This is a genomic window from Methanothermobacter wolfeii (genome assembly GCF_025397995.1).
Lineage (GTDB): Archaea > Methanobacteriota > Methanobacteria > Methanobacteriales > Methanothermobacteraceae > Methanothermobacter > Methanothermobacter wolfei.
The window spans coordinates 1,081,430-1,196,391 of record NZ_CP104550.1 but is presented as its reverse complement, the minus strand read 5'-3'; the positions used below and the strand labels follow the sequence as shown (position 1 = coordinate 1,196,391).

Here is a 114,962-nt window from a genome sequence, read left to right as displayed (position 1 = left end):
ATCAGTTAACGGGCTGATGGTGGCCGGTCGCGTTGTAACCGCAGAGACATCCAGCCGCGACTGGGGCACTTCAGTCCTGGCGGTTGATGCTGCGGACTCAGGGGATGTTATCTTCATAAGGACCGATGGCGATGAAATGGCTGTATGGGGTGAACTCACATCAATGGCTGCCATGAACAGGGGGATTGCAGGGGCGGTTATCTATGGCTCATGCAGGGATCTTGATGCCATCAGGGGTCTTGATTTCCCGGTATTCTCAAGGAGCCATGTTCCCTGCGCAGGGGAACCCCTTGCAGAGGGATCCATAAACATGGCGGTGGAGTGCGACGGTGTGACGGTTGAGCCAGGTGATTTCATCATGGGGGATGAATCAGGGGTTGTTGCTGTACCCTGGAGGCTCATCGGTGATGTTGTTAAGGAGGCCCTCAAGATAAAGGAGAAGGAGATCCTCATAAAGGATGCCTATGGAAGGGGTTTAACCCTCTCTGAGATTCTTGGCTTGAAGTAGTTGATTTTATGGCTGAGAAGGATGTCTTTGCATATCTGAGGGAGAACAGGAAGACCATAATATTCTCCTTCCTTGCCGTCGCAGTCATAATATTCCTTATAAGTTTTTTTGCAGGTTTCGGGGATATACTGGCAGCCCTTGAGGGCACCAGCATGTATTTCCTGGCCCTGAATTTCCTTTTTGAGGCCATGATCCTTTTACTCTGGACCCTCAGATGGAGGCTTATACTTAACCTGGTTGATGAGGCACCGGCCTTTCCAAGGCTCTTTATGATGCTTCTTGCAAGCATATTCGGGAACAACATAACCCCGGGGGCTGCAGGGGGTGAGCCGCTGAGGGCTTACCTCCTCCTGGAGGTTGAAGGGACACCCTTTGAGATTGGCTTCGCATCATCAACTGCTGACAGGGTCTTTGAATTCGTGCCCTTTGCTCTGATATCCATACTCTCGGCGGTACTCATAATGACATGGGATATATCTTTATGGACCAGGCTCACCGTCAGTTTCCTTATATTCACAACCATTGTCATCTTTTCCCTCGCCATCTATGCGGGTATGAACACAAGGATAGCCCAGAGCATAGCCATTTCAGTCACCCGCAGACTTGTCTCATGGATATCCCGTTTCAGGGCAGAGGATATCAAGTTCTCAGGGATACATGACAGGGTGATGTTCTATATAAAGAGGTTCACGGATGGTTTCTCAATGACCCTCAGGGACCGGAGGGTCTTTGTCCTGGGGTTTTTCATATCCCTGATGATGTGGTTCCTTGATGTCTGCCGCCTTTACATATGCTTCATGGCGGTGGGGGTTTCACCACCCATGGTCCCCCTTATCATTATCTATACTGGGGGGATCCTCATATCCCTTCTTCCCCTTCTTCCAGGCTCCCTTGGTCTCAGGGAGGGCATACTTGTGGCCCTATTTGCTGTTGCAGGTATAGGGGCTGATTATGTGATGGCTGCAAGTGTCATTGACAGGATTGCAAGTTACGCTGCACCGACCCTTGCGGGCCTTCTTGCGGCCCTCTACTATGGAAGGCACATCGCAGATAGCCACTGAAATATATAATTATCGAAACATTTATATATGAGTAAATCGAGAATATTCTATATAAAATTTTCGGTGGATTATGAAGATTTTAGGGAATATTTCACATATCTCCAACAGGGGAAGAATCATAGCACGCTCAGAGAGAACACCGAAGCTTGGAGCACCTGTTTTTACTTCTGATGGAAAGAGGATTGGAAGCGTCCATGATATCTTTGGTCCAACACGGAAACCATACATATCCATCAAAACAAGTCGTGCAGTAAACACAGAAAAGTTTGAGAACCGAGTTGGAGAGACTTTATACGAGGGTATAAAGAATGTGAAAAAATGGGGGCGAAGGAAACGAAGGAAAAAATGAGGTCTGATGTTTCTGAAATAGAGAAGGAAACAAAATGCCCTGAATGTGGCTCCGAAGATCTCAGGGGCGACTACGAAAGGGCTGAAATTGTCTGTGGGAAATGCGGGCTTGTCATAGATGATAACCTGGTTGATATGGGTCCTGAGTGGAGGGCCTTTGACCATGAACAGAGGGACAAGAGGACAAGGGTAGGTGCACCCATAACCTACACCATACACGACAAGGGACTCTCCACAATGATAGACTGGAGAAACAAGGACATATACGGAAGGGACATACCGGCAAGGAACAGGGCCCAGTGGTACCGTCTCAGGAAGTGGCAGAGGAAGATAAGGATTTCAGGCGCCACAGAGAGAAATCTTGCATTTGCTCTCAGTGAACTTGACAGGGACTCATCAAGGCTTGGCCTCCCCAGAAGTGTGAGGGAAGCCGCCTCAATGGTGTACAGGAGAGCGGTGGAAAACAAACTCATAAGGGGAAGGAGCATTGAAGGAGTTGTTGCAGCATCACTCTACGCGGCATGCAGAAGCTGCAACGTCCCCAGGACACTTGATGAGATCGCTGAGGTATCAAGGGTAAGCAAGAAGGAGGTTGGAAGGACCTACAGGTTCCTCACAAGGGAACTGAACATAAAACTTCCCCCAACATCACCCGTTGACTACGTTCCAAGGTTTGCAAGTGAACTGGGACTTTCAGGGAAGGTCCAGTCCAAGGCCATCGAAATAATTGAAATGGCCATGAAGAACGGTTTAACATCTGGAAGGGGCCCTACAGGTGTTGCAGCGGCAGCACTGTACATAGCATCTGTTCTTCTGGGTGAGAGGAAGACCCAGAGGGACGTTGCCGAGGTTGCGGGTGTAACCGAGGTAACAATAAGGAACAGATACAAGGAGCTCACAGAGCAGCTGGATCTTGGTGTAACACTCTAGCTGCACCAAACCCCTTTTAAAGGATTTTTGAATCATTTAACTCATCAGCATCCAGGATTAACTTATTTTTAACTGATTTGTTAACATCCCCCTGCGCACTCCCTTATTGTTTTTTTAAGGGCATCTATTATCTCATTGTTACCATCATCGTATCCTTCAAGGTTCTTTCTGTAGATGTCCAGGCGGCCAAGGAACTCTTCAATGGATTCCCTGCGTATTTCCTCGTGGAATTCACCGTAACCCAGCCTTTCAAGGTAAACAGCATTGAGTATCTGCTCAAACTGGCCCCTGACAGGGACGCTGTAGACGGGCTTCTTAAGGTGGAGGGCCTCGCTTATAAGGGTGAAACCACCGTTTGTGATGACCGCAGCGGCAGATTCAAAGTCCCTGAAGAAGCGGTCCTCATTGAATTTCCTGAAGAGGAGGTTCCCCTCCTCTCTGTCGACATCAAATCCATAGACGATAAACTTCCTGTCAATGCTTCTGAGTATTTCAAGGAGCTTCTCATTGGATTTACTTGTCTGGTAGACCAGGACATGGTCACCATAGTACGGCTTAAGGTTCCTTATCTCCTCCCTCAGTACCGGGGGATACATGGACACCCTCTCAGGGTCCCTGACCTCGGGGAAGAAGTAACTTGTTATAAGGTATCTCCTCGGCCTGACGATAAAGGACCTCACCACGGCCTCGGCCTTCAGCTTGTCCTTCCTGAACCTATCAGGGTACTCGATCCTGCACTTGGTTATAACATGCATGTTGTCTATGCTTATGAGGGGTATTCGAAGCATGTTACTTATGAGGCTGGCATAGAATTCAAAGTCAGAGACAACAACATCCGGTTTAAAGTCCCTTGCTGTGCGGTAGAGGAGCTTAAGGTTCTCCTTCAGGTCCCTGGGGAATGTCCTCATGGCCCTGACAAATGTTTTAACATCATTAACGGAGTTGTCCTCATAGACCGTGTTGAAACCGTATATCTCATGGACGTTATCGAATTTGCTGCTCAGGTATCTGTAGGCGCGGTCACTTGCAAATATGAGTACCTCATGGTCCTTTACAAGTTCTTCCAGGATCACACCGCTCCTTATAGCATGACCCATACCCTCACCGCAGACCGAGTAGAGGACCCGTGGCTTTTTATCATAACCGAATTCGTAGTTGAGGTCCTCTGCACTGAGCCTTTTTCCCATGAAATCATATATCGTGCTCCTGGTGTACTTGAATGCAAGGTTCCTGAGTCCCTCCTTTTCAAGTCTACGGATGGATACAAGCACCCTCGGCTTTCTGAGGACCTTGAATTTACTTATTTTCCCTATCCGTTCTATGTAGTCGGTGTCCTCGCCGAAGTCAAGGGACTCATCAAAGCCCCCAACCCTTTCATGAAGATCCCTCCTGGCCAGTATACCGTAGCAACCGGCACCATGGGGCTTTATGGACTCAACAAGTATCATGAACCTGTTCGCAAATTCATGGAGTATCTTATCCCTTTTCCTTGTTGAAAGTGGTATCATCTGGGTTATTGCTATTCCAAGGCCCTCTGATTCGAACTCCTCAACGGCGTCCCTGAGGTAGCCGTCTGTGAGTACAAGGTCAGCGTCAAGGAAGAGGAGGAGTTCGCCGCGGGCGACGGCAGCGCCACGGTTTCTTCCAGCTGCCGGCAGTCCTCCGTCAACAACACGGCAACCGTAATCCTCAGCTATCCTTAGGGTATTGTCGGTCGAGTCTGCATCTGCAACTATGACCTCGTAGTCCCTGAAATCCTGCCTTTTTATACTTTCAAGGAGTCCTGGAAGGTATTCCTCCTCATTGTAGGTTGGTATGATTATACTGAGCTTCATGTATCAGCCTCCATTGGGGGGATGAGGTGATTTCATATGGTTATAGTGCAGCGAAGGGTAGTTCCACACGGTTTTATACTGAGCTTCATGTCATCCCTCCCTGAAGAATGAAAAGAAGTTCCATGTCATGAAGAAACCATCACACCTGCCCTCAAGGCGGGATGTGAGTTCATCCAGAACATCCATCTCATTCTGGCCTGGCGGCAGCCTTAGAATGACCCTGTCCCCGGTCCCTTCAGCCGATACAACAGGGAGGCCCTGGAGGTTTAGGTCGCCCCGGGGCTCTATAACGGTGACCTCATAGTACTCCGGCACCGAGCCAAGCATTCCCAGCGCAACCCTCAGTACTATGAGGGATGCTATTATTATTGCAGGGATTTTAAGGTTCCATGGGCTGAAGGGCACCCTCAGGGCGCTCATACCCAGGATCCCTGAAAGACCCACAAGGGCGGGGGTTGAGAATAGACCGCCATCTATTATTCCTATTATGGTTGAAACTATGGCGAATATCACTATCGCCACATGGAAGTCCCTCCTGTCCCCTGCTGAAAGAAGGCCGAGGATGTATATGGAAATAACCGTGAAAACAAGCCATGGAAGGACGAATCCTGGGATGTAACCTGCAAGTGAAGTGCCCGTATGGATCCCGGATGATGGGGGGATTATTATGGATGTGAGGGGGCTCATTGAAGCCTTGAAGACATGTGAATGGATGATGCTCGTTGATGCAGGCGGGTTAAGTGCCATGAATGTTGTGAAGGGGGATACGCCCATCCCCATTCTGATGACGATCTCCACTAAAAGGCCGGCGGTGTATGTGATGGCTACAAGGATGGCTGCAGCGTAGAGGTAGGTGTTCTTGTCAAGGGTCATGAGCCGATTAAGGGACCCTCCATCTCCAAAGAAGGGTGCAAGGATGAACATGGTGCCCATAAGCGTAAAGAATATCACATCCTTACCCTCAGATGATCCCATCAGGAACACATGGGTGAAGGGTGTTATGATGGAGTCAAGGGCATCAGTTTTAAAGAGGATGATGGCCAGCACGATGAAAACGACACCTGTAAATATGAACCTATCAGATCTCACAGTCATTCACCTAGAAGAAAATTATTAACCGGCAGACACAGATATAGATTTCTCCACTTATAAACTTCGGGGTTTAAAATGGATTTACTGCTCTACACCATGGTACTCCTCATCACGGGGGCGACAGCAGGCCTTGCAACAGGACTCCTTGGTGTGGGAGGGGGCTTCATAATAGTCCCTGCCCTCTACTTCATAATGGAATCCATGGGGATACCCATGGATACTGCCATAAGAACAGCCTTCGGGACGAGTCTTGCAGTGATCCTCCCGACGGCCCTGAACGGTGCCAGGTCACATTACCGGAGGGGATTTCTGGACCTGAAGGAGGCCGTACCCATAGGGGTCCTTGGATTTCTGGGGAGCATGGCAGGAGCATACACGGCAGGCATTTTCAGTGCAGAGGTCCTCAAATCCTTTTTCGGATCACTGCTACTTTTTATAGCACTTCAGATGATATTCTCAGGGAAAATTGATCGGGGAAGCAAACTGAGGGGCGCAGCACCCCCCCTAGGATTCATTACAGGCCTGCTTTCAGGCCTTCTGGGGATTGGTGGGGGAGTGGTCCTTGTACCCCTCCTTGTGATGATGGCGGGATTCGATGTCCTTGAAGCGGTGGGCACATCATCCATTGTCATCGCACTGACAGCAGCAGGAGGCACGGTCTCATACATATACAGTGGCATTGGAAAGGCCTCACTCCCCTTTTCTGCAGGATACGTGAACCTCTTGCAGTTCATGGTCATAGTCTTCATGAGCATACCCTTCTCATGGATCGGGGCCAGCTTGGCCCACAGTGTTGATGTGAGGTACATAAGGTATCTTTTCATCGTCATGCTCCTTTTAACGGGCCTCAGAATGATTTTTTAAACCTTGAAGGTGGTCCGTGGCATTCGGGAGGTTTCTGGCTACTTAGGATCCTTTGAAGTGCTTTCCTGATGATATCCTCATTATTTAGCAATATATATAAAATAAAATGAACATAATAAAAATGGAGGTGTTGAGTTGCTGAAAAAATGGGCGGGTCTCTTTTCTCTTATACTGGGTATAATATTTCTCATATCCCCTGTCTTAGGGGTTACAGCGATAAGCATTCTCACGGGTCTTGTACTCACGGCTCTGGGGGTCTGGATGCTGCTTAATGGCCTCATGGCAAGGAAGTACATGGAAGTCAGCATACTCTGGATAGTATTCTCGCTGATAGCCCTTGCAGTTGGCATGATTCTGGCATTCAGAGTTGTACTCATAAATCAGATTGCAGGGGCATGGTTCTATGTTACAGGCGTCCTTCTTATAGTGGCGGGTGTCATGATACTTTCAGCAGGGTACGAGAACTACATAAAAAGAAATGCAGGGATAATAAGCGCCATATTCGGCCTTATCTACATAATAGCTGGTTTTTTAGCCTTTAACCCGGTTTTCATCGGTGTCCTTGTGGGCCTGATACTCGTACTGCATGGGGTTATGGTGCTGAGGTCACCATGAACCCTACCCCCGCAGGGAGAATATAATCCATACAATCACAAAAACAGCGAACACGACGTAGAAGAGCGTCCTTGTCCTCCTCACCCTCTGCTGGTTTCTGGAAAGTATCTCCTGGCATCTCTCTGAGCATGTCCTTTCATCCAGGGGTATCGGGTTACCGCATACCGGGCAGTGCTTGTGCGGGTCAATCATTATCTACACCTCCATTATCATTCAGGAATAACAGCAGTACCTATATCTCCATCAAGGGCCCTTAAAAGGTTTTCAGGGTCCCTCCCATTCACTATAAGTGTCTTCACACCGGACCTCTTTATCATCTGTATGGCTGTATGATCAAAGAACTCATAGGTACCGGCCTTCACATCACAGCCAATAAGGTGCTCCAGCATTTCACTGGCTGTTATCTCCGGGTAAAACCTTGCATCAGGGTGCTTTTCAGGGTCACGGTCATAGAAGCCATCAACAGATGTAAGGTTTATCATGAGGTCCGCGCCTACCGTCTCTGCCAGGATGGCCCCGACGGCATCCGTACTGTGGGCCGGCTCGGTGCCACCCATAACAACTATCCTCCCTGATGTTGAGTACCTCAGCGCTTCCCTGAAGTTCTCCGGAACAGAGGGGTATGCGCTTTCACCTAGGGCTGTTATGAGCATCCTTGCGTTGAGCCTTGTAACATCTATACCTATATCATCACAGAGGGCCTCACTCGCCCCCAGCTCCCTCGCAACCCTTATATAGTCCCTGGCGGGTTTACCTCCACCTACAACAATAAAGAGTTCATGTTCATCCCGCAGTGAATTCAGGACATCCGCGTAGGATCTGAACATTTCATGTGTGAATTCACTTATAATGATTGATCCTCCGATGGTAATCACAATCCTCATATTAAATCACCGTGAAAATCAGCTGGCTGTCTTCATTTCAGTTATGATCAAATCCCCTTATATCTTTTTTCTGCAGACTACCAAAACTTTATAATTACCGGCCTCCATATACACTTACAGTTTATTTTATCATTTTTATGAGGAGTGATTCACAGTGAGTGAAGTATCATCAAAGGAACTTTATGAGTTCAAGAGGACCCTCCAGGAACTCTCAGAAAAGAAGGGGAGGGGGACTGAACTCGTATCGGTCTATATACCCCCTGACAGGCAGATCAGTGATGTTGCCAAGCACATGAGGGAGGAGCTCAGCCAGAGCGCCAACATTAAAAGTAAACAGACAAAGAAGAATGTCCAGTCAGCCATCGAGGTTATAATGCAGCGCCTGAAACTCTTCCCGAGGCCCCCTGAGAAGGGCCTGGTCATGTTCGTCGGCATGATACCCCGGGGAGGGCCGGGGACAGAGAAAATGGAGACCTACGTCTTTGAGCCCCCTGAACCAATCAAGACTTACATCTACCACTGTAACTCAGAGTTCTACCTTGAACCCCTCCAGGAGATGCTTGAGGAGAAGGAAACCTACGGCCTAGCCGTCCTTGACAGGAAGGAGGCCACCATAGCCACATTGAAGGGTAAACGGATCGACATACTCAAGACCCTCGCAAGCGGGGTGCCTGGTAAGCACAAGGCAGGCGGACAGTCACAGAGGAGGTTTGACCGTCTGATAGATCTGGCGGCCCATGAATTCCTCAAGAGGATAGGGGACCATATGAATGAGGCCTTCCTTCAGATAGAGGACCTTAAGGGGATTATACTTGGAGGACCTGGCCATACTAAGGATGAGTTCCTTAACGGTGATTACCTCCACCATGAGCTGAAGAAGAAGGTAATCACAACCGTTGACACATCTTACACCGGTGAGTTTGGTATCAGGGAGGTTATAGACAAGTCAATGGATGTTCTGAGTGAAATAGATGTCATGCGTGAGAAGAAGCTCGTCCAGAGGTTCCTCCGGGAACTCATAAATGAGGATGGACTGGCATCCTACGGTGAGAGGGAGGTCAGGAACCACCTCCAGATGGGTGCGGTTGAGATCCTGCTCCTCTCGGAGGACCTTAAATATCAGAGGGGGACCTATGAGTGTGCTTCATGCGGACATAGAATGGAAAAAACAGGAAAGGACCTTCCAGACACCGATAAGTGCCCTGCGTGTAACGATCAGATGAGGATAACCGAGAGGCGCGACATGATAGACGACCTTGTTGAGATGGCCGAGGAGGTCGGAACCGAGGTTGAGATAATATCCACCGAAACAGAGGAGGGTATGCAGCTCCTCAGGGCCTTCGGAGGGATAGGGGCCATCTTAAGGTACCGTCCATAGTCCCTGCCTGCGTTACCTTTTTTTGCGGTGAGGTTGCTGCTGTGCTTACTAAGGTACCGTCCATGGCCCCATGTTTTCCCCTTACCGCGGGTTAAACTACTGCCAGCAGGAGAAGGAGGTGCAGCGGCCCCTCAAGGTCCGCCACAAGGGTTGCGTTTTCTGTGCCCATTGACTCTTTAAAGTGAAGGTAGAGTGCTGTGTATAGGCAGAGGACCACGGCAGGAGATGCAGCTAGGGGTATCCCTGCAAGGAAGATCCCTGAGAGTAATATGGCTGCATTAACGCCATTTATAATCTGAAGCACCTTCAGACTCTTTCTTTCACCGTAAACTACAGGAAGCGTCCTTAGACCTATGAGGGAGTCGGATTCAATGTCCTTGTAGTCACTGAAGGCTGTGTTTATGTAGACCTTCAGGAAGATGAAGATGAACACTGCAAGTGAGGAAGGCCAAGGGAAACACTGGTTCTGGATGAAGAGGGGTGTAACCGCCCATGAACTCCAGATAAGTCCAAGGTATATGTTCTTGAAGCCGGTGATCCTTTCTGTAAGGCCCTTGAAGAGCCCTGCATAGAGTATCCCTGTTACGAACATGGCGGCCGAGAGGATGATCATCCATATGTTCATGCAGCATATGAGGAGGGCTATAAGGAGTAAGAGATAGGTGACGGTCAGCTTCATGCCCCATCTGCTGATGAAACCGCATCGTTCAGGGTTTGTTGCAGCGTCATCTTCAAGGTCCGCGAGGTAGTCATAGGCGTAGACGGTGAGGGGCAGCATGAAGGATATGGCTGCAGTGACAGGCTGGCATGGTATTCCCATGAACACCGAGGATGTTACAAGAAGGGATGGTCCCCAGAGGGCCGGGATGAAACCTCCGTATAGGAAAAGGTTCCAGAGGGTTATAAAAAAATCCCTTAAAGGGGTGGCGTTTTTAAGAATATGGTTTTCATATCTGTTTGCTGACATAGTATTAACTATGTCTCAGCTGGCAGTTATCTTATAACAGCAGATAAATTTAGCTGAAAATTTTTCATTTTTTTTTAAGGGTTATGGTGGTATTTTGATGCCTGTTCGCCTGGTCCAGGGGCTTCTAGGGTGCGGTCGGCGTCCTTATTGGAGGGTATGATGCTTTATGTTCACTGGAGCCTGGAAGTTAAGGGAAGGGGGTGTCTCTAATGTCCCTTCAATGAGGAAAAATCTATTAGAATGAGCTTTTCCTTCCATGCCTGAACCATATTGTGAACCGGATGATTCCCGGAAAAATAGAATTTGAAGGGGGTTTGTGGTGGATTCAGTGGATTGTTTCTGGAAAAATTAGAATTTGAAGAGTTTATCCCAGTCTCCTGACCCTTATCAGGGACTCAACAGGCACACCTGCAACCTCGGATATGCCCTTCTTATCGATGAGAACGGTTACAGCTACAGGAGTGGCTCCCTGGGATTTAAGGACCTCAACAGCCTCCCTTATGGTCCTCCCGCTGGTTATAACGTCATCGACCACAACAACACGCTTACCCTTAACCCTTGCAAAGTTACTGCTTATGGCTCCCTCAGCTTCCTCATCCTTCCTGTGTTTCACAGGGTGAAATACTGCAAGGGATGTTTCAAGTCCGGTTTCAACACCCATAACATCAGCCATGAGGGTTGCGAAGGGCACGCCGCTTATGGCGATACCGAGGACCACATCAGCAACACCGTACTTGAGGGCCATGTCGGCCATGGCAGCAGAAACATACCTCATACGGGATGAGCTGCCACCAAGGCTTTCCCAGTTAATGGCAAAATCCATAGGGGCCTCCTTCTTTGACATGGAGGTGGTTGTCTGGAGTGTAAGCCACCTTGCGGTGTCCTTTGACACGTTAAGTTCATCGGCAATCTCTCCAGTTGTAAAGCCCCTGTTTCTGAGTTCCTGGGCCTTCTTTATAAGTTCATTTTCCATAGCAGGCACCTCTTAAATATCTCCATTAAGTTTTATGGGTCTGTGCTCCCTGGCAGACTTCATTGCAGCAATCACGGTCCTCAGGGCATATATACCGTCTTCACCGGTGATTTCAGGTTCCTCATCATTTATGACGGATGAAAGGAATGATTTAATCTCATTCTTCAGTGGTTCCTCATGCTTTATCTCTATGTCCTGTGCGAATTTACCGTAAACATCGAGTTTCTGGTCAATGTAGTCCACATTGATTATGCCGTCGGTCCCTGTGATGGCCAGCTTCCTTCTCTTGTAGGGTGTTAACCAGTTAACCTCAAGGATCCCGGTTATCCCGCTTTTGAATTTGGTCATTATCTCTGCATGGTCCTCATACTCACATTTTTCAAGTATGCTTCCCATGACAGCGTATACCTCTGCAACGGGTTCACTGAAGAGGTAGTGCATAACGTCAAGGTCGTGTATGGCCAGGTCAATTGTAACTCCAACATCCTTTATCCTTGGGGGGAAGGGACCCACCCTCTTTGCTGATGCTGAAACCACGTCTCCAATCACATCATTTTCAATGAGTTCCTTCGCCTTCTGCACGGCAGGGTTGAATCTTTCAACATGCCCCGTTCCAAGCTTCAAACCCTTTTTACGGGCCGTGCTCACCATCTCCATGGCTTCTTCTATTGTGAATGCGATGGGTTTTTCAACAAGGACGTGCTTGTCATGTTCAAGGGCATCCATCACTACCCTGTAGTGGTGGGTGGTTGGCACGCAGACACTTACAACATCTATTTCAGGTATCTCAAGGAGGTTTTCATAGTCCACGTATCCAACAGCGTCATACTTGTTGGCGACCTTCTGAAGGGTCCCCTTCATGATGTCTGATACAGCTATAAGATTCGCGTTTTCAAGTCTGTGGTAAACTCTGGCATGGTTGTAACCCATGGCTCCGACACCGATTACACCCACATTTATCTTTTTCAAATATAATCCTCCATTTCCTTGGCAGCTTTTTTACCGATATCTTCTGCTTCACCCAGAGATCCTTCAACACTCAGCTTCCTGAGTATCTCACCCTCCCTGGTTAAAAGGACAGCGTAGAGTCTGAGTTTTCTGTCCACGGCCCTTGCAATGACCCCCAGCGGGCACTGGCACCCAGCACCCAGCTCCCTCAGGAGGGTTTTCTCGGCGGTGACCTCCTGGATTGAGGGGTAGTGTGTGATCCTTTCAACATCACCCCTGATGTCACTGTCTCTTCTTGTTATAACTGCGAGGGCCCCTTGGCCTGCGGCGGGTGTGAAGTAGTCAAGCGTGAATCTCCTTTTAATGAATCTCTCAAGCCCAAGACGTTTTAAACCCGCCTCGGCCATGATGGTGGCGTCAACCTCGCCTTCCATAACCTTTCTTATCCTTGTATCTATATTTCCTCTTAGGGCCCTGAGCTTAAAATTTTTTTGGTGATGGTTGCAGAAGGCCTCCCTCCGCAGGCTGCTTGTCCCGAGACCTGAACCCGGTGGAAGTTCATCCCAGTCCATCCGTGATATCAGAACCTCATTTGGGGATTCCCTCACAGGGACTCCTGCAATCACAAGGTCAGGGTCCAGTTCGCTTGGCACGTCCTTGAGGCTGTGGACGGCAAGGTCAACCTCCTCCTCCAGGACTGCCAGGTCCAGTTCCCTTGTGAAGAGGCCCCTTGAGTCAATATTGTAAAGCTGAGAATCCTTTATCCTGTCACCCTTCGTTTTTATGATCTTCCTTTCTATGTCTTCACTGCAGATCTCCTGGAGCATCCCGATAACCTGATCTGTCTGTACCAGGGCCAGGCGGCTTCCCCGTGTTCCAACTATCAATGAATCATCTCCGGTAAACATTAATCACTTGAAGAATTTATGATGTCCCCTTTAATAATTTTTTTTAAATGCACTGTAGGGTGCATCCAGGTTCAGAGGCTGAAGTCTGTCTGAGTGAAATCAGGGACCCTTCACTTTCTAATTATCTCCGAGGGTTCACCTCCTTGTAAGGTCACCGTACACTGACCTGTAAATCATGAGGACCGTGTCGTGCTTCATCGCAATCCTGAGGGCGTCTTCAGGTCTCCTGAAATAAACAGCATCGGTTCCCATCCCCTTCATGAGGCTGTATCCAAGTTCATCAACAAAAATGAACTGGAGGTCACTTCCTTTGAGGGTCCTGATAAGTCTTTCCTCGTCTATTTCTTCACATGTAACCCCGTATCTGCCCCCGATGATCACAACGGGGTCTGTGAGTTTTTCCACCATTTCAAGGGAGTACTCAACTGCCCTGACATTGAGGCCTGGGTTTATCTCCTCAATGATGGTTGTGCCGTTGAACTCACGTATCGAAGTCCTTCCAGGTATGCCCCTGAAGTTCCTAAGACCCTCCTGAATCCTCTTCGGATCTTTACCAAGGGTTAGGGCCGCGCTCACCCCTGCAAGGACATTCTGGAGGTGGTGTTCTGCAGGTGCAAATGTTTCTACACTGAACTCGGTTTCAATAACATCACCCTTCAGTGTTTCGAGTCCATCGATAATCAGGGTGGCCGATGTTGATTCAAGGCCATATTCAACATCGGATGCATGGACACAGGCACGGTCATCGGTGACAGAGAAGGTGTTTGTAATATCCCAGAACCTGTCATAGTATCTCCTGAAGGCTCCGTACTCACAGCAGACTCTCCTGCTCCTGAATATCTGTGATTTTGCCCTGCTGGCACTTGAGGTGCCCTGTCTTATGGGATAGTCCTCGGCTATGTTCGTCAGGACACCAACATCTGCAAGTCCTGTTCCTCCAAGGGAAACCTCGAATATGGCGGTCCTGCAGTCACATTCACCTGCAAGGCGTACAGTTTCAATCATATTTGCAGGGGTTATGCTTATATCCCTTTTAAGGAGATCATCACCGGCATAGGATCCAAGGCTGCTGAGAATGAGGGGCTGAAGGTCCCTGAGGATCTCCCTGAGGATCCATACGGTGCTGGTCTTGCCCTTAACACCTGTAACCTCCACCAAAGGGATTTTCGCTGATCTTTTCCATGATTCAAGGAGACGACCAGTTATCTCATGATGGGTCATGTCAGTTCTTTCCAGGGGGCAGTGGACAGGTGCTATGACCGGCGAACCGGTATCAGGACCCGTTACAAGTTCGATGCCATTATCGGTCAGGAGTTTAAGGTCATCCTCACCAAGCGTACCGTATATATCCCAGGCAAGCACCCTGTCAGATTCCCTCTTCAGTTCAAGGGCTATTGTAACACCGCCATGAGTAAGGTCCACCACGAGGGGGCTGGCTGAAGCGTCAGTGGCCCTTGATTGAATCTATACCACCCTCTATTAGTTTTTCACGGACCTTACGGTAGAAGTCCTTACTCAACCTTACAAAATGGGCGCAGCTATCTGATTTCCTGAATATGACCTCATCCATATGGTTTATCTCCTCCTCATACTGGCCGTCAATAACTGCAATGGCCTTCTTTCCCTTCCTGAGTAGTTTGACCTTTATGGTGCTTTTATTTGAGACCACTATGGGCCTCGCGCTGAGCTTAAAGGGGCATATGGGCACTATGAGGAAGGCCTCCACGCGGGGGTCTACTATGGGCCCGCCGGCTGACATGGAGTAGGCTGTGGAGCCGCTTGGAGTTGCGATGATTATACCATCGGCCCTGAGCTCCTCAACGATTTCATCATCCACAGATATTTCAATGTGGAGCATCTTGGCGGGTTTACGCGTCATCATAACCACCTCATTGAGGGCCAATGGCAGTTTACCGTTATGATGGACGCTGAGGAGGGTCCTCTTTTCAACAGCATACTCACCCATCAGGACGTCTTCAAGGGCTGAAAAAACATTCTCAGGGTCTACTTCAGTCAGAAAACCAACAGTGCCCATATTTATGCCCAGTATAGGTATCTCCTTACCCTCTATAAGGCTCTGGGTTCTTAGTATCGTCCCATCTCCGCCGATGGTGACTATCATGTCTGCATCCATGTCCCTTATATCCGCACCATACTCCCTGAGGATGGGGAGTTCCTCTGTGAGTTTAAGGTCGACTGTGAGCTCAACACCCCTGTTGAGGAGAAAGGATGCAACTCTACCTGCAAGCTCAACGGCTTCAGGCATGTCAAAACGGGCAACAAGGCCTATACGCATTATATGACCTCCAGAATCTTTACTGTTTTCTTGTGGCTGGTTGAGGGGCCTGTATGCATTATATGACCTCCAGGGTCTGCATTATTTTTCTGTGAAGGTTAACGTTACCCGCAGCGATAAGGGAGGTTCTTGCCTTGACGTTAAGAAGGCCGTTTATAACTTCCCCCCTTTCATCTGTCACCACACCACCTGCCTCCTCAACGATGAGCTTTGAGGCGGCAATATCAACTATCCTGAGGTTTTCCCTGAGGTCCATGAAGGCGTCATAGGACCCGTTCGCCACGTATGCCAGTTCAAGGGCAACAGAGCCCAGTATACGCATACGGCGTATAACCCGGCATATGTTATCAACCCTTTTGAAGCGGGTGCCGTAGATGAATGCACCGAGAGATGTCCTTTCAAGGGAACTCTGTGATGATGACTCAATCCTTTTATCATTCATGAACGCCCCCTGGCCCCTTATGGCCCAGTAGAGGTCACCCGTTGCAAAGTTCTTAACAAAACCCATCCTGACATCCTTCATTGAGGGGAGGTCGCTTCCAGGAATATATTCTGCAACTGCAATGGATATCCCGTAGAAGGGTATGTTCCTTATGGCGTTGCTTGTACCATCAAGGGGGTCCACCACAAAGATTATCCTGGGCTCATCATCACCGTCCTGGTTTATGTGAAGGACTCCTATCTCTTCACTTATTATTGTAACGGGCCTCATGGTGTTTTCAAGGACACCTATGGCCTCGTCCTCTGCAACGAGGTCTATGAGCTTTGTAGGTGTTCCATCAGCCCCCATTTTGATTATCTCACCTGCATCTTCTGTCCCCACAAGGGGAGCTATGGCCCTCTCAACCTGGTCTGCCATCCGCATGGCAACGCCCTTCCAGTAATAGGTATCTGATTCTTCCATGGAACCCCCTTCCTGGTTTCAGTCAAGGTATACGAGTGCAGATACTGCGGCACCACACCTCTCAACAGTATGATTTATCTCTTCAACTATTAATTCCTTTATTTCAAGGCCCCTCACAGACATCATATACTCAACCATTGATACGGCCTCCCTCCTCACATCCTCAGGGTCCCTGTTCACCCCGGAGTTCTCAACCACACATCCAAAGTCACCGGATGTTGCCGCGGCGATGGCTGCAGATATAAGGTCTCCCCTCCTGTCGGATATCTTCCGGGAGAGGACGCAGTTAACCATTGATCCGGGTTCAAGTTCTGGAAGTTCAACTATCCTGGTGTCCCTTGGAAGTATACTTGACACCCTGATGAGATTGACATCCCCTATCCCTGCTTCAAGGAGTGCGTTGTCAAAGGCATTCAGTCGGGTGGGTCCTTCAGCAGCACCTGATGTTATAGCAACCTTCATGTTCATCACATCGCAAGAGTCTCATCCTTCTATAAGTTTTTATATACATGTCGGCTTACTAAGAGTCTCATCCTTCTATAAGTTTTTATATATGTGCACCAGATTAATAGATATACACTGAACCACCATATCACTCATTTTGACGGAGGTAAAGATAAATGTCAAAGAAAGTAGTTGAAGTTAAGACGCTTAAGGTTGGAAAGTACGTGATCATTGACGGAGAGGCATCAAAGATCACAAACATCTCAACATCCTCCCCTGGTAAGCACGGATCAGCCAAGGCCCGTGTCGAGGCAGTGGGGATATTCGACAACCAGAAGAGGAGCTTCGTAAAACCAGTGGACTCAAAGGTGGACATACCCATAATCGACAAGAGAACAGCACAGGTACTGGCCATAATGGGAGAGGACGTCCAGTTAATGGACCTTGAAAACTATGAGACCTTTGAAACACCAATACCAGATGAACTCCGCGACCAGCTGGTTGAAGGTGTTGAGGTTGAATACATAGAGGCCCTCGGCCAGAGAAAACTCATGAGAACCAAGGGATAGGGCCCTTAAACATGCTTCTACACACACAGAACCCACTGAAATTTGCTTTTTCCACAGAGGACCCTGATAATATTCCGGAGCTTTCCTTCGGAATAATAGGGGTCCCCTTTGATTCCACTGCAACATACCTCCCGGGGACGCGATTCGGTCCCCAAGCCATCAGGGAGGCTTCCTACAGCTTCGAATCATACAACCTCAGGTTTTCAGGTAATGTGAAGCTGAACAGTTTTGATTTTGGTGACGTTAATGTCTCCCACGGTAACTTCAGGTCAACCTCAAAGTTTATCAGGAGCTCTGTTTCTGAGATCCTTGAAATGGGACTCAAACCCATCATACTTGGCGGTGAACACACGGTAACCCTCCCGATGCTTGAAGAGTTCAGTGAAGGGGGGCTCATCCATGACCTTACGGTGATCCACATCGACGCCCACATGGACATGGCCGACACCTATACCGGTGAGAGGTACTCCCATGCCACCGTCATGAGGCGGGTTCATGAACTCCAGCCATCGGGCATACTGCAGCTGGGGGTCCGGTCGGCATCAGAGGAGGAGGTGGAATTCGTCAGGGAGAACGGGATAGAATACCACACAGCCCATGAGATAATGGACAATCCAGAGGGCGCCCTCCGCGCCATCAGGAGGATCAGGGGACCCGTGTACCTTTCCGTGGACATTGACGTCCTTGACCCGGCATACGCACCATCTGTTGGGAACCCCACACCCTGCGGACTCACACCCTTCATCATGGAGGAGCTCACTGCCGCGGCAGCGGAAAAGGAGCTCCTTGGATTTGATGTTGTGGAGGTGGCCTCAGGGACTAGGGGTGATCAGACATCCATAAACGCTGCCAAGATAATCTACGACATCCTCACCATCACCTGAAAACCGGTGAAGCTGCCAGCAGATTTTTATATTCCCCAGTCCAATTCTAACCTATCAAGCTAAAATGGTGTTTGCTATGAATTCTCGAGAGGTGGAACTAAGGGGTCACATAATCGACAGTCTCATACTCCCCAGGGCCCTTGATATAATAATGGATATGGGTGGAGATTTCCAGATACTTGAGATCGAGATAGGTAAAAGGAAATCGGATCCAAGCCATGCAAGGATACTGGTGGAGGCAGAGACACCCACACTTTTAAACAAGATACTTGATGAACTGAGTGAAATAGGGGCCTCCATTGCTGAGATAAAGGAGGTCCAGCTCAGAGAGGCTGAAATGGACAGGGTGCTCCCTGAGGACTTCTACTCAACAACAAACCACCAGACCTTCATATATTATGGTGGTGAATGGGTGGAGGTTGAGGGAATTGAAATGGACTGCATGATAGTGGTTGACCCCAAAACCCGAAGGGCCAGATGCAAACCCATAGGCAGGATAAAAAAAGGCGACCTTGTCGTTGTTGGCAGGGAGGGTATAAAGGTTGTTCCACCCGAAAGGCCCAGGGGGAAGCAGGGCGTCTTTGAATTCATGGGCAGCGATGTTTCAAGTGAAAAGCCCCTGGTAACCACCATAAAAAAGATAGCCTCCGAGATAACTGAGATAAAGAGGCGCGGGGGTAAGATAGGCCTCGTTGGAGGACCTGCAATTGTACACACGGGCTCAGCCCCCGTCATCGCCGAAATGATAAGGGAGGGCTTCATAGATGTTTTATTCGCAGGCAACGCCCTGGCCACCCATGACATAGAAAATGCACTCTACGGCACATCCCTGGGCGTGGACATAGAAAGCGGTGAATCAGTGAGCAGAGGACACAGACATCATATAAACGCAATAAATGAGATAAACCGTGCAGGTTCAATAGGCGATGCCGTGGAGAAGGGTGTTCTAAGGTCAGGGATAATGTATGAGTGTGTTAAGAATAACGTCCCCTTCGTCCTTGCAGGTTCAATAAGGGATGACGGACCACTCCCTGATGTTATAACAGACGTTATAGAGGCCCAGGAGGAGATGAGGAAATACGTCCAGGACCTTGACATGATCATAATGATAGCCACCATGCTCCACTCCATCGCAACGGGCAACATACTCCCATCAAGGGTGAAGACGATATGTGTTGATATAAACCCTGCAACCGTCACCAAGCTATCTGACAGGGGGAGCTCACAGGCCGTGAGTGTGGTGACCGATGTGGGCGCGTTCCTGCCCATCCTCCTCCATGAACTCAAGAAGATGAACAATGATGGGGATTGAATTGATAAGGGGCAACATCCTCAATGTCTTCACAGGTGACATCTACCCCGCTGAGATCGAAATAGAAGATGGAATAATAAGGGCCGTCAGGAGGATAAGGGGGGAGTACGACCACATCATTCTACCCGGATTCATAGATGCCCATGTCCATATTGAGAGTTCAATGCTCACACCATCATCCTTCGCATCCGCAGCGGTACCCCACGGGACGGTGGCGGCTGTCTCAGACCCCCATGAGATAGCAAATGTTATGGGTGTTTCCGGGATCGACTTCATGATATCTGATTCATCAGAAGCACCCATGAGGTTCTACTTCACTGCACCATCCTGCGTACCTGCAACTCCCTTCGAGACAGCGGGTGCAGAGATATCAGCCGGTGAAATAATGGAGCTCCTTGGAAGGGACTCCATCGTCGCCCTGGGGGAGATGATGAACTTCCCAGGGGTGATAGCAGGGGATGAGGAGGTCACAGCAAAGATAGAGGCTGCAAAGGCGATGCGCAAGCCCATTGACGGTCATGCACCCCTCCTCTCAGGGGACGACCTCTGCACATACATCGCCGCAGGCATATCAACCGACCATGAATGTGTGACAGCCACTGAGGCCATTGAAAAAAGGGAGCTCGGCATGAAGATCATGGCAAGGGAGGGTTCAAGTGCAAAGAACCTCAGGGACCTTCTGCCTGCCGGCTGCGATTTCCTGGTATCCGATGACATCCACCCCGGGGATCTTCTGAGGGGGCATTTGGACCTTGCACTCAGGAGGGCGGTTGAGTATGGCGCGGATCCTGTGGAGGCCGTCCAGATGGTAACCATAAACCCTGCATCACATTACCGTCTGGATACAGGCGCCATAGCCCCTGGGATGCATGCAGACCTTGCAGTGGTGGATAACCTGAGGGATTTCACTGTCAGGAGGGTCTACATTGGCGGTGAACTGGTGGCTGCAGACGGCAGATGCACCTACCGGATGAAGAAGTCAGCCCCCATCTCAGTGAACAGGATAAAGGTTAAGGAGTTCAGTGAGGAGGACCTTGAGGTTGAATCCGATGCCGATGAGGTCACCGTCAGGGTGATTGATGTCATGGATGGCCAGATAATCACGGAGGAGTCAAGGGCAGGGCTTGCTGTTGAGGATGGTTTCGTGGCCCCGGATCCATCGGCTGATATACTCAAGGTGTCGGTCATAGACCGTTACGGTAAGGGGAACATTGCAAATGGATTTGTAAGGGGCTTCGGATTAGGGGAGGGTGCCCTTGCATCAACCGTGGCCCATGACTCCCACAACATCATCGTGGTCGGCACTGACTCAGAAAAGATGAAGGGGGCGGTTGACCTTTTAAGGGAAAGTGGAGGCGGACTTGCTGCTCTTTCAGATGACAGATGCATGGTGCTTGAATTACCAGTAGCCGGTCTCATGACAGACAGGGAGGCATCTGAGGTCGCAGAGGAACTTGAAGAGATCAATGATTTTGCATATGAACTTGGATCACGACTTGGAGCACCCTTCATGACAATGTCCTTCCTTTCGCTCCTTGTAATACCTGAACTCAAAATAGGGGATCGCGGACTATTCAGTGTTGATAGGTTTGAATTTGTGGATGTTATTGTTGATTAATCAAGGTGAAACAGAACCTTAATGAGCTAACCATGTTTGAATTTGTGGATGTTATTGTTGATTCATGATCCATGATGAGGGTTTTCACTGGCCAGGCGATTTCCGGTGGTTGACCTTTGATTCAAGTTCTTCAATTATTCTTTTCATAGCCTCCTTCTCCTGGGATCCTCCAACCTTCCGGGCAACCCTGTTCATCTCCCGCACCCTCTCCATGACCTTCACAGGATCAGAGATTTCTGCGCGGGTATACTCGATGAGGGACTCTATAACAGCGTATATCCCCCTGTTAAGCGCGATACGAAACCCATCACCCTTCATGACCTCACGGACCCCTGCCCTGACAATTGAAACCGGGGACTCCCTGAATCTGTCCCTCTTCACAACCTCCCTCACGGATTCCACTTCTGCTGTGAAGAATGCATCGGCACCCTTCAGGTACAGGTAATCCTGGTGCTGGGAGAACATTTCATCATCGAGGTCAGCAAGGGCGGATTCTGTAAAGAGCAGTGGGTCGAGGGTTATGTTAGCGGTGAATCTCCCTGTTTCAAGGATGTTCTGGAGTGTATGTGTCCCGTGGTAAAGATAGAGGGTAACGCTCCTCTTACCGGTGCACAGGACACCGATGGGAGCTGCATTCCCCTTCATGGACTCATCCCAGGTTACAGTGATTGTCTCATACAGTCTTCCCCTCTCCATATCAAGGGCTTCAAGGTCTTCGTATACTCTGTAACGATCCAAGGAAACAACCTCTCATGAGTTATAGGGCCCGGGCTGCAGGGTTCATACCTGTGGATGAACCTAGGTTTGCAGGTTCAATCAGCTGCAGGATTTAATATCTTTTTATATGTACTGGCCCTTAGGGTGTGTGTTCAACAAGCTGCAGGATTTATTCCTGTTTCCTGAGGACAAAACCCTCTATGTCTGCGTTTATGACGCAGTCAAAGTCCAGGAGATCATACCATCCTGCCTTCCTGAACATGTCCATGTAGCAGAGTCCCATGAGCTTGCCATCATCCTTAAGGGCCTTCCCTACCAGTTCCTTAACGTCCTCGATATCTGAGCCTATCCCTGGCATTGAAAGTCCGCCGAGGAGCACCAGCACATCAACCCTCCCCGGGTTGACTTCTCCAAGTTCAACACCGTAATCTGTCAGCTCAAGGGTCCTTGCCCTTTCAAAGTCAGTGGATGGAATGAAAAGGTTCTCCTTATCCCTCACAGCATAGGCAAATAACTGTGCAAAGGGAGTGCATACTCCGGGGACCCCTGCAAATCCTATCCTCTCAGCCTTGGCGGTCTCCTCCCTGAAGACCCCAAGGTGTCCCTTTATACCTCTAAAATCCTTCACCTTCTCCATGAGAAACACCTTTAAGACTTATGGTTATAAATTACCGGTCCACATATAACTATTTTCTGGAAGGTTTCAGATGGAGTGATAGGATGGAGATAGAAAACCTTAAAAGGGCCCTTGAATTACTCTCATCATCGGATGATTTTGGACTGCTGGTCCCTGAGGTCAGATCAAACATTGTAATGGCACGTGAAGGTGCTAAAGACACTGAAGACGTGGCAGCAGTACCCGGGAGAATCACTGAGTTCCGTGGAAAGGCATTTGCATGCCGTGAACCAGAATACGGTGCATCGTCCCACATGGCACGTTTCATACTGACCTTCATGAGACACAGACCGGAAAGGAGGGCAGCCATTAATATTAAGTTCGATGAAAGTATAATCAGGATATGTGAGAAGGCAGGGCTTGTGGTTTCCTGCTATGACAGGAGCAGGGAGCCAGCCAGTGTAAGGGATTCTGAGGGCGGAACCATACCGTGGGGTGTGGAGGAGGCCTTCAGAGACTCAGAGTCACCCCCGGATGTCATATACCACAGGGGAGCCTGGGGTAAGGAACCCATGGTTGTATTGACGGGTAAGGACGCCGTTGAAGTTGCTGAAACCGCCCTTAAGATTGCAGAGGAATACAGGATTCTGATGGAGAGGATTTGATGAAGTATAAAATGTATGATGAGCTCATGGAACAGCCAGAGTCCCTCAGGAGGACGATGAAACTTGAAGGGGAACATATGGACAGCATATCCTCCGATATGGTGGACTGCAGGCACATCTACCTTGTGGGCTGCGGAAGTTCCCTTTCAACATGTTACAGTGCACGCGACGCCCTGTGCATGAACTATGAAACAGCAATCACCGTCATGACAGGGTATGAATTCTACTATCATCAGAAGATCAGTAACAGGGACTCTGCGGTGATATTCACATCACAGTCGGGTGAAACAGCAGATACCCTGGCAGCCCTCAGGAAGGCCAATGAACTGGGCCTTAAAACCATAACGGTTACGAATGAACCTGAAAGCAGCATGGCATCCGAGTCATCCGAGGCCGTGATAACCAGGTGCGGTCATGAGGAGGCCATACTCGGAACAAAGACCTACATGACACAGCTCATGTCCCTCTACAGGATTCTCTTCGGGATGTACAGGGATGAGATGGCTGAAGGGGTGCTCCTGGAACTTGAAAGACTGCCAGTGGAAATTGAAAGGCTCCTCAAGGACACCCGGGACCAGTGCAGGGACCTTGCAGAGGAATATTCCGGTGAGGAAATCTTTTACTGCATGGGGAGCGGCCCCAATTATGGACTGGCATACAAGCTTGCAATGACCATGCTGATGGAGGGGGCCCTTAAACATGCATGTCCCCTCTATTCTGGTGAATTCAGGCATGGACTTATTGAGAGGGTTGAGGCGGGTGTCCCTGTAATATTCCTTGAAGCAGGGTTTCCCGGTGATGAGCTCACATCAAGGGCAATTGCTTTCTGTGAAAAGCTGGGCGCCAGGAACATCGTATTCAGGATGTCTGATTATTCTGATCTTGAATCCATCCTTTCACCCTTCATACTTGCGGTTCCCCTTGAATGGTTTGTCTACTACCTTGCCCATTACAGCGGGGAGGACCCGGGCAGCACAAGGCACATTGGCAAGGTCAGGTACTGATAGCTGCCCCCTTTCCAACGATTTTTATGAAAAAAGCAGTAATAAAAGAATAAGAGATACATGGAGAGTGAAAAGACGGGAAATGACTGAATGAAAAATCTAAAATTAAAGGGTGGGTTTATTCCACCTTGAGGGTCTGTTTCTTTTTGACCTCAACCTTCGGGAGTTCCACGGTAAGGACACCGTTCTCAAATTTGGCTCTGGCATCCTCGACCCTGATCTTTTCAGGCAGCCTCATCTCCCTTCTTGCTTCACCGTACTTCCGTTCCTTCCTGACAAAGTTTGCCTCTTCGACTTCAACTTCCTCTTCGAAGACGGCTGATATTGATATTGAGTCCTCTGTGAGCTCTATGTTTATGTCCTCCTTTTTAACACCCGGCAGATCTGTTTTAATGATTATGGTGTCATCTGTTTCCATGACGTCCATGCTCAGTTTCTCTGGTATTGTCTCGGTGTACTCGGAGATCTTCTTCTCAAACTCCTTCTGCATCTCCTTCATGTTGCTTATCATCTCATCTATCATCTTCTCAGCCATCAGCCTTCTTTTCTCCAGCATGGTCATTGGCTTTTCAAGTTTCTTCTTCATACAAACCCTCCAATCTTTCAATTATCCTGGAGACCCCTCTGCCCTGGAACGCAGAAACCATCAGCGGATCTTCAACTTTATTAATATATTCCTCCAGATACTTAACATTTTCTGCAAGGTCCATCTTGTTGAAAACCGTCACCACAGGAATATCAAAGACACTCCTTATCCCAAGGTAGAGGCTGTACTGACTCTCAAGTGAGTAGCCGCAGGTTTCGGATGCATCGAAGATGAAGAGTATCACATCGGCTATGTTTTCAAGGGCGACCATGGCCTGGAGTTCAATATTGTTCATATCCTCAACAGGGCGGTCAAGGAGTCCCGGAGTGTCGATGACCTGGATCTTCCTCCATTTCCTCTCAAGGTGGCCTATCTGTATACCCTTGGTTGTGAAGGGGTAATCCGCAACCTCTGGCTCGGCACCCGTCAGGGTCCTGAGGAGGGTGGACTTACCAACATTGGGGAACCCGGCAATAACCACGGTGAAGGCATCGAAATCAACGGTTGGCATATTCCTGAGCCTGTTCTTTGCAAAGTCAAGGAAGTCAAGGTCACCCTCAATCCTCTTCACAACCGATGATATCCTTCCAAAGGCCTCCCTCCTCAGCTGGGCAGCATCAGAAGGCTTCGAACGCTTTATACGTGCCATGTAATCTGCTTCAAGCTGATTTAAAATTCCAGCAGCCCAGTTAAGGGCTCCGAGGGATTTTTTAAGTTCATCCACACCGACGGTGACGTCAATGTAGTCCTGGTAGAATTCTGGCAGGGATTCTATATCCGGTATTCTCTTGATGATCATATTCAGACGGTCCCGTATAACCTGACAGGCCGTCTGAACACGGGTTGATTCAATCACCTTGGCCTTCTTCTGGCCTGGTATCTTTGAACTTCTCTTGAGGGAGGCGGCCTTCCTGGCCCTCCTGAATCCCTTATCAAGGAGTTCATCTGTTGTTGGAACTGTTGGTATTATCATAAATCAATCACGCTTCCTGTTAACTGATAAGTATCTTCAGGGATAAGATCTTTATTACAATGCTTTAATTTTCCTCTTCATTGAATATCTGAGCCTGGAACCTGTAAACTCTTGTTTCAGGGTCATAGAAGCAGTCAGGGGGTAGCCCCGCCTTCATGCATGTGTTGCAGAGGAACTCCTCAGCATCCCATCCCCATTCAGGGGCAACCTGGGGGAGGAGGAGTCCGCGGGCCCATCCCCTTTCAACTATCAGTCCATCAACACCCACCCTTATATGTTCAGGGTAATCAGAGGGCCTTTCAACCTCAAGGGGTTCGGGCACGGTGAGCACACTGACCTCAACGGTTATGTCCTCAAGTTCCTCTGGTTCAACCGGAGGGAATCTGGGGTCCCTGGTGGCGGCTGAGATGGCGGCGTCTATCAGTGCCTCTATAAGTGGCTTCACGGGTTCAGGGTAACCTATACACCCCCTAAGAGCCCCATTTTTTTCAAGGGTCACGAAGACACCCCTCTTCTCCATCAGGGTTTCAGGGATGTCTTCATCCAGCTCAAACTTCTCGGAACCCTTTAAGTGTTCTTCAATGGCTCTTCTTGCAATTTTTACCAGTAATTTACCATCCTCTTCTGAAATCATGGAGACACCTGCATCTGGTGATTATCCTTCAAGGGAGCAGGGTGCGCATGGAGAGGGTGCGGCTGAACATGAACTTCCAGAGACCACGTTAATGATCGAACCGGTGAACCTAGCCTGTCCCGCCAACCATGGCATTCATGATCCTTACGTGGGGGCCGCCATCACCAACGGGCACACTCTGCCCTGATTTACCGCAGAATCCGATTCCAAGTTTAAAGTCGGATCCAACACCATCGATGTTTTTGAGGGTCTCAAGGACGTTTCCTGAGAGTGAAACATCCTTCAGAGGTTCCCTGACTTCACCATCCTCTATCCTGAAGGATTCAGCTGCATTGAACTGGAATATCCCCTTACCGGTGTCGACCTGACCTCCACGCGAACCCCTAAGGTAGACCCCGCTCTTCATGTCTTCGATGAGTTCCTCAAAGGATAATTCGCCGGGTTCAAGGTATGTGTTGCTCATTCTGACGATGGGCTGATCGGCTATGGATGAACGGGCATTACCTGAGGGTTCAAGTCCCAGTTTAAAGGAGGTCTCCCTTGAATTCAGGAGTGATTTGAGGATGCCGTCCTCCACAAGGACGGTCCTTGAGGCCCTGACACCCTCAGCGTCATAGGTGTAGCTTCCAAACCCATCCATGGTAGGGTCATCCACCACCGTAACCTCCTCGGAGGCAACATGATCTCCAAGCCTCCCCTCAAGGATGGAGTCACCCTGCAGTATGAGGTCTGCCTCGGCAGCATGTCCTAGGGCCTCGTGTACAAGGACCCCGGTTAGTTCCGGGTCCGTGATTACATTGAAGCGCCCTGATGGGGGTGAACTTGCAGATAGAAGCCGGACAGCCTTTTCACCAACCCTTCTACCGAATTTTTCAATATCCTCAGCCTCAAGGATTTCGAAGCCCCCGGTGCCTCCGCAGCTACCGTGACCGAACTGTATTCCGGTGCCGTCGGAGGCAACCGCGTTGAGGAAGAGGGCGACCTTAACATCACCGGTTTCAATACATGAACCCTCAGAGTTCAGGAACACCGCTGAGCTCTCAAGGTCAACGTAGCTGACGGTGGTGCTCACCACACCATCAATGGATGCTGCCTGATGCGCTTCAAATACAATGTCCCTCTTCTCTTCAGCAGAAACTTCTGATGGGGCCTTAAGGGTTTTGACTGATGTCTCATCCACTTCGGGTCCCAGGGATCCCACCTCCACATCCCCACTGAGGGATCCGGCCATTTTAAGAGCCCTCTCTGCCATCTCATCAATTCTTCCAGGTTCATCCGTGAATGCAAAGCCCCATGAACCGTTTTTAAGTACACGGATCCTGAATCCTGTGTCTGAACCTGATTTAACCTCCTGGAGTTTGCCGTCCTTCAGGAGAATCGAGTTTGTACTTGAATACCCTGCCCTTATATCAACGTATTCCGCGCTTTCATCTATACTCTTGATTATACCTGCAAGTTTATCAATGTCGAGTTCCATTTCCCATCAGCCTTCACACGTTTCTCTTGAATTATCTGTTCACCCAGACTTATGATTCTTTTGCATGGTATGGTAATGATATGCATTTTTTCTGGTTTCGTCATTCTCTTGCTTCCATGTTTCTGCGGTGATTCTGCCAGCCTTATGGCAGTTCGATGGTTTTTGCAATTCTCGCGGTTGCTTACAATAACCTTTTTATAATAAACATTTATATACTATCTAACCAGTATTTTATGATTACAGATAGCACCGGATGTGATTGTATTGAAGACAATTGAGGAGATAAACCAGAAGATCAGGGACGGAGATGCTGTGGTTGTAACTGCGGCAGAGATGACCCGGATAGTGGCCGAGAACGGTCCTAAGGATGCTGCAGATGAAGTGGATGTTGTTACAACAGGTACATTTGGTGCTATGTGTTCATCAGGTGCTTTCCTCAACTTCGGACATTCGGATCCACCCATAAAGATGACCAGGACATACCTCAATGGTGTTGAGGCCTACTCTGGTCTTGCTGCAGTGGACGCATACCTCGGCGCCGCACAGCCAAACCGCGACCCTGAACTGGGACTGGATTATGGGGGAGCACACGTAATAGAGGACCTCATAAGGGGCAGGGAGGTTGAACTGGTTGCAGAGGCCTACGGTACAGACTGCTACCCCCTGAAGAATGTTGAGACACTTATAAGTCTAGACACCATCAACCAGGCGGTCATGGTCAACCCAAGGAACTGCTATCAGAACTATGCTGTTGCGGTTAACTCCACACCCGAGACCCTCCACACCTACATGGGGACCCTTCTTCCAAATTATGGAAACGTGACCTATTCAAGCGCAGGTGAACTTAGCCCTCTGATAAACGATCCCTACTTCCAGACCATAGGTACAGGGACCAGGATTTTCCTCTGCGGCGCCCAGGGTTACGTGGTGGGTGAGGGCACCCAGCACTCAACGGTGGGGGACAGGAGGAACGGTGTACCGGTCTCGGCATCAGGCACACTCATGCTCAAGGGTAACATGAAGGAGATGGACCCTGAATATGTGCGTGGAGCCACAATGCCAAGGTACGGGCCGACGCTCTACGTCGGTGCAGGGATCCCCATACCGGTACTCAATGAGGACATAGCCGCTGCAACAGGAATCTCAGATGAGGATATAGTCTGCAGGGTTATTGACTACGGCGTCCCCAGGAGGTCCAGGCCGGTTGTCATGGAGACCAATTACAGGGAACTCAAGACCGGTAAGATAGAGATAAACGGCGTGGAGGTTCCAACATCCCCACTGTCATCAATCAGGAAGGCCCATGAAATTGCAGAGGAACTTAAGTCATGGATTGAGAGGGGCGAGTTCCTCCTCACCGAGCCCGTTGAGAACATACCATCAAGGGGATGCTCCACAAAGCCCCTTGAGATAAGAAAGCCATCCATTATGGTGAGGGAACTTGAAAGCAAGCCCGTCATAATAACACACGAGGATGACAGACTCAAGGGCGTGGCGAGGAAGATGGTTGAAAACAACATCAACCACATACCCGTCGTTGACAGTGAGGGTATCCTGAAGGGTATAGTGACATCCTGGGACATTGCAGACGCGGTTGCAAGGGGCAAAACAAGGCTTAGGGATGTGATGACCCGCAAGGTAATCGTGGCAGGGGAAAATGAACCCGTTGATGTCGTGGCGCGGAGGATAGATAAATATAACATCTCAGGTCTGCCAATAGTTGATGAAGAGAACCGTGTTAAGGGAATAGTAACAGCCGAGGATATATCAAGGCTTATTGGAAAGATAGAGAACAGGGGAGAGTCAATATGAAGGCATGGCTTAAATTCTCACCGAGGATTGTTAACAAGTCAATAATCTCAGAGGCCATAAAGAAGTATGACATTGACTTCAACATCCTCAGGGCCAACATCACACCCCGGGGAGGTAAGATGCTGGTTGAGATCAGCGGCCCTGATGAGGGAAAGGGGATCAAATTTATAGAGGAGGCTGGAATCGAAGTACAGCCCGCCATGAGGGTTGTTAAGAAGGACAGGGATAAATGTGTGGACTGCGGTGCATGCCTCTCACTGTGCCCTGTAAACGCCATATGCATGGAGGACGACTGGGAAGTGAAAATCGATGACCAGAAATGCATCGGCTGCAGTTTCTGCGTGAACTCATGTCCAACAAAGGCCATAATGCTCTTTGAATAAATTCGTAACATTTTTTTATTTCTGGACCGGGGAATGCTGAATGGTTTTAATAGTTGGCTCGGGTGCTGCGGGTGCAACAGCAGCCAGGGAACTTGCATTCAGGGGCTTTGATGTAACGGTCATTGAAAGGGGTCCATGCATTGAGGATAGGGACGCCTTCAGGTGCTACGATGAAAGTACAGGAACCCCAGACCTCCTGAGCACAAGCTGTGTTGGCGGATCAACCCTTGTCGCCGCCGGAAACGCTGTAAGGGTACTTGAAGACCGCCTCAAGGACTATGGTGTTGATATCAGCAGGGACCTTGACGCCCTTGAAGGGGAACTGGGGGTGTCTGAGCTGCCCGAAACCCATATCGGTAGAGGCACAAGGCTAATCATGGATGCTGCGGAGTCAATGGGCATCAGGGTAAGGAGGATGCCCAAATTCATAAGGCCATCCGAATGTAAACCCTGTGGTAAATGTTCCTTCGGCTGTCCCAGGAGTGCCAAGTGGTCGGCGAGGGAGTTCATTGTTGAGGCAGTGGAGCATGGGGCTGAACTTGTCACAGGGACTGAAGTAACTGGTATTATAGTTGAGGATGGTGCCGTAAGGGGCGTTACGACATCAGGGGGCAGTTTCTATGATGAAAGGGTTATTCTGGCAGCCGGGGCAATTGAAACACCACGGCTCCTTATGGGGGCAGGTATAGGTGCAGGTAAAACATTCTTCATGGACACATTCATAACCGTGGGGGGCCTCCTTGATGATGTGGGGTTCTGTGATGAGCTGCAGATGGCTGCCCTCATTGAAATGGAGGACTTCATATTATCACCCCACTTCTCAACCCTCCTCTTCCCTGGGGAGATGAAGAGGAGCGTTCTTGGCCTGATGGTCAAGATCGCGGATGAGGCCTCTGGCCGTGTTGAACCAGACAGGGTGGTGAAACACCACACTGAAGCCGATGTGAAGCACCTCTCTGAGGGGGCTGCCCTTGCAGGTTCAGTCCTTGTTGCTGCAGGTGTAAGGCCGGACACACTGAGGTCAACACATCCAAGGGGCGCCCACCCCGGTGGAACAGCACCCATAGGCCGTGTTGTGGATGAGAACCTTGAAACTTCTCTGCAAGGCCTCTTTGTGGCTGATGCGAGCGTTCTACCCGAGGCACCTGGCGCGCCCCCGATACTTACAATAATGGCACTTGCAAGGCGACTTGCACGCCATATTTCATCAGATTAGTTTTTTATGGGGCATCATCAAAATTGGATCCCCAACACTCCATTTCATCCAGCAGGGGACACTGCCAGACCAGCATCAAAGATTATAAGTTTGATAAAAAATAGAGGATATATAAGGTGAAAGGATGAAATGGAAAATTTTAAAACCCTTAACGCTGGCCTTTGCACTCATAATGCTTTTTTCAAATGTACAGCTTGCAGCGGCCCTCCAGACAGAGATAATATACACGGGTACCGGGGGAGATGTGGCAAGGAACTATTATGTCAAAAAGTATTCCCCGAAGACTTCGTTAACATCCCAGGTCTTCCAGGAGGCCAGGAAGGGAACCCCCATGTTCGTGTTTGGTAATGGCAGCGGAAGAAAGGTTATAATTGTTGCAGGGGTCCACGGTAACGAGCTCCCTGCATCAATCGCTGCGGTTAAACTTATAAATTACCTTTCGGGCAGGAAGATCAACGGCACAGTCTACGTTGTCCCCTTCCTGATACCATCATCCACTGCAAGGAGTTACAGGTACTGGAATGGCAAAAACCCCAACAGCATAGCCAATATCCCGGGCACACCCACAGGCAGGATAGTCCAGATTGCACGTGAGAGGAACGTGAAGGCTGTGGGGGACTTCCACTCAACAAGGCCCGGAGGCGTACCCGGCCGGACATCCATCCTCTGCACGAGGAGACCAACATATGAAAGCTACACCATGGCATCCTATATGAGCCGCTACAGTGCTTCAGCACTCATACCGTCACAGTTTGCAGGCAGGGACTATCCAGGGGCCCTTGAGGATGTCTGCAACCTCCAGGGGATACCTGCAGTGACCGCTGAGGTCAGATCACCCCATGGCTATGCATCATCAACCACCGTTGCGAAATCCTACAGCCAGATGATAGGGTTTCTGAAGTATAACAGGATAATTTAAACATGATGGTGACGGGAGGCGGATTAGTTCCTGAAGTATAACAGGATAATTTAAACTCTTTTTTGAGTCATGGGGTCCCTATTTGGTGTTAACCATGAAAAAATAAATTATGTGAAGATGTCCCTGATGAAATCAAGGGCCCTGTCGATGAGGCTTTCACCCATCTTCACGGATGATGGGAACACCATTTTGCTCCTTTCTGTGTGGTTCTGTATTATCTCCGCGAAGATGAGGGTGTAGTCATCCCTGCTGAGCCTTTTATCCCCCACCTGGACGTATGATGGAAGTCTCCTGTTGGTCCTTGCAAACTCATAGACCCTCCTTGCCACGTCACGGTACTCTGACCTTGACAGTGTCCCTGTATAGGTGCTCTCCATGCTTCCCGGGGCGTCGGATATTGTGGTGGTGTTCCTCTTTATGGGCAGCCCTGCGATGTACTGCGATGAAAGATAAACCCATTCCTCTCTCTTCATCAGGGGTTTAGTCCCGTTCACTATGCGCCTTGCGTCACATGAGAGGCCTGTGGGGTCTACCTCATGCCTTGCCACGTATCCTGATGAGTTAAGGCTCCTCAGATGCTCTCCATCTGCAGAATAGGCGTAATCTATGAGTTTACCTGCAATCATACGTGGTCTCTGGTCCTGGGCAACGGTTTTCGGTTCAATCAGCAGTATGCCGGCATCCTGGAGGTACCTGGCAGGGTTGTTGATACCTGCAAAGTAAACATTTGAGAAGTTGTCGTCCCAGGCCCTGGCAAGGTAACCGGTTGAGGCAAGGTTAAGGCTTCCATAGTTCACGTATACAACACCATCAAGGTCTGAGGCATATGACCTCAGGTAACCGGTCTTTATACCTGATATGGTGCTGTGCATTGTACCGGCACATGCTGCGGCTATGTAGACCGCAAGGGACCCTGGAGGAGCATTCTTTATGGCCCTATCCGCTTCCCCTGGTGCCGGTGATTTCTGGTCAAGGATAACCGTCGCTGAACCCCCTATCTCCCTCTTGATGGCCTCCATGAAGGATTTTCCATTAACACCGTTCAGGTTGTCTGAGCTTATATAGATTTTCTCAGGGTCCCCTGAGGCGTAACGGTTCATTATAACGGATGTGGTCTGCCTTGAGGATGACCAGAGAGCTGTGCCGTTTACGGTAACGGTGTCCGATAACCTGAAGGTTGCATTCTTCCAGAGTGTCATTGCAACCGGGAGGAGGGGTCCTGGAGCGGTGACAACGGTTTTAGAGTCCCTCTGAAGGGCCCTGAGGGTTGCTGAGTCGCTGCCATACCAGACCCTCTGCCAGGGAACTCCAAGTCCCCTGAGGGATGATGCAGGCACCCTGGACTCGGGGGCGCAGACGATTATCCTGGATGGCTTCAGACGCTTTATCTGGGTCCTGGTTGCTGATGGCATGGTCTTCCCGGTTACAAGCAGAGGGGCATCATTTCTGATGGCAATGTATGCCGCTGAAACTTCATTCCCGGTTCCAAGGACCACCACATTGCTTTTCTTCCAGTAAACTGCAAGGGATGATGTCCTTGCAGGTATCCTTGTGCCTTTAATCTTAAGGTCACCGACAACGACCACGTCCTTCCCCTTCAGGTGCTTCTGCACGGACTTCTCAGGAGTGTAACTGCTTAAAACAAGGGGGCTGCCTGTATGGGCTGCTGCGGGAGCCGTTATGATTGCATGGGATGGGTCGGTTACGAATACAGCTGCAGATGCCGGAGAAACCAGAAAGATGAATGCAATGAGCATGGCAGCTGCCTTCAGTGCTTTTATACTATCACTCTCCTAGAACTGTGATTCTATTTCATCACCCTCGATGATGCGTTCACAGTAATAACACCGCAGGGTCACGGGTTCCCTGGATGTGACATAGAAACGGTTCTCAACACCCTCATCACTGTTGGTTATACAGTTGGGGTTGGGGCACCTGAGTATCCCCCTGACCTCACTTAAAAGCCTTACCTTGGCCTTTTCAACTATTTTATAGTCCCTTATAATGTTTATGGTTGCCCTGGGTGCTATGAGGGCTATCTGATCCACTTCATCCGGTTTCAGTTCCCTGTTCTCTATCTTTACTATGTCCTTGGACCCCAGCTGGGATGAGTCCATGTTCATTGCAACGGTAACCCTGCTCCTTCCATCGGGAAGACCCAGTATGTTAAGGACGTTGAGGGCCCTGTTTGCGGTTATATGGTCAATGACGGTGCCGTTTTTTATGGGTTTAACCCGGAGTTCAACTGGTTTTTTCATTTTGATTACCTTCTCCCCACATTGAAGATTTCAATGAACTTTGCATAAACCGGCCTTGTGATGAATACGCCTATAAGCACACCTATGACCGTGGTGAAGGCGAAACCTGCAAGGAGACCTATACCTGTGGCACCCCTTGAGAACCCGACGTAGGCCAGGGGCAGCATGGCAGCTATAAGGGTGCCGGCGGATGCGAATATTATGAAGAAGGCGTCCTTTATCCGGAACTTCCTCCGGGTCCTCCTGCCATCACCTGCAAGGACCTCATCGGTCATTATGATCTGGTCATCCACACCGGTACCTATAACTGCAAGTATACCTGCTATGGCTGCAAGGTCTATGTTCCACCTTATCACGGCGGCCACACCCAGTGTCAGTATGACCTCGGCCAGTGCCGTGAAGAATATTGGCAGAACAAGGATGGGGGTCCTGTAATGTATTATGAGGATTGCCACGATTGCGAGGATGGCGAGCAAGCCTGCGATGAGGGCGCCCCTCACGAACTGGTCTCCGAGCTCTGCTGATACACTGCTCACACCAACTATCCTTACCTTGACGGGAAGAGCCCCTGATTTCAGCAGGGTCTCAATCTCCTTTGCCTGGGCCTCGGCCTCGGCCCTGCTGTTCTCAGCCCCGGTTATCATGACGTCTGTTGTGGGCCTTCCTGTTGCAACCTCTGCCGAGATCTCGGGTGATGTTATAAGCCTGTCGTCAAGGTACATGTTAACTGGCTGACCCGCTTTACCCCTCGCGGCCTCAGCAAACTTCTGGGCTCCTGATGTTGAAAGCTTGAAGGGGACCTCCCACTGTGTATCTGTGATTATGGGTGCCTGGACACTCACAATATCCTCACCGGTCAGCACGGTTTCATTGCCGATCTTGGCCTCAAATTTACCTGGAGTTCCAACTATCCTTGACACCTGGTCTGGCTGAACACCGGCGATTTCAACTATAACATTCTGATCACCGCTTGCACGGACCTTAACGTCCTTGACACCGAATATGTTAAGCCTCTTGTCAAGTACACTGATTACCGTGTTCATGGTTGCAGAGTCAACGGGTTTTTCAAGCTGTATCTGTATCAGTGACCCCCCGCGGAGGTCAAGTCCCTGCTGGATCCCAAGGGTTGATATTGCAGTGATGCTCCCTGCAACAAGGAGTATTAAAAGGATAACCTGGTAATCTTTAAGGAATTTTGAAACCTTCCTGTTCATGCTTTAGCCTCCAAGTACCACTTCAGAATTCCAAGGTTCATGAGCCAAGTTGTAAGGATGTCCCCTGCAAGGCCTATTATCAGGACCGCGGCGATGTTACTCAGAACCCTGGCCTCAGGTATGATGAATAAAGTGACAAGGTAGAGTGCTGTCATCGAGGCGATGGCCGTTATTGACATGGTAAGGCCGGTCTTCATGGCACCGAATGCCCTCCTGTTGATTTCACCCTTTCGCTGTTTAAGAAGCCTTGTTGTAAGGAGGATGTCTGTGTCCACACTGTAACCGATGAGCATAAGTATCGCACCAACCGATGCCAGTGAAAGGGGGATCCCGAAGACTGACATCCCACCGAGGGCTATTATTATGTCGGATACTGCTGCAAGGATAACGGCCACCGAGGGTATCGGGTCCCTGAAGATTATGAAGACGGTTATGGACATGAAGAGGAATGCGAAGCCTATGGCCCAGTAGATCTGGTTGAGCGCCTGTTTACTGAGCAGGGGACCAACAGACCTGTAACTGTTTATCTTCGCCACCCCATCCAGTGCATCGGTAACCTTCATGACATCCACACCGGTCCCGAACTGGACGGTGACCCTGTTACCTGCAGCTGAGATAACTTTAACATCATCCAGCCCCAGTTTTTCCTTAAGGATTGATTCAAGCTCCGCGTTACTTATACTCTTTTCCAGTGTCAGATCTGCGAGGGAACCCCCCCTTAGATCAACACTCTCATTGAGTCCGTTGAAGACCACGATGAGCAGTGCAATAACTGTGATTGCCACGGGTATTGCTATCAGCGGCCTGTATGATCTGAAGAGTTTATCCATCAAGCATATCACCCTAGGATTCATAGATGAGGAGGTCCTTTTCGGATATAACCCTTAAAGTGTCCTCCTTAACTTCAATGAGTTCTTTTCCACCGGTCTTTATCATGAAAGAGTTTATTATTCTGCCTCCACGGGCCCTTATCTTCTCGCCCATCCTCTCTATAACACCCTCGCCTCCCTGGCGGCTCATGGTTGTGAAGAGGATCACATCCTTACCCATAAAGTTGAGGGTGTCTATGAGGGTTATTACTGCAGGGGCGGGTTTACCGGCCCATGTGGGGGAACCAATGTATATGAGATCATAATCATCCATGTCCACCTTTCCGGGACTTATACGTGTTTTTGATTCCCTCATGGCATCTATTGATGATTTAAAGCTGCTTAGAAATCCTTCACGGTCTTTCAGATCTTTAATTTCTATTATGTCCGCTCCAAGTTCCTCTGCAAGTGTCCTTGCAACCATTGCAGTGTTACCTGTCCTTGAATAATATGTTATGCAGGTCTTCATCATATCACTCTGATCCATCAGCCATTAAAGGGCTTGGGCCTTATTTATAATATAATTTTCTGTCATATTATCACGGGTGCATTCCAGGGAAGTCAAGACCCTCAACCTCATTGAGTCCGCACATGATATTCATGTTCTGGACGGCCTGACCCGAGGCCCCCTTAACAAGGTTGTCTATGGCCGATACTATAACCGCCCTCTGGTTTTCATCAACCTCAAAGCAGCCTATATGACAGAAATTGGATCCCCTGACAGCACTTAACCTTGGGATGCCATCAACGACCCTTACGAATGGTTCCCCATCATAGAATCCCGTGAATATCTCCATCAGCTCATCACTTTCAAGGTCCTCCCTGAGGAAGGTGTGGGCTGAGGTGAGTATGCCCCTTGTTACGGGTACAAGGTGGGGTGTGAAGCTGAGCCTTACCGGGTTTATCCTTGAGAGTTCCTGCCTTATTTCAGGTGTGTGCCTGTGGCTCGTGACATTGTAGGGTATCACATTGTCGCTGCATTCAGGGTAATGGGTGAGTGATGTCGGCTTGACACCAGCACCGCTCACACCGGTCTTTGAATCGATGATGAAGGTGTCTGCGATTTTTTCATAGACAAGGGGGAGGCATGCCAGTATGGCCCCTGTTGGGAAGCATCCGGGATTTGCAACCAGCTGAGCCTTTCTGATTTTCTCCCTGTGGATCTCGGGAAGCCCGTATACCGCATCAAGGGGGTGCTCATGTTTCATGCCGTACCATTCCTCATAGACCCCGGTATCCTCAAAGCGGTAGTCTCCGCTGAGGTCCACCACCATGATGCCCCTTTCAATTATCTCGGGGACTATCTTCATGGATGCCCCGTGGGGCGTGGCCGTAAATATCACGTCCGCATCCATCCTCCCGGGGTCCATGTCCTGGAATTTAAGGTCAGTGTCCTGCAGGTGGGGGTGTACCCTTGAGACAGGAACACCGCTGTACTGCCTTGAAGTTGCATGGACGACCTCAACATCCCTGTGATTTTCAAGTAACCTTAAGAGTTCCCCGCCGGTGTATCCACTGGCTCCGATAATACCCACGCTGATCATATGCTAATCACCTTCACTTCAGTTAAGATAATATATTAATAACTATTAAATAGTGTTTCTGGATGTTTATAGTGTACGGTTCCTTTTCGATGTATTGTATTGAACATCATCTGGACCCTACCGTTAAAGGTATATTATATAGGGATTATTTAAAGGGCAAAAATTTATAAATGTGTGCACAGACATTTTTAGCTGATCATGAGGGGATTTCAAGTGACTTCCCTTCATGCATGGAGGCGGTAAAATTAAGCGTCACTCGATGTTTGCGATGCTGCTACTTCTTGCAGTGGCGGTATTGCCTGCCGGTGTAAGTGCCGTTGACTCAAACACAACGGCTTCAAATGTAACAGCAAATGCAACAAGTAAATCCGTTGCATCCAGCACATCAGCATCCGGTGGTTAACTACACATACAATGAATACGTGCCCTACAAGGTTAGGGTGAAGGTCTCCTACATGAAACCATATACTGTGAAGGTCAGGACCCCTGTTAAGACCTACTACTATAAGAAGGGTAAATACAGGGTCCGCTACGTCTACAGCTACAGCTATGTGACAAGGTACAGAAAGGACTATAAGTGGGTTACAGAGACCCGATACAAAAAGGTTTCAAGGGTTGGCTATGCTAAACTTGGGGATTACCTACAGGAAACAGATAACTGCCAGGTTTCAGATGATGAAATAGTTTCTTTAAGCCAGAGACTCACAGCTAACGCGACTTCAGTCTATGAGAAGGCTGTGAACATTTTCACCTATGTACGTGATAACACCGACTACAGTTTCTACTACAACACAAGGTACGGTGCCATCGGGACACTCAGGTACAGGACAGCCAACTGCTGTGACCACACACCTTCTGGTGGCTCTTTCAAGGGCTGCAGGGATACCCGCAAGGTACATGCATGGAAACTGTGTCTTCAGGAGCGGGAACACCTATGGGCATGTCTGGGGACAGCTGTATATCAATGGAAAATGGTATGATGCTGATGCAACAAGCTTCTCCAATACACTGGGATCAATAAAGAACTGGGACACTTCAAGCGTATTCATAAAGGGTGTTTATGCTGAATTACCCTTCTAAAATACACACCCCTTTATTTATTTTTAATGGTTTCTGAGTGCAGGAGTTTAACAGTTTCTGAGGGAGTTCTCATCAAAGTCCATGCTCCTGATTTTTTTGATTATCTTGCACGTGCTGTCAAGTTCTGATTTCAGGTATGCGCTGACCCGTTTAACCTCACATTCAAGTCCCCTTTTCCTCAGCTCATCCCTGAGTTCATCAACATCAAATTTCTGATCAGGGCCGATGGCAATGATGTCGGGTTTTATCCTGTGGACGATTTCAAACATGTCGGTTTCACTGCCAAGGTAGGCCTCATCAACGGGTTTAAGCATCCTTACAACTTCAAGTCTCTGCCTTTCACTGATTATAGGTGTTCTCTTACGTGCACGAACCGTTGAATCCCTTGCAAGGACCACAACGAGTTTAGCATCCCTTCCACCGAGTTTCTTTGCCTCCTCAAGGAAGAATCCATGGCCTGGATGGATTATGTCAAAGGTACCTGTAGCCATGACGGTCTTCATGAACCCACCTCATTCATCCCTGATACCCGGATCCTGGTACCTGAGGGCCTCCTGGAAGTCTATTTTTTTCCTGTAGATTGCGGAGCCAATAACAACCCCTGCAACACCTGTTCCACTTAAAAGTTCAATGTCTTTGATACTGCTGACCCCCCCGGAGTACACAACGGGTATTTCAATGGATTCAACAAGTTCAAGGACCGGTTTAACGTCAAAGCCCTTCAGAAGCCCTTCAAAGTCAACATTTGTAAAGAGTATGCTTCCGGCACCCTCCTCCTGGAGCCTTCCAGCCAGTTCCACGGGAGTGAAGGGGACCTTCTCTGTCCAGCCCTTTATCACGACCCTGGAGTCCCGGCTGTCGAGGGAGACCATTATGTGTTCGGATCCGTACTCTTCTGCAAGCTCCTTCACGGTCCCTGGTTTCTCAATGGCCATCGTCCCGATTATTATTCTTTCAAAGCCCATTTCAAGGAGTTTGCCTGCATAGTCACTGTCCCTTATACCTCCACCAACCTGAAGGGGCACAGAAACCCTTTCCACTATCTCCTCAAGGATGTCGGTATTCTTATCTGAGCCGAGGGCACCGTCAAGGTCCACGACGTGAATGGTCTCCGCACCGAGGGACTCCCATTTCTCTGCAACAGAGGCAGGATCATCAATCACCACCTGCTCTGTTCCGGGCTTTCCCTGCACAAGCTGAACGCATTTCATGTTTTTGATATCCACAGCGGGTATTATAAGCATTCTGTCTTTCTGAAAACTCATCCTATCACTGCCACCATTACTTTTAGGGTTAGGTTCACACCCTACATCCATGAGCATAACCAGATGAAAAGATATTTAGGAATCCATAGGATAAATATAACAGTAGAGATATGTGGGTGGAAACTGCTGAAGGCAGGATCATCAATGTGATAAATGTAACAGTAGATGCAGGGGACGCACCATGCAGGGGTTAAGGGGGATAATTTCACACTACCGTAAACTTTCAGACAGGGAGATAATGGCTGAAACCTCCAACGGCATCCTTATGGGTCCCAGGAAACCATTAAAGGATAAAATAGAGTTCAAAGACCTTATGAAGCCAGAGAGGAACTTCTTTTCAGAATCGGAACATGATGCTGATTATGTCTCAAGCTTCCGGTTCGGACACTTCAACATTCCGGACATAATTGCAGGATCCGCCAGGGGGGTCTCCTACATTGGAGGGATGAACCTCGGTTCAGGTCTTATCAGGGAGGGACTCGTGGATGACCTGGAATCCCTCAGGGATTTCATGGTTGAAAAGAAACTGGGGATCCTGGATGTTGTCTCCAGGGAGGAGGATGAACACCTCAGGATGGATGTGAGGGTCTATGAGTGCATAGAGTGTTCGGGCCTTCCAAACATCGGGAGACCTATCTGTTTCTTTGAAGCGGGTATTATCAGCGGCGCCCTCTCAGAGATCCTTGGTTTAAGGGTTGATGCCTATGAAAGGCGCTGCTGGACCAATGGATACTCCTTCTGCCAGTTCGATGTCGTTGCCGAACCATGATCATTTCATTATCTACCATTCCAGTAGAGTATGAATACACCTGCCAGCATCACAGCCCCTGAGATACCATCCAGGACTGTTAATGGCTCCTGGAGTATGATGGCTGCGAATATGGCTCCAAAGAGTGAGGATAATGGAAAAAGAGCCCCCACCATTGATGCGCCAAGCTCCCTTATTGCAGTGTAGATCAGTATAAATGAGCAGCCAATACTGAATACAGCCACGGCGAGTGCATATGGAACCATATGCAGGGGCATTCCAGGGTTAAAACCAAGGAGGGGGATAAGGAGCAGGAGTATAACTCCGCCAAAGAGGCTTTTAATTCCAGATACGAGTACCAGATCCCTCTTTTTACTTAAGAATTTACTGAGAACGGTGTCAAGGCTCCAGAAAAAGGCAGCCCCGATAACAAGGATATCACCCATCAGGATCATGTCGACATGGGGGATGTGGCCATCCGTTACGAGGAGCACTGCACCGGTTATAATAAGTAATATGCCTGTGATATCCTTTGACCTGAGCACCTCCCTGAAGATGATGTAACCCAGGATGATTATGAACAGGACCTCAACGTTCAGAAGAAGTGATGCATTAACCGCCGTTGTATCGTTAAGACCATTGAGGAAGATTATGGGGGCAATCACCGTTCCAAGGAGGGAAGTGATAAATAGTACAGCATAGTCCCTTCTGGTGATATCACTTTCTGAAAGGGTTTCACTGTTGAGTATGCTGATTATACGCTCACCGAGGGGAGACTGCCGGACTGAAAACAGGAATAAACCTGCAATGATGTAGGTGTAGGCTCCAATAGTGACAGGGTGCATCTCAGAGAGCATGATCTTGTCAAGGGTTGCTGAAATCCCAAAGAAAATCGTTGCAGTGATGATACTCAGATAGCCCCATAGACGTTTCATTATAACACCCCATCATCCCATACTGTAACTTGATGTTCAGGTGTCAGCTTCAGATAACATGGAGATTTGTACAGTAGGAGATTACCGTTTACATGTTGGACCACATACTGTTATTAGTTATTGCCCTATAAAATCTGATCCATATGCTACATCAATTATAGGAGGGTGACCTGTATGAGGAAGATACTCTTGAGGGTTGCATACATCGGGACAGGTTATCATGGATTTCAGAGACAGCCAGATGTGCCGACAGTAGAAGAGAAGCTCCTGGACGCCCTTAAAGAGGCGGGTCTCATTGAGGGCCCCTGGGATTCGCGCTTCCAGATAGCTGGAAGAACAGACAGGGGTGTTCATGCCCTAGGGAATTACGTGACCTTTTTCACAGAGGAGGATGTGAGGGTTAACCAGATAAACGACCTTCTACCTGCAGATATAAGGGTGCTTGCATGGGCCTCAGTAATGTACCCCTTCAAGGTCAGGTACCCCCTGGAGAGACATTACAGGTACATCCTCCACAGGGACCATGTAGAGAAGCTTGATGCAATGATGGAGGCTGCAGGGTACTTCAGGGGGACCCATGAGTTCAGCAACTTCTCCAAGAGGTCTGAAAGGAACCCTGTGAGGAAGGTTAATGATGTCAGAGTATCATCCTCTGGGGAGGCGGTAGTCATCGATGTTTACGGTGAGAGTTTCCTCTGGCAGATGGTCAGGAAGATGGTCAGCGTACTTTTAAGGGTCTCAGGTGGTGAAATGTCACCTGAAGAGGTGGCTTCACTCCTCGATACAGAGGAGCGAATATTCATAGAACCTGCACCGCCGGGGAACCTCATACTAATGGACATGAAGTACGGGGTTAAGATAAAGCTCCGCCACGATGAATATGCAATCAAGAGGTTCATGTCACAGCTTGAAGCAGAATTCATGGAATACCGGGACATGTCCATGGTAAGGGGCGCAATGCTTGATGCTGCAGGGGAACTAAAGCAGATGTTACCTGAAGATTAACCCAATCAGGAATCATGGAAGTGAATGTACCTCTCCGGAAGTGTTTGTGTATCTGGAACTCTAAATGTTGGTGTGGGTTTCTCTGCGGAGTCTTTGTGTGTCCCGAAACTCTAAATATTTTATTGGACAGAGTATCATTCACAAGCACAGCATGGAAATATTATGGAGGAGTAATAAGCTGCAGGATAAAGGCCCTGAAAGATTTGAAAATGGAAAACCCTTCATCATTGCAGGCATCGACCCGGGACTCACGGTCGGACTTGCAATAATTGACCTCAGGGGCAGGCTGCTCTACCTGGGGAGCATGAAGGAGGCCTCAAGATCGGATATTATAAACAGGATAATAGAGCATGGAAGGGCGATCGTGGTGGCATCAGACGTCCACCCGGCCCCTGAAGCCGTTAGAAGGATAGCTTCAATGCTCAATGCAAAACTTTGCACTCCTGAAAGGGTCCTGACGATATCATTCAAGAACGAGCTTGTATCGGAGTTCCTGAGCGACTCAGAATCCACCCCTGAGAACTCCCATGAAAGGGATGCCCTTGCAGCAGCGGTAAGGGCCTACAGGCACCATGAAATGAAACTCAGGCAGATCGAAAAAAAACTTGAGGATCTGGATATAGGTGAGGCTGATGAACTGAAGATCAAGGGCCTTGTTATAACAGGTAAACCGGTAGCAGAGGCCATAAAGCTTGTAACCGACAAGCAGGAACCCGTGGAGGTTATCAGGGAGCAGGCGGGGGAAAAACCAGAGGCTGACATAGATAAACTTAAAAGGACCCTGAGGACCCAGAGGTCAACCATAAAGCACCAGAGGCTGCTTATCGAGAAACTTGAAAATGAAAACAGGTCACTCAAAAAGAGGATCCGGGAACTGAGGGATGAGAAGTCAAGGCTGAAGTCAAAGCTTGATAGACTCCACTATGAATACTCAAGGGACCTTCTACTGAACAGGGAACTTTCCCATAAGCTCAAGGTCATAGACAAGCTCCAGAAGAAGTACAATGAGGAAAAATCCAGGAGGATGGCCCTTGAAAGGAACCTGGACTCTCTCCTTAGGATAAGGGACATGGAGTTTTCACCTGATAAAACACCGGTCAAGATAATTGACACCTTCACAAGGGACGGGATCAGGAGGGCATGCTCGAAGTGGAAGATAAAGAGGGGTGACGTCCTCCTCCTGCGAAGCCCGGAGGGTGGAGGTTCACAGACAGCAAGCATACTGCGGGATATAGGTCCAAGGGCAATAATCACAGAGGATAAAATGTCACACCAGGCCCTTGAGGTCCTTGAAGACGGCGATATCCCTGTAATATCTGCCAGATCAATCGATGTAGAAATATACAACGACTTCGGTTCGGTCAGAACTCAAGATTTAAATACTGAAATAAAAAAATGGAAAAACAGATTGAATGAAAAGAGAAAGAAAAGGGAAGAAGAAGAGCTACTTAAACTGATAGATCAGTACAGGGCTCAGAGAAGGAGAAAATAAAAAATGCATGATGTGATTGACATGAAGATAGCTGTTGTTCTTGGAACAAGACCCGAAATAATCAAGATGGCGCCGGTCATAGATGAAATCAGGAGGCGCGGCCTTGAATTCACACTCATCCATACAGGTCAGCACTATGACCATGAAATGTCTGACCAGTTCTTCATCGACCTTGAACTCCCATCACCTCACCACAATATAGGGGCCGGGTCAGGGAGCCATGGTGAAATGACTGCAGAGATGCTCAGGGGCATAGAGGAGGTCCTTGCAGAGGAAGAACCTGACATAGTAATGGTCCAGGGGGACACCAACGCGGTACTTGCAGGTGCCCTTGCAGCGGTGAAACTCCACATCCCGGTGGGGCATGTTGAAGCTGGCCTCAGATCCTTTGACAGGACCATGCCAGAGGAGATAAACAGGATGGTTGCAGATGCCTGCTCAAAACTCTACTACGTCCCGACTGAGGAATCAGGCATAAACCTCCTCATGGAGGGCGCTGACCCGGATAACGTCTTCATAACAGGGAACACCGTGGTCGATGCATGTTTAAGGAACATTGAAATCGCCTCCAGGAGTTCAGAGGTCCTTTCAGGATTTCAGGATGATGAGAAGCTGGTGGTGCTCACCCTCCACAGGGCAGAGAATGTTGATAACCCTGAGAGGCTCAGATCGATCATTGAGGCTGTCCTTGAACTCAGGGAATTCAGGATAGTATTCCCTGTCCATCCAAGGACAAGGAAGAACCTTGAGGAGCAGGGACTCTACAGGAAGCTCATGGAGGCTGACCATGTCTCCATCCATAAACCCATGGGTTACCTTGACTTCCTTCTCCTGCTCTCAAACTCATTCATGATCCTGACTGACTCAGGGGGGCTCCAGGAGGAGGCCATAACATTCAATGTACCCTGCCTGACACTCAGGTACAACACAGAACGTCCCGAGACCGTTGATGCAGGGGGCAACATCCTAGTGGGAGCAGACAGGGATAGAATCATATCAACGGCCAGGAAGATACTGGAGGACCCTGAATTCAGGGACAGGATGATGGAGGCTGATAACCCCTACGGTGATGGTCACGCATCAGAGAGGATACTTGATGAAACCATTAGGCTTTACAGGGAGGGAAGACTTGGAATGGAGCCTCCCCGTGAGGTTACAGGGTCTTTCAGGAGGAAACTTGTCCGGGTTGATGAGGACGTCACGGCAGGAGAATTCAGAAGGAGACATGATGCGGTTATAAGGATGATATACGATTGTGAGGGGGAACCCGTTTTCCCTGCTGAAGGGGTGAACCTTAGGGGAACCCATGTCCTTATTGAGACACGATAATCAGGGAGGTATTATCTTGGATGATTACAGGATAGCAGTATTCGGACTGGGCCACATAGGTCTTCCAACGGCAGCACTATTTGCAAGGGCAGGATTCAATGTCACTGGTGTTGATATAAACAGTGAGACCGTTGAAAAGGTGAACATTGGAAGATCACCCGTAATGGAGCCCGGACTGGAGGAACTCGTCATGGAAGTCGTTGGAATGGGGAGGCTCCAGGCGACCACAGATTGTGCTGGGGCTGCAAGAAAATCAAATGTCATGATAGTCGTTGTACCCACACCCGTAAACAGTGATAAAACCTCAGACCTCTCCGCGGTCATATCAGCAGCCGAGACCATCTCAAAGGGTCTTAAAAAAGGGGATCTTGTTATAGTGGAGAGCACGGTGCCCCCTGGCGCATGTCAGGAGGTCGTACTGCCCATACTTGAAAGTACGGGTCTCAGGGTTTCAGAGGACTTCGGCCTTGCCTACACACCGGAAAGGGCCCTCCCCAACAACACCCTCTATGAAATGCAGCACAATGCAAGGGTGATAGGAGGGATTGACAGGAAGAGTTCTGAGAGGGCGGCTGAACTCTACAGGAGGATGACCTCGGGTGAGGTGATAATTGTTGATGATATAATGACAGCTGAGATGGTTAAGCTCATGGAGAACACCTACAGGGACACCAACATCGCCCTTGCAAATGAACTGGCCGTCATATGCGAGGCCCTTGGCGTGGATGCCATAAGGGCAATAGAGGCAGCCAACCACCACCCCAGGGTCAACATACACACACCGGGTCCGGGAGTGGGCGGCCACTGCCTCTCAATAGACCCCTACTTCATAGTTGAAATGGCCGAGAGAAGGGGTGCCGAGGCCCGCCTTATAAGGACAGCCAGGGAGGTCAATGAATCAATGCCCTTCCATGTCCTTGAAATCATCAGGGATGCCCTTAAGGCTGCAGGCAAGGATCTTAGGGGTTCAAGCGTCGGTGTGCTTGGAGTTGCATATAAGGGTGATGTTGCGGATGCAAGGGAGACGCCATCAAAGCCACTTGTAGCATCACTGCTTGCAGAGGGCGCTGAGGTACTTGTAAATGACCCCCATGTTAACCCTGAATTTATAAGATCCATGGGTGCCGAGCCCGTCACCCTTGAGGAGGCCCTTGACTCGGACTGCGCCGTCCTGATGACGGACCACAGCGAATACCTTGATATAACCCCCGAAATGATAAAGGGGGGAATATTCATATGCACAAGGCCCGTGCTGGACCCTGAAAGGTTCAGGGAGGCTGGTATAACCTTCAGGGGTGTGGGGCGTCCTTGAAGCTCCTTGTATTTGAATACGCCACAGCCTCAGGTATTGATGACCCTGAGATATTCCCTGAGGGGAAATCAATGCTCGAGGCCCTTCTTGCAGACTTCAGTGAGTTTGATGTGGAGTTCCTGCTCTCGGAGAGGTTCTCTGACATTGAACTGAAATCACCCTTCAGTCCGGTACTCATCGACACCCCCATTGATGCATGGCTCAGGGAGAACCTTGAAGGCTTCGATGCATGCATATTCATAGCCGCTGAGGAGGACATGGAACTTTACAGGCTGACAAGGATCATTGAAGACTCAGACGTGCTTCTCCTGGGATCGGACTCGGAGGCTGTGCGATTGTGCTCGGATAAATCAGAGACCTTCAGGGTGCTCAGGGGAAAGGTGCCGCTTCCAGAGACCTACGGTGCAGATGATCTCGGTGAAGTGGACTCCAGGGTCATAGTGAAACCATCCGATGGAGTAGCATGCCAGGGCATAAGGATACTTGAACCTGGAGAAGGGATCGATGTCCAGGATAACATGATAATCCAGGAGTTCATTGAGGGGGAGGCTGTGAGCGTCAGTCTGCTGGCAGATGGCAGGAGGGCGCTGCCCTTCAGCCTTAATAAACAGAACATCATCATGAATAACGGTTCACTGGAGTATGATGGTGGATACACACCCATGGACCATGAGATGATGGAGGAGGCCTTCAGGGTGGCCGCCAGGGCGGTCGAGTCAATAGGGGGTCTGAGGGGATACGTTGGAGTTGACCTTATCCTTGCAGACAGGCCATACCTTATTGAGATAAACTCAAGGATAACAACACCCTACATAGGCCTCAGAAGACTCACTGACAGGAACATGGGGCGCATGATAATCGATGCTGCAGGGGGCAGGCTCCCTGATAGGGTTGAGCTCAGGGGAAGAGCATCATTCAGGAAGGGACCCTCAGGGATGCTGGTCCGTGTTGAATAGATGAATCAGGCTTAAACTGGAACCTGGAATTTTATGACATAATATTGGGTTGATTTCATGAAGATCGCCGGATTTGATATTGGAGGAGCAAACACTGACATGGCCATAATAGAATTTGGCAGTGATGGTGAGATGGAGAAGGTGAGGGTGGACTTCAGGTACCTCCCGATGTGGCTTAAGAAGGATGAACTCTCAGAAACACTCCTGGAGATGGTTGGAGATGACATCCAGGACCTTGACGGTGTTGGGGTGTCAATGACAGCAGAACTGGTTGACGCCTACCCGAGCAAGGCTATGGGCGTTATCGACATCGTTGACAGGGTTGAGGGGACCTTCGATGTGCCGGTGGCCTACGTGAGCCTATCAGGCATGGTTGATGCTGAGGGGGCGGTTTCAGACCCCATGAACATCGCAGCGGCGAACTGGGTTGCCACCTCCCAGATAGCCTCTGCAATGAGCAGCGACTGTATAATGGTTGATGTGGGCAGCACGACAACAGACATAATACCGATAAAGGACGGCTTCGAGGCTGCGAAGGGACGGAACGACCTTGAAAGACTCGGAACAGGTGAACTGGTCTACACGGGGACCCTGAGGAGCAACGTGGCAACCATAGTTGACAGGGTCCCCCTGGGGGAGAGATGGTTCAGGGTTTCCTCCGAACTCTTCGCCATCACGGCTGATGTGCACAGGGTCCTGGGAAACATCAGGGAGGAGGACTACACCTGCAGCACGCCTGATGGTGCGGGCAGATCCCTTGAGGACTGCATGCTGAGGATCGCAAGGGTCCTCTGCGCGGACCTTGACCTGCTCCAGCCAGAGGAGATCCTTGAAGTATCGGAGTACATATACCATCAGCAGATACTCAGGATAGCGGAGGGGATTGCAGAGGTATCGGAACGTGAAAACCTTGAGGAGGTCATAGCCACTGGCCTTGGAATGAACGTCCTTGCTAAAAGGGCTGCTGAGGTACTTGAACTTGACTGCAGGACCATGGACGAGTTCCTGACTGAAGCGGAATGTGTTGTGGCCCCAGCCGTCGGCACAGCCCTTCTGATGGAGGATTACCTCCAGGACTGATTTGGATGGGAGGTCAGGTTTGAAGCACTTAAAAATTTTGATCTTCATCATTTTACTGTTACTGGCACCCCTTGTCCTGATGAACCTTTCAGATCACAGCCTCATAGGAGAGGATGGTAGGGGATACGTTACAAGGGATATTTATGCCCATTACGGTGATAGGGACCTGAAAATAGCTGTTGTGACAGGGATACACCCGCGGGAGACTGTTTCCATTGCACCGGTCCAGTGGGCTTCAAGGGTATTCGCCCTCCTACCTGTTGAGGTTGTGCTCTACACCATAGTAGTTGAGGACAGCCCCATGGATTTCAGCAGGGGAAGGGCCAACGGGGAGGGCCTTGCAGCCACCTACATACTCCAAGATATAAAGGGATCTGACTGTGACCTTGTCATAATCGCCCACGCCCATAAACCCGGTTATGGTGAGGGCTTCTACGTTGCAACCCCCCAGATGGACGCCGCATCAGTGGAGATCGCGCGGAGGCTTGAGGGGGCTGGATTCAACTATTACCCTGTCCCATCAGGGACACGTTACAGGAGTTCATCCGGGAGGCTATTCTCAAGGCCCCTTGCAGCCGCAGGCTACCCCACCCTGGTCTATGAGGTCCCTGAGTGGTCTTCATCATGGGAGGTGTTCATGAAGACACTTAAACTCCTCATGGTCTCGGGTGAGGACCTTAAATGATGCCCAGTTCCAGTTTTTGAGCCGGAACCCTTATCCCCTTAATCTCGAGGGGGCTGATGTTAAATGTAAAAAGGAACTGATGGTCTGCTGAAGAGAATCATGGCTGAAGGTTCTTCAGTACCAGACATCCTTCATACCCATGAGGTATGCTACTATATTGGCTGAAAGGTGAAGCACCACGGTGATTACCATTATAAGGACGATATAATATAGCGGGAGGTTTACGAGGGGTGAGACAAGCAATAGGGCCCCGAATACAAAATCAAGCTGGTCAAGGATGGGGGCGGGACGCCCTCTCTCTATACCAATCCTCCTTTTAATGAAACTTCCAGCAGCATCACCCAGAAGGGCTCCAAGGCCAAGTAGCAGACCAGTAAGTGCACCTGCAAGCACCGAACCTGAGATGAAACCCTGAAGTCCTCCCACAATTAGACCTACACATGTCCCTGCACCTGTACCCCTCCAGGTTGCCCCGTCTCCTATGAGACGCTTGCCATCGGCAAGGGCGACCCCCATATCAAGGGGTTTACCCCCACCAAAGACAAGGGCACTCATATTGGCCAGGTAGGCCGGCAGCATAAAATATATTACATGGAGAACATCTATAATATTGATGATATCGGTATTCAAAGCTACACCTCACATAAATTTTATTAGGATCATCGTAAAAACACCATTAGGTATCAGTTTAGAGACTATGAATCTGTAATTTCACAGATCAGCTATATAATCTTTGCCGATGGAAATTGATGATTTTTTGATACTCAGATTAAACAGGTGACTGTTGTGGTAATAAAGAAAACAAAGAGCCTATGCCCCGAATGCCTCAGACCGGTTGATGCAGAGGTCCTTGAGGAAGAGGGCAGGGTTCTTATAAGAAAGGAATGCCCGGAACATGGAGACTTTGAAAATGTTTACTGGAGCAATTCCAAGATTTACAGGAAGGCAGAAGAATACGATGAGGAGGGTGAAGGCCTCTTAAATCCACAGACAGACCCCCTGAAGGGCTGCCCCCTTGACTGTGGGCTCTGCCCGGAACATAAGAGTCACACGGTCCTTGGTCTTATTGATGTCACCAATCGATGCAATCTTAAATGTCCCATCTGTTTTGCCAATGCAGCCGTGTCAAATTACCTCTATGAACCGGAATACGAAGAAATAAGGGAAATGCTTCGCAACCTTCGAAGGAACAGGCCGGTCCCGACACCTGCGATCCAGTACGCCGGAGGAGAGCCCACGGTAAGGAAGGACATAGTCGACCTTGTGAAACTCGCAAGGGAAGAGGGATTCACACATGTCCAGATAGCCACAAACGGCGTGAGACTTGCAAGGAAGCCCGAACTAGCCGCTGAACTCAGGGAGGCAGGACTCAACACGGTTTACCTCCAGTTTGATGGTGTCACAGAGGAGCCCTACATCGTATCAAGGGGTAAGAATCTTCTTCCACTGAAGCTGCAGGCCATAGAGAACTGTAGAAAGGCAGGGCTAGGGATAGTACTTGTGCCAACCCTGGTAAGGGGCCTTAACGATGACCAGGTCGGGGACATCATACGCTTTGCAGTTGATAACATAGACATAATAAGGGGTGTTAACTTCCAGCCAGTGTCCTTTGCAGGAAGAACACCCGCCGACAGGGTGGAGGAGCAGAGGATAACAATACCCGACTTCCAGAAACTTGTAGAGGCCCAGACAGGCTCAGAAATAGCAGTCGATGACTTCTACCCGGCATCATCTGTACGTCCCATATCTGATTTCGTAGCTGCAATTGAGGGAGAACCCCAGGTTACATTCACATGCCACCAGCACTGTGGAACAGCGACCTACATATTCATAGAGGATGACAGGATAATCCCAATAACAAGGTTCATTGACGTTGACAGGTTCTTCGAGGTCCTTGAAAAGGGTAAAGAGGAGATTGAGAAGGGAGGAATAGCTGCAAAGGCGAAGGTAATTGCAAGGTCAACCATTGAACTCCCGAAGACCCTTGACAAATCAAGGGCACCTGAATCAGTGGATATAAAGAGCATACTCACATCAATCTTCAGGGAGAGGTCCTACAGCGCCCTCGGCGAATTCCATTACAACACCCTCCTGATTTCCTGCATGCACTTCATGGACCCATGGAACTTTGACATAGAGCGGGTTAGAAGGTGCGTGATTCACTATGCACTTCCAGATGGAAGAATAGTCCCCTTCTGTACAATGAACTCCATACACAGGCAAAAGGTTGAGAGGCAGTTTGCAAAACCCTTAAAACCATCAGACAATTAGGAGTGGTAGTCGAATTGATAATAAACACACCATCCCGACTCCACCTGACCCTCATAGACCTCAACGGTGAGAGGGGCCGCCTTGACGGTGGAGTCGGGATCACCATAAAAGAACCGGAACTGGTAATAAGGGCAGAAGAATCCGATGCCACGATGGTTAAATTCCCCCATGATACCTCTGAGGCACTGCAGCGGGAGTACGCCTCAAAGATAGGGGATGCTGCCGAGAGGACCCTCAAGTACCTTGGGAGTGATGAGCACTTTTTATTCAGTGTCGAGGAGATGTTCCCATCCCATTCAGGGCTGGGTTCAGGGACCCAGATAGCCCTTGCAACCGCAAGGCTCATAGCAGAGCACCATGAGGTGGAATTAAATGCAGAGGAGCTTGCCAGGATAGTTGGAAGGGGAGGGACATCAGGCATCGGCGTGGCATCCTTTGAGTATGGTGGATTCATAGTTGATGCCGGTCACAGCAGGAAGGAGAAAAAGGATTTCCTGCCGTCATCTGCATCGACAGCCTCACCACCCCCTGTCATTGCAAGGTATGAGTTTCCTGAGGACTGGAAGATCATCATTGCAATTCCCGATATAGACAGGTCGGTCTCGGGGAGGAGGGAGGTTAACATATTCCAGGAATACTGCCCCTTACCCCTTTCAGAGGTTGAGAAGCTCTCCCACATCATCCTCATGAAGATGATGCCGGCCGTTCTGGAGGGTGACATAGAATCCTTCGGTGAATCAGTAAACGAGATACAGACAACAGGATTCAAGAAGATCGAAAGGGAACTTCAGGATCCACTGATAGACAGGATAATAGATAACATGATATCCGCAGGGGCACATGGTGCAGGTATGAGCTCCTTCGGCCCGGCGGTGTATGCGGTCACAGACGAGAACCCCGGGGACGTGCTGGGGGCTGCAAGGGAAGCGATGCCCGGGGGCCAGGCATTCATAACAGGCGGCCGTAACAGCGGTGCCATGATAGGTAAAGGAGGCATACCATGAATTCAGTGATAAAGGGAAGGGTTTGGAGATTCGGTGATAACATTGACACTGACATAATAATCCCTGGACGCTATCTGAGGACCTTCAGTCTCGATGAACTCGCATCCCACGTAATGGAGGGGATAGACCCTGAATTCGCATCAAAGGTCCGGAAGGGTGACATCATAGTTGCCGGGCGAAACTTTGGATGCGGCTCATCAAGGGAGCAGGCTCCGGTAGCCCTTAAACATGCAGGGGTATCTGCCATCATCGCAGAGTCCTTTGCAAGAATATTCTACAGAAACGCAATAAACATTGGCCTGCCTGTTATAATGGCTGATGTTGATGCAGAGGATGGTGATGAGATCAGGGCTGACCTCAGGGAGGGTGTCATCGAGAATATCACCAGGCAGAAGAAGTACAGGATGAAGCCCTTCAACGATTACATGCTATCCATACTTGAGGACGGGGGTCTTGTGAAACACTACCTCAGGACCCTTGGAGTATCTGAAGAAGATGAGGGGTAATGAAATGCAGTGCCCGATATGCGGATCCACATCATTCAGGGTCCTGAAGAGCAGGACCGATGAATCAAGGACCCGGAAGGTAAAGCACCTGGTGCTTGAATGTGATGAGTGCGGAACGGTCTTCAGGGACAGGCTGGTAATTGAAAATCCCGAGAAACACCGTGTAATCATAAGCGAGCACGGTGAATCCTACAGGGATTACGTGGAACTGTACCCTGATGAGGAACTCTCCACAGGCGACGCCATAACTGTAGGGGGTAAACTTGTTGAGATAACCTCCCTTGAACTCAAAAGCGGTAAGAGGGTTGATAAATCCACAGCATCCGAGGTTGAGACCGTCTGGGCAGCATCCCTTGAGGCCCCTGCAAGGGTGGGTGTATCTGTGGACCTTCATGGCAGGGTCTACTCAAGGAAGGTGGAGGTTGACAGGGACTTTGTATTCAGGGTCGGTGATGTCATGAAACTCGGGGAACACGTCTTCAGGATCAGGGCCATAAAGACATCCGAGGGAATGATAAGGAGAGGCTCTGCAGAGGCACATTCTGTTAAAAGGGTTTACGGCCGCCCTGTTAACCTTCGATTTAAACATGACCTCACAGGCAGGATGATATAATATGCTCTCAGGCTTGCAGTGGGGAGAAATGGGTGTGAACCTACGCACAGGCAGGATGATATAATATTTTCTCAGGTCTGATGATTTATTGATATTTACCCGCTGTCGCCAGACAAGATATGGTTCTAAGAGAACAGGTATCAGGGAAGCAGCAATTCAAGTGGTTTGATGATTGATGAGAGAAGGAGGATGGTTCAGGAACTCATTGATAAGGGTTACATAAGGTCAGAGCCGGTAAGGCGGGCAATGGAGAAGGTCCCCAGGGATGAGTTTGTCCCTGAGGAGGAGAAACACAGGGCCTACATGGACATGCCCCTCCCGATAGGTGAGGGACAGACCATATCAGCACCCCACATGGTTGCAATGATTGCAGAGATACTGGACCTCAGGGAGGGGATGAAGGTCCTTGAAATTGGGAGCGGCTGCGGTTACAATGCGGCGGTGATAGCCGAGATTATAGGGAAGGATGGCCACCTCTACACCATTGAGAGGATAAGGTCCCTCTATGAAAGGGCCAGGAGAAAGCTCAGGGAACTTGGCTATGACAACGTGACAGTCATACATGGTGATGGAAGCCAGGGGTGGCCGGAGGAGGCCCCCTATGACAGGATATATGTGACTGCAGCAGCACCCTACGTCCCTGAACCCCTCATGGAGCAGCTGGGGCTTGGGGGTAAACTTTTAATACCTGTTGGTTCTGATAAATTTTACCAGGAACTTGTTTTAATTGAAAGGATCTCTGATGAGGATTACCGGTCAGAGAACCTTGGCGGTGTTGCCTTCGTACCTCTGATAGGTAAACATGGCTGGAAATTCCACTGAAATCATCTCAGGGATCATAAGTCTTTACAGAGGATTGATATGGATCTGAAGGTTTATATTGAGACATTCGGATGCACCTTTAACCAGGCCGATTCCGAAATCATGGCAGGATTCCTCAGGGAAGAGGGAGCCAGGCTGACGGATATTGATAGTGCTGATGTTATAATCGTTAACACATGCTATGTTAAGCACCCCACGGAGCATAAGGTGATTAACAGGATAAAGAAGCTCCAGGAACTCTACCCTGATAAGGGACTGGTGGTGGCAGGTTGCATGGTTGAGATAGACCCCGGGAAACTTGAAGCCATATCAGGGGACGCGTCATGGCTTGGACCCCACCAGCTTAAAAGGACCCCTGAGGCTGTTAAGGCAGCATGGAGGGGGGATTTAAGGCGCATTACTGGCTTCACATCAGACCTGAAGGTGGGTGTTCCAAAGGTAAGGTCCAACCCCCTTATACACATCCTCCAGATATGTGAGGGGTGCAACGGGAGCTGCAGTTACTGCTGCACAAGGTTTGCCAGGGGCAGAATCCAGAGTTACCCCTCAGATCTCCTCGTTGAGGAGGCGGAAAGAGCTATCTCTTCTGGATGCAGGGAGATACAGTTAACAGCCCAGGACACGGCTGCCTACGGTACTGATACCGGTGAAAGGCTCTCAGACCTCATCAGGAGGATAAGTGAGATCCCCGGTGACTTCAGGATACGTGTGGGTATGATGCACCCTGCCAGTGTCCTCAGGGACCTTGACGGCCTGGTGGAGGCATACACCTCAGAGAAGGTCTACAGTTTCCTCCACCTCCCGGTTCAGAGCGGCAGCGACCGGGTCCTGGCTGACATGAGGAGGGGGCATACTGTTGATGAGTTCCGGATGATAGTTGAAAGGTTCAGGGAAGTGATACCCGACATCTCCATCGCAACAGACATCATTGTCGGTTACCCCACTGAGGATGAGGAGGCCTTTATGGATACCTGCAGGCTCCTTGAGGAGGTTAAACCGGGCTTCATACACCTTTCAAAGTACAGGCACAGGCCAGGCGCCCTCTCATCGTCACTGGATGAGATTGACTTCAGGGACCTTAAGAGGCGTTCAAAGACGATAGAGGAGCTCAAGGGGAAGATAACAGAGAATGAAAATCGTGAACTTGTTGGAACACTTCAGAATATCCTTATAATTGAAAAGGGAAGAAAGGGGGGATTTATAGGTAGAACAGACTCTTACATACCCGTTGTAACCGGGGATGGTGAGATGGGTTCCTTCATGAGGGTTAGGATAAGGGATGCTACCGGGACTTACCTTATTGCTTGACCGATATTAAGATGCAGGGTTTCACACGGTCATAGAAACAGTGCTACCGTAACGTACCTTATCTCCCGATCCCTAACCTATTATGGGTCTCCTGCCTTTTTTTGATGCTTCATCCATTAATATATTTGTTGTTTCTGCAGTGGTGGAGTGTGGAATGGTGGTGCCGTCCTGTGCACTCATTAATCTTTATGGTGCTTCAGTGGACCCTGGAAGTGACACCATTACGGGCATCTTTTAATCTGTGGTGCTGCAGCACGGCTATGGAAGCTCTTACATTTTCCAGCCCTTTACACATGGAGAAGATAGACTTTAGAAAATTCAGCGGTATAATGATTAATGATTTCATAAAAGATTTCATAAAAAGAGGTGGTTTTTGAGTGCCGTGGGCCGGACTTGAACCAGCGACATCCAGATCTTCAGTCTGGCGTTCTCCCAACTGAACTACCACGGCATGATGGGCCGGACGAGATTCGAACTCGTGATCACCTCCGTGTCAGGGAGGTATCATACCCCTAGACCACCGGCCCTCCTTGGTCCTTCTAAACTATGGAAGTAGTCATATATAACCTTTTCCCTTTATCCAATGTATTCCATTAAAATAGCCTGTTTAATTGAGATCCTAAAGCCAGGCAGGTATATTTGGATCCATGAAGCTGCCATGTTTTGAATATTAGGGAATGAAGGATTTTAATTTTTTTATATAATAATTCCAGGATCCTAAAGGGTTTTCAATGCGAAGGCTTTAATCGTAAAAATTTTTATCTGCCAAGAGAAAATAGAATAATTAAGTTAAATCTCTGTTCTATAAGGCCAGGAGGGGAGACATAAACTGTGGGATCACAGAAGGATTCATCAGGTATGTGATGTTATTTATTGAAGAAGCATGGAGTCACAGGTGATCAAGTGGTATACAGAACAGTAGCTGAAAAACTCCAGTTCTACTGGAACAGGAACGCCAGAATTATTATAGTGGCCCTTCTGACACTCTTCTGTTCCATCATGACCCTTTACTTTCACCTAATACTCGGTGTGGGAGTTGTCTTCACCCACGTATTCTACATACGATAGTCCTTGCAGGGATATGGTTCAGACAGAATTCCTTCATCGTAACGGTATTCCTCGGCGCTGTTCTGATAGCAAGCAGCATTTTATCATCTATCGGAGGTCTTACGGAGGATTTTATGCGTTTATCCGTTATGTTCTTTGTCAATACCGTTACAGTGCTCCTTTCAGAGTCGCTTCTGGAATCAGAGGAGGCGGTGAGATACAGTGAGGAGAAATACAGACGCATAATTGAAACTGCAAGGGATGCCATCATTACCGTTGATTCTGATGGCATGGTGGTCTCCTGGAACAGGGGAGCGGAGGACCTGTTCGGTTACTCCTCAGGGGATGCAGCAGGAAAACCCCTCGAGACATTCATACCTGCAGAGCACATCGAAAAGCACAGATTCAATGAGGGGAACCTTGAGGGTATTTCAAAATTCATAGATGATGTTGAAGCGACAAGGAGGGATGGAAGCCGATTCCCTGTGGAATTAACCGTTGTGGGATGGCATTACATGGATGGCGACTATGTAACGGCGGTTATAAGGGATGTATCAGAAAGAAAAAAGGCTGAAGCCAGGATAAGGGAGAGTGAGGAGAAATACAGGGCACTATTCAACCTTTCACCGGAATACATAATACTCCTTGACGTGGATGATGGAAGGATACTTGATATCAATTCAACCCTCGCCGGTAAACTTATGATTCCAAGGGAGAGGATGATAGGAAGATCAGTTTATGACCTTGAGTTCATCAGCGAGGATGCCCGGAGGGAATTCCAATCAAAACTTGAAACAATAAAAAGGGAGGGGTCGGTTGAACCCTACGAGATGGAACTGGAGGACCCTGCGGGTAATAGATACACAGTGAGGATCTACAATAAAAGGATCCATGCAGGGGACAGGGACTCGGTCATCGTGGTCCTCAGTGACATCACGGACCTTAAGAGGACCCAGGAGATGCTTGAAAGGTCCCTTGCCGAGAAGGAACTCCTCCTCAAGGAGATCCATCACAGGGTCAAGAACAACCTCATGATAATCTCAAGTCTGCTGAGCATGCAGTCAAGGCAGATAAAGGATGAGGACACCCTCGAAATCTTCAGGGAGAGTGAGAACAGGGCAAGGTCAATGGCACTGATCCATGAGAGGCTTTACCGCTCAGAGGACCTTAAGAATGTTGATATATCAGAATACATACGCACCCTTGGGGTGGAGATATTCAACAGTTACAATCTGGACCCCTCCATGATCAGGCTCAGCTTTGACATGCAGGAGTTTAGGGCGGATATTGAGACGACAATACCCATTGGACTCATTTTCACGGAGCTCATGACAAACGCCATAAAACACGCCTTCCCTGATGGCAGGGGAGACATAAAGGTTTCACTTAAAAGGAGCGACGGCACCGTGACCCTTGAGGTGAGTGATAATGGCGTGGGCCTTCCAGGGGACCTTGACTGGGAGAGCACACCTTCACTTGGACTTCAGATTGTAAGGGGCCTCAGTGATCAGATAGATGCGAGGGTTGATGTAATATCTGATGAGGGAACCACATTCCGTATAAGCTTTGAGGAACTGGGTTTTAAGAATCAGTGAATTGGTATTTTAAATTTTAAAAAGAAATTATGGGGTCATGAATTCTCAGTCTATCTTTTTGAATTCATCCTTGGGGGCGCCGCAGATAGGGCATCTGTCAGGGGCTTCCCCTTCAACGGTGTTACCGCACCAGTTGCAGACGTAGTAGTCCACCTCAACATTTTCACCAAGGCTCTCAAGGGCCTTACTGTACAGTTCAGCGTGGATCTCTTCAACCTTGTTTGCAACTTCGAAGCTCCAGAGTGCCTGATCTTCGCCTTCAGCCCTGGCCTCTTCAATGAATTCAGGGTACATTTCCTTGAATTCATGTGTTTCTCCTTCAATGGCTTCTTTAAGGTTTTCATCTGTACCCTTAATGGCCTTCATGGCATCAAGATGGTTCATTGCATGGACCGTCTCTGCTGCTGCGGCAGCACGGAACAGCTTGGCCACCTGGTGGTAACCTTCTTCATCGGCCTTCCTTGCAAAGGCAAGGTACAGTCTGTTGGCCTGGGATTCGCCTGCAAAGGCTTCCTTGAGGTTTTCCATTGTTGACATACATAACCACCTCCCTTTACACTTTATTTTTTCATTTATATAATTTTTTCATGGAATGTCAGGGATCATGATGATTCCCAGAGCTTTGAGGATTGCATGGAAACCTTCAGGTCTTTAATTCCATGAAACAGGGAGAGGCATGAAAAATTATCCCTCAGGAATTTTAAAATCTCAGAAGTTTTTAATGGTTACGGAAACGGATTGAATGTATGGTGCGTATAAAGAGCCTTAAGACATTAAAAATAAATAAACAATTGAAAATAGAGTCTCCTATAACTGTTCAGCGGCCATTTTTATGTCAGCGGCTTTAACAGTTTTTCTGCCGGCGTGCTTTGCAAGTTCAACGGCTTTGCGTGAGATTTCTTCACCTGTTTTTTCAAGTGCCTCTGCTAAAGCCTCTTTTGCATCGTCACTTATTCTCTGGGCACCGGCATTTTTTATAATTCTACCGACTGGTGCAATTGGTAATTCAGCCATAATTTCACCTCCAAATTAAGCTGGTAATCTCTACTATTTAAATTTATTGGTTCTGGCGGATTACTGGGCCACAGAGTCAATATGGGGAGAGTTGGATATGAATCTCATCAGAACCAAAAATTTTAAACATATAAAATCAGATACTAAATCGCATGTTTGGCACAGCAGGAATCAAAACCCGCACAAGGAAAATACTTGAAAAGGCGGTTGATGAGCCTATAGGTACCGAGGATGCGCTGTACCTGATGGATGTAACTGGAAGGGACCTTCAGGCCCTTTTAATGGTTGCGGACATTGTCAGGGAATCGGAATGCGGGGACAGGGTCACCTTCATAGAGAACTGGAACATCAACTTCACCAATATCTGTTCAGGAAAGTGCGGGTTCTGCGCCTTCAGAAGGGATGAAATGGATGATGATTCCCACTACCTTGAAACAGAGGAGATCATTAAAATAGCAGAGAAGGCCGTTGAAAATGGTGCCAGGGAGCTCTGCATACAGGGAGGCCTCTACCCGGGACTTGACACATACTTCTACGAGGATCTGATTAGGGAGATAAAATCAAGGTTCCCGGATGTTCATCTTCATTCATTTTCACCAATGGAGGTTTACTATGGAGCACGCAACGCAGAACTCTCCATTGAGGAGGCCCTGAGGATACTGAAAAGGGCAGGTCTTGGTTCAATGCCTGGAACCGCAGCGGAGATACTGAATGATGATGTGAGGTCAGTCATCTGCCCCACCAAACTGAGTACCGGTGAATGGGTTGAGGTTATAGAGACAGCCCACCGTGTAGGCATACCCACAACCTGCACCATGATGTACGGCCACATAGACACCCCTGAGCACAGGGTTGAACACATGGCAATCCTAAGGGACATACAGGAGAGGACAGGGGGATTCACCGAGTTCGTACCGTTACCCTTCATGCACCCCAACGCCCCCATATACCGTGATGGTGATGCAATGCCCGGTGCAACGGGCGCCCAGGACCTCAAGGTTTATGCGATATCAAGGCTCATGTTCAGGGGATTGATAAGGAACATACAGGCCTCATGGGTTAAACTGGGCTTCAAATTCGCCCAGATAGCACTCCTCTCAGGGGCCAACGACTTTGGAGGGACACTTGGAGAGGAGAACATCTCAAGGTCTGCCGGTGCATCCTATGGTGTCAGGACAGAACCCTCTGAGATAGTGAGGGTTGTCAGGGATATAGGCAGGATCCCTGCAAGGAGGGACACACTCTACAGGGAGATCATTGATGTTTAATTATCAGTTTCTCCTCCAGCGCCTGTTTTAGGGGGCACTCTTCTATAATTGTTCAATTCAGGATGTGTCCTGTTCCCGGTTATCTGCAAGTCCTGATTACTGGATCATATTTTTTCTATGATTATCCTGTCGCCCTCATCAACCCGGGAGAAGAGTTCAAGGTTTTCCATGACCCTGCCGATATGGTTGACCTCGGAATAGGGCTGGGTTGATCCAAAGAATATGCAGAGGGCGTATCCAGGCGGCCAGTAGGAGATGTCCCCAGGGGACGCCGTCCCTGAGGGGTTCTCATAGTCAAGGGTTACAGGTATGTCAAAGTAGACCTCCTCCATCCATAGAAGCGCCCTTCCTTCAATGGGGAGGCTCTCATAGATCCTCCTTGCGGATTCAGGGTTCCTGTCATCCAGTTCTCCAATGGCCTGTCCCTTGCCCTCAACGGTTATCCTGATCCTCAACCCTGAATCCCTCCACTATCTCTACACCCGTTGATGTTCCTATACGATCCGCGCCGGCCTCAAGCATCGCAAGGGCTGTTTCAAAGTCCCTTATACCCCCCGCGGCCTTAACACCCATATCATCACCAACGGTCCTCCTCATGAGTCTAACATCCTCTACAGTTGCCCCTGGAAGCCCCCCGTAGGCTGTTGAGGTCTTCACAAAGGCAGCCCCGGCGTCCCTGCTTATAATACACGCCTTCACCTTTTCCTCATCGGTGAGGTAGGCTGTCTCGAGTATGACCTTAACGGGTACTCCCGCAGCCTCAACAACGCCACTCACATCCTCATGGACAAGTTCGGTGTCCCCGGCCTTCATGGCGCCTATGTTCATGACCATATCTATCTCCTCGGCCCCGTTTTCAACGGCCTCCGAGGCCTCAAGGGCCTTCACTGAGGGCGTGCTGACCCCTGCAGGGAAACCAACAACCGAGCATACCATGACTTCAGAGCTGCTCAGGAGTTCGGATGCAAGCCTGACATTTGTGGGTGTTACCACGGCACAACGGAACCCGTATTCTTCAGCCTCCCTGCAGAGCCTCTCAATGTCTGCGGGGGTTGCATCTGCCCTGACATTGGTATGGTCTATAAGGGATGCCAGTTCTTCCTTGCTTTTTATCTTCATCTTTCAATCACCTTCCTTAATGGATGACAGATCTAAAGTTAAATCAAAGCCTTTTTGCCATGTAGGGGCCTTCTCTTTCATAGCCGAACTTCCGGTAGTATTCACGGGCACCTATCCCGCTTGTGACAAGGATACGATCCATTCCGTTTTCCCTTGAGATCTCCTCTGCCTCTGAGAGCAGCTCCTCACCGTAGCCCCTGTGCTGTCCTACGGTTTCGCGCTGTTCACCTATGGGTATCATTGAACCGTAAACATGAAGCTCCCTCACGAGGGCTGTTCTGGAATCAACCTCAGGGCGATGAGCCCTCTCTGATGGGAACCTCAGCCTCAGGAATCCCACGAGAACATCGTTCACAGGGTCCTCCTGGGAGAGGAAGAACTCCCTTCCACCCGTTGCCATGTAATCCTCAACCATGAGGGTCACGCTCTCTTCATCGACTTCAGCACCCCTCCTGGAGAGGTGACCCACCTCACGGCACCTTATGCACCTGCACCTGAAGCCCTCCTCCTCCAAGCGCCGGTAGACCAGTTCACCAAGGTTGGACTTCCTTACACCGTCCACTATGAGCTGTGAGGGTATGTCCCTCTGTATCCTCATTGTCCTGACCCACTTGGGGAGCATCTTCTTTATCTCGACGATGAGGTCAACGGCCTCCTCAGTTGAGTAGGGCCTGTATTCCCCCTTCTCCCACATCCTGTAGAGTTCACTGCCCCTGGTCACAAGGCAGGGGTATATCTTGATCATATCCGGCCTGAAGGAGGGGTCATTGAAGATCCTCCTGAAGATCCGGAGGTCCCTTTCAAAGTCTGAGAAGAGTCCGGGCATAAGGTGCATGGCCACCTTTATGCCGGAGTCCCTGAGTATCCTGTTGGATTCAATGACATCAGCGACACTGTGACCCCTCTTTATCCTCTGGTAGATGTAATTGTAGATGGTCTGAACACCCAGCTCCACCCTTGTAACCCCCAGTCCAAGCATCCGGTCAACGTCCTCCTCACGGCAGTAGTCGGGCCTTGTCTCGAATGTCATGCCCACGCACCGGACAGGGGATGATTCATTGTATTTCTGGGCATCATCCACCTTCACGTAGCCATTATAGCCGGGTATGGTTACCTTCAGGTCCTTCAACTCTGACCCGAAGTCCACCATGGCCTCAAGGCACTTTGAGATGAACCATTCCTGGTAGCAGAGGCTGTGGGAGGGGAAGGTCCCGCCCATCACTATGAGTTCAACCTTGTCCACAGGATGGCCTATGCTGTGAAGCTGTTCAAGCCTGCTGTATACCTGCCTGTATGGATGAAACTCGTGCATCCTGGCCCTCAGGGCTGCGGGCTCCTCCCCTGTGTAACTTGGAGGCGCCTTATCGCTTTCAGGGCAGTACAGGCATCTTCCATGGGGACATTCATGGGGCTGGCACATCACAGCCACCACAGCCACACCCGAAATGGTCCTGGTGGGTTTCTTTCTCAGGATGTCCTCAACAAGTTTCTTCTCATCAGGTTCAGCGTATTTAAGGATTTCAGAGTTGCTCATGAACTTCTTAAGTTTGAATTCTCGGCATGCCCTGTGCTTTGCCCTTTCAAGGTCCTGTCCTGTTTTTATTTTTCCTGAGATTATATCATCGATTATCAGACGGCAGGCATCTCTCATGTTCTTCACCGGAGGTTTGCACATCAATTTTCACGCTTCATTTTCTTATTTCTAAGGAGGTTGAGTGTCCTGAGGATGTCTGTCCTTGAGATTATCCCCCTGAGTCTGCCATCACCCATGACAGGGAGCCTTCCAAGGTTCATGCTGTTGAGCTTTTCAAGGGCGGATATGAGCTCATCATCCTCATTCACGGTCACAACGTCCTCTGTCATGACCTCCCTAACATTTCTGGTTCTTTCTGCATCTGAGAGGTCATGGAAGGTCACTATGCCTATCATTTCATCCCCCTCAACCACAGGGTAGCCCATGTGCTTTTTGCTCATGACGAATTCAAGGGCTTCATCCACGGTGATATCGGGGTCCATGGTCACCGGGTCCCGGGTCATGACATCGGCCACGGTCACACCCTCAAGGAGGGATGATATGAGGGTCGCCTGGTACTCCTGCTCGGCCCCTATGTAGATGAAGAGTCCTATGAGTATGAGGAAGAAATTGTAGAAAACCCCGAGGACAGCCATGAACACCGCGATGATCTTTCCAAGGCTGGCGGCGATTTCAGTGGCCCTCATGTGGCCCATCCGCTCCGCGAGTATCGCCCGGAGTATCCTGCCACCATCCATCGGGAATGCGGGTATCAGGTTGAAGAGGGCAAGGAGGAGGTTAACCGCAAGGAATTCCCCTGCAAGGCCGGTAAGGGGTCCTGTCACATCCAGGAGGATCGGTACAGATACCAGCATTGCGATTAGGATGTTTGTTAGGGGACCTGCAATTGATATGAGGAACTCCCCCCTGGGGACCCTTGGTATCTCCTCCATCCTTGAAACACCACCAATGGGGAGGAGGAGTATGCTGTTTATCTTAACACCGAACCCCATGGCAACGTATGAATGGGCGAGTTCATGTATCACCACCGTTACAAAGACGAGGGTTATGAGGATCGCCAGCTGCAGGGAGACGAATCCAAGGTAGGCGAGTATGTATATGAAGAGCATCAGCAGGAGGAATGAGAAATCCAGTTCAACGGGTATTCCGGCAACCCTGAATATTCTTATTGAATTGGTCATACCCCTATCTATGGGTATCCATGAATAAATTATTTTTTATACCATGGGATACATAGAATACAGTGGTGTTAATATGAAGGTGACGGAGTTCCTAGGACGCAAGGTGCTGGATAAAAACGCGATGGAGATAGGTAAGGTCTCTGACCTGGAAGTGGACCCTGAGAAGGGTGTTATAAATTCCATTATCATATCAAAGGGTGAACTCTCCCTCAAACAGAAGACCTTCATTGTGGGAATGGACAGGGTTGAGAAGGTAGGGGACTACGTTATTATCAGCATATCTGCAGAGGAGGCAGAGGAAGCCCCTGAGGAAGAGGAAACCATTGAAATATCCCCTGAATAAACCACTGTGCGGGGATTGTTATGGAGGTTAAGGATGCTGGTGGCAGGGTGCTCACCGTGGGCATGACCGTACGCTACACAGGGACCGGGACCACCGGTGAGATCTCAGCCATAAAGGTCGAGGATGATAAGGGATGGGCACGCCTTGAGGATTCAGATCTCTGGTACAGCACAGACTACCTTGAAGTGGTGGATAAATCAGAACTGAAAAAACGTGCCGGGAAAAGAAGAGGTCCTGAGGAGACACTTGAAAAGGTCAGGAAGATGAAGGAGGACCTTGAGGATATCGATATGGGTTCAGAGGTCTGTGATGGTGGGGGATGAGCTCCAGACCCCTAATCCATCATACTATTATTTTTCATGTTCTAAATCAGGCTTCAGGGTGTTTCCGGGTCCCGGGTATTCCTCATCAACGGCCATGATCAGACTTCAGGGTCCTGGATGCTGACACAGAAACGGCAAAGTGCCGATGGCGTGTTTACCTGTTTGTCCTTCACAGGACAGTAATAAACGTCCCCATCCCTCCGCACCGTGAGGCCACCGGGGAAACGGGTTCCAACAGGATGCACGGGTTCCTCCCTTATAAAGGTTACATAAATGGTTATTATACGTGCAATCTTCTGGAAGCACTTCTCAGGGACTTCAACGGCCTTCTGGAACTGATCATCAAGGAATTCAAGGAACTCCCTCAGCTTGCCGGTGTCAACTTCACCAGGGTAGGTGTTTCTGTCATTCTTTATATCCCTTATCCTGTTGAAGAAGGCCCTTGTGAACCTCTCTATGAAATCCTTCTGCTCCCTGGGCGGCATATACCTTGCATCATCTCTGAGATACACAGAAGCATCCATTATATCCTTTATATGGATGGAGGAGGCTTCCTTTTTAATAATCTCAAGTAACCCCATTTTTGTCATCTTGGATGGAATCCTATCAGCGCTGATCATATTCCGGACCTCCTTCATATCAGTTCAGGAACTGGTTTATCTATTGTTTTAATTTTTCGGGATCCTTGCACTGTTCTGATGATCATGATACCCCTTTAATTTGGGTGTCTGTCTTGCTATGCAGATGTCGCAGAGGGCCCGGGGATTATCCTTCTGCCGGTCCTTAACCGGACAGTAATAAACACCGTTAACCTCTTTAACAGAATCTCCACCAGGGAAGGGGGTTCCCTCGGGGTGAAGCGGTTCTTTCCTGATGAGGGTTCGGTGAAGAACTGTTAAACCTGCAAGGAGGGGTGTTCGTGTTTCATTCAGCCTCCTCAGGACCCATAATGTGTTTTCTTCATCATGATCTGCGCGGAGAGGGCTGCCTTTCTTCAGTTCAAGGACCGAGTCAACGACCATTCCGGTGTAGATATCGATGTATCTCTTCCTGTACCTCTCCTGGACATGTTCACAGCTCCTCTCAATGAAGAGCCTTACCTCCATGAGATCAGAGACACCTACCCCTGCAGCCGCATCCCTCAGGAGACATGTGATGGATGGGGCATCATGATACATTTCAAGCCAGTCAATGTTTCTCTGGTGCGGCTGGATGGATTTCATCCCCCCTAGCACCTCTCAGCATACCTCTTAACGGCCTCAGCGAGTTTTTCACCTATCCCATCGATGCGTTTGAGGTCCTCCTTCCGGACGTATCTCAGGTCATCACCAAATGTTTCAATGATCTTACGGGCCCTCCTTCTTCCAAGGCCCCTGACACCAACAACGAGGGGTATCAGGTCCTCACCCACACCATAATACAGCCTTGCAGAGAGCACCTCCAGCTGACCGGAATAACCGTAGACCCCCATAATCTCACATATCCTCCCGAAGAACTTAACAAGCCTTGACGCTTCATAGGCCACTCTCCGGGTGGATGCAGCGTAGACGTTGAAGGCGTTTTCTATTTCATGCTCTGTTCTCTCATTGATCCATTCTATAAGGGCTGCTGCCGTGGCCTCCTCGTTCCCTATGTCCATGACAAAGAGTCCGTGGTCCATGAGCCTCTCCCTGACAGGGTCCCTGCTCTTCGTGGCCTTGAAGGATATGAGGGGCATGTCAGGGGTCCTTGTTATCTCATAGATCAGCCTGTAGATGTTGAGTTCATCCATCTCTGAGGCAAGCTGGTTTAACTTGATGGCGGTCTCAACAGAGTAGTTTGAATTTGCAATGAGCATGCCGAATTCGGTTGCAGCAAAGCCATCGGGCCTTGGATAGAGTATCCTGTTCTTCACAAGGAAATCAAGGGCACCCTCAAGTTCATACTGAAGGTTATCCATGCCGAATGAGTTCATGTAGGGGTTCTCCATGAGCTGATAACCGTAGAATGTCCCTTTGAAGAATTCGATGAGTTCATCAGGGTTCCTTGAGAGTCCTGATGCCACCTGTACTATTATCAACCGGTAGAAGGCGTCCCGGTTTTCAAGGACGCGTGAAGAGGTCCTCTCAACCTCCCCATTGACGTAGTACTCCTCCAGTTCAAGGGCCTCGGCATGGCTCTTTGCTATGAGGTATGAGTATCCTGCATCATCGTACTGTGGCCGGCCGGCCCTCCCTGACATCTGTTCATAATCGAATACAGGGATCCTCTGCTGACCCCTGCCTGTCCAGCGGGTGTAGTCCCTTATAACCACGGTCCTTGAGGGGAGGTTAACACCGTACATGAGGCTGGGTGTTGCAGTTATCATGAGTATGTTGCCCTTCCTGAACTCGTCCTCTATTATCTCCCTCTGCCTGTTGAAGAGACCTGCATGGTGGAATGCTATCCCTGAGGCGGCACATTCAGCGAGTTTCATGCACGTCGAGGTGGGACGGGACCCTGCGGCCCCTGGAACCTCAAGGAGGCTCTCTGCAACCGTCCTGAATCTTTCCTTCATATCTTCAGGGATCCTCCCACGGATATTTTCTGCAAGGTAGGATGCAAGGGACTCGGTGAATCTCCTTGTGGATACGAATGCGAGGGTCTGGCTTTCCTCCTCAATGGATTTTTCAAGTATCTTCAGGACAACCTGGTTCTTGTCCCTGGCACCGAACATCTCGGTGTCAAGGACCTCCCTGTGGAGGGGTACCGGCCGGTAGTCATGCTCCACGACACGGGCATCAAGCCACCCCGCAATTTCGTCCATGTTGGAGAGGGTTGCTGAGAGGGCCACGATGCGCATGGAGGGGTTCAGCTGCCGGGCCCTTGTAACTGCAGATTCAATCACCGGGCCCCTGCTGTATTCCCCTATCATGTGGAACTCATCAACGATGAGGAGGTCCACCTCCCTTAGAAGGTTCCATGAGAAACGTGTGAGGGTGTCGAAGGATTCAAACACCATAACTGCAAGGTCTGAGGTTTTAGGATCCTTACCAACCTTTATGCCATGTTTTTCGAGTTTTTTGAACTCCTTTATCTTTTCGTTCTGAATTGAGATGAGTGGAACGGTGTAAACGACCCTGCCACCATCAAGGATGGTTTTAAGGGCTGCCAGGAGGCCCAGCAGGGTTTTACCGCTTGCAGTGGGGATGGCTATGATGTAATTTTCATAGGACTCAAGGTATCCTGATTCAATGGCACTCCTCTGGGCCGGGTTCAGTTCCCTTATGTGGGGGTAGCAGTCCTCCACAATCATCCTCAGTTCAGGCTTGACGGTGTACATAGAATCACCGCTTCAAATTTCATCCTTTTCTTTCCTGATGACCCGTATATTCCTTATCCTGGTGTGTGGGTACTGGCCATCCTGGTCCTTCTCAACGCTTTTAACCATATCCCATACTGTAAGGAGGGCCACCGAGACTCCTGTAAGGGCCTCCATCTCGACTCCGGTCTTCCCGTCACACTTCACGGCAACCCTCACCTTGATCCTGTCATCATCCACAAGGAACCTGACATCGACACCGGTAACAGGAACCTGGTGGCAGAGGGGTATGATGTTCCAGGTGTTCTTAACGGCCCCTATGGCTGCTATCTGCGCCGTTGCGAGGACGTTACCCTTCTTTATCCTGCTCTCCCTTATGAGGTCCACAGTCTTCTTATCGAGGAGGATCTCGCCCTCGGCGATGGCCGTTCTACGGACAGCGGACTTATCCCCCACTTCCACCATATGAACCCCGTCATCCTTAAGGTGTGTGAATTCATCCTTCATGGTATCAACTCTACTTTTCTCTGTTTTTTAATCCAGGAATCCCACGGTGCTTCAACGTCCATCCACTGTATGGATATCGTCCGGGACCCTGAAATTTGAGTTAAGGATCCTGCCATCCATGGTGGTGATCAGGACCTCCATGGGGACACTGCAGCGCCCCCCGCACCTCTCCTTTATGGCATCCGCAAGCCGGTTGAAGACCTTCTCGGTGAGGCCTGTCCTTTCAAGGTGTTCTATCATCTCCTCGGTTGTCCCTGCAGAGTACATGGCCTCAAGGACAGCCCCGGGGACACCCTCAAGGGCCGAGTATGCGATCATGGTCTCCCGGCGCCCATCAGCCACACTGTTTTTCGTGTTGAATATTCCTGCTGCAAGCTTGATGAGCTTCCCTGCATGCCCCAGGAGTATTATTCTTCCAACACCCCTCCTGCAGGCCTCAGCAAGCATGTAGCCTGGAAAGTTACCCATCTGGATGATGGCATCAGGGTCAGTGTCCTTAAAGTACTCCCTGGCAATCCCTGCACCTATGTTCCCGGGCACCATGATGACGGTTCTGAATCCGAGGGCAACGGCTATGTCTAGCTGACAGGCAAGGGACTCCCTGTAGGCCTTTGAGGACATGGGCCTCGCAATCCCTGTGGTTCCAAGGATGGATATCCCTCCCATTATGCCGAGGCGGGGGTTCATGGTCCTTGAGGCCACCTCCTCACCCCCGGGGACAGAAATAGTTACCGCCACACCTTCATCCTCATCAAGGTGCTCCTCTAGGTTTTCCATTATCATTTTCCTGGGGACCGGGTTTATTGCCGGTTCACCGGGGGGTACCTGGAGTCCGGGCTTTGTAACGGTACCGACCCCCCTACCACCCCTTATCTCCACACCGGGGCTTCCTTTAAGTTTTACCGTTGCCACTATTTCAAGGTTAACCGTGACGTCGGGGTCAGGGTAGGGTCTCTTCACAACCGATGCCCGGGCGGTGTCCATGCTGAGGCGTTCAACAGACTCCACATCAACTTCAATAGCACCTGCAGGGGCCTTAACAGTGACGGTCTTAACAGTTTCGCCCTTAAGACAGAGCAGGGATGCGAGGGCCGCTGCAGTGGCGGCTGTCCCTGTTGTGATTCCAGAAACCCTCTCATCCTTCATCAGAAAAAATCCCGGAAATTCAATAAAAAAAGATTGATTATTTCATTTCATCCCTTATGGCTTCAAAGAGTTCCTCCTTGCTGGGGGCACCCACGAACCTTACAACACCATTCATGGCTATTGCAGGCACTGCCATGAGTCCATAGTCAATGGCCTTCTCCCTGTCCACCATTATGTCAATCTTTTCAACATCAATCTCGTCCCCGAATTCCTTCTTGGCTTCCTCAACAACCTCAATTGCCATGGGACAGTATGGGCAGGTTGGGGATGTGAAAACCTCTATTTTAACAACCATTTCTTAACCTCCATGAGCATGATATATTATTTTCTCATGTTTTTCAATAAATACTTATCTTCCAATGAAAGCCCTTCTGCAGGCACTCTGGAGGTTGGCTTTCATGGCTCAACATCTGCATTCAGAGCATGGACGTGGAGGTGGTGTTGCTGGAGTACCCCACCTTTGATAGCATGCTTGATATTAGCTTCAGAAGTCCGCCTGATGGTGCCATGGTTACGGTGTCATAGTCTTTTATACCTGCAAGTCCTGCTGCAACTTCAACTGCCCGGTCCCGTCCACCGGTCAGGTCAACAAGCCTGTTTTTCATGGCCTGACGCCCCGTGAATATCCTACCCTCTGCAAGGCTCCTGACATAGGATATGGTGAGGTTACGGTTGGCGGCGACGGTCTTGATGAAGTAATCGTATTCTTCATTCACCATTGACTGGAGCATCTCCCTTTCCTCATCCGTCACCATACGGTAATCTGCACCCATATCCTTGTATTCCCCTGCCTTTATGGCGTACTTGTTTATACCCATCTGCCTGTACATCCCTGAGAGGTCCGTGAGGTCCAGTATAACCCCTATGCTCCCCACCCATGCAGATGGACTTGCGACTATCCTGTCAGATGCGGAGGCTGCAAGGTAGGCTCCTGATGTGCCTGAATCACTTATCCAGCTCACAACCGGTTTTTCAGATTTCTTTATGGCATCCATGAGTTCCTCACTGGCCACGGGGGTGCCTCCTGGACTGTTTATGTCAAGGACTATCGCCTTGATTGAGGGGTCATCGTTGGCCTTCTGGATGAGTTCCTTTATATCATCGGGGCTGACGCCCTCAATACTTGTGTCATAGGCTATTACTCCGTGCACCGGGATGATGGCTATGGTGCCGGATCTTTCCACTGACCCTGAAATTGAAAAGAGTATCCCTAAAACCGTGAGGGCTCCTATGAGTCCCGCGACTATTTTGCTGTTCCTTTCCATGGTATCATACCTTCGGTGAAATTCACCATCCACCTCTTAAACTTTCCATTATTTGTATTAATCTGTAGACTGTAATCTATTATATAAATGTTTCAGATATATTAAATGAGGTTAGTGGTGTCTGTGTCTGCAGCCGGCTCATCAGACCCTTAGGGTGTTTCTCTATCTGCAGCATGCTCATGAATGATAGACTGGTAATGGAGTGATAGGTTGAAAAGGATTGTAAGATCCCCTGGATCGGCAACGGTCGTGAATGCCATTGCCACGGGGAAGGGTTCAGCATTCGGAATAGGCCTCCATGTGGAGGCTGAAGCTAAACTTTCAGGGTCAGGGATAAGCTGCATTTCCCGTGAAGGTGCCGACACTTCGCTGATAGAACTCTGCGCGGGGATGGTAATTGACCGCTACGGTGTGGATACTGGTGTGGAGATCATAACAAGGTCAGAGCTTCCTGTTGCCAGCGGACTCTCAAGCAGCAGCGCAGCATCCAATGCAGCAGTCATGGCAGTTTCCAGTTTGATTTCGGATGAATTCCAGGTTGAAGCAATGTCTGATGAGGAAATACTTGACATGGCAGTGGACGCATCCCTCAGGGCCGGTGTAACGGTGACAGGGGCCTACGATGATGCAAGCGCATCCTTCTATGGGGGTCTAACGGTCACAGATAACACAGCAAGGGAGATAATCTCCAGAAGGGAAATGGAAAATCAAAAGGTATTAATATACATGCCGGACAGAAAATCACTGACTGCACAATCGGATGTCCCGAGGATGAAACTCCTTGCTCCATGGGTTGACATGGCCTTCAGGGAGGTTCTCAACGGGAGGGTCCACAGGGCCCTTACACTGAACGGGATACTGTATTGTGCATCCCTTGGATTCGATCCGGGAATAGCCCTCGACGCCCTTGAAGCGGGAGCAGCGGCAGCTGGCCTTTCAGGTACAGGTCCATCATTCGTTGCCCTGGCTGATGAGGATTCGGTTCCAGGAGTCATCAATGCATGGGAATCCCTTGAAGGGAACCTTATCATCACCTCTGTGGATAACAGGGGGACCTTTGTGGTGGAATAACCCTGATCATCAGAGAACCGGCCTCTGTGGATTAACAGGGGGTCTTTATGATTGAATAACCCCATCATCAGGGAGGAATTGCCATGGATGAGTCCACAGCCAGAGAAATCCTTAAAAGATCCAGAGAGGAAATAGATAAGATAGACAGGGACATCCTGGACCTTATAGCTGCAAGAATATCCCTTGCAGGGGAGATCCTCGAGGCCAAGAGGGTGCTGGGCATGGATATACTGGACCCTGAAAGGGAGCGCCAGATAATAGAGAGGACCCGGAAGATTGCAGGGGAAAATGGAATCAATGAAGATAAACTTGTGCAGTTAATGAAGATTCTGATGGATCTAAATAAAAATGAACAGAAAGAACTGTTAAGGAGGAACTGACATGGGAAACATAAGAACATCCTTTGTAAAAAGACTGGCCAAAGAACTGATAGAAACTTATCCTGGAAGATTCACAGCTGATTTTGATGAAAACAAGAAACTGGTGGAGGAGTTCTCAACAGTAAGCACAAAACACCTCAGGAACAAAATAGCAGGTTACATTACAAGGATCATCAGCCAGCAGAAATAACCTGATTTTTTTATTTTTTTTCAACATTTAAAAGGTTGTGAAGGTTAATGGAGTTAATAGTTGCTAAATTTGGCGGTACATCTATAGGAAATGGCAGAAGAATAAAAAAGGCAGCCCGTTCAGTAGTGAAGGAGTACATGAAGGGTAAGAAGGTCGTTGTCGTTGTATCTGCCATAAACAAGACAACGGATGAACTCCTTCAGATAGTTGACGAGGCAATGGAAGATGCTGTCACAGAAAAGCAGCTGGCTGAAATAGTATCCATGGGCGAAATGACCAGTGTGAGGATATTCTCATCTGCAATAGAGGCCCTCGGGGTTAAATCAGAATACATAGACCCCTTCATGGATGAATGGCCAATAATAACCGACAGCAACCTTTTAAATGCTAAGGTAGATTTTAAGGCGACTGAGGAAAAATCAAAGGAGCTCCTGAAACTCCTTGACCAGGGAATAATACCCGTGGTATGCGGCTTCCTTGGAAGGGACCCCAATGGTTACATAACCACCCTGGGCAGGGGTGGCAGTGACATAACAGCATTCCTCCTTGGCCACTGCCTCAAGGCCGATGAGGTCATAATCGTAAGCGATGTGGGGGGTGTGATGTCCACAGACCCCAACAAGCTTCAGGGTGCAAAGAAGCTGGATAAGATCTCTGTAGAGGAAATGAGGGACCTCGCAACCCATGGGGCTCAGGTCCTCCACCCACACGCCCTCAAATACAAGGACCCAGATATAAATGCAAAGATAATAGGCTTTGAACACGGGGACTTCTCGGCACCGGGGACAGAGATAATCGGACCGTCAAAGAATAAGATGCTCCGGACAACAACCCTCAACCCGGATCCAATATCCGTTGTGGCTGTGGTGGGTGAAAAGATCCTTAACAAGCCAGGCATACTTGCAAAGTTCACCTCAAAGCTTGCAGAGAATGATATAAACATAATAGGCATTTCAACCGGGCAGAACTCAGTCACAATATTTGTTGATAAGAAGGACGCTGACGAGGCACACCGCCTGCTCCATGACGTTGTTATCGCGGATGACAACCTCAGCTCACTCTCACTTGGAAGGGACATTGCAATGATAACAATCTCCAGCCCCGATTTCATTGACACACCCGGCATAATATCGGATATAACAGAACCCCTCCGGGATAACGACCTCAATATAGTTGAAATTTCATCCTCACAGACATCTGTGGTTATATTCGTTGACTGGAATGATGGTAAAAAGGCATATGAACTTGTAAGGGGTGTTCTTGAATGAAGATTGAAGGCACGATAGTGGCCATGGTCACACCATTCACGGAAGATGATGAGGTGGATGAGGCCGGCCTGAGGGAGAATATAAATTACCTTATAGAGAACGGGGTGGACGGACTTCTTGTTGCGGGCACAACAGGTGAATCAGCCACAATAACCCATGAAGAACAGAGAAAGTTGATCGACATCCTCGTGGATGAGGTTAACGGCCGTGTTAAGGCAATCGCAGGGGCGGGGAGCAACTCATCCAGGGAGGCCCTGGGACTTGTCCAGTACGCTGAATCAGCAGGTGCAGACGCCGCCCTGGTGATAACACCCTACTATAACAAACCCCAGCCACATGGACTCATATCCCATTACACCATGCTTGAGGAATCCAGCGACATACCACTCATAATCTACAATGTCCCCTCAAGGACCGGGACGGATATAGACGTTGACACGGTGATCAAACTCGCCCGCCTTGACGGGATAATAGGGATAAAGGAGGCGAACCCCGACCTTGACAAGGTATCCATGCTCAGGTCAGGGCTCATGGCCGAGGGGATCAGGGACTTCACGGTGCTCTCAGGCAACGACAACCTCACACTTCCCATGATATCCATGGGGGCGGAGGGCGTTATCTCGGTACTCGCCAATGTTGACCCTGCAAGGATGAGCCGCCTCGTTAACGAAGCCCTTTCAGGCGACTTTGAAGCCGCACAGGAAACCCACTATGAACTCTACGACCTCATGAAGGCACTCTTCATTGAGAGCAACCCGGTACCCGTTAAGGAGGCCCTTAACATGATGGGAAGACCCGCGGGTCATGTGAGGATGCCCCTAGCACCCCTCAACGAGGCCAGCCGCGATAAACTCAGGATGGTCCTTGAGGAACTGGCCCTTATCTAAGAGGAGAGATATGAAATGATCAGGGTAGCTGTTACCGGGGCCTGTGGACGCATGGGCTCAGGGATAATAGGAAGAGTACTTGAACAGGACGACATGGAACTTGTGGCGGCCATTGAGGCACCAGGGACACCCCTCAGTGGAAGGGACGTGGGTGAGCTCACAGGAAGGGGCCCGGTGGGGGTCATGGTAACCGAAGCATCAGCACTGAAGGACACCCTGGCTGAAACAGAACCCGATGTCCTGGTTGACTTCACAATAGCAACAGCCGCCGTTGAAACAATAAAGACAGCGGCGGAAGCAGGGGTTAACCTTGTCGTGGGGACCACAGGTTTTTCAGATGAGCAGATGAAGATAATAGAGGACTGCATTAAGAGGAACCGTGTGAAGGCCGTTATCTCACCGAACATGGCGGTGGGTGTCAATGTCTTCTTCAAGGTACTCAGGGACCTTGCACCGGTCCTCTCAGACTATGATGTTGAGATAATAGAGGCGCACCACCGCCACAAGAAGGACGCTCCCTCAGGAACAGCTGTACGTGCACTTGAGGTTATTGCAGAGTCAAGGGGTGTAAGCCCCGAGGTTGCCGTACATGGAAGGAATGGCCTTGTCGGTGAGAGGACCGATGATGAGATCGGTGTGCATGCAGTGAGGGGAGGGGACATCGTGGGAGACCACATCGTCCTCTTTGCAGGTGATGGTGAACGCCTTGAGATAGTCCACAGGGCCCACAGCAGACAGGCATTCATAAGTGGAGTTATGAGGGCGATAAGGTTCATTGAAAGCGCAGAACCAGGATGCATAGTCGATATGGGGGATGTGCTTGGCATAAATTGATGAAGGTGATATGATGGTTAATGTGGGTGTTTTAGGAGCTACAGGGATGGTTGGGCAGCGCTTTATTGAGATGCTTGAGAACCATCCGGAATTTGAACTCACCACACTGGCTGCATCGTCAAGGTCCGCAGGGAAACCCTACAGTGAAGCTGCAAACTGGTACCTTGACAGTGAGATGCCAGAATCTGTAAGGGACATTGAGGTCGTCGAGACCGACCCATCAAGTGTGGGTGATGTTGAAATACTCTTCTCAGCCCTACCTGCAGACATTGCAAGGAAGGTCGAACCCAGATTCGCAGAAAAGTATATCGTGGCATCCAATGCAAGTGCCATGAGGATGGAACCCGACGTGCCCCTTGTGATACCCGAGGTGAACCCGGAGTTCCTAGACCTCATCGAACTGCAGCAGAAAAAGAGGGGATGGGATGGATTCATAGTCACGAATCCCAACTGCTCAACCATAGCCCTCACACTGACACTCAAACCCATCTATGATAACTACAGTATCAGGAGGGTCTATGTGTCCACCATGCAGGCAGTTTCAGGGGCAGGATACAGCGGGGTGCCGTCAATGGCGATACTGGACAACCTCGTGCCCTTCATAGGTGGTGAGGAGGAGAAGATGGAAACAGAAACCCTCCACCTCCTGGGTGAACTGGATGAGGGTGTTGTAAAGCCCGCAGGCTTCGGTGTCAGCGCATCCTGTCACCGCGTCCCTGTTGTTGACGGGCACACGGAGGCAGTCTTCATAGAACTTGAGGATGAATTTGAACTTAAGGATGTCAGGGAGGCAATGGAGACGTTCCAGGGCCTTCCACAGAAACTTGGGCTCTACTCAGCCCCTGAAAAACCTGTAGTGGTGATGGATGAGGAGAACAGGCCCCAGCCAAGGATGGACCGGGACCGGGATGGTGGAATGGCTGTCACGGTGGGAAGACTCCGTGAGGACGCTGCATTTGAGAACAGCTTAAGGTACGTTCTTGTGGGTCACAACACTATCAGGGGTGCTGCAGGAGCATCCATACTCAACGCCGAGCTCATAAAGGAGATAATACTCTGAGAGTTAGAAAAGTACACGAACCCACAATACGCAGCCCTCACCGGGCTCATAAAGGAGATAATACTCTGAGAGTGGAATGCGGCCTATCCCGATGACATCCATTGATACATCCATCCTCTATTTTTTCAATGTAACCTTAAGCGCACCTCTTCTGGATTTCTTAATGCCGGTTATAACCTTTGCAGGCACACAGATCTTCTGGGTGATTTTATGTTCACTCATCTACCTCTTCGGCGACCATGAGGCAAAGGAAGCGGCATTCATGGCCATAGTAGCCCTCATGATAGGATTCCTTTTGAGTGAACTCCTCAAAGTGATGATTGCAAGGCCAAGGCCCTATGAGGTTATGGAATGGATAAGGTACTCCGGGGCTGCCGGCGGATACTCGATGCCATCCGGGCACACCGTTGCCGCCTTTGGAGGGTTCCTTTCACTCTCATTTAAACTTGGGAGGACGGCACTTTTCATTGCAGCAGCATCCCTTGTTGGCATCTCAAGGTTGTACCTTGGTGTTCACTACCCAAGTGATGTGGCTGCAGGTGCACTCATTGGAATTCTGTGTTCATTTATAGCCCTCCGGATAAATGAGAGGGTTAAATGTTTTGGTCTGTGCCGTTTTGAGATGTTGAAATGAATTCAGAAAACTTTTTAAGGTTAAATGCAAAATTTATATTAAAAGAGAAGCTAGTATCAGCGGATTCAATGGATATTCATGGTATATCGGGGAATAGGGTATGAGGTTCATCAGGGATTCAGAAAAGGAACAGCTCAAACTTCTTGTTAAGGCGTGCATGCTTGAGATAAGTAAACTCAAGATGGATCTCAGGAAGTGCCGTGAAGAATCAGACGACTGCAGCAGGGTCCGGGAGCTTGAGGAAACCCTGAAGATAAGGGAAAGGCGAATAACTGAACTTGAAGGGATCCTTGATGAGAAGGACAGAATAATAAAGGACCTCAACACCATTATAGCCGAGAGGGAGTCCTTGATAGCCGACCTGAAGAAATACAGGGATTATTTCCATGCCCTCACAGAGAAGCCTGAAAGGGACCTTACATCATTCCAGTCACAGATCTACCGGCTGCTGCCTGATGAAAAATCAACTGCAGAGGAACTGCTCAGCTTCATAAACGGAATAGGATTTAAGGACCTTAAACTTGAGAACATGGTCCAGATACTCAGGAACCTTGAGAGGAAGGGTTATTTCAAGTCATACAGGAAGGGTGATGAGACCCTCTGGGAGAAGGTGAAGAGGTAGATTATTCCAGCACTGCGAATACACGTGCAGGGGATGCTTCAGCCGCGGCGGCAAGGGGGACAGCAAACAACCTGAACCTTTCAGGGAGAAGCTCCGTGTTTTTTATGTTTTCAACTATCCACACACCATTTTTAAGGAGTTTCCTGTGTATCTCCATCTCGCCATGCCTGTCAACACTGGGCCCCTCCATGCAGACCCCCTTCACATCAGCATCCAGAAGTTCATCTGCAATTTCCATGCTCAGGAAGGGGTAGTTGATGAAGTAGTCTTCTGATCCCCATCTCGAGCTCCAGCCGGTCCTGACCACGGCAATACCCCCCGGGACATGACTTTTGATCCCCTCAGGGGATGTCAGAAAACCTGTTCCTGTGAGCCTCTCAAGGCTTATTGTTTCAACTGTCCCGGGGTATCCTGCATGCCTGGGGGCATCTATATGTGTGCCTGCGTGCATTCCCGCTTCAATCCTGCTAAGGATGTAATCATTCCGGGTTTCAAGTATCCTGACATGGGGGTCGCCTGGAAATACGGGCATCCCATCCTCAAACCGGTGGGTGAGGTCTATGAACTTCATGTTCCCTATTTTCTTCAGAGTAACACTTATTATTTGCTGTAAGGCTCTGATGGTTTATTCCTGCTTGCAGCATACTGCCTTCAGAGGCTGTACTCGCGGAGGGTTTCTTTCACCTTTGAAGCGTTCCGGTCCCAGTTCCTTACACAGCCAAGGGTATTTATTGTATGTGTTGTGTCTGCTGTCACCCATCCACGTCCACGTATCCATATCTGGACCCATACATGGGAGTACCAGTTTCCGCTTATGAACTTACAGTAACCGCGCACGTAACGTGCGGGTATACCGCTGGTCCTTGCAAGGGCCACCAGAAGGTGTGCCTGGTCGACACAGTTCCCGGTCCTGTATTTCAGTGTGCCTGTGGCACCGTAACGTGTCCTGTAGTAGAATGAGTAGTCAATGCTGTCACGCACCCATCTGAATATACTGTCCCCGGTGGCGTATGTTGTGTTCTCTGAGAGTTCACGTGCAAGGTAAACGATGTTGGGGTCGGTGACACTGCAGTGGGCTGTGGTTTTGAGGTACACCCTGAGGCTGGCTGGAACGTACCATGGTGAATTTTTAAGGTCCCTGTAATACCTGAGCTGTTTCTGGAGTGATGTGAAGGTGCTGTTGAGGGACCTGTACCTTGCCTGCAGCCTGAGAAGAGTGTTCCTGTTCCCTGTGAGCTTCATTTTCCTGAGGGTTGCATCCATCACTTTCCTGGTTCTTTTAAGTTTCAGTGTGATGCTCTTTATCCTGAGGTCAACGGTGTTTGAGTCCAGGCGGTATGCAACCCTGGGGATAGGGGTTTTGATGTTAACCTTCCCTGGCATTCCACCCTTACTGTACTTCCATGCACCGGTCTTTGAGAGGAGGTATACAGTGTTGTAGAAGTCAACTGTTCCACCATTGTAGCTTATGGTTGAGGGGCACCTGTTATGGGTTGCTGTGAAGTCACGGAGTTTGGAGGCTATCTCAAGGCACTTGCTGCGTGTAAATGTCCCTGAGATGCGCCTGATGTTAAGTGGAGGCGTACCCGGAGAGATCACCTTCACGGTAGCTGATCCGGTAAGTGCCCTGCTGAGGGCATAGGTGTAGGATGCAGGGTCAAGGGTACTGTTACGGACGGTTATGGTTTCAGGGAGTCTCTGATTTTTCTCCATAAAAGAGGTGACTCTGACGCTGGCTTCGAGAATTTCGGAGCTGTTTAAAACTTCTGAACCGTTTTCAACGGCACATGCACCTTCCAGGAGGATTAATATAATCAGGATCACAGGAAGGCATGCTTTTGTGGTCTTTTTTAGCATGTTACCACAAATTATATTTAAGTTTCATGATGGTGATAAATGTTTTTGAAAGGCTTTCAGACGGAACGCTGGAAAGAGGTTAATTTTGAAATTTATGATCTAACCGGGCGATTTTTCCGGTTCCTAGTTCCTATAATGATTAAAAGCATCATAGAGAATTTTAAGATGATTAAATTACAGAATTATTATTCAGTCCTGGAGTAATACCCTCTTTACTACTCTCTCATCTACTTTAAATATCCATCATCAGGGAATCATTGATGAGAATTTATTATCTTCCAGGAGAGGGGGTCATCATCCCACCTGAGAGCCCTTAAGATGAGAATTATAGTCACGATCAGGGAGTTGCTGAAAAGAATAGTTCAGAGGGATCTGGGCGCAGTGGGAGTTTCAAAACTGCCGTATGTCATTTATCTTTCATTACCACATGCACCGTAAAATATTTATAGAACCTCTAACCCATTGATAAATGCACATACTTACTGAAAAATTGAGGTGATTTATGATGGCACAGGAACAGCAGCCAATTCTTGTACTACCCGAAGGTACAAGCAGGTACCTTGGAAGAGACGCACAGAGGATGAACATACTTGCAGGTAAAATCCTTGCAGAAACAGTAAGGACAACCCTTGGACCAAGGGGTATGGACAAGATGCTGGTTGACTCCCTTGGGGACATCGTCGTAACAAACGATGGTGTTACAATACTCAAGGAGATGGACATCGAGCACCCTGCAGCAAAGATGCTGGTGGAGGTCGCCAAGACCCAGGAAGACGAGGTGGGTGACGGGACAACCACAGCAGTCATAATAGCCGGGGAACTACTCAAGAAGGCAGAAAACCTCCTTGAAATGGAGATCCACCCAACAATCATTGCAATGGGTTACAGGCAGGCCGCTGAAAAGGCCAAGGAAATACTCAACACAATTGCAATTGACGCAAGTGACAGGGACACACTCATAAAGGTCGCAATGACCGCAATGACAGGAAAGGGTACAGAAAAGGCAAGGGAACCACTTGCAGAACTCATAGTTGACGCTGTAAAACAGGTTGAGGAAGACGGCGAAGTTGAGAAGGATCACATAAAGATAGAGAAGAAAGAAGGCGCAGCCGTAGACGACTCAACCCTTGTACAGGGTGTAATAATAGACAAGGAAAGGGTACACCCAGGAATGCCTAAGAAGGTTGAAAATGCAAAAATAGCCCTCCTGAACTGTCCAATAGAGGTTAAAGAGACAGAAGTTGACGCTGAAATCAGGATAACAGACCCATCACAGATGCAGGCCTTCATTGAACAGGAAGAACAGATGATCCGTGACATGGTTGACAAGATAGTCAGCACCGGTGCCAACGTCCTCTTCTGCCAGAAGGGTATCGATGACCTTGCACAGCACTACCTTGCAAAGGCAGGCGTCCTTGCTGTGAGAAGGGTTAAAAAGTCTGACATGGAGAAACTATCCAAGGCAACAGGTGCAAGCATCGTTACAAACATTGAAGACCTTAGCGAAGAAGACATCGGTGAAGCAGGAGTGGTCTCAGAGAAGAAGATCTCAGGCGAAGAGATGATCTTTGTTGAGGAATGCAAGGAACCAAAGGCAGTCACAATACTTGTCAGGGGTTCAACCGAACACGTTGTAAGCGAAGTTGAAAGGGCCATTGAAGACGCTATAGGTGTCGTGGCTGCAACAGTTGAAGATGGTAAGGTTGTAGCAGGTGGTGGAGCACCAGAAATAGAGATAGCCAAGAGGCTCAAGGACTACGCTGATGCAATAAGTGGAAGGGAGCAGCTGGCAGTTTCAGCCTTTGCTGAAGCCCTTGAAATCGTTCCAAAGACCCTGGCAGAAAACGCAGGTCTTGACAGCATCGATGCACTGGTTGACCTCAGGGCAGCCCACGAAACCTCACCATACATGGGACTCGATGTCTTTGAGGGTGACATCGTTGACATGAACAAGGCAGGGGTCATTGAGCCACACAGGGTCAAGAAACAGGCAATACAGTCTGCAGCTGAAGCAGCTGAAATGATCCTGCGTATAGATGACGTTATAGCCGCATCATCCTCAGGTTCCTCTGATGAGGACATGGATGAAATGGGCGGCATGGGCGGAATGCCTCCAATGTAAGGGATATTCCCCACTCCCTTTTTAAATTTTTTTAGCGGCACTGTTTTTATCGGGTTCATGGATCTTTTTTATTGCTTCTGTGAAGATTAATCCGATTAAAAGGACCCAGGTTTTTCCTGGAGCTTATTTTGAGGGATCAGCCACATAATGGCCTCAGCTGATTAGCTGAATCTGATAGTATAAGAACAGGTCCTTCATGGTATTCTTCACATGAATCCTGCAGATATAAAAAATAAAATGCCGGCAGGGAATTCCCTATAAAAAGGAAGAAGCCTGCATATCTATTAAAAAAATGATAATCCTGGAGTTTCACTACGGTGAATCACCTTGTGAATATGTGAACCGCTGCGGTTCCACCGGTTCCACCAATGTTGTGGGTCATACCAACCTCAGCACCCTCAACCTGTCTTTCACCGGCTTCACCACGGAGCTGCCAGACCACCTCTGCTGCCTGGGCTATCCCTGTAGCTCCGAGGGGGTGTCCACGTGCCTTAAGGCCCCCTGATGGGTTCACGGGTATGTCACCGTCAATCCGTGTCATGCCCTCTTCAAAGGCCCTTCCACCTTCACCCTTCTCAACAAAGCCCAGATCCTCAACTGCAAGTATACCGTTTATACTGAAACAGTCATGGACCTCCACAAGGTCAATGTCTCCTGGTGTTAGATCAGCCATTTTAAACGCCCTGCGGGCAGCATGAACCGTTGCATCTATCCTTGTTATGTCCCTGCGGTCGTGGAGTGCAATTGTACCTGAAGCTTGTGCAGAGGCCTTAACATAGACGGGGGTGTCCGTGTACTCCCTCGCCATCTCAGCAGGGCAGAGTATGACGGCTGCGGCACCATCAGATATGGGTGAACAGTCAAGCAGTCTCAGGGGATCCGCAACCATGGTTGAACTCATAACCTGTTCAAGGGTGACCTTCATGGGGAACTGCGCCCTGGGGTTCTTTGAGGCGTTCTCATGGTTTATAACCGATACCATGGCAAGCTGTTCCCTGGTTGTACCGTACTCGTACATGTGCCTCCTTGCCATCATGGCATACAGTGAAGGGAAGGTGACACCCTGCTGGGCCTCCCATTCCTGGTCAGAGGCTGTTGCGATTGCCGGGGTGGGGTCAACGACATCGGTCATCTTCTCCACACCTGCAGCTATCACTATATCATGGTACCCTGAGGCAACGGCCATCACACCGCTCCTGAGTGCAAGGCCCCCTGAGGCACACGCAGCCTCAACCCTTGTTGAGGGTATGGGTGTGAGACCTGCATGGTCAGCGATGAGTGAGGAGATGTGTTCCTGTTTGATGAAGAGGCCGGCTGACATGTTACCCACGTACATGGCCTCAAGGTCAGCACCCTCAATGCCGGCGTCCTCGATTGCTCCGAGGCCGGCCTCTGTTATCATGTCCCTGAAGGAAACATCCCAGAGTTCTCCAAATTTTGTCTGTGAAACTCCAATAACTGCTACATCCCTCATTTTATCACCATATTAAGCCATCCTGAGTTTGCCCTTGAACTTGGCATAAACTGCATAATCAACATACCTCTTCTCTTCAATAACCTCACTTACAGAGGGCGCCAGTTCACGCTTCTCCTCAATTCCATCGGTCACCTCGATGATGAAGGCGTCGCTTCCAGCCCCTGAACCATAGGATACTGCAAGTATCCTGTCACCCGGGGATGCCACGTCAAGGGTTGCTGCAAGTCCGATTGGTGTTGCACCTGAGTAGGTGTTACCTATCACGGGTGTGAGGAGACCCGGTTTTACCTGCTCGCTTTCAAATCCAAGCTTCTTCGCAGCCTTGAGGTAGAATTTACCGTTTGGCTGGTGGAAAACAGCATAATCAAAGTCTGATGCGCTCATCCCACTTTTCTCCAGCATGCCCCTGGCAGCTCCAAGGACGTGTTTGAAGTAGGCCGGTTCCCCTGTGAACCTTCCTCCATGCCTGGGGTAGGGCATGCCCTCCCTCCTGTAAAAGTCTGGTGTGTCTGTTGTGAAGCTGTATGTATCTGTTATCTCTGCAAGGGTGTCTTCCTTTCCGATAACGTAGGCTGCTCCACCTGCTGATGCCGTGTATTCAAGGGCATCGCCTGGAGCTCCCTGGGCCGTGTCCGCACCAACCGCAAGACCATACTCAACCATATCTGAGTCTACAAGTCCCATACATGCCTGTATACCCGCGGTGCCTGCTTTACATGCGAACTCAAGGTCCGCAGCCGTCATCTGTGGTGTTGCTTCAATAGCCTCTGCAACGATTGTTGCTGTTGGTTTAACTGCGTAGGGGTGGGACTCTGAACCCACGTAGACAGCCCCGATCTTTGATGGGTCTATCTTACTTCTTTTAACAGCATATCTTGCAGCTTCAACTGCTATTGTGGCGGTGTCTTCATCCGGGCCAGGCACGGATTTTTCCTGCACCACAAGCCCCCTTGATATGGCCTGGGGGTCATCTCCCCAGACCCTGGCGATTTCTTCAACCTTTATTCTGTATGATGGAACGTAAACTCCATATCCAACGATTCCAGCCATGAGTATCACACCATAATATTAGTCTGGATCTTATTATTATCTAAAACCAAAGTATTTATCCCTTGCTCTACTATCCTACCTTCTACTATATATAGGTAGCAGCATAAAAGGAGGGGGTCTCAATGTATATGGTGCAGAAAATCAGAACAGAAACAGTTTTTATGCGGTTGCCGGGATTTGAACCCGGGTCGCGGGCTTGGAAGGCCCGAGTCCTAACCAGACTAGACTACAACCGCTATGCGGCGTCCGGGATTTGAACCCGGGTCGCTGGCGTGGCAGGCCAGTGTCTTAACCAGGCTGGACTAACGCCGCAAATTCGTAGGCATAGAAAAGATTTGAAATCATCATATATAAAGTTTTCTATTTATTCTCTCTGCCCCGACATGATAAAGGAGGGGCCACCATAAATAACAGATGCAGCTGAAGAGGAGGGCGCCGGATGCTGGAAAGGTATAAACTAAATAATCGGATGCTCGATAGGTTAGCCCTTCAGTAGTTCTGGGATGGTTAATGAGATGAATGGGGGAAAAAGATTTGTTGAGGTCGATGCCCTGAGGGGAATCGCTGTCATTATGATGGTGGCATATCATGCACTCTTTGACCTCGATTTCTTTTCAGTAACAGAGATAGACATGTCATCGCCACCTCTATGGCTTGCAGGGAGGCTGACAGCATTCCTCTTCATATTCATCGCAGGCCTCTCACTGAGCCTGAGCCATTCCCGCCGGATCCTTGAGGAAGATGCATCGTTCAGTGCCTACCTTAATCGGGGACTCAGGATTTTCGGGTACGGCCTCATAATAACCCTTGCAACATGGATATACCCAGGGGATGGTGTGATACTATTCGGGGTCCTCCACTTCATCGGAGCCGGGATTATACTCTCATACCCCTTTATGGGAAAACCATGGTTAGCCCTCATGGCAGCCTCTCTGTCCATCGCAGCTGGAATGATCCTCTCAGGTTTCAGGGCGGATTATCCATGGCTTTTATGGGCGGGGCTGAGACCACATAGCTTCTACAGCCTTGATTACTTTCCACTCTTTCCCTGGCTGGGCGTCATGCTGACCGGGATGAGTGCAGGGGATGTCCTTTACAGGGGATACAGAAGAAGATTTGACCTGGACACAGGGGCATTGCCCCTCAGCAAACCCGCACTTCTTGGCAGAAACTCTCTGAAAATCTATTTTATCCATCAACCGGTTATAATAATGATTATATTGGTATTAAACAGTTTTAGATAAGCTCTTCAGAGCCTGGAACGCATGCATTGGAGTATTCCATCTTCAGATCGCAGTTTCCAGCCTGAAGATGGAACGTTAGCGGCTCCATCTTAAAGACTTATATATTGAAACGTGTATATAGTATTGAAACGTGTATATAGAAGTTTCTCAAAAACTGGGATTAATGTTTTTTTTGAGATGAAAAATACTGTTAAGGGAGGTAATAGCACGGATACAAAGAAAGGATTTATCCTCAGCATTCTAATTGCACTTGCAGTTTATATAATACCCATGCCTGGTCTGAAGGCCTCAGGACATGCGGCTTTATCGCTTCTTGTTTTTGCGGTTTCAATGTGGGCAACCGAGGCCCTGCCACTCCCTGTAACCTCACTGATAATACTCTTTGCTCAGCCACTTATGGGTGTTGAGAGCTTTGAAAATGCGGTTATAGGCTTTGCGAACCCCATAATCTTCCTGATGATAGGCGGATTCATAATGGCTGAGGCCATAAGAAAGAGCGGTCTTGCCCAGCGCTTCACATATTACCTCCTGGGGAGACTTGGAGCCTCCCCTGAGAGGGGCCTCATGGTAAGCATATTCTCAACCGGTATCCTCTCTGCATGGATTGAAAACGTTGTTGCCTTTGCAATGCTGCTGCCCATCATAAAGGAGATAGTTGACCTCATGGGGTGCAGGGATCCCCAGCATGGAAGGAGTAACTATGCAAAGGCCATGATACTCGGAGCATCCTTCGGATCCCTTGCAGGGGGCTTCGGGACAGAGATAGGAACAGCACCCAACCTCATGGCAGCCGCATACACAGGAATACCCTTCCTTAACTGGATGATCTTCGGGTTACCACTGTCCCTGGTCATGCTGGCCGTTATATGGTTCCTACTGATGAGAATATTCCCCGCAGAAGTAAAGGCCATTGAGAACATCCAGGAACTCATCGGCGACAGGGTTCAGGGACTTGGAGCAATGGGCAGACAGGAAAAACTCAGTGCAGCCATCCTGCTTTTCGCAATATTCCTCTGGGTTACGGCATCCTGGACAGGGATTAACAGCTACTCTGTTTCACTCATCGCCGCGGTCATGTTCATATCATCCGGTGTGATAACCTGGAAGGATGCCCAGAAGAACATTGACTGGGGCCTCATAATATTCTTTGGCGGCGCCCTCTCCCTGGGAAGCGCCCTTCTAAAGACAGGGGCTGCCGCATGGCTTATCAATGACATTGTAAGGATGCTGGGCTCCAGTCCACCAGTCCTCCTGGTCATGCTGCTGCTGATGACCGTGGCGGTACTCATAACCCAGGTGATGTCAAACATAGCACTCTCAGCCATACTCGTACCCCTTTCCGTGACCCTTGCAGCTGCACAGGGACAGCCAGCAGGAATATACGCCGTTCCGGTTGCAATAGCATGTTCACTCTCATTCATGCTCCCGATGGCGGATCCAACAGTTGCAATGGCATACGGTACAGGATACGTTAAGCTGAGGGACATTCCAAGGGCAGGGATACCCCTAATAATTGTAGGCGTCATACTTACGGTGCTTGTCATAACGACACTTGCAACTCCATTCCTGGGATGAAATTGGATCCCTGCCTGATTTATTCATTTTCAGCCGTTAATTAATTTTTAAGGAGCTCCTCAACGGGTGAGAGGTCCATGTTGTTCTCCACTATCTCAGCCAGTCTGTCAAGGGAGAACCTCCGGGAGTCCCTGAAATCATCCCTGTCATAGTCAAGGGGTTCCAGGCCCCTCTGCTCCCTGAGGATGTTTGTGAAGTACCTCCTGAACCTGAAGTTATGGAATATGCCATGGAAGTAGGTTCCCGCAACATTTCCATCAACGGCACCATCAAAGCCGCCGTCACGCAGGTTCCCTGAACCCTTCTCCACCCTTATAAGGGGTTTCACGTCACCCAGAACTGTGGTGCCCTCATGAAGCTCATAGCCCTCAACGGTTTCACCCCCCAGACCATGGAAGAGGCCTCCCCCAATGATTTCACCGTGGCTCTGTGAGATTATCTTACCATCCCCTGTAAAGACGGTTTCACAGTCAAGGAGGCCAAGTCCCTCCACGGTTCCATGGGCTGATTCATGGCCACCATCATCAACCACTCGTCTGCCGAGCATCTGAAACCCGCCACATATACCGAATACCGGTATATCCTGGCTCAGTTCCATGATTTCATGGGCAAGGCCCGTCTCATGGAGGTGGATGAGGTCTTTTATGGTGTTCCGGGTCCCGGGGATTATGATGGCATCCAGGTTGTGGAGGCTGTCACCGGCCTCGATGAGTTTCACTGAGACATCCTCTTCATATTCAAGGGGGTCGATGTCCGTGAAGTTCGATATCCGGGGGAGCCTGATGACACCAACCTTTATTTTTCCCTTCCCGCGATATTTCCTGTCTGCCAGGGATGCTGAATCCTCCTCAGGGAGTCTGAGGGCCTCATCGTAGGGCAGGACACCTAGGACAGGGACACCTGTAATCTCCTCTATCCTTTCAATACCGGGCATGAGGATGTCCAGGTTGCCCCTGAATTTGTTTATAACAACACCCTTTATCCTTGACCTGTCACGTTCATCAAGGAGCATGAATGTTCCTGCAATGGATGCGAAGACACCTCCACGGTCTATATCCGCAACAAGGATGACATCTGCATCTGCAAGGTGGGCTATCTCCATGTTGGCAAGGTCCCTGTCCCTCATGTTTATCTCTGCAGGAGAACCCGCACCCTCAATTACAATGAGGTCATACCTGGACTTCAGGTATTCAAGGGACTCCTTTATGGCTTCAAGGGCTGTTCCCCTGAAGTCCACCTGGTATTCATTGAAGTTCATGTTCCCTACCGGCCTCCCATGAACTATGACCTGGGATGTGAAGTCCTCCTTGGGCTTGAGGAGCACCGGGTTCATGTGATGTGATGGCTCTATGCCAGCTGCTTCAGCCTGAAGGACCTGGGCTATTGCTATCTCCCGGTTCTCGGAGGTTGTGAATGAATTGAGTGACATGTTCTGGGATTTGAAGGGGGCTACACGATACCCTCTCCTTGAGAATATGCGGCAGAGGGCGGCGACAAGGACGCTTTTACCTGCACTGGATGATGTGCCCTGAACCATTATACACCTTGAACTCATGGATACACCACTTGGTAGGGGGTTATTTAATCTGGTGGTTCTGTCGCATTCCTTAAATCAACAGCAACAGATACACTACTAGATGATTACTAGTCTGAATTTGTGGGTTCCTGATATAAAACTTCAGTGTCTGACATCAATCTTAAATACTAACTAACACAATAATTATTAACAGGATATGGATGGAGGTTTATGAGATGTCCAATGATTCTGCTGAAGTTCTATCATCCGATGAGTTACTATCAATCTTTAAGACCGTTATAATGAACAGCCCCGACGGGATAATCACGGTCAACGAGGACGGGGTTATTATCTTCTCAAATCCATCTGCAGATAGAATGTTAGGCTATGAAACCCTCATGGGTAAAAAATTGATGTCATAGTCCCTGAGGGCCTCAGGGATGACCTCCACCAGAAGATGAGGGACTACAGGGCCCGGGGCGAACATGAACTGGCAGGCAAGGTCTTTGAAACCGTCTCATTAAGGGCGGACGGGACAGAGTTCCCTGTTGAGATGAGCCTCAACCCCTCAAGAAGTCAGGGGAGACTCTTTCTAACTTCAATCATAAGGGACATCTCAGAAAGAAAAAAGATGGAACTTGAGGTCCTTGAAAGGGAGGAACAGTTCAGGGACCTCTTTGAGAATGCCAATGACATGATACAGGCCGTTACCCCTGATGGAAAATTTTTATACGTTAACAGGGCATGGAAGAAGACCCTCGGCTACACTGAAGGTGAACTTGAGAACCTGACAATCTTTGATGTGATACACCCTGATAAGGTGGATGAGTGCCGTGAACTCTTCAGGAGGGTCATGTCAGGCGAGAACATCCCAATCATTGAGACGGCCTTCATAACAGCTGATGGCGAGAAGGTATTCGTTGAGGGTAACGTCAATGTTAAGATGAGTAACGGGACCGTGGAGTACAGCAGGGCAATATTCAGGGATGTTACAGAGAGGATGAAGTTTCAGAGGGAACTTGAAAGGATGGCATCCATTGTTGAATCTGCAGGGGATGCGATTGTCAGCTATGACCTTGATGGCAGGATAATGGACTGGAACAGGGGTGCTGAAGAGATATACGGTTACGGTGCAGATGAGATTAAGGGAAAAAATGTCTCCATCCTCATGGATGATGAGGAGTTTGAAAGGCTCAGGTGCCTCATTGAGGAGGTGAAATCTGGCGGAGTGGTTTCAAACTTCGAAGCAAAACGTATAAGGAGTGATGGTGAGACGATCTGGGTCTCAATTTCCATGTCACCCCTCAGGGATTTTGAGGGTAACATAATTGGCGTTTCCACCATTGCAAGGGATATAACAGAGATTAAGAGGACCGAGGAGGCCCTCAGGGCAAGTGAGGAGAAGTACAGGAAGATAGTTGAAAAGTTCATACAGAACGCCCTTGCCCTGATATCTGAGATTAACCGCTGATATTCCCCTATCCGGATCCAGCAGGGTCCTTGAAATGTTTCCCGCCTATCTGGTTCTAATTCAGGGAGCGTAATCAGGACGGTGATGGATACCTTTATAAGTGGAAACCCCATATATTAAAATAAAAATTTGTAAGTAAAATATTTTAAGTAGAAGAAGGTGACTATTATACATCGTGACTTTATTTTAACCACTTCACTTAATGGAGGCATTTGAATAGAAATGAAAACCACCATTAAAAACTCCAGAGTTGAGGAAAAGGTTTCATATGAAAGCAGTGACAGTAAAAAAGAAGAGTCACAGGCATCCCTTTCATATGAAACATCAAAGGATATAAATGTCCCTGAAAGGCTTATAAATCAGATTATAGGTCAGGAAGAGGCAGTCGAGACCATAAAAAAGGCTGCTGAACAGAGACGTAACGTACTTTTAATAGGTGAGCCTGGTGTGGGTAAATCCATGCTTGCAAAGGCAATGGCCGAGCTGCTGCCACGTGAAAGGCTCCAGGACATACTCGTATACCCTAACATAGAGGACCCTAACAACCCCCTCATAGGAACCGTCCCTGCAGGTGAGGGGAGGAAAATCGTAATGAACCATAAGAACAAGGCAAGGGCACAGGATGAGAAGAAGAATCTCTTCATGATGCTCATAATATCCTTCATCCTTGTCCTTGGCTTCATGGTTCAGCAGTTCCTTGCAGCCATCATAGCGGCAGGCATAGTCTTCCTTGCAATGCAGCAGTTCAGGCCAAGGAAAACCGTGATGGTCCCGAAACTCCTGGTGAACAATGAGGGCCGTCAGGTAGCACCCTTCGTGGATGCAACCGGTGCCCATGCCGGCGCCCTCCTGGGGGACGTGAGACACGACCCCTACCAGTCAGGCGGCCTTGGGACACCGGCCCATGAACGTGTGGAGGCAGGGATGATACACAGGGCCAACAAGGGTGTTCTCTACATTGATGAGATAGGCACAATGAAGATGAAGACCCAGCAGGAGCTCCTCACAGCCATGCAGGAGAAGAAATACTCCATCACGGGTCAGAGTGAAACAAGCAGCGGTGCAATGGTCCGTTCGCAGGCAGTACCCTGCGACTTCGTCCTGGTGGCCTCAGGGAACCTCCAGGTACTTGAGGGGATGCACCCCGCCCTCAGATCCAGGATAAGGGGATATGGATACGAGGTTTTCATGAAGGATTCAATGCCCGACACACCTGAAAACAGGGATAAGCTCGTCCAGTTCGTTGCACAGGAAGTTGAAAAGGACGGAAGAATACCCCACTTCAGCAGGGAAGCCATAAAGGAGATAATAAGGGAAGCCCAGAGGAGGGCCGGTAAGAAGGACTCCCTCACACTCAAACTCCGTGAACTCGGCGGCCTTGTGAGGGCAGCTGGTGACATTGCAAAGAGCAGGGGAGCCGAAATCGTTGAACCAGAGGATGTGGTGGAGGCCAAGAAGCTTTCAAGGACCCTTGAACAGCAGATTGCCGACAGGTACATTGTACAGAAGAAAAAATACAGCGTCTTCAAATCAGAGGGCGGCGAGGTCGGCAGGGTTAACGGCCTTGCAATAATCGGTGACCGCAGCGGAATCATACTTCCAATAGCGGCCGAGGCAGCCCCGGCCCAGAGCAAGGAAGAGGGGAGGATCATAGCCACAGGGAAACTCGGTGAGATTGCAAGGGAGGCCGTGCAGAATGTCAGCGCACTCATAAAGAAATACACGGGCACAGACATATCCAACTACGATATACACATACAGTTCCTCCAGGCCTATGACGGTGTGGAGGGTGACAGTGCAAGTGTCTCGGTTGCAACCGCAGTCATATCCGCCCTTGAGGAGATACCAGTGGACCAGTCGGTGGCACTTACAGGGTCACTGAGCATAAGGGGGGATGTGCTCCCTGTTGGTGGAGTTACAGGTAAGATCGAGGCGGCTGCAGAGGCAGGCATAAAGAAGGTCCTCATACCGGCATCCAACATGGGGGATGTTATGATAGAGAAGAAGTATGAGGATAAGATTGAAGTAGTCCCTGTTGAAACCCTCGGGGACGTCCTTGAACACGCCCTCATAGGCAAGGGCAAGGAGAGCCTCCTTGAAAGAATGCAGAAGATAAGTGACATGGTGCCCTCAATAATTAAGAAGCCCGCCATGCACTGAATTCAGGGATATCTGTCCCTGATAAATTATTTTTTCTGGATTAAGTGGTGAATTTTGCTATTCTTAGGCTATGCCATTAAAATTAATTTATTTCAGGGCCCCTGCAATCAGTGGAGCCACAGAGATGTCGCTGACCTCAGACGTCAGTGTGTCCGTTGCAATAACATCGTCCACCCCTGCGGAGAATATCTTTATGAGGGCATCCTCGACAAGGACCGGGTGGACGCAGCAGACGGTTATGCTTGATGCCTGGTTTTCCCTCAGTATACCGGCAGCGTTCACTATGGTGCCACCTGTACTTATGATATCATCCACCACCACAGCGTCCATACCTGCAACATCAAGGTCCTTCACACGGGTCTCAACGACCTCGGGTGAGAGCCGCACCTTCTCCATATAGTCGCATTCACAGCCAAGTATACCGCTCACCTCCCTTGCATGTCCAAGGGCGCCCCTGTCAGGGGCTATCACAACAGGGTCATCCAGAAGACCCGAAATGTGGTCTGCGATGAGGGGCATTGCAGAGAGTTCCCTTACAGGGATGCTGAAGAATTCACTGAGGCAGTTCTCATGGAGGTTAACGGTAACGAGTTCATCTGCACCGGCAGCTTCGATCAGCTCTGCAACAATCCTTGCAGAAACCGCCTCCCCGCTCTTGAAGCGCCGCTCCTGCCTCCCGTAACCAAAGTAGGGTATCACTGCACGTACACGCTCAGCTCCAAGGTCCCTGAGGTTCTTTATCATGAACAGGAGTTCCATGAGGTTCTCATCATGGGGGTGCCCTGTTGACTGTATAACCGTGACCTCACCCTGGACATCCCCCTTCACCCTGATGTAACGTTCACCATCAGGGAATTTACGGGTCTCAACCGGACATAGATGATCATCAAGTAAATCTGCAACCTTAGCAGCGAGTTTCTGCGATGCTGAACAACCTATTATCATAAAAAACCACCTTGTAATCATTGACAATTTTTATATACATACTTTTATTAATTCTAATTATAAAATTTTGTCAGATATTCCCGTCCAAGAGGTGAAGTGCTTGCATGAACTATCAATGGCCGATGCAATTGTAAGGACAGTTATCGATGCAGCCGAAAAGAATGATGCCGTGGAGGTCCTTGAGGTTACCGTTGAAATCGGCCAGATGACTCTTCTGAACCCGGAACAGATAAAATTCATGCTGGATGTCCTCAGTGAGGACACCATCCTTGAGGGGGCCCGGTTCAACATAGAGGTCGTTCCGGTTGAGATCGAATGCACCTGCGGATATGAGGGTGCTGTGGATACCGATGAACTTAACCATCTGGCCCCTGTGGTGAGCTGTCCCAGCTGCGGAGGCCATGAATTCCATGTTAGGGCTGGAAGGGAGTGTAACGTTAAAAATATAAAGATAGAAAAGAGGGATTAGGAGGAATTCAATGCACAAGATAGCAGAGGTTGAGATTCAGAATGATATTCTCCTTGCAAACAGAAAACTCGCAAAGAAAAACCAGAGACGCCTTGACAGGGCAGATGTATTCGCGGTCGACTTTCTCGGGGCCATAGGGTCCGGGAAAACAACACTCATCGAGAAGTTAATTGAGAACATGGACCGGAGGGTTGCTGTTATAGCAGGGGACGTTATAAGCAAATTCGACGCAGGAAGATTCGAGAAGTACGGAGTCCCGGTGGTGGGGCTTAACACAGGGAAGGAGTGCCACCTGGACGCACACCTCGTTGAACACGGACTTGATGACATCCCCCTTGAGGAGGTGGACATCCTCTTCATAGAGAACGTGGGAAACCTCATATGTCCCGTTGACTTCGACCTTGGATCCCATATGAGGATTGTTGTTGTGAGTTCAACCGAGGGTGATGACACCGTTGAGAAGCACCCCCTCATATTCAGGGAGGCTGACCTTGTAGTTATAAACAAGGCGGACCTTGCAGATGCCGTGGGGGCTGACATCGATAAGATGGTGGATGATGTTAAAAAACTTAATCCTGATGTCAGGGTAGTTAAAACAAGCCTTAAGACAGGTGAAGGACTTCAGGATGTTATTGAATCAATTGAAGAGGCAATGTCCAATTAATTCATTCTTTTCAGGCCGGTGGTTCGATTGAAGATATGGATTGATATCACAAACGCCCCCCATGTAAGGTTCTTCAGGGATGTGATCACCCACTTCCAGGATGAGGGAGAGGATGTGATCATCACCGCACGGAAGTTCGGGGATATACACAGGCTCATGGACCTCTTTGGATTTGAATTCACATCCATAGGTAAACACGGGGTTACCCTTGATGAGAAACTCATTGAGAGTACAAGGAGGGCTTATGAGCTTTCAAAGTTCATCTCCGAGGAAAAACCGGATGTCGGTCTGTCAAAGCATTCAATCGAACTGCCAAGGGTCACCTTCGGTCTGGGAATCCCCAGCGTATATGTGCTGGATAATGAACATGCCCTGGCAGCAAACAGGCTCACCCTTCCCCTCTGCGATCACATCATCATGCCCGAGGTCATAGACCTCTGGGATATAATGAAGACCGGCGGGGATCCCAACGTGATAACCAGGTACCGGGGCACATCAGAGATCATACACTTCCAGAACTTTGAATACAATGAGAACATCTTTGAGGACCTTGGACTTAAACTTGAAAGGGAGAAGACCATACTGATGAGGCCGGAGCCCTCCCTTGCATCATACCTTGATGCCGACTGCCATGAATCGGTACTCACCCCAATAGTTGAGATACTCAAGGACTATGCCAACATACTCATAATCCCCAGGTTTAAGGAGCAGGCGGATATATTCAGAGGATATGACAACGTGACAATAATCAGGCCCCCGGTTGATACATTCAGCCTCATGAAGAGGTGCGACCTTGTAATCGGTGCCGGGGGGACCATGAACCGTGAAGCAGCACTCCTGGGGACACCTGTGATATCATGTTACCCTGGAAAGCCCCTCTCGGTGGATAAATTTTACATCGAGAACGGTTTGATGGTGAGATCAACCGATGTTGATGAGATTGTTAACACTGCACTGCGGCTCCTTGTATCCGAGAAGAAGGCAAAGGAGATTAAAACAGACGACCTCTTCAGGATAATAGTTGAAAGTGTCTATGCCGCGGCTAATAACGAGTAGATGCTGTGTATAGGGACTCTGAAAGCAACTGATACGAAATATTGTCCTTATTAACAGCTTAAATCTTAGAACTAGAAATGGAATGGACTGGCCGGGATTTGAACCCGGGGCCTCCGCCATGCCAAGGCGACGCTCTACCAACCTGAGCTACCAGCCCTAACAAAGTATACATTAAGTCTTTTCATATTTAAACTTAATGCTTCATGGTGGCATTACAGGCCTGTGCTTAATATGATATGGATGCATGGATGATGAGTTCTGATAATCGGACAGGTTATGATGGAGAGTTTGTGGGGTGTATGAATTGATAATAAGAAATGTCAGGGAGGATGACTTCCTGGCCATAGCCGAACTTGCAGAGAAATGTCCCCCCATGGTGACGGAGAGGAACTCAATTTACCATATATTCACAAGGTTCTTCAGTGAAACATCCTTCATAGCCGAGGATGATGGTGCTGCAGGGTTCATCCTGGGTTTCATATCACAGTCTGACCCTTCTGAAGCCTACATCCACCTACTCTGCACCGCACCATCCCACAGGGGAACCGGACTTGCAGATGAACTCCTCCAGACCTTCATTGACACGGTCAAATCCAGGGGCGCCGGGAAGGTCCTCCTGATAACAAAACCCGTAAACCAGAGAGCAATAAGATTTTACCTCAGGAATGGCTTTGAACATGTTGAATCAGGCAGGATGGTTGAATCAGGCCCTGTTAGGGCTATAGCTGATTATAACGGTCCTGGAGAAGACATGGTCCTTTTCAGGAGGTTTATATGATCCCGGAAAAAACTTTTTATTGTGGTCATCAATATATGATGTAGATCAGAAAACAATTATCCGGAGGATTAAATTGGCCCTTATACCGCAGAATCATCTTCAGTTGATAGTCGAGGTCGGCATCATACTCTACGCTGCAATGATATTCCTGCTTAACCTCGCCCCGATTTCCCTGAGCCTTGTACTCTTCATCTGCATCGTACTGGGGATAGGATTCAACGTAATATTTGGACTGGATGTTGTGGCACTCTTCATGTCCTTCGGCCAGAGCGAGTTCACCCATCCCTTCGGACCCATAGCCCTCCTTGCAGCAGTATCATCACTTTCAGCCCTTGCAATAATGGAGGATGTGGGGGTGGATACCGGTGGACTCCGTGGCTTTGTATACATACTTATGCTGGGCATAACGGTATTCGGGGGCCTCATGCACAGGTCATTCCTCCTTCTGTGGCTCCTGGGTCTCATGGTGGGGCTTTTCCTCATCTCAAAGTCCATGAGGAGCAGGTCAATCATAACATTAAAGAGGGTGGCTGCCTTTGCACTGGTGGCAGTTGCAGGGTTCGGGGGCCTTGAACTGCTTTCAAGGATCCTTGGGATGCCTGTTCTAAGCCCACTCCTCCGCCTTGAGAGGCTTGAGAATTTCTCAGTACCCAGCATCAAGATGGTGATTAAGAACACCACACTACTGGGCCATAATCCCATGTCATCCTACTGGGGTGAACTATCCAGGGGATTTGCCGATGGTTACATCTCACTTCCACTCCAGCTCATACTCTTTTTCGGCCTTCCCTTCCCGGTCTTCTACGGCATACTGGTTAACAAGAAGGATGTAATAGATTACATGGTCCCGGGCATATTTGGATGGGCATACGACTTCGGTTATGTTACCCTCTTCTTCCTTTTAATCTGGTGCATGGGCATCATTATCCTGGGCCTCAGGGTGCTCAGCATGTACCGTGAGAAGAGGGAGAAGGGTGTTAGAAGTTACCTTGGCAGGGAGGCTCTCCTCACAGGGGCCCTTGCAGCCTTCATATCCCAGGCCATAATAGGACTCTTCATAATAAACAGGACCATAAATGGAACAGCCCTCCTGACATTCATATTCCTGAGTTCACTCATATTTGCAAATTCCTTTGGACTGAAAGAATAAAATAAATAGGGAGCTTATAGATGAAAAAAACTTTAATCTTACTTGGATGTCCTGAGTCACCTGTCCAGATCCCCCTGGCACTTTACACATCACACAGACTCAGGGAGAAGGGGTTCAGTGTTACACTCACAGCCAACCCCGCGGCGATAAGGCTAATCCAGGTGGCTGACCCAGAGGGGATATACACTGGGGAACTCAAGGACCTTGAATCCTGCCTCGAGGGATTATCTGAGGGTGACTACGAATTCCTTGTGGGATTCGTGCCCAATGATGCTGCGGCAGCATACCTCATAACCTTCGCAGGCATACTGAACACACGGACCCTGGCAGTTGTATTTGAAAGGGATGCAGGGGTCCTTGAGGAACTTGTGGATGAGATAATGGATGGCTCGGATGCAGAGGTGATAGCCGCAAGGGCGCACCACAACCCGGCTCCCCTCAGGGTTAGGATAGACAGATTCATGGAGGAACTCTGATGTCATTCTGCATAGAGACCTACCTGCAGCAGTCCGAGGACTACGAGATACACCTCTCAAGGGCTGGATTCAGGGAATGCGCAAGACTCATCGAGGAGAAGGCGAAGACAGTTATACACATAAAACCCGGTGAAAAGATCCTCGGCGCAAGGATAATAGGCATACCCCCGGTCCCCATAGGCATAGACACTGGAAGGTCAACGGTGATGATGCCATACACCAAGCCATGCTATGGAACCGCGGTTATCGAGGTACCCGTGGATGAGGATGAAATCAGGAAGATACTCCAGATGGGAGAGAAGGAATAAAAGGTGAGGGCAGTTTCCGGTGGCGTGGGAGTGGAGTATCATGGGGTTGGAGGATAAACTGATCACAACGGTCGTTGGAAGTTACCCTGCGGTTCCCAGGGGACCGCGGACCCTGATGGAGAAGATAAGAAACATAACAGGGTCCTATGACCCCTTCAGGCCCGCGGTGAGGACCGCAGTTGAGGACCAGGTCAGGGCTGGCATCGATATAATCTCTGATGGACAGGTACGCGGGGATATGGTCGGATACTTCGCAAGGGAAATAGGGGGCATGATGATAGAGGACGGAGTCCCGGTCATATTCTCAAGGATAACACCACCATCACACCCCATAGGTGCCGATGACCTCATATACGCATCAAAAATCTTAAGAAAACTTAGAAGGGATGAATCAGGTGGTGTTAAGGGTATAGTGACAGGCCCATCAACCATGGTCCATGCATCAAGGATAGAGGGATTCTACGACACTCATGGAAGAGAAAGGGCAGTAATGGACATGGCGGAGGCCCTCAGGTATGAGGCCATGAGCCTTGAAGCCGCAGGCGCATGCATGATACAGATAGATGAACCCTTCCTATCAACAGGGATGGTTGATATGAAAACCGCCAGGAGGGCCGTTAACCACATAGCAGACTCCCTGGAGGTTGAAGTAGCCCTCCACGTCTGCGGAGATGTAAGGGGAGTCCTTGGGGATCTTCTGAGATTCAGGGTGGATCTTATAGACCTTGAATTCGCAGGAAACCCATCCAACATTGAAGTCCTGGCCGATAAATGGAGGGGTGATAAAAAACTTGGCCTTGGATGTGTTGATACAAGGACAGAGAGGATTGAACCGGTGGATGAGATAAGGAACATTATAAGGAGGGGTGCCGATATAGCTGGAGAGGAGAACCTCCATGTGGATCCTGACTGCGGGATGAGAAAACTCTCAAGGGACGCGGCACTCAACAAACTTAGAAACATGGTGAAGGCGGCTTCCATGTGAGGTGGGTTCCAGATGGCCTATGAGATAACGGTTGATGAGATTGCAGATGGATGGAAGAAACTGGTAAGGATGATAATGGATGAGGGAAGGGAGATAAGGGATGAGAGAGGATCCCTTACAAGGGAACTCATGAATACGGTTGTAACCATAAGAAAACCCCTCGGCAAATCCGGGGACTTCTACCACATCCCTGCAGGTTCACCTGCAAATATAAGGGTCCCTGAGGGTTACTTCTGGAGCGGTGAAAAGCTCGAGAAGTACTCCCAGCAGTTCCTGTCACCTGAAAGGAAGGGATTCATATACACCTATGGCAACCGCCTCAGATCCTACTTCGGAGTGGACCAGGTTGACGAGGCAATAAAGAGGCTTAAAAACTGTGGAGAGTCAAGGAGGGCCACCATGGTAACATGGGACCCTGTAAAGGACACGGGATCCGATGAGGTCCCCTGCATGATCCTCGTTGACTTCAAGTTAAGGGATGGTAAGCTCCATACCACGGCCCTCTGGCGAAGCCATGACATCTACGGTGCATGGTTCCCCAACGCAGTTGGACTGGCATACCTTGCAGATTACGTTGCATCCGGGGTCGGTGCCGGGGTCGGCCCCATAACAATACATTCAATTAGCGCTCATATATATGAGGTTAACTTCAAAGAAGCAGAAGAGGTGATTTAATGGTAAGTGTGAACATGGAGGCAAAGAAGATCGTTGACAGAATGATAGCAGGTGCAGATGACCTTAAAATAAATGTGGACACCCTTGAGAACGGTTCCACGGTCATTGACTGCGGGGTTAACGTTGATGGAAGCATAAAGGCAGGTGAACTGTACACAGCGGTATGTCTCGGAGGCCTTGCAGACGTGGGCATATCAATTCCAGGCGACCTCTCGGAGAAGTTCGCCCTCCCATCAGTCAAGGTTAAAACAGACTTCCCTGCAGTATCAACCCTGGGTGCCCAGAAGGCAGGATGGTCAGTGAGCGTAGGGGACTTCTTCGCCCTCGGATCAGGACCAGCAAGGGCACTGGCACTCAAACCATCAGAGACCTATGAGGAGATAGGATACAGGGATGAAGCAGACACAGCCATACTCACACTGGAGGCAGACAAGCTACCAGGAGAGGATGTTACCGACATGATTGCAGAGGAATGTGATGTCTCAGCAGAGAACGTCTACGTACTGGTTGCACCAACATCATCCCTTGTTGGCTCCATACAGATATCAGGCCGTGTGGTTGAGAACGGTACCTACAAGATGCTTGAAGCCCTCCACTTCGATGTTAACAAGGTCAAATACGCTGCAGGTATAGCTCCAATAGCACCGGTAGACCCTGACAGCCTCAGGGCAATGGGTAAAACCAATGACGCCGTCCTTTTCGGTGGAAGAACCTACTACTATGTTGAATCAGGGGAAGGAGACGACATAAAGTCCCTTGCAGAGAACCTCCCATCATCAGCATCAGAGGGCTATGGTAAACCATTCTACGATGTCTTCAAGGAAGCAGACTACGACTTCTACAAGATCGACAAGGGCATGTTCGCACCCGCAGAGGTTGTTATAAACGATCTCAGGACAGGGGAAGTCTTCAGGGCAGGATTCGTTAATGAAGAACTCCTAATGAAATCCTTCGGGTTATAAAACCCTATAATCATTTTTTATTTTTCAGGGGCCTTGAAAGGGATGAAGCCCATCTCCATATCCCGGTGCACCTCCTATGACCCTGATGAGGTGGAGACGGCAATCAGGGAATGCCTCCAACTCCTGGGCGGAGCAGGAAGGTTTGCATCAAGGGGGGACAGGGTACTGCTCAAACCAAACATGCTGATGGCGGCAACGCCTGAGAGGCATGTTACAACACACCCAGCAGTCGTTGAGGCCACGGCCAGGGTCTTCATTGATACCGGTGCAGAGGTCAGAATTGGTGACAGTCCAGGAGGATCCTTCAGGAACATAGAGAGGTTCTGGAGGGCCACCGGAATGCTGGATGTTGCAGGGCGGCTTGATATTGAACTTGTGAACTTCGAGGCTTCAGGTTCATACATCATCCAGGGCTACCCGGTATCAAGGCCCGTCATTGACAGTGATGTGGTGGTGAACCTCCCCAAGATAAAGACCCACAGCATGACCATCTTCACATGTGCGGTTAAGAACATGTACGGCGCCGTCCCTGGATTCAGAAAGGCGGAATACCACAGGGAACACCCAAGGCCCTCTGATTTCGCTGAGAGGCTCCTTGAGATCTACAGGATCACGGCACCGTCCATCACCCTCGTTGATGGGATAACAGGCATGGAGGGTAACGGGCCATCAGGCGGAACACCCAGGGATATAGGCCTTATACTCGGATCAGAGGATGCCATGGCCCTTGATGTCTACATACCATGGATACTGGGGATGGATCCTGAAAGGATACCTGTTAATGCAGCGGCCAGGAGGATGGGTCATCACAGGGACCCTGATGACGTGGAGGTCCTTGGTCATGAACCAGAAAGGATTGAAGATTTCAGATGGCCATCAAACATTTACTACACACTTGACCTCCTTCCCTCGGGACTTGCAAGGGCCCTTATGAGGTTATGGTGGTCAAGACCAGCCATAGACCCTGATAAATGCAGAAACTGTAACCTGTGTGTTGAGAGCTGTCCGGTGGATGCATTAAGTCCTGGGGTGATAATCCCAGAGTTTGATTACGGTGAATGCATCAACTGCCTATGCTGTATGGAGGTCTGTCCCCATGCAGCATTCTATCAGGATAAGAGCTTACTCTACAGGCTCACAGGAAGGTTCTCAGGGATACTTAAATAGGAGCACTCAGCACCCTTTACAGTTGTTTATGCACCTGTATTGGATAGGAGTCTTTCAGTGCCCGGGGCGGCAGGGATGATAAATATTATTAGATTTTTTACTTCCTCAGTGTTCAGCGACAAAACGGTAGAACTGCGGCAGGGATGATAAATATTATTAGATTCTACAGCTAAAATATGGTTGGAGGTGCTTTAATGGAATTCTATACAGAGGAAATTCCCTTAAGGACATCAAAGAGGCTTGAACTCATTGACGTAACATCAAGGGTCTCTGAGGTTCTTAAGTCATCCGGAATAGGAAACGGAATATTGAATGTGTTCTCAAGGCATTCAACATCAGCCATATTCATAAATGAGAATGAGACACGGCTTACCGGTGATGTTGAGTCCATACTCAAAACACTTGTCCCGGAGGATTCATCCTATGGACATAACATCATTGATAACAATGCAGATTCTCATCTGAGGGCGGTGCTCCTTGGAGGAAGCCAGACAGTACCTGTTATCAATGGATCACTGGATCTTGGCACATGGCAGAGCATATTCTTCGCTGAATTTGACGGACCCCGGAACCGGAAGATCAGGGTCTCGGTTGCAGGTAAACCAATGGAATAAGGTTTTTATCAGGGATTATGCCTTGATACCCCTAAGGGCGCTTTCAGCAGGGTAATCGGATTTCATGGGATGCTCTGACCAACCCATGGTACTGCAGGGAGGATGTTATCCAGCCAATCATGGTTCATAGGGACCCTGCAGGTTGCAGCCCCCGGAACGCTGCAATCACCCCCATTTTCCATAATAAAAATTAATGTTCAGTTTTCCCTGAACTCTATTTCAAGGGCGATGACAGGGTACTCGAGGCCGAAGCCTTCAAGGACCTCGGGGTGTATTTCACCGAAGAATCCTGTTATTGATGATGATTCACCCCTGGATTCAATGGAGGCGCACCGGCCCCCTATGAAGGATGGATGATCCATGGCCTCTATCCTGAACTCATATCCAAGGTTTTCAACCACAGCGGCTGCAATTGATTTCATCTCGGTGAAACCTGCACTGGAATGGGTTACCGCACATGCAAGCTTCTTCACAACCCTAGTCCCGGTCTCCATCTCAGGGTCAGGGTAGACAACATCACCCACCTCAAATATCCTCTGGGGGAGATCCTCATGCTTGTTATCCTCAAAGAACTCCAGCAGACCATTCAGAAGACTCTTCCTGAGCATGGTCCTGTCCTGTGATATTGGCTGGGCCACCTCAACCCTTTCATCCACCTCAAGCCTCATCTTACTGTAGTGGTTCTCCTCATTTGTGAGCATGAGGCTCATGACCTCCTGGAATCCCAGGCCTATCATAACCTCCCTTATGAATTCATCGGCCCGGTTCCAGCTATCCTCCTCTGCAATGGTGGCGATCTCTGGCAGTTCAGGTTCAATCCTCCCGATACAGTACTGTACTGCAATGTTCTCAACAAGGTCCACTTCATGGAGGACTTCAACCCTGTAGGCGGGGATGGATGCAAGTACCTCATCCTCAGAGACAATCTCTGCATCCATACGGGCCTTCATCAGGAGTTCCCTGACGGTTTCAGGGTCCAGTTCAAGGCCTGTGAGCCTGCTGGCCCTTTCCACCGAGACGGTCATATTTTTTGGTGAAAGGTCAGGGGCCCTGAATTCACCGTCGGGGCGTTTTATGGTGACAGATTTTATGCTCCCCCCTGCCTCTGCAAAGGAGGTGCATATGATGTTGAGGGTCTGCTGCACAGCCCTTTCATCAGTACCCGTAACATCCACCAGTATCCTTTCCGTTTTCTCGGTGAGCTTGGTGAGTTCACCGTTGATTATGGGGGGTATGGAAAGGACATTGCCACGGGAGTCCGTTATAAGGGGGTACCTTTCATGTTCCCTAAGGAGGTGCGCGTACTTAACACCCTTGGGGTGTTCCTCCAGTATCTCCCTGGGTGTCATCTCACATACACTGTCCAGCGGCGTGAAGGAGACAGCCTCAGGTTCCACACCCTGATAGGTGAAGGGGCCCCTGACAGCGTCAAGGTCATGGATGCCTATGGCGACCTTCTTACGGTCCCTTCCTATAACCCAGTGGAGGTCCTCCTGGAACTCCATGACCTGTTTCAGTTTTTTATCATTGAATCTAACGCCGTCAATGACTGCCATTCCAATGTACGGCCTCACCCCAAGGACGGTTTCATCCACGGTGACCTCAAGGCCCGAGTCCCTGACCTCATACTCAGGCATCCCCTTCTCAATACCCAGGAACCCCCTGAGGCTCCTTGCAACACCCTCAACAGAGAGGAGGTCCGGTCTGTTCGGGAAGAACTCAACCTTAACACCTTCATCATCAAAGTCCTCAATGTCACTCCCCATCATAGGGAGGACCTCTATGAGTTTCTCTTTATCAATATCAATGCCCAGTTCCTTCAGATCCTCATAATCAAATGTTATAACTGGCATGGTGGTCTCTCCGGTAAGTATGATAAATTAACTTATCATTTCTATACAAATAAATAATTAACCCGGCTGTTATTCTGCCGATATTTTTGTATTCAAGGTGTCTGCTGTTGTTGATGGTTTCCCTATTACAGTATCAACCCAGGTACAGGTTTCCTGTGGGCCTGCAGGGAGTTAACATATAACTTCTCAACTATATAAAGGGGGAACTCCATAAATAAGAAAACAAGGGGGGGTGTTTTCATGAAACTCTGTTTTCTTCTAATTTTCATTCTCATATTCTATGGAGGACTTTTGGGTGCATCGGCTCTTGAAGGGTCCACCTCCTCCAACTCCAGCTGGCACCAGTGGAAGACGGGTTCAGCTCGCCATGATTCATTCAGGGGTTCTTCAGATTGCTGCTCCGTCATCGTGAATGTTAACGATACCAGCGCGGTCTTCGCATACCGAAGGGACTCGACTTATGCAGCAACACTCAACATCCAGAGGAACGTATGGTACGGTAGGGAGATCCTCAGGGAATACAAGACAACCAACGGTTACTTCTTCCACACGGTAATAGCCGAGGGTGGCTGGATGATGGGGGCTGGAGGCCCGGATATAGTATGGATAAACCGTGCCCTTGAACGCCTTGGCGGTGAAATGATGGCAAAGGGCAGGGTGACCTCCTGTGATATGGGGAGGGCCCACAGCCTTGTAAGGAGGGCAGGCATGGGACACTTCGTTATAAGGGGATCCGGCGGACAGACAAGTGTTGCGATCTACAGGAGGGGTTACTCAAGACTTTCAACCTTCAGGATGAAACCCGGTGAATTTGTAAGTGTCCCTAACAGTCCAGGATACTACCGTAGGGGTTACTATTCACGCTGGAGCACTGACCCGGCAAGGGCTGCCGTTTATGCTGCTGGGACTGACAGTTGGGGTGTTAACAGGAGGAACATACTCACATATGAGGTCCATGCAGGCGAAAATTCAACTTCCATGAAGGTGTATGCAGGCTTTGATGGTGGAAGGCTCATCGGAAGGTACCGCGGAAGACCCGACAATGTGGTGTTCCTTGGAAAATTTATAGGTGCATCAGCAATCCCACGGATACCATCAATGAAACTCCTGGGGTCAGTGAGCCTTGCAGTGAAGACATTATAATCCCTGGAACCTTCTTTTTTCTGTTAGATGAGCTAAAATAAGGAATCAGAGTGTTGAAAATATCATGATGAAGAACAGGGATTCAACGGTGAAATGCAGTGCCCTGTGGTACAGCCAGCCATGATCAACACCGGTGGCCTGATGGTAAAGGTCAACGACGAGGTGAATCAGGGCCGCAAGGAACCCTATCTCCACCGATATAAAGACAAGTGACAGTACGATGAAGTGGAAGAGCGCCTCAAGGCCCTCATGGACCAGCCAGAGCTGTATGTTTGATGAGACCGTCTCCTTGATGATTCCAGCTAAAAGTATATAAAAGTCAAAGAACACATTCCAGAGTATCTTTGTATGTATCTCATCACTTATTGCAAGGAACAGGGCTATATAGAACCATATTAACTCCATTGGTATTCACCATTTCCTTCCAGGAACTCTTTAACTCAATTCTTCTACAAACTTAGAGTATTCGAACATCTTTATAAAGATTGGGTAGTGAATATTGTCAACTTAGAGTATTCGAACATCTTTATAAAGATTGGGTAGCGAATTATTATCATATGATGCTTTCAGGATTCACACTTCCATAGCAGGGAGAGAATAAAAATGACCGATAATCAGATTCCAAAGGATTACGACCATAAAAACGAGGCTAAATGGCAGAGGAAATGGCAGGAAGATGACATCTACCGTTTCGTGGGGTCAGGGACAAAACCGAGGTACATAATAGACACACCACCACCGTACCCTACGGGTTCAATTCACATGGGCCACGTCCTCAACTGGGTCTACATGGACATAATAGCACGTTTCAAGAGGATGCGGGGCTTTGATGTCCTCTTCCCCCAGGGATGGGACTGTCACGGCCTCCCCACAGAGGTTAAGGTTGAGGAGACCCACAATATAAGGAAGAGCGACATACCCAGGGATGAGTTCAGGAGGCTCTGCGTTGAGCTCACACAGGAAAACATAGCGACGATGAAGGAGCAGATGCAGCGCATGGGCTTCAGCCAGGACTGGAACCGTGAATTCATCACCATGACCCCCGAGTACATGAGGAAGACCCAGCTATCATTCCTTAAGATGTACAGGGAGGGACTCATATACCAGGGCGTCCACCCTGTTAACTGGTGCCCCCGCTGCGAAACAGCAATAGCCTTTGCAGAGGTTGAATACACAGAAAACGAGACAAACCTCAACTATGTCAGGTTCCCTGTTGATGGTGCAGATGAGGATATAATGATAGCAACAACAAGGCCAGAACTCATGGCAGCATGCGTGGCCGTTGTTGTACACCCCGATGATGAGAGGTTCACAGGATTTGAGGGCAGATCCATAGAGGTGCCCATCTTCGGACAGAAGGTTAAACTCATAAAGGACCCTGATGTGGATCCCGAGTTCGGTACAGGGGCTGTCATGGTATGTACCTTCGGGGATAAAACGGACGTATCATGGGTCAACCGGCACGGCCTCGATGTTATAGAGGCCATAGATGAAAGGGGCTACATGACAGAAGCCGCAGGGAAATATCAGGGCTTAACCATAGCCGAATGTAAGGAGAAGATAGTTGAGGACCTTGAAAGGGAAGGCTTCCTTGTGAAGAAGGAACCCGTGAAACAGAATGTGGGGACCTGCTGGAGGTGCAAGACCCCCATAGAGATCCTTGTCAAGAAGCAGTGGTTCGTTGCAGTCAAAAAACTCATACCACTGGTGAGAGAGGCTGCAGATGAGATGAAATGGATACCTGAACACATGAAGACAAGGCTCCTTAACTGGACTGGTTCCATGGACTGGGACTGGTGCATCTCAAGGCAGAGGATCTTCGCAACACCAATACCAGTATGGTACTGCACCCGGTGCGGAAGGGTCCATGCTGCCAGTGAGGACATGCTGCCAGTGGACCCTACAAGGGAAAAACCTGAAATGGTCTGTGAATGCGGATCCACAGAATTTGAGGGGGAGGAGGATGTCCTTGACACCTGGATGGACAGCTCCATCTCACCCCTTGCAGTGGCAGGCTGGCCCGACCCATCCTTCAGGGAACTCTTCCCGGCAGACCTCAGACCCCAGGGACATGATATAATCAGGACATGGGCATTCTACACCATACTCAGATGTATGGCACTTACAGGTGAGAAGCCCTTCAGTGAGATAGTTATAAACGGTATGGTCTTCGGTGAGGACGGCCACAAGATGAGCAAATCAAGGGGTAACGTGATAGCACCCGAGGAGGTCCTTGAGGATTACGGTGCAGACGCACTGCGCCTCTGGGCTGCAGGGAGCGTCCCTGGCTCAGATGTTCCCTTCGCATGGAAGGATGTTAAATACGGCTACAAGTTCCTGAGGAAGTTCTGGAACGCCTTCAGATTCATAAGCATACACCTCAGGGAAAACAGGGATGATGCAAGGCCAGGCCCCCTTGACAGGTGGATACTATCCAGACTCATGGGCCTTGTAGGGGATGTTACAGGTTACCTCGAAGACTACAACTTCGCCCCGGCGGTTAACAGGATACAGTCCTTCATCTGGCATGACTTCTGTGATGAGTACATAGAGGCCGTCAAGCACAGACTCTACTCAGATGACGACCCTGAATCAAAGAGGGCGGCCCAGAACACCCTGAGGACGGTCCTTGAAACCTGCCTGAAGCTCCTGGCACCAGTAACACCCCACTTCACAGAGGAGGTCAACCAGCATATCAACGAGGGTTCGATCCACCTCTCAGAGTGGCCCGAGTACGCGGAGGAACTCGTTGACCCTGAAATTGAAGCCAGCGGCGACCTGGCGGTTGAGGTTATAGGTGAGATAAGGAGGTTCAAATCATCATCCAAGATGCCCCTCAACAGTCCCCTGAAATCAGCCACCATCTACACCGAGGATGATGGGGTATCAGGGATGCTTGAACCCTTCCTCGAGGACATCGCAGGGACAATGAACATCGCCGAGATAAAACTTGAAGAGGGAAGGCCTGAGATAACTGAGAGGGCAGTTGAACTCACACCCCGAATGGATAGGATAGGACCCGAGTTCAGGTCGGAGGCCCCTGCAATAATATCCTACCTCACCGGGGCAGACACCCAGGAGATCTATGAGGAACTTAAGAGAAATGGTGAAGTTGATATTAATGGAAACAGGGTCACCATGGAGCATGTGGCCTTCAGGAAGGAGGTTATAGGCACCGGAGGGGAAAGGGTGGATGTCCTCAGCATGGACCAACAGGGGATCATCATAGAGATAGTCAGATAAAAGGTGTGATGATGGATCTTATAGTTGAAAGGTCAGAGGGTCTTTCAGGGACTGTTAAGGCACCCCCATCAAAGAGTTACACCCACAGGGCTGTTATAGTAGCATCCCTTGCCGAGGGCCGGTCCATGATAGCCGATCCCCTGGTATCTGAGGACACCCTCTCATCCCTGAGGGCGTGCAGGGCCTTCGGTGTCCGGATCCATGAGGAGGCCCAAGGATGGGTGGTTCATGGGAGCGGGGGCGCCCTTGAAACCCCCGAGGATGTGATTGATGTGGGGAACTCAGGGACAACCCTCCGTATAATGACCTCGGTGGCAGGCCTTGCAGAGAACTACACCGTCTTCACAGGGGATGAATCACTGAGAAAGAGGCCCATGCAGCCATTACTGGATGCCCTCCGCCCCCTGGGCGTCACTGCAGTGTCCTCAAGGATGAACGGACTCCCCCCTATAATAGTCAGGGGAGGCTTCAGGGGCGGTGAAACCTCAATTGATGGCCGTGTGAGCTCACAGTTCATATCATCCATACTGATTGCAGCACCCCTATCAGGGGGTGTTGAACTCTCTGTTGAGGGGGAGTTCATATCCAGGCCCTACGTTGACATGACATTGGATGTTATGGGGAGGTTCTCTGTCCCTGTAAGCTACTCTGATGGCATCTTCACCGTGGAACCATCGGTCTACAGGGCAGTGGATTACACGGTTGAGGGTGACTACTCATCTGCATCCTACCTTGCAGGTGCGGCTGCCGTTGCAGGAGGAGAAGTAAGGATACAGAACCTCTTCAGGGATTCAAAACAGGGAGACATGCTGATACTGGACATCCTTGAGGATATGGGTGCCGATGTGAGGAGGGGAGATGACCATGCTGTGGTTTCATCCACAGGTGAACTTGAGGGTGTCAGCGTAGACCTCCACAACGCCCCTGACCTCCTACCCACGGTGGCGGTCCTCGGCGCCATTGCAGAGGGCAGGACTGAGATAAGGGGTGTTGAGCATGCAAGGTACAAGGAGACGGACCGTATAGGGACATGCGCGGCTGAACTCAAAGCCCTCGGGCTCCAGGTCAGAGAACTTAAGGACGGCATGATAATCCAGGGTGATATCACGGGAAAAACAGTTAAATCCCATGGAGACCACCGCCTTGCAATGGCATTCACCCTCATAGGCCTCAGGAGGGGTATAAGGATAAAGGATGGTGATGTTTTCAGCGTATCATTCCCTGACTTCATTGAGAAGATGAACTCACTTGGCTGCAGGTTAAGGTTAGCTGAGCTTTAAACCTTCATTCCCCTCCTTAAGGCATTCCTTAGGCATTAAATATAAAATAGATGCCGACAAATATTTTGGATGTTACACTTAAAAGATATTATGGAATCTGTGAGTTGATTCAGATGAAGAAAAAGGAAACAAAGGTTGTAATCTTTGGGGATTATGATACAGGTAAGACAACCACCCTTGAACAGCTCTGTGACAGGATAACCAAGGTTGAATACAATGGAACAACCGTTGCACTGGATTATGGTAACTGCATGGTTGGTGGTGAGAAGATACACCTCTTTGCAACCCCCGGCCATGAAAGGTTCAAGTTCATGCTTGAGATAATATCCCATGGCCTTGACGCCGCGGTGATAGTGGTTGACAACTCAAGGGGAGTCACCCTTGCAGAGAAGGAGATAATGACAGAACTGGAAGAGAAAAACATACCCTACGTTGTCTTCTCAAACAAACAGGACCTTGACGATTCTGAACTGGAGATTGACAGGGAAGTTGAGGTCATACCAACAGTTGCAACTGAGGGCACAGGCCTTATGAAGGGCCTTGAGATTCTCCTCGAGAAACTCAACTGAAGCCCTAATTTTCGGTGATCCTATCAGGGATATTGAAGGAATAATGGATGGCCTCAGGAGCATCTATTCCCCCAGGGTATTCGAGGACAGGGACCCCTACCGGGTGCTTATAAGGACCATACTGTCCCAGAGGACCCGTGATGAAAATACAGATGAGGCAACGGCAAGGCTCTTTTCAGAGTACCCCTCGATTGAGGATGTTGCCAGCGCACCCCTTGAAAAACTTGAGGAGCTCATCAGAAAGGCAGGGTTCTACCATGTTAAGGCCCGGAGGATAAGGGAGGTTTCAAGGATACTCCTTGAGGAGTACAAGGGGAGGGTCCCTGATGATATCGGCGAGCTCCTGAAACTTCCAGGTGTAGGGAGAAAAACAGCAAACTGTGTACTTGCCTATGCCTTCGGAATACCTGCAATCCCGGTTGACACCCACGTCCACAGGATATCAAACAGGCTGGGACTGGTGGATACAAAGACCCCGGAGGAGACCGAGAAGGCCCTTATGGAGGTAATTCCCGAGGAATACTGGATAGAGCTCAATGACCTCATGGTCCAGTTCGGTCAGGATATATGCAGACCAATAGGACCACGACACGAGGAGTGCCCCATAGCAGAGTACTGTGATTACTACAGGAACCTTACCGCTGATTAGGGATTCTATTTTTAAGGGGCTGGTGAATTTCATGTTCCATGGGTGTCATGGAGTCCGGTGATTGGGGATTGTGTTTTAAGGGATGGGAGGGGATGGATGCTTCGCCCCGCAGGATCAGGTGTTTAAATTTTCTGTTTTTTCATGCTTCCTTTAGAGCAGCAATCTTTTCTGCGAAGGCGCCAAGGACCTTCTTTGAGAGGCCCTCAACATATTTAAGGGACCCTGCACACTCATGCCCTCCACCATCAATAACCGCTTCAGGTATCTCCTCGGCCAGCTCCCATACGATCTCATTGAGGTTGAATTCGAATTTCTCATTAACAGCATCCGTGGCCCTTATAACCCCAAAGTCAGGCCCATAGGCCAGTGTTATTATAGGTCTTTCTTCACCATGCTTCTGGACCATGTAGTCGTGGACGAATCCACATGTCTTTCCAGGGGCAGGGAAGGTGAACCTGTGGGAGTACTTCTCAACGTCAAGGACATTCAGGAGTATGCCGTTGGGGAGCTCAGTTGATTTCAGGTTGGGTATGGCCGCCCTTAACTGGGTGTCAACCTTCCTCTCATATTCCCTGTAAAGGGCATCCACAAGCTTCTTATGCTTATCAAGGCTTCCAAGTCCAAGTATGGTGTCAATTATCCCCCTTCCATTCATGAACCGCAGGTAGAAGGCCTCAAAGTCTATGCAGGCGGCTATCCTTTCAAGGTCCTCCCGGTCATAGCCGCGTTCAGCAGCAAGTTCAATGTAGGATTCAGCCTCCTCGGACCTGGCATGGTCCCCAACGGCTGCAATACCTGGAAGGTGCAGGATCCTCTCGGCGATCTCGGGGTTTATCATCTTTGCTATTTCAACCGAGAGGGCCCCGGCGGTGATCTGGGAGTCTCCACCAACAAGGTAGGGGTTCACGTGTGTATCAATGTATTCATCCACGTCCACACGTCCATCAAGGACCTCACCGGGGTAGTGGTGGTCAACCACAACGATCTCGATGTCATAGATCTTGGCCTTCATAAGGGCCAGTATGTCCTCCTCTGTTGACCCGTTATCAAGGAGCACGAGGAGGGGGAGCTTCTGGCCGTGCCTTTCAAGGTCCTCAAGGGCATAGGAGAGGTCCTTCACAACGTCCTCCAGTTCATAGAAGGGGGCCTTGCTGGGAGCCCTCTTGAAGTAGTGCCACTCAGCGTCCGTGCTCGGGTTAAGGTCCCTCAGGAGGGGCAGAACTGCCTTTTCAATCGCCACACCCGCACATATACCGTCCGCATCTGCATGGTGCCTTACCAGTATGGATCTGCCATCATATATTGCCCTTCTTATGGCCTTGGCGGCTTCAACCATCTTCGGCCTCAGTTTTTCAAGGGTTTCGCTTTCAATCAGGAGGTCCTTCCTCTCGGGCTCAGCCCTCCTGTCTATGGCCTCGTCTATGAGGCGCCTGGCCTCGGCAGCCTCCTTACCTATGAGGCGTTCTATTGACTCTGACTCTATCTGGATCTTGCCGGTGTGCTGGTTAACCTCACCTATAACCTCAACTATGTGGCCTATCTGTATATGGGGGTATACCCTTATACCTGGCTCGTCAAAGGCAGCGGCCCAGGTGGTGCCGGTCTCATCGGAGATGGTGAATATGGTTGGACCGGAGGTCTGCTGAATCTGTATGACCTCACCCACTATCCTCACGGTTTTACCAAGGCTCCTGGTGTCGATATCATCTATCCTTGTCCTTGGAAGGTCCTTTTTTAACTTTATAACCTCGTAGGGGCCCTTTATACTGGCGGGGAGCATGTCAACTTCCCCCTTATGGGGTTTAACATGGGACACCCTCACGAAGATTTCATCCCCCACCTTGTAGTCAGGGAAGAGGCCCCTCATGAGTCCCCAGACGTGGCTGTTCAGACTTACAAATACCCCGTACCTTTCTATCCTTGTGATCTTCCCACGGTATATGCTTCCAACTTCAAGGTCATCCATGGTGCATGCAGGGTGCAGCACATAGACCTTCTCCTTTTCCTGGCAGTCAGGGCAGTATTCCTCCTTACCTTCCAGTTTCTTACCGCATGACGGGCAGATGTTAACCTCACCCCTGCCTCCACAGGCAGGGCACTGCTCCCTTACCTCAACTTCACCCTTCCCCCTGCAGACCTCGCAGGGGACCTCATGGGATTCTTCAAGGTCAAACCTCTGCCTTGCACTGTTTGAAACGCCCTTGAAATGGTCCTTTATATCCTCTGTTGATCTGTAACCTGTTCCATGGCATGCGCTGCATATCTTGTAGGATTTAACACGGTAACCTTTACCCTTACAT

Annotated in this window: 119 protein-coding genes, 5 tRNA genes and 1 pseudogene (2 of these 125 running past the window's edge); 70 read left to right on the top strand and 55 right to left on the bottom strand. The window is 49.4% G+C overall.

Annotation, left to right across the window (positions count from 1 at the left end):
- The 4 genes from N5910_RS06475 to N5910_RS06460 form a co-directional block, all read left to right on the top strand.
- Positions 1-508, top strand: partial view of an RraA family protein gene (locus N5910_RS06475; protein WP_261599439.1) — the 3' portion only. It extends 152 nt beyond the left edge of the window; only the last 508 of its 660 coding nucleotides appear in the window; its start codon lies beyond the left edge, outside the window; the stop codon is at positions 506-508.
- A gap of 8 nt (positions 509-516) precedes the next feature.
- The gene (locus N5910_RS06470) at positions 517-1,569 is read left to right on the top strand and encodes a UPF0104 family protein (protein ID WP_261599438.1); all 1,053 of its coding nucleotides are present in this window, start codon (positions 517-519) and stop codon (positions 1,567-1,569) included.
- A 70-nt stretch (positions 1,570-1,639) separates the two neighbouring features.
- Positions 1,640-1,918, top strand: a complete 279-nt coding sequence (locus N5910_RS06465; protein WP_261599437.1) for an H/ACA ribonucleoprotein complex subunit GAR1 — start codon at positions 1,640-1,642, stop codon at positions 1,916-1,918.
- The gene (locus tag N5910_RS06460) at positions 1,915-2,847 is read left to right on the top strand and encodes a transcription initiation factor IIB (protein ID WP_261599888.1); all 933 of its coding nucleotides are present in this window, start codon (positions 1,915-1,917) and stop codon (positions 2,845-2,847) included. The genes N5910_RS06465 and N5910_RS06460 overlap by 4 nt, the downstream gene beginning before the upstream one ends.
- An 80-nt stretch (positions 2,848-2,927) precedes the next feature.
- Here N5910_RS06460 and N5910_RS06455 read toward each other — a convergent pair whose 3' ends face one another.
- Together N5910_RS06455 and N5910_RS06450 are read right to left on the bottom strand one after the other, a co-directional pair.
- A complete protein-coding gene (locus N5910_RS06455) occupies positions 2,928-4,682 on the bottom strand; it encodes an MJ1255/VC2487 family glycosyltransferase (RefSeq protein WP_261599436.1) in 1,755 nt (584 codons plus the stop codon).
- A gap of 90 nt (positions 4,683-4,772) precedes the next feature.
- Entirely contained in the window at positions 4,773-5,771 is a 999-nt protein-coding gene (locus tag N5910_RS06450) for a hypothetical protein (protein ID WP_261599435.1), read from the bottom strand.
- 78 nt (positions 5,772-5,849) lie between these two features.
- Between N5910_RS06450 and N5910_RS06445 the strand changes: the two genes are divergently transcribed.
- Both N5910_RS06445 and N5910_RS06440 read left to right on the top strand, forming a co-directional pair.
- Positions 5,850-6,638, top strand: coding sequence for a sulfite exporter TauE/SafE family protein (locus N5910_RS06445; protein WP_074359195.1), 789 nt, complete (start codon positions 5,850-5,852; stop codon positions 6,636-6,638).
- Positions 6,639-6,773: 135 nt separating this feature from the next.
- Entirely contained in the window at positions 6,774-7,253 is a 480-nt protein-coding gene (locus N5910_RS06440) for a DUF308 domain-containing protein (protein WP_074359194.1), read from the top strand.
- A 3-nt stretch (positions 7,254-7,256) separates the two neighbouring features.
- Here N5910_RS06440 and N5910_RS06435 read toward each other — a convergent pair whose 3' ends face one another.
- Together N5910_RS06435 and pyrH are read right to left on the bottom strand one after the other, a co-directional pair.
- Positions 7,257-7,445, bottom strand: coding sequence for a DUF2116 family Zn-ribbon domain-containing protein (locus N5910_RS06435; protein ID WP_084531242.1), 189 nt, complete (start codon positions 7,443-7,445; stop codon positions 7,257-7,259).
- A gap of 17 nt (positions 7,446-7,462) precedes the next feature.
- On the bottom strand, positions 7,463-8,137 hold the full coding sequence (gene pyrH, locus N5910_RS06430; protein WP_074359192.1) for a UMP kinase: 675 nt from the start codon (positions 8,135-8,137) through the stop codon (positions 7,463-7,465).
- 154 nt (positions 8,138-8,291) lie between these two features.
- Between pyrH and prf1 the strand changes: the two genes are divergently transcribed.
- Positions 8,292-9,515: a peptide chain release factor aRF-1 gene (gene prf1, locus N5910_RS06425; RefSeq protein WP_074359191.1), complete on the top strand. Its 1,224-nt coding sequence runs from the start codon at positions 8,292-8,294 to the stop codon at positions 9,513-9,515.
- A 91-nt stretch (positions 9,516-9,606) separates the two neighbouring features.
- On the opposite strand, the gene N5910_RS06420 is transcribed toward prf1, so the two are convergent.
- The 8 genes from N5910_RS06420 to N5910_RS06385 form a co-directional block, all read right to left on the bottom strand.
- Positions 9,607-10,482, bottom strand: coding sequence for a UbiA family prenyltransferase (locus tag N5910_RS06420; RefSeq protein WP_261599434.1), 876 nt, complete (start codon positions 10,480-10,482; stop codon positions 9,607-9,609).
- A 364-nt stretch (positions 10,483-10,846) separates the two neighbouring features.
- Positions 10,847-11,455 carry an orotate phosphoribosyltransferase-like protein gene (locus N5910_RS06415; RefSeq protein WP_074359189.1) on the bottom strand — a complete coding sequence of 203 codons (609 nt, stop codon included), beginning with the start codon at positions 11,453-11,455 and terminating at the stop codon, positions 10,847-10,849.
- A gap of 12 nt (positions 11,456-11,467) precedes the next feature.
- A complete protein-coding gene (locus N5910_RS06410) occupies positions 11,468-12,424 on the bottom strand; it encodes a Gfo/Idh/MocA family protein (RefSeq protein WP_261599433.1) in 957 nt (318 codons plus the stop codon).
- On the bottom strand, positions 12,421-13,290 hold the full coding sequence (gene hemC, locus N5910_RS06405) for a hydroxymethylbilane synthase (protein WP_074359793.1): 870 nt from the start codon (positions 13,288-13,290) through the stop codon (positions 12,421-12,423). The genes N5910_RS06410 and hemC overlap by 4 nt, the downstream gene beginning before the upstream one ends.
- A gap of 156 nt (positions 13,291-13,446) precedes the next feature.
- A complete protein-coding gene (gene cfbE, locus N5910_RS06400) occupies positions 13,447-14,736 on the bottom strand; it encodes a coenzyme F430 synthase (protein WP_261599432.1) in 1,290 nt (429 codons plus the stop codon).
- A 19-nt stretch (positions 14,737-14,755) separates the two neighbouring features.
- Positions 14,756-15,610 (bottom strand): NAD(+) kinase, encoded by an 855-nt coding sequence (locus tag N5910_RS06395; RefSeq protein ID WP_084531240.1) that lies wholly within the window; start codon positions 15,608-15,610, stop codon positions 14,756-14,758.
- A 55-nt stretch (positions 15,611-15,665) separates the two neighbouring features.
- Positions 15,666-16,511 carry a bifunctional fructose-bisphosphatase/inositol-phosphate phosphatase gene (locus N5910_RS06390; RefSeq protein ID WP_074359185.1) on the bottom strand — a complete coding sequence of 282 codons (846 nt, stop codon included), beginning with the start codon at positions 16,509-16,511 and terminating at the stop codon, positions 15,666-15,668.
- 18 nt (positions 16,512-16,529) lie between these two features.
- Entirely contained in the window at positions 16,530-16,973 is a 444-nt protein-coding gene (locus N5910_RS06385) for a pyruvoyl-dependent arginine decarboxylase (RefSeq protein ID WP_074359792.1), read from the bottom strand.
- Between the two features lie 158 nt (positions 16,974-17,131).
- On the opposite strand from N5910_RS06385, the gene eif5A reads away from it, so the two are divergent.
- From eif5A to ade, 4 genes are all read left to right on the top strand, one after another.
- Complete coding sequence (gene eif5A, locus N5910_RS06380; RefSeq protein WP_074359184.1) at positions 17,132-17,524, top strand: translation initiation factor IF-5A; 393 nt, start codon at positions 17,132-17,134, stop codon at positions 17,522-17,524.
- 11 nt (positions 17,525-17,535) lie between these two features.
- Positions 17,536-18,408, top strand: a complete 873-nt coding sequence (gene speB, locus N5910_RS06375) for an agmatinase (protein ID WP_074359183.1) — start codon at positions 17,536-17,538, stop codon at positions 18,406-18,408.
- 76 nt (positions 18,409-18,484) lie between these two features.
- Positions 18,485-19,720 carry an ornithine cyclodeaminase, nickel-pincer nucleotide-dependent gene (locus tag N5910_RS06370; RefSeq protein ID WP_074359182.1) on the top strand — a complete coding sequence of 412 codons (1,236 nt, stop codon included), beginning with the start codon at positions 18,485-18,487 and terminating at the stop codon, positions 19,718-19,720.
- A complete protein-coding gene (ade, locus tag N5910_RS06365; RefSeq protein ID WP_202879488.1) occupies positions 19,710-21,338 on the top strand; it encodes an adenine deaminase in 1,629 nt (542 codons plus the stop codon). Before N5910_RS06370 ends, ade begins: the two co-directional genes overlap by 11 nt.
- Before the next feature lie 84 nt (positions 21,339-21,422).
- On the opposite strand, the gene N5910_RS06360 is transcribed toward ade, so the two are convergent.
- Together N5910_RS06360 and N5910_RS06355 are read right to left on the bottom strand one after the other, a co-directional pair.
- The gene (locus N5910_RS06360; RefSeq protein ID WP_261599431.1) at positions 21,423-22,076 is read right to left on the bottom strand and encodes a DUF447 domain-containing protein; all 654 of its coding nucleotides are present in this window, start codon (positions 22,074-22,076) and stop codon (positions 21,423-21,425) included.
- Between the two features lie 148 nt (positions 22,077-22,224).
- Positions 22,225-22,692, bottom strand: a complete 468-nt coding sequence (locus tag N5910_RS06355; protein WP_074359181.1) for a DUF2124 family protein — start codon at positions 22,690-22,692, stop codon at positions 22,225-22,227.
- 83 nt (positions 22,693-22,775) lie between these two features.
- Here N5910_RS06355 and N5910_RS06350 point away from each other — a divergent pair, with 83 nt between their 5' ends.
- Positions 22,776-23,336 carry a thiamine-phosphate synthase family protein gene (locus N5910_RS06350; RefSeq protein WP_074359180.1) on the top strand — a complete coding sequence of 187 codons (561 nt, stop codon included), beginning with the start codon at positions 22,776-22,778 and terminating at the stop codon, positions 23,334-23,336.
- Positions 23,336-24,340 (top strand): SIS domain-containing protein, encoded by a 1,005-nt coding sequence (locus N5910_RS06345; RefSeq protein ID WP_074359179.1) that lies wholly within the window; start codon positions 23,336-23,338, stop codon positions 24,338-24,340. Before N5910_RS06350 ends, N5910_RS06345 begins: the two co-directional genes overlap by 1 nt.
- A gap of 118 nt (positions 24,341-24,458) precedes the next feature.
- Here N5910_RS06345 and N5910_RS06340 read toward each other — a convergent pair whose 3' ends face one another.
- The 4 genes from N5910_RS06340 to N5910_RS06325 all read right to left on the bottom strand — a co-directional run bounded on the left by N5910_RS06340 (position 24,459) and on the right by N5910_RS06325 (position 28,010).
- A complete protein-coding gene (locus tag N5910_RS06340) occupies positions 24,459-24,926 on the bottom strand; it encodes an Hsp20/alpha crystallin family protein (protein ID WP_238337863.1) in 468 nt (155 codons plus the stop codon).
- Positions 24,910-25,899 (bottom strand): NOG1 family protein, encoded by a 990-nt coding sequence (locus tag N5910_RS06335; protein WP_191216057.1) that lies wholly within the window; start codon positions 25,897-25,899, stop codon positions 24,910-24,912. Before N5910_RS06335 ends, N5910_RS06340 begins: the two co-directional genes overlap by 17 nt.
- Positions 25,900-25,963: 64 nt before the next feature.
- Positions 25,964-26,533, bottom strand: coding sequence for a TIGR00296 family protein (locus N5910_RS06330; RefSeq protein ID WP_191216056.1), 570 nt, complete (start codon positions 26,531-26,533; stop codon positions 25,964-25,966).
- A gap of 109 nt (positions 26,534-26,642) precedes the next feature.
- Positions 26,643-28,010, bottom strand: a complete 1,368-nt coding sequence (locus N5910_RS06325; RefSeq protein ID WP_261599430.1) for a TldD/PmbA family protein — start codon at positions 28,008-28,010, stop codon at positions 26,643-26,645.
- Positions 28,011-28,274: 264 nt separating this feature from the next.
- Here N5910_RS06325 and N5910_RS06320 point away from each other — a divergent pair, with 264 nt between their 5' ends.
- The 4 genes from N5910_RS06320 to N5910_RS06305 all read left to right on the top strand — a co-directional run bounded on the left by N5910_RS06320 (position 28,275) and on the right by N5910_RS06305 (position 32,340).
- Positions 28,275-29,822 carry a homocysteine biosynthesis protein gene (locus N5910_RS06320; protein WP_315901934.1) on the top strand — a complete coding sequence of 516 codons (1,548 nt, stop codon included), beginning with the start codon at positions 28,275-28,277 and terminating at the stop codon, positions 29,820-29,822.
- On the top strand, positions 29,819-30,205 hold the full coding sequence (locus N5910_RS06315) for a 4Fe-4S dicluster domain-containing protein (RefSeq protein WP_074359174.1): 387 nt from the start codon (positions 29,819-29,821) through the stop codon (positions 30,203-30,205). Before N5910_RS06320 ends, N5910_RS06315 begins: the two co-directional genes overlap by 4 nt.
- Before the next feature lie 40 nt (positions 30,206-30,245).
- Positions 30,246-31,421: an FAD-dependent oxidoreductase gene (locus N5910_RS06310; protein ID WP_074359173.1), complete on the top strand. Its 1,176-nt coding sequence runs from the start codon at positions 30,246-30,248 to the stop codon at positions 31,419-31,421.
- A 124-nt stretch (positions 31,422-31,545) separates the two neighbouring features.
- Positions 31,546-32,340, top strand: coding sequence for a succinylglutamate desuccinylase/aspartoacylase family protein (locus tag N5910_RS06305; RefSeq protein WP_238337862.1), 795 nt, complete (start codon positions 31,546-31,548; stop codon positions 32,338-32,340).
- 107 nt (positions 32,341-32,447) lie between these two features.
- Here N5910_RS06305 and N5910_RS06300 read toward each other — a convergent pair whose 3' ends face one another.
- From N5910_RS06300 to argC, 6 genes are all read right to left on the bottom strand, one after another.
- Positions 32,448-34,097 (bottom strand): pseudomurein-binding repeat-containing protein, encoded by a 1,650-nt coding sequence (locus N5910_RS06300; protein ID WP_238337861.1) that lies wholly within the window; start codon positions 34,095-34,097, stop codon positions 32,448-32,450.
- A gap of 36 nt (positions 34,098-34,133) precedes the next feature.
- On the bottom strand, positions 34,134-34,598 hold the full coding sequence (pyrI, locus tag N5910_RS06295) for an aspartate carbamoyltransferase regulatory subunit (RefSeq protein WP_074359171.1): 465 nt from the start codon (positions 34,596-34,598) through the stop codon (positions 34,134-34,136).
- Positions 34,599-34,603: 5 nt separating this feature from the next.
- Entirely contained in the window at positions 34,604-35,812 is a 1,209-nt protein-coding gene (locus N5910_RS06290; protein WP_191216055.1) for a preprotein translocase subunit SecD, read from the bottom strand.
- Positions 35,809-36,642, bottom strand: a complete 834-nt coding sequence (locus N5910_RS06285) for a protein translocase subunit SecF (protein WP_315901933.1) — start codon at positions 36,640-36,642, stop codon at positions 35,809-35,811. Before N5910_RS06285 ends, N5910_RS06290 begins: the two co-directional genes overlap by 4 nt.
- A gap of 13 nt (positions 36,643-36,655) precedes the next feature.
- Positions 36,656-37,150 carry a flavodoxin family protein gene (locus N5910_RS06280; protein WP_074359788.1) on the bottom strand — a complete coding sequence of 165 codons (495 nt, stop codon included), beginning with the start codon at positions 37,148-37,150 and terminating at the stop codon, positions 36,656-36,658.
- A gap of 70 nt (positions 37,151-37,220) precedes the next feature.
- Positions 37,221-38,225 (bottom strand): N-acetyl-gamma-glutamyl-phosphate reductase, encoded by a 1,005-nt coding sequence (gene argC / locus N5910_RS06275; protein ID WP_074359168.1) that lies wholly within the window; start codon positions 38,223-38,225, stop codon positions 37,221-37,223.
- Positions 38,226-38,493: 268 nt separating this feature from the next.
- On the opposite strand from argC, the gene N5910_RS06270 reads away from it, so the two are divergent.
- Positions 38,494-38,628, top strand: a complete 135-nt coding sequence (locus N5910_RS06270; protein ID WP_255477750.1) for a hypothetical protein — start codon at positions 38,494-38,496, stop codon at positions 38,626-38,628.
- Positions 38,579-39,305: pseudogene (locus N5910_RS06265) on the top strand (transglutaminase-like domain-containing protein). The gene N5910_RS06270 and the pseudogene N5910_RS06265 overlap by 50 nt, the downstream one beginning before the upstream one ends.
- 47 nt (positions 39,306-39,352) lie before the next feature.
- On the opposite strand, the gene N5910_RS06255 reads toward N5910_RS06265, so the two are convergent.
- Both N5910_RS06255 and hisA read right to left on the bottom strand, forming a co-directional pair.
- Positions 39,353-39,808, bottom strand: coding sequence for an adenylyltransferase/cytidyltransferase family protein (locus tag N5910_RS06255; RefSeq protein WP_191216054.1), 456 nt, complete (start codon positions 39,806-39,808; stop codon positions 39,353-39,355).
- Positions 39,809-39,817: 9 nt separating this feature from the next.
- Positions 39,818-40,570 carry a 1-(5-phosphoribosyl)-5-[(5-phosphoribosylamino)methylideneamino]imidazole-4-carboxamide isomerase gene (gene hisA, locus N5910_RS06250; RefSeq protein ID WP_261599429.1) on the bottom strand — a complete coding sequence of 251 codons (753 nt, stop codon included), beginning with the start codon at positions 40,568-40,570 and terminating at the stop codon, positions 39,818-39,820.
- 181 nt (positions 40,571-40,751) lie between these two features.
- Here hisA and N5910_RS06245 point away from each other — a divergent pair, with 181 nt between their 5' ends.
- Positions 40,752-41,339 carry a V4R domain-containing protein gene (locus N5910_RS06245; protein WP_191216053.1) on the top strand — a complete coding sequence of 196 codons (588 nt, stop codon included), beginning with the start codon at positions 40,752-40,754 and terminating at the stop codon, positions 41,337-41,339.
- An 8-nt stretch (positions 41,340-41,347) separates the two neighbouring features.
- On the opposite strand, the gene N5910_RS06240 is transcribed toward N5910_RS06245, so the two are convergent.
- Positions 41,348-42,253 (bottom strand): DMT family transporter, encoded by a 906-nt coding sequence (locus N5910_RS06240; RefSeq protein WP_191216052.1) that lies wholly within the window; start codon positions 42,251-42,253, stop codon positions 41,348-41,350.
- A 174-nt stretch (positions 42,254-42,427) separates the two neighbouring features.
- Between N5910_RS06240 and truA the strand changes: the two genes are divergently transcribed.
- The 7 genes from truA (at position 42,428) to N5910_RS06205 (ending at position 50,112) form a co-directional block, all read left to right on the top strand.
- Positions 42,428-43,258, top strand: coding sequence for a tRNA pseudouridine(38-40) synthase TruA (gene truA / locus N5910_RS06235; protein ID WP_261599428.1), 831 nt, complete (start codon positions 42,428-42,430; stop codon positions 43,256-43,258).
- A gap of 151 nt (positions 43,259-43,409) precedes the next feature.
- Entirely contained in the window at positions 43,410-44,750 is a 1,341-nt protein-coding gene (locus tag N5910_RS06230) for a DUF460 domain-containing protein (protein ID WP_261599427.1), read from the top strand.
- A 21-nt stretch (positions 44,751-44,771) separates the two neighbouring features.
- A complete protein-coding gene (wecB, locus tag N5910_RS06225) occupies positions 44,772-46,079 on the top strand; it encodes a non-hydrolyzing UDP-N-acetylglucosamine 2-epimerase (RefSeq protein WP_074359785.1) in 1,308 nt (435 codons plus the stop codon).
- 16 nt (positions 46,080-46,095) lie between these two features.
- Entirely contained in the window at positions 46,096-47,391 is a 1,296-nt protein-coding gene (locus N5910_RS06220) for a nucleotide sugar dehydrogenase (protein ID WP_261599426.1), read from the top strand.
- Positions 47,388-48,347 (top strand): ATP-grasp domain-containing protein, encoded by a 960-nt coding sequence (locus N5910_RS06215; protein WP_261599425.1) that lies wholly within the window; start codon positions 47,388-47,390, stop codon positions 48,345-48,347. Before N5910_RS06220 ends, N5910_RS06215 begins: the two co-directional genes overlap by 4 nt.
- A 57-nt stretch (positions 48,348-48,404) precedes the next feature.
- Positions 48,405-49,427, top strand: a complete 1,023-nt coding sequence (locus N5910_RS06210) for a hydantoinase/oxoprolinase family protein (protein ID WP_074359162.1) — start codon at positions 48,405-48,407, stop codon at positions 49,425-49,427.
- 37 nt (positions 49,428-49,464) lie between these two features.
- Positions 49,465-50,112: a hypothetical protein gene (locus tag N5910_RS06205; protein ID WP_261599424.1), complete on the top strand. Its 648-nt coding sequence runs from the start codon at positions 49,465-49,467 to the stop codon at positions 50,110-50,112.
- Between the two features lie 114 nt (positions 50,113-50,226).
- Here N5910_RS06205 and N5910_RS06200 read toward each other — a convergent pair whose 3' ends face one another.
- Positions 50,227-50,742, bottom strand: coding sequence for a CDP-2,3-bis-(O-geranylgeranyl)-sn-glycerol synthase (locus N5910_RS06200; protein WP_261599423.1), 516 nt, complete (start codon positions 50,740-50,742; stop codon positions 50,227-50,229).
- A 156-nt stretch (positions 50,743-50,898) separates the two neighbouring features.
- Here N5910_RS06200 and tes point away from each other — a divergent pair, with 156 nt between their 5' ends.
- From tes to N5910_RS06170, 6 genes are all read left to right on the top strand, one after another.
- On the top strand, positions 50,899-52,383 hold the full coding sequence (gene tes / locus N5910_RS06195) for a tetraether lipid synthase Tes (protein WP_074359160.1): 1,485 nt from the start codon (positions 50,899-50,901) through the stop codon (positions 52,381-52,383).
- Between the two features lie 14 nt (positions 52,384-52,397).
- On the top strand, positions 52,398-53,387 hold the full coding sequence (locus N5910_RS06190) for a beta-ribofuranosylaminobenzene 5'-phosphate synthase (RefSeq protein ID WP_074359159.1): 990 nt from the start codon (positions 52,398-52,400) through the stop codon (positions 53,385-53,387).
- The gene (gene hacB / locus N5910_RS06185) at positions 53,384-53,893 is read left to right on the top strand and encodes a homoaconitase small subunit (RefSeq protein ID WP_074359158.1); all 510 of its coding nucleotides are present in this window, start codon (positions 53,384-53,386) and stop codon (positions 53,891-53,893) included. The genes N5910_RS06190 and hacB overlap by 4 nt, the downstream gene beginning before the upstream one ends.
- A 4-nt stretch (positions 53,894-53,897) precedes the next feature.
- A complete protein-coding gene (locus N5910_RS06180; RefSeq protein ID WP_074359782.1) occupies positions 53,898-54,506 on the top strand; it encodes an HVO_0476 family zinc finger protein in 609 nt (202 codons plus the stop codon).
- Positions 54,507-54,674: 168 nt separating this feature from the next.
- Positions 54,675-55,328: a protein-L-isoaspartate O-methyltransferase gene (locus N5910_RS06175; RefSeq protein ID WP_074359157.1), complete on the top strand. Its 654-nt coding sequence runs from the start codon at positions 54,675-54,677 to the stop codon at positions 55,326-55,328.
- A gap of 45 nt (positions 55,329-55,373) precedes the next feature.
- On the top strand, positions 55,374-56,636 hold the full coding sequence (locus tag N5910_RS06170) for a tRNA (N(6)-L-threonylcarbamoyladenosine(37)-C(2))-methylthiotransferase (RefSeq protein WP_074359781.1): 1,263 nt from the start codon (positions 55,374-55,376) through the stop codon (positions 56,634-56,636).
- 378 nt (positions 56,637-57,014) lie between these two features.
- Here N5910_RS06170 and N5910_RS06165 read toward each other — a convergent pair.
- Positions 57,015-57,087, bottom strand: a tRNA-Phe gene (locus N5910_RS06165).
- A 4-nt stretch (positions 57,088-57,091) separates the two neighbouring features.
- A tRNA-Val gene (locus tag N5910_RS06160) sits at positions 57,092-57,163 on the bottom strand.
- 376 nt (positions 57,164-57,539) lie between these two features.
- Between N5910_RS06160 and N5910_RS06155 the strand changes: the two genes are divergently transcribed.
- Positions 57,540-57,704 carry a hypothetical protein gene (locus N5910_RS06155; RefSeq protein WP_238337858.1) on the top strand — a complete coding sequence of 55 codons (165 nt, stop codon included), beginning with the start codon at positions 57,540-57,542 and terminating at the stop codon, positions 57,702-57,704.
- Between the two features lie 128 nt (positions 57,705-57,832).
- Positions 57,833-59,278 carry a sensor histidine kinase gene (locus N5910_RS06150; RefSeq protein ID WP_261599422.1) on the top strand — a complete coding sequence of 482 codons (1,446 nt, stop codon included), beginning with the start codon at positions 57,833-57,835 and terminating at the stop codon, positions 59,276-59,278.
- A 45-nt stretch (positions 59,279-59,323) separates the two neighbouring features.
- Here N5910_RS06150 and N5910_RS06145 read toward each other — a convergent pair whose 3' ends face one another.
- A complete protein-coding gene (locus N5910_RS06145; RefSeq protein ID WP_074359154.1) occupies positions 59,324-59,815 on the bottom strand; it encodes a rubrerythrin family protein in 492 nt (163 codons plus the stop codon).
- Positions 59,816-60,085: 270 nt separating this feature from the next.
- Positions 60,086-60,292, bottom strand: coding sequence for a histone HmtA1 (gene hmtA1 / locus N5910_RS06140; RefSeq protein ID WP_074359153.1), 207 nt, complete (start codon positions 60,290-60,292; stop codon positions 60,086-60,088).
- 152 nt (positions 60,293-60,444) lie between these two features.
- Between hmtA1 and cofH the strand changes: the two genes are divergently transcribed.
- Entirely contained in the window at positions 60,445-61,560 is a 1,116-nt protein-coding gene (gene cofH / locus N5910_RS06135) for a 5-amino-6-(D-ribitylamino)uracil--L-tyrosine 4-hydroxyphenyl transferase CofH (protein WP_074359152.1), read from the top strand.
- Positions 61,561-61,664: 104 nt separating this feature from the next.
- Here the strand turns inward: cofH and N5910_RS06130 are convergent, their stop codons facing one another.
- Genes N5910_RS06130 through N5910_RS06115 form a run of 4 tightly spaced genes read right to left on the bottom strand, consistent with a single transcriptional unit; the run spans position 61,665 to position 65,394 of the window.
- Complete coding sequence (locus N5910_RS06130; protein WP_074359151.1) at positions 61,665-62,015, bottom strand: cyclophilin-like fold protein; 351 nt, start codon at positions 62,013-62,015, stop codon at positions 61,665-61,667.
- On the bottom strand, positions 61,993-62,679 hold the full coding sequence (deoC, locus tag N5910_RS06125) for a deoxyribose-phosphate aldolase (RefSeq protein ID WP_074359150.1): 687 nt from the start codon (positions 62,677-62,679) through the stop codon (positions 61,993-61,995). The genes N5910_RS06130 and deoC overlap by 23 nt, the downstream gene beginning before the upstream one ends.
- 43 nt (positions 62,680-62,722) lie before the next feature.
- A complete protein-coding gene (locus N5910_RS06120; RefSeq protein WP_074359780.1) occupies positions 62,723-64,330 on the bottom strand; it encodes a tRNA uridine(34) 5-carboxymethylaminomethyl modification radical SAM/GNAT enzyme Elp3 in 1,608 nt (535 codons plus the stop codon).
- 23 nt (positions 64,331-64,353) lie between these two features.
- Positions 64,354-65,394 carry a site-2 protease family protein gene (locus tag N5910_RS06115; protein WP_074359149.1) on the bottom strand — a complete coding sequence of 347 codons (1,041 nt, stop codon included), beginning with the start codon at positions 65,392-65,394 and terminating at the stop codon, positions 64,354-64,356.
- 43 nt (positions 65,395-65,437) lie between these two features.
- Between N5910_RS06115 and N5910_RS06110 the strand changes: the two genes are divergently transcribed.
- Positions 65,438-65,737: a PRC-barrel domain-containing protein gene (locus N5910_RS06110; protein ID WP_261599421.1), complete on the top strand. Its 300-nt coding sequence runs from the start codon at positions 65,438-65,440 to the stop codon at positions 65,735-65,737.
- Positions 65,738-65,757: 20 nt separating this feature from the next.
- Positions 65,758-66,060, top strand: a complete 303-nt coding sequence (locus tag N5910_RS06105) for a DUF2098 domain-containing protein (protein WP_074359147.1) — start codon at positions 65,758-65,760, stop codon at positions 66,058-66,060.
- A 98-nt stretch (positions 66,061-66,158) separates the two neighbouring features.
- On the opposite strand, the gene N5910_RS06100 is transcribed toward N5910_RS06105, so the two are convergent.
- The 7 genes from N5910_RS06100 to sppA all read right to left on the bottom strand — a co-directional run bounded on the left by N5910_RS06100 (position 66,159) and on the right by sppA (position 72,258).
- Positions 66,159-66,680 (bottom strand): DUF2115 domain-containing protein, encoded by a 522-nt coding sequence (locus N5910_RS06100; protein WP_191216044.1) that lies wholly within the window; start codon positions 66,678-66,680, stop codon positions 66,159-66,161.
- Positions 66,681-66,728: 48 nt separating this feature from the next.
- Positions 66,729-67,283, bottom strand: coding sequence for a DUF2115 domain-containing protein (locus tag N5910_RS06095; protein WP_238337855.1), 555 nt, complete (start codon positions 67,281-67,283; stop codon positions 66,729-66,731).
- Positions 67,284-67,288: 5 nt separating this feature from the next.
- The gene (locus N5910_RS06090) at positions 67,289-69,361 is read right to left on the bottom strand and encodes a DEAD/DEAH box helicase (protein WP_261599420.1); all 2,073 of its coding nucleotides are present in this window, start codon (positions 69,359-69,361) and stop codon (positions 67,289-67,291) included.
- Positions 69,362-69,373: 12 nt separating this feature from the next.
- Complete coding sequence (gene moaC, locus N5910_RS06085) at positions 69,374-69,847, bottom strand: cyclic pyranopterin monophosphate synthase MoaC (protein ID WP_074359144.1); 474 nt, start codon at positions 69,845-69,847, stop codon at positions 69,374-69,376.
- A 51-nt stretch (positions 69,848-69,898) separates the two neighbouring features.
- Positions 69,899-70,993 carry a cobalt-precorrin-5B (C(1))-methyltransferase CbiD gene (cbiD, locus tag N5910_RS06080; protein WP_074359143.1) on the bottom strand — a complete coding sequence of 365 codons (1,095 nt, stop codon included), beginning with the start codon at positions 70,991-70,993 and terminating at the stop codon, positions 69,899-69,901.
- A 37-nt stretch (positions 70,994-71,030) separates the two neighbouring features.
- Positions 71,031-71,288, bottom strand: coding sequence for an MJ0307 family thioredoxin (locus N5910_RS06075; RefSeq protein ID WP_074359142.1), 258 nt, complete (start codon positions 71,286-71,288; stop codon positions 71,031-71,033).
- Between the two features lie 121 nt (positions 71,289-71,409).
- Positions 71,410-72,258, bottom strand: a complete 849-nt coding sequence (gene sppA, locus N5910_RS06070; protein ID WP_191216041.1) for a signal peptide peptidase SppA — start codon at positions 72,256-72,258, stop codon at positions 71,410-71,412.
- A gap of 210 nt (positions 72,259-72,468) precedes the next feature.
- On the opposite strand from sppA, the gene N5910_RS06065 reads away from it, so the two are divergent.
- The 9 genes from N5910_RS06065 (at position 72,469) to N5910_RS06025 (ending at position 79,204) form a co-directional block, all read left to right on the top strand.
- Positions 72,469-73,329 (top strand): shikimate kinase, encoded by an 861-nt coding sequence (locus tag N5910_RS06065; protein ID WP_074359140.1) that lies wholly within the window; start codon positions 72,469-72,471, stop codon positions 73,327-73,329.
- Positions 73,330-73,412: 83 nt separating this feature from the next.
- On the top strand, positions 73,413-73,709 hold the full coding sequence (locus N5910_RS06060) for a chorismate mutase (RefSeq protein ID WP_074359139.1): 297 nt from the start codon (positions 73,413-73,415) through the stop codon (positions 73,707-73,709).
- Position 73,710: 1 nt separating this feature from the next.
- Complete coding sequence (locus tag N5910_RS06055) at positions 73,711-73,899, top strand: 30S ribosomal protein S17e (protein ID WP_074359138.1); 189 nt, start codon at positions 73,711-73,713, stop codon at positions 73,897-73,899.
- A 47-nt stretch (positions 73,900-73,946) separates the two neighbouring features.
- On the top strand, positions 73,947-75,167 hold the full coding sequence (locus N5910_RS06050; protein ID WP_074359137.1) for an aspartate kinase: 1,221 nt from the start codon (positions 73,947-73,949) through the stop codon (positions 75,165-75,167).
- Entirely contained in the window at positions 75,164-76,054 is an 891-nt protein-coding gene (dapA, locus tag N5910_RS06045; protein ID WP_074359136.1) for a 4-hydroxy-tetrahydrodipicolinate synthase, read from the top strand. The genes N5910_RS06050 and dapA overlap by 4 nt, the downstream gene beginning before the upstream one ends.
- 15 nt (positions 76,055-76,069) lie before the next feature.
- Positions 76,070-76,888, top strand: coding sequence for a 4-hydroxy-tetrahydrodipicolinate reductase (gene dapB, locus N5910_RS06040; RefSeq protein WP_074359135.1), 819 nt, complete (start codon positions 76,070-76,072; stop codon positions 76,886-76,888).
- Between the two features lie 13 nt (positions 76,889-76,901).
- Positions 76,902-77,948, top strand: a complete 1,047-nt coding sequence (asd, locus tag N5910_RS06035; RefSeq protein ID WP_074359134.1) for an aspartate-semialdehyde dehydrogenase — start codon at positions 76,902-76,904, stop codon at positions 77,946-77,948.
- Positions 77,949-78,111: 163 nt separating this feature from the next.
- Positions 78,112-78,582, top strand: a complete 471-nt coding sequence (locus N5910_RS06030) for a phosphatase PAP2 family protein (protein ID WP_238337854.1) — start codon at positions 78,112-78,114, stop codon at positions 78,580-78,582.
- 100 nt (positions 78,583-78,682) lie between these two features.
- Entirely contained in the window at positions 78,683-79,204 is a 522-nt protein-coding gene (locus N5910_RS06025; protein ID WP_074359132.1) for a hypothetical protein, read from the top strand.
- A 1-nt stretch (position 79,205) separates the two neighbouring features.
- On the opposite strand, the gene N5910_RS06020 is transcribed toward N5910_RS06025, so the two are convergent.
- The gene (locus N5910_RS06020) at positions 79,206-79,775 is read right to left on the bottom strand and encodes a cyclase family protein (RefSeq protein ID WP_074359131.1); all 570 of its coding nucleotides are present in this window, start codon (positions 79,773-79,775) and stop codon (positions 79,206-79,208) included.
- 80 nt (positions 79,776-79,855) lie between these two features.
- Complete coding sequence (locus tag N5910_RS06015; RefSeq protein WP_074359130.1) at positions 79,856-81,061, bottom strand: transglutaminase domain-containing protein; 1,206 nt, start codon at positions 81,059-81,061, stop codon at positions 79,856-79,858.
- Positions 81,062-81,566: 505 nt separating this feature from the next.
- Here N5910_RS06015 and thsA point away from each other — a divergent pair.
- On the top strand, positions 81,567-83,183 hold the full coding sequence (gene thsA / locus N5910_RS06010; protein WP_261599419.1) for a thermosome subunit alpha: 1,617 nt from the start codon (positions 81,567-81,569) through the stop codon (positions 83,181-83,183).
- 322 nt (positions 83,184-83,505) lie between these two features.
- Here thsA and N5910_RS06005 read toward each other — a convergent pair whose 3' ends face one another.
- The 4 genes from N5910_RS06005 to N5910_RS05990 form a co-directional block, all read right to left on the bottom strand.
- Positions 83,506-84,657 carry a thiolase domain-containing protein gene (locus N5910_RS06005; protein WP_074359128.1) on the bottom strand — a complete coding sequence of 384 codons (1,152 nt, stop codon included), beginning with the start codon at positions 84,655-84,657 and terminating at the stop codon, positions 83,506-83,508.
- Positions 84,658-84,669: 12 nt separating this feature from the next.
- Positions 84,670-85,710 (bottom strand): hydroxymethylglutaryl-CoA synthase, encoded by a 1,041-nt coding sequence (locus N5910_RS06000; RefSeq protein WP_074359127.1) that lies wholly within the window; start codon positions 85,708-85,710, stop codon positions 84,670-84,672.
- A 162-nt stretch (positions 85,711-85,872) separates the two neighbouring features.
- Positions 85,873-85,946: transfer RNA gene (locus tag N5910_RS05995), tRNA-Gly, on the bottom strand.
- A gap of 2 nt (positions 85,947-85,948) precedes the next feature.
- A tRNA-Gly gene (locus N5910_RS05990) sits at positions 85,949-86,022 on the bottom strand.
- Between the two features lie 191 nt (positions 86,023-86,213).
- Between N5910_RS05990 and N5910_RS05985 the strand changes: the two genes are divergently transcribed.
- Positions 86,214-86,954 (top strand): heparan-alpha-glucosaminide N-acetyltransferase, encoded by a 741-nt coding sequence (locus N5910_RS05985; RefSeq protein WP_261599418.1) that lies wholly within the window; start codon positions 86,214-86,216, stop codon positions 86,952-86,954.
- A 177-nt stretch (positions 86,955-87,131) separates the two neighbouring features.
- Positions 87,132-88,529, top strand: a complete 1,398-nt coding sequence (locus N5910_RS05980) for a DASS family sodium-coupled anion symporter (RefSeq protein ID WP_191216038.1) — start codon at positions 87,132-87,134, stop codon at positions 88,527-88,529.
- Positions 88,530-88,569: 40 nt separating this feature from the next.
- Here the strand turns inward: N5910_RS05980 and cobQ are convergent, their stop codons facing one another.
- Positions 88,570-90,084, bottom strand: a complete 1,515-nt coding sequence (cobQ, locus tag N5910_RS05975; RefSeq protein ID WP_074359124.1) for a cobyric acid synthase CobQ — start codon at positions 90,082-90,084, stop codon at positions 88,570-88,572.
- A gap of 182 nt (positions 90,085-90,266) precedes the next feature.
- Here cobQ and N5910_RS05970 point away from each other — a divergent pair, with 182 nt between their 5' ends.
- From N5910_RS05970 to lonB, 3 genes are all read left to right on the top strand, one after another.
- Positions 90,267-90,467, top strand: coding sequence for a PAS domain-containing protein (locus tag N5910_RS05970; protein ID WP_261599417.1), 201 nt, complete (start codon positions 90,267-90,269; stop codon positions 90,465-90,467).
- Positions 90,468-90,502: 35 nt separating this feature from the next.
- On the top strand, positions 90,503-91,516 hold the full coding sequence (locus N5910_RS05965; RefSeq protein ID WP_261599416.1) for a PAS domain S-box protein: 1,014 nt from the start codon (positions 90,503-90,505) through the stop codon (positions 91,514-91,516).
- 222 nt (positions 91,517-91,738) lie between these two features.
- Positions 91,739-93,676, top strand: a complete 1,938-nt coding sequence (gene lonB, locus N5910_RS05960; RefSeq protein ID WP_074359123.1) for an ATP-dependent protease LonB — start codon at positions 91,739-91,741, stop codon at positions 93,674-93,676.
- Positions 93,677-93,763: 87 nt separating this feature from the next.
- Here lonB and N5910_RS05955 read toward each other — a convergent pair whose 3' ends face one another.
- A complete protein-coding gene (locus N5910_RS05955; protein ID WP_261599415.1) occupies positions 93,764-94,621 on the bottom strand; it encodes a ribose-phosphate diphosphokinase in 858 nt (285 codons plus the stop codon).
- A gap of 100 nt (positions 94,622-94,721) precedes the next feature.
- On the opposite strand from N5910_RS05955, the gene hypA reads away from it, so the two are divergent.
- From hypA to N5910_RS05940, 3 genes are read left to right on the top strand one after another with little or no spacing between them, the layout of a single operon-like run.
- On the top strand, positions 94,722-95,090 hold the full coding sequence (hypA, locus tag N5910_RS05950; RefSeq protein ID WP_074359121.1) for a hydrogenase maturation nickel metallochaperone HypA: 369 nt from the start codon (positions 94,722-94,724) through the stop codon (positions 95,088-95,090).
- Between the two features lie 10 nt (positions 95,091-95,100).
- Positions 95,101-95,754, top strand: coding sequence for a hydrogenase nickel incorporation protein HypB (hypB, locus tag N5910_RS05945; protein ID WP_074359120.1), 654 nt, complete (start codon positions 95,101-95,103; stop codon positions 95,752-95,754).
- Between the two features lie 18 nt (positions 95,755-95,772).
- Positions 95,773-96,810, top strand: a complete 1,038-nt coding sequence (locus tag N5910_RS05940; protein ID WP_261599414.1) for a DUF354 domain-containing protein — start codon at positions 95,773-95,775, stop codon at positions 96,808-96,810.
- An 83-nt stretch (positions 96,811-96,893) separates the two neighbouring features.
- On the opposite strand, the gene N5910_RS05935 is transcribed toward N5910_RS05940, so the two are convergent.
- Positions 96,894-96,967: transfer RNA gene (locus N5910_RS05935), tRNA-Ala, on the bottom strand.
- A 138-nt stretch (positions 96,968-97,105) separates the two neighbouring features.
- On the opposite strand from N5910_RS05935, the gene N5910_RS05930 reads away from it, so the two are divergent.
- From N5910_RS05930 to N5910_RS05890, 9 genes are all read left to right on the top strand, one after another.
- The gene (locus N5910_RS05930; protein WP_238337853.1) at positions 97,106-97,588 is read left to right on the top strand and encodes a GNAT family N-acetyltransferase; all 483 of its coding nucleotides are present in this window, start codon (positions 97,106-97,108) and stop codon (positions 97,586-97,588) included.
- Positions 97,589-97,661: 73 nt separating this feature from the next.
- On the top strand, positions 97,662-98,738 hold the full coding sequence (locus tag N5910_RS05925) for a hypothetical protein (protein ID WP_074359117.1): 1,077 nt from the start codon (positions 97,662-97,664) through the stop codon (positions 98,736-98,738).
- Between the two features lie 20 nt (positions 98,739-98,758).
- Complete coding sequence (locus N5910_RS05920; protein ID WP_074359116.1) at positions 98,759-99,214, top strand: DUF1890 domain-containing protein; 456 nt, start codon at positions 98,759-98,761, stop codon at positions 99,212-99,214.
- Positions 99,214-99,522 (top strand): DUF1894 domain-containing protein, encoded by a 309-nt coding sequence (locus tag N5910_RS05915; protein ID WP_074359115.1) that lies wholly within the window; start codon positions 99,214-99,216, stop codon positions 99,520-99,522. The genes N5910_RS05920 and N5910_RS05915 overlap by 1 nt, the downstream gene beginning before the upstream one ends.
- A 40-nt stretch (positions 99,523-99,562) precedes the next feature.
- Positions 99,563-100,507: a methionine synthase gene (locus N5910_RS05910; protein WP_238337852.1), complete on the top strand. Its 945-nt coding sequence runs from the start codon at positions 99,563-99,565 to the stop codon at positions 100,505-100,507.
- 12 nt (positions 100,508-100,519) lie between these two features.
- Positions 100,520-101,182, top strand: a complete 663-nt coding sequence (locus N5910_RS05905; RefSeq protein WP_074359114.1) for a thymidylate synthase — start codon at positions 100,520-100,522, stop codon at positions 101,180-101,182.
- Entirely contained in the window at positions 101,182-102,144 is a 963-nt protein-coding gene (gene mch / locus N5910_RS05900) for a methenyltetrahydromethanopterin cyclohydrolase (RefSeq protein ID WP_074359113.1), read from the top strand. Before N5910_RS05905 ends, mch begins: the two co-directional genes overlap by 1 nt.
- Positions 102,145-102,186: 42 nt before the next feature.
- Positions 102,187-103,311: a DUF362 domain-containing protein gene (locus tag N5910_RS05895; protein ID WP_191216595.1), complete on the top strand. Its 1,125-nt coding sequence runs from the start codon at positions 102,187-102,189 to the stop codon at positions 103,309-103,311.
- A 194-nt stretch (positions 103,312-103,505) separates the two neighbouring features.
- Complete coding sequence (locus tag N5910_RS05890; RefSeq protein WP_074359111.1) at positions 103,506-103,925, top strand: secondary thiamine-phosphate synthase enzyme YjbQ; 420 nt, start codon at positions 103,506-103,508, stop codon at positions 103,923-103,925.
- A 197-nt stretch (positions 103,926-104,122) separates the two neighbouring features.
- On the opposite strand, the gene pheT is transcribed toward N5910_RS05890, so the two are convergent.
- Complete coding sequence (pheT, locus tag N5910_RS05885; protein ID WP_074359110.1) at positions 104,123-105,778, bottom strand: phenylalanine--tRNA ligase subunit beta; 1,656 nt, start codon at positions 105,776-105,778, stop codon at positions 104,123-104,125.
- A gap of 240 nt (positions 105,779-106,018) precedes the next feature.
- Between pheT and N5910_RS05880 the strand changes: the two genes are divergently transcribed.
- The gene (locus N5910_RS05880; protein WP_074359109.1) at positions 106,019-106,921 is read left to right on the top strand and encodes a hypothetical protein; all 903 of its coding nucleotides are present in this window, start codon (positions 106,019-106,021) and stop codon (positions 106,919-106,921) included.
- 45 nt (positions 106,922-106,966) lie between these two features.
- Here the strand turns inward: N5910_RS05880 and N5910_RS05875 are convergent, their stop codons facing one another.
- Positions 106,967-107,326 (bottom strand): hypothetical protein, encoded by a 360-nt coding sequence (locus tag N5910_RS05875; RefSeq protein ID WP_074359108.1) that lies wholly within the window; start codon positions 107,324-107,326, stop codon positions 106,967-106,969.
- Between the two features lie 198 nt (positions 107,327-107,524).
- On the opposite strand from N5910_RS05875, the gene N5910_RS05870 reads away from it, so the two are divergent.
- From N5910_RS05870 to N5910_RS05855, 4 genes are all read left to right on the top strand, one after another.
- On the top strand, positions 107,525-110,164 hold the full coding sequence (locus tag N5910_RS05870) for a valine--tRNA ligase (protein ID WP_074359107.1): 2,640 nt from the start codon (positions 107,525-107,527) through the stop codon (positions 110,162-110,164).
- 11 nt (positions 110,165-110,175) lie between these two features.
- Positions 110,176-111,444 carry a 3-phosphoshikimate 1-carboxyvinyltransferase gene (gene aroA, locus N5910_RS05865; protein ID WP_261599413.1) on the top strand — a complete coding sequence of 423 codons (1,269 nt, stop codon included), beginning with the start codon at positions 110,176-110,178 and terminating at the stop codon, positions 111,442-111,444.
- Between the two features lie 113 nt (positions 111,445-111,557).
- A complete protein-coding gene (locus N5910_RS05860) occupies positions 111,558-112,013 on the top strand; it encodes a GTP-binding protein (RefSeq protein WP_074359777.1) in 456 nt (151 codons plus the stop codon).
- A gap of 43 nt (positions 112,014-112,056) precedes the next feature.
- Entirely contained in the window at positions 112,057-112,662 is a 606-nt protein-coding gene (locus N5910_RS05855; protein ID WP_074359105.1) for an endonuclease III domain-containing protein, read from the top strand.
- Between the two features lie 139 nt (positions 112,663-112,801).
- On the opposite strand, the gene N5910_RS05850 is transcribed toward N5910_RS05855, so the two are convergent.
- Positions 112,802-114,962, bottom strand: the 3' portion of a protein-coding gene (locus N5910_RS05850) for a DHH family phosphoesterase (protein ID WP_074359104.1). 20 nt of this gene lie beyond the right edge of the window; the window shows 2,161 of its 2,181 coding nt (coding positions 21-2,181); its start codon lies off the right edge, out of view — the gene reads right to left on this strand; the stop codon is at positions 112,802-112,804.

What these genes read in the sequence shown, in the direction of transcription:
- N5910_RS06255 (WP_191216054.1), bottom strand. Translation starts at nt 39,808, where the DNA reads ATGAAGACCGTCATGGCTACAGGTACCTTTGACATAATCCATCCAGGC.
- N5910_RS06420 (WP_261599434.1), bottom strand. Translation starts at nt 10,482, where the DNA reads ATGTCAGCAAACAGATATGAAAACCATATTCTTAAAAACGCCACCCCT.
- N5910_RS06345 (WP_074359179.1), top strand. Translation starts at nt 23,336, where the DNA reads ATGAAGTATAAAATGTATGATGAGCTCATGGAACAGCCAGAGTCCCTC.
- N5910_RS06330 (WP_191216056.1), bottom strand. Translation starts at nt 26,533, where the DNA reads ATGATTTCAGAAGAGGATGGTAAATTACTGGTAAAAATTGCAAGAAGA.
- N5910_RS06075 (WP_074359142.1), bottom strand. Translation starts at nt 71,288, where the DNA reads ATGGTTGTTAAAATAGAGGTTTTCACATCCCCAACCTGCCCATACTGT.
- sppA (WP_191216041.1), bottom strand. Translation starts at nt 72,258, where the DNA reads ATGGAAAGGAACAGCAAAATAGTCGCGGGACTCATAGGAGCCCTCACG.
- N5910_RS06050 (WP_074359137.1), top strand. Translation starts at nt 73,947, where the DNA reads ATGGAGTTAATAGTTGCTAAATTTGGCGGTACATCTATAGGAAATGGC.
- N5910_RS05910 (WP_238337852.1), top strand. Translation starts at nt 99,563, where the DNA reads ATGGGGTTGGAGGATAAACTGATCACAACGGTCGTTGGAAGTTACCCT.
- dapA (WP_074359136.1), top strand. Translation starts at nt 75,164, where the DNA reads ATGAAGATTGAAGGCACGATAGTGGCCATGGTCACACCATTCACGGAA.
- N5910_RS06055 (WP_074359138.1), top strand. Translation starts at nt 73,711, where the DNA reads ATGGGAAACATAAGAACATCCTTTGTAAAAAGACTGGCCAAAGAACTG.
- N5910_RS05965 (WP_261599416.1), top strand. Translation starts at nt 90,503, where the DNA reads ATGAGGGACTACAGGGCCCGGGGCGAACATGAACTGGCAGGCAAGGTC.
- hisA (WP_261599429.1), bottom strand. Translation starts at nt 40,570, where the DNA reads ATGAGTTTTCAGAAAGACAGAATGCTTATAATACCCGCTGTGGATATC.
- N5910_RS06230 (WP_261599427.1), top strand. Translation starts at nt 43,410, where the DNA reads ATGGAAATATTATGGAGGAGTAATAAGCTGCAGGATAAAGGCCCTGAA.
- N5910_RS06005 (WP_074359128.1), bottom strand. Translation starts at nt 84,657, where the DNA reads ATGAGGGATGTAGCAGTTATTGGAGTTTCACAGACAAAATTTGGAGAA.
- N5910_RS06110 (WP_261599421.1), top strand. Translation starts at nt 65,438, where the DNA reads ATGGGATACATAGAATACAGTGGTGTTAATATGAAGGTGACGGAGTTC.
- N5910_RS06350 (WP_074359180.1), top strand. Translation starts at nt 22,776, where the DNA reads ATGGAGATAGAAAACCTTAAAAGGGCCCTTGAATTACTCTCATCATCG.
- N5910_RS05880 (WP_074359109.1), top strand. Translation starts at nt 106,019, where the DNA reads ATGAAACTCTGTTTTCTTCTAATTTTCATTCTCATATTCTATGGAGGA.
- N5910_RS05875 (WP_074359108.1), bottom strand. Translation starts at nt 107,326, where the DNA reads ATGGAGTTAATATGGTTCTATATAGCCCTGTTCCTTGCAATAAGTGAT.
- pyrI (WP_074359171.1), bottom strand. Translation starts at nt 34,598, where the DNA reads ATGAAAAAACCAGTTGAACTCCGGGTTAAACCCATAAAAAACGGCACC.
- N5910_RS06210 (WP_074359162.1), top strand. Translation starts at nt 48,405, where the DNA reads ATGAAGATCGCCGGATTTGATATTGGAGGAGCAAACACTGACATGGCC.
- N5910_RS06370 (WP_074359182.1), top strand. Translation starts at nt 18,485, where the DNA reads ATGAATTCTCGAGAGGTGGAACTAAGGGGTCACATAATCGACAGTCTC.
- N5910_RS06305 (WP_238337862.1), top strand. Translation starts at nt 31,546, where the DNA reads ATGAAATGGAAAATTTTAAAACCCTTAACGCTGGCCTTTGCACTCATA.
- N5910_RS06435 (WP_084531242.1), bottom strand. Translation starts at nt 7,445, where the DNA reads ATGATTGACCCGCACAAGCACTGCCCGGTATGCGGTAACCCGATACCC.
- N5910_RS05915 (WP_074359115.1), top strand. Translation starts at nt 99,214, where the DNA reads ATGTCATTCTGCATAGAGACCTACCTGCAGCAGTCCGAGGACTACGAG.
- N5910_RS06090 (WP_261599420.1), bottom strand. Translation starts at nt 69,361, where the DNA reads ATGTACACCGTCAAGCCTGAACTGAGGATGATTGTGGAGGACTGCTAC.
- N5910_RS06025 (WP_074359132.1), top strand. Translation starts at nt 78,683, where the DNA reads ATGAGGTTCATCAGGGATTCAGAAAAGGAACAGCTCAAACTTCTTGTT.
- N5910_RS06310 (WP_074359173.1), top strand. Translation starts at nt 30,246, where the DNA reads ATGGTTTTAATAGTTGGCTCGGGTGCTGCGGGTGCAACAGCAGCCAGG.
- N5910_RS06335 (WP_191216057.1), bottom strand. Translation starts at nt 25,899, where the DNA reads ATGATAATACCAACAGTTCCAACAACAGATGAACTCCTTGATAAGGGA.
- hmtA1 (WP_074359153.1), bottom strand. Translation starts at nt 60,292, where the DNA reads ATGGCTGAATTACCAATTGCACCAGTCGGTAGAATTATAAAAAATGCC.
- N5910_RS06270 (WP_255477750.1), top strand. Translation starts at nt 38,494, where the DNA reads ATGCTGCTACTTCTTGCAGTGGCGGTATTGCCTGCCGGTGTAAGTGCC.
- N5910_RS06150 (WP_261599422.1), top strand. Translation starts at nt 57,833, where the DNA reads ATGTTCTTTGTCAATACCGTTACAGTGCTCCTTTCAGAGTCGCTTCTG.
- cofH (WP_074359152.1), top strand. Translation starts at nt 60,445, where the DNA reads ATGTTTGGCACAGCAGGAATCAAAACCCGCACAAGGAAAATACTTGAA.
- N5910_RS06175 (WP_074359157.1), top strand. Translation starts at nt 54,675, where the DNA reads ATGATTGATGAGAGAAGGAGGATGGTTCAGGAACTCATTGATAAGGGT.
- N5910_RS06455 (WP_261599436.1), bottom strand. Translation starts at nt 4,682, where the DNA reads ATGAAGCTCAGTATAATCATACCAACCTACAATGAGGAGGAATACCTT.
- N5910_RS06145 (WP_074359154.1), bottom strand. Translation starts at nt 59,815, where the DNA reads ATGTCAACAATGGAAAACCTCAAGGAAGCCTTTGCAGGCGAATCCCAG.
- N5910_RS06465 (WP_261599437.1), top strand. Translation starts at nt 1,640, where the DNA reads ATGAAGATTTTAGGGAATATTTCACATATCTCCAACAGGGGAAGAATC.
- N5910_RS06445 (WP_074359195.1), top strand. Translation starts at nt 5,850, where the DNA reads ATGGATTTACTGCTCTACACCATGGTACTCCTCATCACGGGGGCGACA.
- N5910_RS06180 (WP_074359782.1), top strand. Translation starts at nt 53,898, where the DNA reads ATGCAGTGCCCGATATGCGGATCCACATCATTCAGGGTCCTGAAGAGC.
- N5910_RS05920 (WP_074359116.1), top strand. Translation starts at nt 98,759, where the DNA reads ATGAAAAAAACTTTAATCTTACTTGGATGTCCTGAGTCACCTGTCCAG.
- N5910_RS06095 (WP_238337855.1), bottom strand. Translation starts at nt 67,283, where the DNA reads ATGAAATCCATCCAGCCGCACCAGAGAAACATTGACTGGCTTGAAATG.
- N5910_RS06115 (WP_074359149.1), bottom strand. Translation starts at nt 65,394, where the DNA reads ATGACCAATTCAATAAGAATATTCAGGGTTGCCGGAATACCCGTTGAA.
- asd (WP_074359134.1), top strand. Translation starts at nt 76,902, where the DNA reads ATGGTTAATGTGGGTGTTTTAGGAGCTACAGGGATGGTTGGGCAGCGC.
- N5910_RS06470 (WP_261599438.1), top strand. Translation starts at nt 517, where the DNA reads ATGGCTGAGAAGGATGTCTTTGCATATCTGAGGGAGAACAGGAAGACC.
- N5910_RS06060 (WP_074359139.1), top strand. Translation starts at nt 73,413, where the DNA reads ATGGATGAGTCCACAGCCAGAGAAATCCTTAAAAGATCCAGAGAGGAA.
- N5910_RS05980 (WP_191216038.1), top strand. Translation starts at nt 87,132, where the DNA reads ATGAAAAATACTGTTAAGGGAGGTAATAGCACGGATACAAAGAAAGGA.
- pyrH (WP_074359192.1), bottom strand. Translation starts at nt 8,137, where the DNA reads ATGAGGATTGTGATTACCATCGGAGGATCAATCATTATAAGTGAATTC.
- N5910_RS06030 (WP_238337854.1), top strand. Translation starts at nt 78,112, where the DNA reads ATGCCGGTTATAACCTTTGCAGGCACACAGATCTTCTGGGTGATTTTA.
- N5910_RS06315 (WP_074359174.1), top strand. Translation starts at nt 29,819, where the DNA reads ATGAAGGCATGGCTTAAATTCTCACCGAGGATTGTTAACAAGTCAATA.
- N5910_RS06015 (WP_074359130.1), bottom strand. Translation starts at nt 81,061, where the DNA reads ATGCTAAAAAAGACCACAAAAGCATGCCTTCCTGTGATCCTGATTATA.
- N5910_RS05855 (WP_074359105.1), top strand. Translation starts at nt 112,057, where the DNA reads ATGGATGGCCTCAGGAGCATCTATTCCCCCAGGGTATTCGAGGACAGG.
- mch (WP_074359113.1), top strand. Translation starts at nt 101,182, where the DNA reads ATGGTAAGTGTGAACATGGAGGCAAAGAAGATCGTTGACAGAATGATA.
- N5910_RS06390 (WP_074359185.1), bottom strand. Translation starts at nt 16,511, where the DNA reads ATGGAAGAATCAGATACCTATTACTGGAAGGGCGTTGCCATGCGGATG.
- thsA (WP_261599419.1), top strand. Translation starts at nt 81,567, where the DNA reads ATGGCACAGGAACAGCAGCCAATTCTTGTACTACCCGAAGGTACAAGC.
- moaC (WP_074359144.1), bottom strand. Translation starts at nt 69,847, where the DNA reads ATGAAGGATGAATTCACACACCTTAAGGATGACGGGGTTCATATGGTG.
- N5910_RS05905 (WP_074359114.1), top strand. Translation starts at nt 100,520, where the DNA reads ATGGCCTATGAGATAACGGTTGATGAGATTGCAGATGGATGGAAGAAA.
- N5910_RS06385 (WP_074359792.1), bottom strand. Translation starts at nt 16,973, where the DNA reads ATGAAGGTTGCTATAACATCAGGTGCTGCTGAAGGACCCACCCGACTG.
- N5910_RS06325 (WP_261599430.1), bottom strand. Translation starts at nt 28,010, where the DNA reads ATGGAACTCGACATTGATAAACTTGCAGGTATAATCAAGAGTATAGAT.
- N5910_RS06020 (WP_074359131.1), bottom strand. Translation starts at nt 79,775, where the DNA reads ATGAAGTTCATAGACCTCACCCACCGGTTTGAGGATGGGATGCCCGTA.
- cbiD (WP_074359143.1), bottom strand. Translation starts at nt 70,993, where the DNA reads ATGAAGGATGAGAGGGTTTCTGGAATCACAACAGGGACAGCCGCCACT.
- pheT (WP_074359110.1), bottom strand. Translation starts at nt 105,778, where the DNA reads ATGCCAGTTATAACATTTGATTATGAGGATCTGAAGGAACTGGGCATT.
- aroA (WP_261599413.1), top strand. Translation starts at nt 110,176, where the DNA reads ATGGATCTTATAGTTGAAAGGTCAGAGGGTCTTTCAGGGACTGTTAAG.
- N5910_RS06245 (WP_191216053.1), top strand. Translation starts at nt 40,752, where the DNA reads ATGCAGGGGTTAAGGGGGATAATTTCACACTACCGTAAACTTTCAGAC.
- speB (WP_074359183.1), top strand. Translation starts at nt 17,536, where the DNA reads ATGCTTCTACACACACAGAACCCACTGAAATTTGCTTTTTCCACAGAG.
- N5910_RS06300 (WP_238337861.1), bottom strand. Translation starts at nt 34,097, where the DNA reads ATGCTCATTGCATTCATCTTTCTGGTTTCTCCGGCATCTGCAGCTGTA.
- N5910_RS05985 (WP_261599418.1), top strand. Translation starts at nt 86,214, where the DNA reads ATGGTTAATGAGATGAATGGGGGAAAAAGATTTGTTGAGGTCGATGCC.
- argC (WP_074359168.1), bottom strand. Translation starts at nt 38,225, where the DNA reads ATGATCAGCGTGGGTATTATCGGAGCCAGTGGATACACCGGCGGGGAA.
- N5910_RS05955 (WP_261599415.1), bottom strand. Translation starts at nt 94,621, where the DNA reads ATGATAATAGGTTGTTCAGCATCGCAGAAACTCGCTGCTAAGGTTGCA.
- truA (WP_261599428.1), top strand. Translation starts at nt 42,428, where the DNA reads ATGAGGAAGATACTCTTGAGGGTTGCATACATCGGGACAGGTTATCAT.
- ade (WP_202879488.1), top strand. Translation starts at nt 19,710, where the DNA reads ATGGGGATTGAATTGATAAGGGGCAACATCCTCAATGTCTTCACAGGT.
- N5910_RS06280 (WP_074359788.1), bottom strand. Translation starts at nt 37,150, where the DNA reads ATGAAGACCTGCATAACATATTATTCAAGGACAGGTAACACTGCAATG.
- N5910_RS06120 (WP_074359780.1), bottom strand. Translation starts at nt 64,330, where the DNA reads ATGAGAGATGCCTGCCGTCTGATAATCGATGATATAATCTCAGGAAAA.
- N5910_RS05860 (WP_074359777.1), top strand. Translation starts at nt 111,558, where the DNA reads ATGAAGAAAAAGGAAACAAAGGTTGTAATCTTTGGGGATTATGATACA.
- N5910_RS06100 (WP_191216044.1), bottom strand. Translation starts at nt 66,680, where the DNA reads ATGATCAGCGCTGATAGGATTCCATCCAAGATGACAAAAATGGGGTTA.
- N5910_RS06415 (WP_074359189.1), bottom strand. Translation starts at nt 11,455, where the DNA reads ATGGAAAATGAACTTATAAAGAAGGCCCAGGAACTCAGAAACAGGGGC.
- hacB (WP_074359158.1), top strand. Translation starts at nt 53,384, where the DNA reads ATGAATTCAGTGATAAAGGGAAGGGTTTGGAGATTCGGTGATAACATT.
- wecB (WP_074359785.1), top strand. Translation starts at nt 44,772, where the DNA reads ATGAAGATAGCTGTTGTTCTTGGAACAAGACCCGAAATAATCAAGATG.
- lonB (WP_074359123.1), top strand. Translation starts at nt 91,739, where the DNA reads ATGAAAACCACCATTAAAAACTCCAGAGTTGAGGAAAAGGTTTCATAT.
- eif5A (WP_074359184.1), top strand. Translation starts at nt 17,132, where the DNA reads ATGTCAAAGAAAGTAGTTGAAGTTAAGACGCTTAAGGTTGGAAAGTAC.
- N5910_RS06240 (WP_191216052.1), bottom strand. Translation starts at nt 42,253, where the DNA reads ATGAAACGTCTATGGGGCTATCTGAGTATCATCACTGCAACGATTTTC.
- deoC (WP_074359150.1), bottom strand. Translation starts at nt 62,679, where the DNA reads ATGAAGATAAAAAGCAAGGAAGAACTGGCATCCCTTATAGACCATACC.
- N5910_RS06460 (WP_261599888.1), top strand. Translation starts at nt 1,915, where the DNA reads ATGAGGTCTGATGTTTCTGAAATAGAGAAGGAAACAAAATGCCCTGAA.
- N5910_RS05970 (WP_261599417.1), top strand. Translation starts at nt 90,267, where the DNA reads ATGGAGGTTTATGAGATGTCCAATGATTCTGCTGAAGTTCTATCATCC.
- N5910_RS06105 (WP_074359147.1), top strand. Translation starts at nt 65,758, where the DNA reads ATGGAGGTTAAGGATGCTGGTGGCAGGGTGCTCACCGTGGGCATGACC.
- N5910_RS05890 (WP_074359111.1), top strand. Translation starts at nt 103,506, where the DNA reads ATGGAATTCTATACAGAGGAAATTCCCTTAAGGACATCAAAGAGGCTT.
- dapB (WP_074359135.1), top strand. Translation starts at nt 76,070, where the DNA reads ATGATCAGGGTAGCTGTTACCGGGGCCTGTGGACGCATGGGCTCAGGG.
- N5910_RS06355 (WP_074359181.1), bottom strand. Translation starts at nt 22,692, where the DNA reads ATGGAGAAGGTGAAGGATTTTAGAGGTATAAAGGGACACCTTGGGGTC.
- N5910_RS05870 (WP_074359107.1), top strand. Translation starts at nt 107,525, where the DNA reads ATGACCGATAATCAGATTCCAAAGGATTACGACCATAAAAACGAGGCT.
- N5910_RS06340 (WP_238337863.1), bottom strand. Translation starts at nt 24,926, where the DNA reads ATGAAGAAGAAACTTGAAAAGCCAATGACCATGCTGGAGAAAAGAAGG.
- cobQ (WP_074359124.1), bottom strand. Translation starts at nt 90,084, where the DNA reads ATGAGTTCAAGGTGTATAATGGTTCAGGGCACATCATCCAGTGCAGGT.
- N5910_RS05895 (WP_191216595.1), top strand. Translation starts at nt 102,187, where the DNA reads ATGAAGCCCATCTCCATATCCCGGTGCACCTCCTATGACCCTGATGAG.
- N5910_RS06290 (WP_191216055.1), bottom strand. Translation starts at nt 35,812, where the DNA reads ATGAACAGGAAGGTTTCAAAATTCCTTAAAGATTACCAGGTTATCCTT.
- hypB (WP_074359120.1), top strand. Translation starts at nt 95,101, where the DNA reads ATGCACAAGATAGCAGAGGTTGAGATTCAGAATGATATTCTCCTTGCA.
- N5910_RS06000 (WP_074359127.1), bottom strand. Translation starts at nt 85,710, where the DNA reads ATGGCTGGAATCGTTGGATATGGAGTTTACGTTCCATCATACAGAATA.
- N5910_RS06285 (WP_315901933.1), bottom strand. Translation starts at nt 36,642, where the DNA reads ATGGATAAACTCTTCAGATCATACAGGCCGCTGATAGCAATACCCGTG.